Below are 109,418 nucleotides of genomic sequence, written 5' to 3'. Positions count from 1 at the left end.
GTGTCAGCGACCGGCGGCCCAGCCGGATCGCCGACGTGATCGCGGTTCCCGCCGCGTGCGCCGCCATCGCCTCGGACGGTTCCAGCCCGACCAGTTCGCAGATCACCGCGCCCACCAGCCGCCGCACGACGGCCACCAGGTCGACCGGACGGCCCGCTCTCAGCGCGTTGTGCAGCTCCTCCACCGGCGCGTCGAGGACCGTCCCGCACAGATCGGCCACGCTGCGCGGTGTGAACAGCCCGGACAGCCTGCGCCGAAGCTCGCCGTGCGCCGCGCCTTCCATGTTCAGCAACACGGTCGGGCCCACCACGGGCGTCCACAGGTCCGCGGGGGATCCGGGGCCGGTCTTGGTGAAGTGCGCCGGGTCGTTGAGCACTTCCTTCGCGAGAGCGGCGTCGCTGACCACGACCCCCACCCGCGGTACGCGGACCACCGGTGCGATGCGGCCGACGGCGCGGACCAAGGGGTAGGCGACCGGGTGCGCGGCCAGATGGAGCTTCCGCTCCCAGCTCATCGGATGTCCACGACGTCCGGCCGGTAGCGGTGGTCCGCGTACCAGGCCAGCGTTCTGCGCAACCCCCATGCCCGCGCCCGCCGCGACGAGCCGTGGACGACCACGTCCCGCCGCCGCGCGTACGCCCTGGTGTGCAGGCGAACGGCGTTGACGAGAGCGCGGTCCTCGTGCAGGTCCTCGATCTTCGACCGCGGGAACCCGCCGGCGAGCACGTACAGCTCGGCCGTGATCGCCATGTTGCAGCCGGGCGTCATCACGTACGGCCCCAGGTAGCGGGGATCTCGGTTGCCGGACCTCACCTTGCCGAACGCCGAAGCGACCTCGACGGCGACGACGAGCACCCACCGCGTGACAGCCCGAACCCCTTCGTCCTTGCGCGGCAGGAGCTGTCCCGACACCAGCCGGAGCCCGCTCCCCAGCGCTGCCTTGATCCGAGCGGTCCAGTCCGGTGCCGGCAGGCAGTCGGCGTCCGTGCGTGCCAGCCATCGCGCCCCACGGGCGACGGCGTGGCGCATCCCGGTGTCCGCCGCCGCGCCGGTGCCCTTCTGCGGCTCGTGCACGACTTCCAGCCGCAGTCCCGGGTTCTCCCCGTGGAACCGCCGCACCAGGTCCACTGTGGAATCGGTCGAGCCGTTGTCCACCACGACCAGCGTGAAGTCCAGGTCTTCCTGCGCCGCAAGGGATTCCAGCGTCGCGACGATGGAGCGTTCCTCGTTGTAGGCCGGCACGACCACCCACAGGCTCACAGGCGCACCACCACGAGCCCGAGGCTCACTCCACCGGCCAGGCCCACCAGCGCGACGAGATCGCCAGGACCGCAACGGCCCATGCGCTGCGCGGTGACCAGTTGCAGGGGCAGGCTCACGGACGCCACGTTGCCGTGCTCGGGCAGCGTCACCACCAGCTTGTCGCGCGGCACGCCCGCGCGCTCGGCGAAGATCCCCAGGTAGGGCAACGACACCTGGTGCACGCACGCCACCGCGAAGTCGTCCCACGTCAGACCGAGCCCGTGGAGCGTGTCGTCGAGGACGTCCCGGCCCAGGTGCAGGAACGCGTCCTTGAGCCGCGGACCGTCCATGTCGAAGTAGGTGAACTCCGGGTCGCGCGGATGCCGGGATCCGCCGCCGGGGAGGGTGCCGACGTCCCACCACGTCGAGTCCGCGGTGAACGCACTGCCCAGCACACCGGCATCACCGGCGGTGAGGAGCACGGCCGCGCCCGCGTCGGACAGCGTGTACCCCGGGAAGGCACGTCGGAACTGCGCCGGGTTCGCCACGTTCCACCGCACAGCCCGCGACGGCGCCTCACCGCTTGCGATCAGAACGGTGCGGTAACGACCTGTCGAGATCAAGGCGTCGGCGACCTCGATGGCGTTGAGCACGCTGTTGCACGCGTTCTTGACGTCCATCACGGGGCAGCGCAGGTCGAGCTTCGCCGCGACGATGTGGGCGGTCGCCGGCTCCACCATGTCCTGACTGGCGGACGCGAACAGGAGCAGGTCGACGTCCGCCGGCTCAGAACCCGTGTCCGCCAGCAGCTTGCGGGCTGCCGCCACCGCCAGATCGGATGCCTGCTCGTCCTCGCGCATCACGTGCCGTGACCGGATACCGGTCAACCGGCCGATGAGCCCAGGCGGGGGAGTGAACGGTCCCAAACGCCGCTCCACCTCGTCCGTGCTCAGCCGCTCCTCGGGCAGATGCACGGCTACGCCTGCCAAACGTGTACCCACTCCCGCACCTCCTGCGTGCACGTTATATGCGGCACCGCGGAGCGACGTCGGTAGAACTACTCGGATGACAAGTCAGGTGTGATGGCGGCGGTTTCCGGCGCCTCAAGCCGGCGGCACGACGCCGTCGGTCCGTTCGAGGTCGGAGATCCACAGGCCGAGCGCCGCCCGCGCGTCCCGCAGGGTGCGCGCCGGCTCGCCGAGTCCGCGCAACGCCAGCCGCCGCTGTTCGAGCCTGGGGCTGCGGAACTTCGGGAAGGCGAGCTTGAGGCACGTGTCGATCATCCCGGCGTGGTAGTGCAGCAGCTGGGTCACCCGGAACTCCAGCGACGCGCGGTCGGCGTCGCCGATGAGGTCCATCGCCCACCCGTGCAGCCGGTAGTAGTCGGACGCGACCCGGCCGCCCTGGCGGGCCACCTGCGCCGGGGTGTCGCCGGGCTGCGCGCAGGCGCCGATGATCTGCTCGGCGGTGGGCTGGAGTGCGACCGCGCGGGTGGCGACCTCCAGCAGCGACCGCAGCGCGACCAGGCGCGCGGCGGCGGAATCCGTCGCGGCCGCCACGTCCGCGCCCCGCCGCGGGCGACGCCCCGGAATCCGCATGTGATCCACCAGCCTCGATGAGCCAGCCCGGAGCGTCCAGTATGAACCGCCACGAGGGCGCGCAGCGAGGTGCCGGAGGGTGAACGGCCTCCCGGCCGTTGTGGCGGACGGCTCGTACTGGATGTACCTCGTCAGTTCTCGGTGACGGCGTGGTCGCGGCCGATCTGCAGGATCTCGTCGGAGAGTTCCGGCTCGACGCGGCGCACGGCCCTGGCGAGCATCAGCGCGCCGACCATCTCGCTGAGCAGGCGCACGGCCTTGCGGCGTGCCTCGCCGGGGTCGAGCTGGTGGCCCTTCTCCTCGGCTTCGCGCAGGAACTCGGCGGCGAAGCCGTGGAGGTAGCCCTCGACCCCTACGGCGTACGCGCTCTGCACGGCTTCGCTCTGCCGCCCGGCGTCGGTGACCAGCGACGCGGAGGGGCAGCCGCCGTCCGGGGCGTCGCGGTGTGCGGTGGACAGGTATTCGTCCACGACCCGGTCCATCGGAGAGCGGTCCTGGTCCGAACCCGCCTCGATCATCCGGGCCATGCTCCCGAGCGATGCGGCGAAGGAGGCCCCGCACACCTCCACGACCAGGTCGTTCTTCGACGCGAAGTGGTTGTAGAAGCCGCCGTGGGTGAGTCCGGCCTCCTTCATCAGCTCGGCGATGCCGACCGCGTCGACGCCCTGCGCGCGGAACATGCGGCCCGCCGCGTCGAGGATGTTCTGCCTGTTGCGGGCCTTGTCCTCCTTGGTGATCCGCGGCATCGCCGTCCTCTCCCGTCGCCCTCGGCTTGACCTTTTCGATGACGCCTCTCATCATAACAACCAGATAGATGACGACCATCATTAATAACTGACGGACGGGAGCGTCGTGCGAGCCATCGCCTACGACAGGCACGGAGAAGCCGGGCAGGTGCTGGGCCTGAGCGAGCTGCCGCCCCCTGCCGCGCCCGCGGCCGGCCAGGTGCGGGTGCGCGTGCTGTCCCGGCCCGTCCATCACGGTGACCTGGCGGGAGTCCAGGGCTTTCCGGGAGCGTCACCAGGGCGGTTCGCCGCGCCGCGGGTTCCCGGCCTGGAGGGAATGGGCGTCGTCGAGACCGTCGGCGAGGGAGTGCGGGATCTGCGGCCAGGCCAGCGGGTCGCGTTCTTCCCCGTGCCCGGCGCGTGGAGCGAACTCCTCACGGCACCGAGCGATCTGGTGGTGCCGGTCCCCGACGGTCTCAGCGACGGGACCGCCGCCCTGATGCTGGTCAACCCGATCACCCTGCTCACCTTGCTGCGGGCGGTCGAGGACGCCCAGTGCGGCCGTCCAGGTCCGGTGGTGCAGACGGCTGCCGGTTCGTCGGTGGGAAGACTGCTCAGCGCCGCGGCGGTCGAGCACGACATCCCGCTGGTCAACCTGGTGCGCAGCGCCGCGGGGGCACAGACCCTGCGGAAGAGCTTTCCCGGACTGCCGGCCATCTCGACGGCCGACGCGGACTGGCACGCCCAGGTCCGGGACGCGACCGGCGGGCGGGGCGCCCAGGTCGTGCTGGACGCGGTGGGCGGATCCCTGACCGGTGAGCTGGCCGGGCTGCTCGGCGACGGCGGCACCCTGATCACCTACGGACAGCTCGGTTCCGGAAGCACGCCACTGGAGTCGCTCGCGCTGACACCGCGGGCCCTGACCGTGCGGGGCGTGTCCATCAACCAGTGGACGGCCCGCACCCCTGAGGAACGGGCCGAGGACGTCGCCTTCGCGACCCGTCTGGCCGTCTCGGCCCCGGAACTCCTCGAGGTCGCGGCCGGCTACGACCTCGCCGACTTCTCGCAGGCCGTCGACCACGTCCGCCGCCCTGGCAAGAGCGGAACCGTCCTGCTCACCAGCCCCGCGTCCTGAAACCTCGAAGGGCACTGTCATGAAGATCGGAACCCTCGGCGCCGGAACCGTCGCCCAGGCCATCGCCCGTCACGCGGTGGCCCACGGCCACCAGGTCGTGCTGAGCAACAGCCGCGGACCGGCCTCCCTGGCCGGGCTCGCGGAAGGACTCGGACCGCTCGTCCAGGCAGGCGCCCCGCAGGAGGCCGCCACGGCGGAGCTCGTGCTCCTCGCGGTCGGCTGGCCCCAGATCCCGGAGGCGACCGCCGGCCTGCCGCACTTCGGCGGACGCGTCGTCATCGATGCCACGAACCAGTTCGCCTCCCCGCCCCCGCACGCGAAGATCGCCGACCTGGGCGAGCTGACCGGCAGCGAACACGTCGCCTCCCTGCTGCCCGGAGCCCGCGTCGTCAAGGCGTTCAACACCCTTCACGGCCAGTACATCGCCGCCGACCCGCGCCACGAGGCCGGACGTCAGGTGCTGTTCCTCGCCGGTGACGACGCCGACGCCAAGTCGACCGTCGAGGACCTCGCCGCCGCTTTCGGGTTCGCCCCGGTCGATCTCGGCTCTTTGCGCGAAGGCGGACGCCTCATGCAACTCGGCGGTCCGCTCTCCGCTCTCCACGCCCTCAAACAGGACTGAGACGGGCCCTTGCCCGTCGCTTCACCCGTCCCTCGTCACAAGGAAAGTTGTTCATGACCACCCAGCCTCTGCTGCAGCCCACCCGTCTCGGCGCCCTGGAGCTCCCCAACCGCGTCGTCATGGCCCCCATGACCCGCGCTCGCGCCGACAACGCCGAACTGGCGCCCACCGACCTGCACGCGACCTACTACGCCCAGCGCGCCACCGCCGGGCTGATCGTCACCGAGGGAACCTGGGTCAGCCCCGACGCGATCGGCTTCACCCACGTTCCCGGCATCTTCACCGACAAGCAGACCGCCGGCTGGGCGAAGGTCACCGACGCCGTCCACGAGGCGGGCGGCCGGATCGTCTCCCAGCTCGGGCACGCCGGATCGGTCTCCCACCCCGACCACCTCGGCGGCCGCCTGCCCGCAGGCCCCTCCGCCGTCAACCCCGGCGAGAAGTCCTACACCGCCTCCGGCCCGAAGGACACCCTCACCCCGCGCGCCTACACCGCGGCCGAGATCGCCGGCACCATCGCCGACTACCGCCAGGCGGCCGAGAACGCCCGCAGTGCCGGCTTCGACGGCGTGGAACTCCACGCCCAGGTGTCCCACCTGATCCCGCAGTTCCTCAACCCCCGCCTCAACCACCGCACCGACGCCTACGGGGGCAGCAGCGAGAAGCGGGCCCGGTTCCTCCTCGACGTCCTCGACGCCGTCGGCGACGTCTGGGGGAGTGACCGCATCGGCGTGAAGATGTCCCCGGGCTGGACCAGTGGAACCGCGTTCACCGCGGACGAGGAGACGCTCACCGACTACGACCAGCTGCTCGAGAAGCTCAACGACGGCAACCTCGCCTACGTGCACCTCGTGGGTGCCCCCGGCACGCTCGAGGAGCGCATCGCCGTCTTCTCCCGCTACCGCGCTCACTACCGGGGCAACGTCGTCGCCAACCTCGGCTTCACCCAGTCCCTCGGCAACGAGGTCCTCGACCACGGCGTTGCCGACGCGGTCTCGTTCGGCGCCCCTTTCATCGCCAATCCCGACCTGGTCGAGCGCTTCGCGCAGGGTCACCCGCTGGCCGACGACGACCGGGACACCCACTACACCGGTCACACCAAGGGGTACACCGACTATCCCGCTTTCACGGTCGGCTGAGCACGGCTTGCGCGGTGTCGGGTCCGCGTTCGGCCACAGTGGACGGTCTCAGGGCAGCAGTCATCTCCATTGCTTCAGTGTTGACCAAAAGCAATGCTTCGGCCGTCCCTGCGTTGCGCCGTCGTTCCGGCCGGTCAAACGGAACCCCTCGCGGACCCCCGACGCTTCCGAAGGTGCACCGCCACCTCGTACAGAGCGACGGAAGCCCAGATCACGCCGAGCACGACCAGCACTCCGGCGGGGTAGTCGCGGTCGTGCAGTCCCGGGTTGACCGGGCCGCTGTGCTCGCGCCAGAGCAGCGGGACCGCGACCAGGCCGACCACACCGGAGACGGCCAGGCCGACGCCGATGGAGGGTCGCCGGACGACGAGACCGGAGACGCCCACCAGCGGGGCGATCAGGAAGTCGTGCAGGACGACACCTCCGGCCAGCCACGCCAGGAGCTCGATCGTGATCTGGGGGAGGAGCAGCCAGGCGCCCCAGGCGCCGAGGGCGACACCGGCGGCGCCCAGCGCGTACCTCGCCACGACGGTCCCGCGTGCGCTTCCCGTGTCGCCGTTCATCGTCGCACCTCCAGCGAGGTGACCCACTTGGTCTGCAGCACCCCGGGCCGGTTCGGCGCGATCAGCCGGCACGGGAAGCCGTGGTCCGGGCTCAGTTCCTCGCCGTTCAGCCTCAGTGCCAGCAACGTCAGCGGGTCCCGCGCGAACGCGTCGGGCAGCGTGGTCGCCCGGTACAGGCCGTCCTTCTCGAGGGACTCGACTCGCACGTCCCCTCGCCCGACCAGTTCGGACACGCGCACGCCGGTCCAGGAGGCGTTCTGACTCCATCCTTCGACGCACGCGATCGGCAGTTCGACGGTCGTCTGCGGCATGGCCCGCAGCTCGGCCAGCGAGTAGCTCCTCGTACCCACCTGGAGACGCCAGTCCTGCGGCACCACGACTTTCGCGGCCTCGGCGGTCCGGTTGACCGGCAGGTCACCGTCGGATCGCCACGCCAGCACGGAGACCTTGCGCAGCCACGGCACCGTGACACCCGCTGTCGCGACGACGGCGACACCGGTCGTGAGCGCGGTCGTGCGCAGGAAAGCCCTGCGGGACAACATGGTCTTCTCGGTCGAAGCCGGTTCGAGGGAACGGCGGACCAGCGGGATCTTCACCGCGATGTGCACGAGCAGGGCGCCGGCCACGATCCACGCCACCGCGTAGTGGGCGGTGGGGAAGTAGAACGACCACGGGTAGTTCTGCGCCGCGTTGAACAGCCCGGTGACGAGTTCGAAGAACGAGGCGGCGACCAGCACGAAGATGGAGCCGCGCTCCAGGGCGTGCGGGACGGACTTCACCAGCGGCCGTTCGAACAGCTTCGGGTAGACGGTCCACAACTTGGCCAGCAGCAACGGGATCGACGCGACACCGGAGATCACGTGCACGCCCTGGGTGACGCGGTAGAGGTCCACCGGGCGGGTCGGCCACGGCCAGTCGTGCTGCACGCCGTGGCTGAGCAGGCCGGTGACGAAGCACAGCCCGAAGGTGATGCCGAGCCACGTGCCGACGCGGCTGGTCACCCCGACGTGGTGCGCGGGAGCGCGGAACCTCACAGCTTCTCCCAACACGCGAACCAGCGGCCGGCGCGTTCGCGCTGCCACATCAGGAAGAACCCGTCGGCGACGAGGGACTCGGCGTCGCTCCACGCCCACGGGAACCACTGGCTCTCGTAGCCGTCGGTCCGCAGCCGCGCCTGACCGACGGTCAGTCCGCAGCCCGGCGGCTCGACCTCGACGACGACGGTTCCGCTGGGACCGAGCAGCTGCCGGACCCGGCGCAGCAACGCCACCGGGTCGCCGCCGATCCCGATGTTGCCGTCGGCGAGCAGGACGTGCTGCCAGCGGCCCTCGCCGGGCAGCAGGTCGAACACGTCGCGGCGGATCGCGATGCCGCCGCGCTCGGTGGTGCGCCGGACCGCCTCCGGTGACACGTCGACGCCGAGCGCCCGGACCCCGCGGTCCAGGAGCGCGGCGACGAGGCGGCCCGGACCGCAGCCGACGTCGAGGGTGGGGCCGGTGCAGGCGTCGAGGAGCACGGAGTCGCCGCCGTCGGCGTCGGCGTGCCAGCGGGCGACGCTGAGCTCGCGCGGTGTGGTGCCGACGAGGTCGAGCCAGCTGGGACGGCCTTGCAGGGCCTGGTCGAACATCATCGTGCCACCGCCGCGACGTTCTCCAAGGTGACGGCGAAACGACTCCGGGGCGTTCGGGCCGCCACGGCGTGTGCGTCGGCAATGGTGTCCACATCGGACAGAACCGGCAGGCTGCGCACCTCGAGCCCGTGCAGCGCTCGCAACGTCAGCGCACCCGTGTCCGCGCGTGACATCGGCACGTCCCGCAGCACGTCCGCCCGCAGCGGGTCGCGCAGGCCGAGCGCCCACCAGCCGCCGTCGACGGCGAACCCGAGCGCAGCCTCCTCGAACTCCGCGCACGACTCCAGCAACGCCGGAGTCACCTGGGGCGTGTCCATCCCGATCTGCAGCACCGGCATCCGGAACCGCGCGATGTCGGCATGCGCGTTCGCCAGCCGGTCACCGAACGAGTCACCGCGCTGGGGCACCACCACGCACTCGGCCAGCGCGTCGCGGACGTCCTCCCGGCGCACGACCCCGGCGAGCGCGACGACGGGGACGGCGCCGGGCGTCGCCAGAGCGGCCTCCAGGGTGTCGAGCAACGACGCGGCCGCGACGTCCGCGGCCTCCTCCGGGCTCAACGGCGGGCACAGGCGCGTCTTCACCTGGCCGGGTACCGGCGACTTGGCCATGATCAGCAGGCAGAACCTCACCGCAGCACCCCCGCCATGTCCCGCGCCGCCCGCAGCGTGCCGCGCACCGAACCGGAGACCTTCGACCGCGTACCGGCCGCACGTGGCCGATAAGCCACGTCGACCTCGTGCACCCGCCAGCCCGCTTCCGCGGCCCGCAGCAGCAGTTCGAGCGGGTAACCGAACGCGCGGTCCCGCACGTCCAGCGCCAGCAACGCCTCGCGGCGGCACACCCGCAGCGGTGCGATGTCGTGGACGGCCAGACCCCTGCGCCGCAGCAGGGACGAGATCACGGCGTTGCCCGCCCGTGCGTGCCAGGGCCAGACACCCGCGCTGACAGGCCGTCGCCGCCCCACCACGAGGTCGGCACCGGCCAGCAACGCGGCCATCGAGGGCAGTTCGGCGAGGTCCAGCGAGCCGTCCGCGTCGGCGAACGCCACGAGATCGGACGTGGCCGCGAGCAGACCTGTGTGCACGGCGGCGCCGTAGCCGCGCCGGGACTCGTGCACGACCAGGGCGCCACAGGAGGCGGCCACCTCGGGCGAGCCGTCGGAAGACCCGTTGTCCACGACGATCGCGCGGTGTCCGGGAGGCAGGGAGGCGAGGACCGCGGGCAGTGCGGCGGCCTCGTCCAGGCAGGGCAAGACGACATCCATGCGTCCACCCTGGACCATCGAAAAGGCTTGTGGTGCTTACGGAATTGTGACGCACGAAAGAGTTCTTACGGTTGTCTTGCGAGGCCAGTGGACGCCCGGCGGACCCCCTAGGTTGGGCGCGGTGCGTCTGGTCATCGCAGGTCTTCTCGTCACTGCCGCCGTCATCGTCGGAATCGTCGTCAACGGCGATGATCCCGGTGTCCTGTTCGCCGCAGCGGCACCGCTCTTCGGCGATTGGGCGCCCCATGTGGGGCCTGGTACACCCGCGGCGGTCCTGATCGCGTTCCTCGTCGTCGCCAAGGGGCCCGAGCTCGTGGAGCACAGGTTCGCCCTGCCGATCGCGTACGCGGCGTCGGTGGCGTTCACGTTCTCGCTCGCGATGGTCGACGGCTGGAACCGCTTCGTCACCAGGCTGACGACAGACGACGAGTACCTGCACGAGGTCCCGGGGGTCGCCGACGTCCCGGCGATGCTGCGGGGGTTCGCCGCGCGCATCCCGGACTTCCAGCCCGACTCGTGGACCACGCACGTCTCCGGTCATCCGCCGGGCGCGCTGCTCACGTTCGTCGCGCTGGACCGCATCGGGCTCGGCGGGGGAGCGGCGGCGTCGATCTTCTGCGTCCTCGTCGGGTCGCTCGCGGTGATCGCGATTCCCCGGGCCATCGGTGACAACGCCGTGCTGCCGTACCTGGTCCTGTTCCCCGGCGCGGTGTGGGTCGGGGCGTCCGCGGACGGCATGTTCATGGGCGTCGCGGCGGTCGGCCTCTACCTGCTCACCCGCAGGCCGTTGCTGGGCGGGATCGTGCTCGGCTGGTGCCTCTTCCTGTCCTACGGCCTGGTGCTGCTCGCACCGCTCGCGGTCGTCGCCGTCGGCAGCAGGATCGGCAGGATCGGCTGGGCGCTCGCGGGCGTGCTCGCGGTCGTGGCGGCGTTCGCGCTCAGCGGGTTCTGGTGGCTCGACGGCTACGAGCTCGTCAAGCTCCGCTACTACCAGGGCATCGGCGACGTCAGGCCGTACTGGTACTGGGCCTGGGCGAACCTCGCCGCGCTCGCGCTCGTCATCGGACCGGCGGGCATCAAGGGCCTGCGCTGGAACAAGTGGGTGGTCGCGGCGGGCATCGCGGTGCTGGCGGCCGACCTGTCGGGCCTGAGCAAGGCCGAGACCGAACGGATCTGGCTGCCCTTCGCGGTGTGGCTCCTCGTGGGCGCCGCCGGGCTCGACCACCGGCGGAGGTGGCTCACCGCCCAGGCGGTCACAGCCCTGGCGGTGAACCACCTGGTGCTCACGAACTGGTGACCGGCTCCCGCTGCGAGGCGGAGGCGAACTCGCGGATGCCGTCGTCGAAGCCGACGCGGGCCTCGAAACCGAGCACCTCCAAGGCTTTCGCGGGTGAGGCCACGACGTGACGGACGTCGCCCGGCCGTGCGCCACCCACGATCTCCGGGGCCGGCCCGTCACACGCGCCGGCCAGAGCGGAGGCGAGGTCGCCGATCGTGTGCGGCGTGCCGGAGCAGACGTTCACCGCCTCGAAGCCGGGCCTCGGAGAGGCGAGCGCCAGCACGTTGGCCCGCGCCACGTCCGTGACGTGCACGAAGTCGCGGCGCTGCCGGCCGTCCTCCATCACGCGGGGCGCCACGCCGTTCTGCAGCGCGGATCGGAAGATCGACGCCACTCCCGCGTACGGGGTGTCGCGCGGCATCCGCGGGCCGTAGACGTTGTGGTACCGCAACGCCCACACGCTTCCGCCGGTCTGCCGCGCCCACGCCACCGCGAGGTGCTCCTGCGCGAGTTTCGTTGCCGCGTAGGTGCTGCGCGGCTCCAGGGGCGCATCCTCGGGCACGAGCTCGGACGCCACGAAGTCACCGCAGAAGCACCGCGGCTCGTACAGACCGCGTTCGACGTCGGCGGCGGTCCGCTCGGCCCGCACGATCCCGTGTGAGAGACATCGGTAGCGCCCCTCGCCGTACACGACCATCGACGACGCGAGCACCAGCCGCGACACCCCGGCCCGGTGCATCTCGGCCAGCAGCACCGCCGTGCCGAGATCGTTGTGGCGCGCGTAGGAAGGGGCGTCGAACGGATCGACGCCGTGCCCGACCATCGCCGCCTGGTGACACACAGCGTCCACAGAGGACAGCAGCGGTCGCAGCACGTCGGCGTCGGTCACGTCGCCGATGACAAGTTCGTGGTCCAGCGAAGGAACAACGCCGTGCGCCTCGGGCAGCAACGCGTCGAGCACCACGCATTCGTGGCCTTGGGAGGTCAGCTCGTCCGCGACGTGCGACCCGATGAACCCGGCCCCGCCAGTGATCAGTACTCGCATGGTCCGACCGTAGGGCCGCACGCGACAGGTGGCGCAGCAGGAAGGCGAGCCGTCAGAAGTCCGTAAGACCTCGGGGGAAGCAGTGATCAGCCGCCCCTTCTCGTGCGGTCCTGCCCGAGACGACCCCGCGCCGGCGGACACCTGGCCCGAGCGCCGTTCTAACGGTGGTCTCAGGTCCGCTCGATAGGAAGTGGGCAGCGCCGGAGGGCGGCTGGACCGTCCACGCGACCCTGAAAGGCAGCCTTTCATGATCTCTGTGCTGGTGGTGGACGCCCAGCCGCTGCAGCGCTTCGGGTTTCGCGTGCTCCTGGAGAGCACCCCGGACACCGAGATCGTCGGTGAGGCGGAGAACGGCGCCGAGGCCGTTCGGCGGGCCGCCAGCCTGAATCCCGACGTGGTGCTGATGGACATCCGCATGCCGGGCGTCGACGGGATCGAGGCCACCCGGCGCATCGTCGCCGCCGGTGGACGTTCGCGGATCCTCGTGCTGACGACGTTCGACCTGGACCGGTACGCGTTCGCCGTGCTGCGGGCCGGGGCGAGCGGTTTCCTGTTCGAGGACACCCGTCCTGAGGAGCTGCTCGCCGGCATCCGGGCCGTCGCCGCCGGGGACGCGGTGATCGCGCCGGCGCTGACCCGGCGGCTGCTCGACACGGTCGCCGACCGGCTCGACGACGACCTCTGCGGGCCCGTGCGGGAGGATCCCCGGCTGGGCTCCCTGACCGTTCGCGAGCGCGAGATCCTCGTCGCCGTCGGCCACGGCCTGACCAACGGCGAGATCGCGCAACGGTTCACGCTGTCGGAGTCGACGGTGAAGACCCACGTCGGGCGGGTCCTCGCCAAGATCGGCGCACGGGACCGGATCCAGGCCGTCATCCTCGCCTACGACATGAGACTCACCCGGCCGGTCAGCGCTTCATCTCGCGCGTCCTACGGGAGCGCGAGATGAAGCGCTGAGGATCAGGCGAGCACGACCTGACCCTCCACGACCCTGATCGGGATCTTGATCAGCGGTGCGCGTGCCGGCCCTCCTGTCACCTGTCCGGTCTCGTCGTAGGTGGCGCCGTGGCAGGGGCACCGGAAACCGGGGCCGACGTAGGAGACCGGGCAGCCCTGATGGCTGCACGTGGCGTTGAACGCCAGGAAGGTGTCCGGCGCCGGGCGCAGGAGATGGGCGGGCGTCCCGTTCGGCGTCGTGAAGCTCGTCGACGAGCCGACGGCGATGTCGTCGACGGCGGCGATCACCGGTCCGTGGCTCACCGAGTCCGCGGGTGGGCCGGCAGGGCGCCGGGTGAGCGCCAGCGCGCTGCCCGCGGTGACTCCGGCAGCGGTCGCCGTCGCCGCGATCAGACCGCCCCGCAGCACGGTTCGCCGCTCGACGTCGTTCTGAGTCGTCCCGCCTTCCTCCGGTGTGGGGTGGGCCGGCAGGCCGAGTCTGTGCCGCACCTTCGCCCGCAGCCGGGCGCTCAGCGACAACACCCCGGCGTCGCCCGCGACCAGCAACGGGGTCCAGGCGACGGCGAACACGATGTCGGCCCCGAGGTAGTACGGCCGTGTCGTCCAGCTCACCGTCAGGAAGAAACCGAGCGAGAGGAGGACGCCACCGAGGGCGGCGAGCCGGGTGAACAGCCCGAGCAGGGTGGCGAGCCCGACCGCGATCTCCCCGAACGCGATCGCCAGTCCGGCGACGGTCGCGTGGTCGGCGGCCAGTGAGACCAGCGATCCGATCGGGGAGGTCGCGGCGGCGTTCACCATCTGCGCGTGGACACCGAGTGGGGAGGTGTCGTCCAGGTAGTGCGTGTCGAGGAGCTTGGAGAGACCGGCGTAGGAGAAGGTGCCACCGAGAAAAGCGCGCAGCGGCAGCAGTGTCCACACCGGCGACCGCCTCGGGGAGTCCCAGCGCAACCAGGTCATGTCGCGGCCGACCCTCCCGTCAGGACTTGCGGGGAGAGACCGTCATGATGCCCGTGCACATCTCGTCGCTGGTGCCGTCGCCCCACACCACGTAGCGCGGCGGCAACTTGCTCAGCTGCGGCAGCCGTTTGCGCAGCCCCGCGTCGTGCGTGCACGTCACCCGCAGCGTGTCACCCGGACCGATCTCGACCGGCGCCGGCAGCTTCACCAGCCGCTGGTCGTCGAAGTCGAACTGCGGCACGTCCAGCACGACCTTCGAGTCAGGCGTGCCGGGGTTGAGCTCGACCTTGATGGCCCGCCCGAGCATGTGCATGTGGCCGAAACCGGCGAACAGCGTCATCGGTGCCTCCACCTCGTGGTCGCAGGTCTGGGTGTCACCGGGCTTCGGCGCGCCGCCCTGGTTGCACTCCTCCACCTGACGGTCCGCCATCTCGCCGACCTCCGGCCCGAACCGCTTCGTCACGTCCGTGATCGAGGCCGCCCGGTCGCAGAGCGGGCCTGACTCGCCGGCGGCGCAGGGCAGGTCGGTCGGCGCGTCGAGCGACCACGTCTCGAGTTCCCGGGTCTGCGGTGTGCCGTCCGTCAGCCGCAGCCGCACCGCCGAGCGGTCCGACCCGGCCGGCTTGCCGTCGGTCGCGAGCAGGTTGTAGTGGATCTGGAGGACGAGCAGGCTGCCCGGCTCCAGCTTGTGGCCGGCGTCCTGGTCGAGCAGCGTCTCCGTGGCCCCCGGCGCCCAGGTGTCCACCCACGCCGCGTCCCCCTCTTCCACCTCGGCGCCGGCCACGCCGGTCCCGCCGAAGCACTGCCAGCCGAGGCCGGGGGTCTTCGCGTCCTGCTCGCGCACCGCGGCAGCGCCGCCCGGCGGCACCGCGTACACGATGGCGTGGTGCGCGACGGCGACGTTCTCCGGCGTGAACTGGGTTCCGGTCAGGAACGCCGTCGTGGTCAGGGCCGGATCGATCATCTGGCACCGGTACTCGTCCGTGCCGCCCTCCGGCGGTGCGGGCGTGTAGGCCTCGGCCATCTTCAGGTCGACGAACCGCTCGCCCGCGCGCAGCGGCAACGGTGCGGCCGGCGACTTGCCCGTGTGCGCGTTGTGCGGGCCGGCGGAGGTGGGCGCCGCACCGTTGCCGGCGTTCGACCCACAGGCGACGACCGCGAACGTCGTCGCCAGCGCCACGGTGGCCGCTCCGAACCTCCACAGTGGACCATCAGGTTTCCTCATGGCCCCAACGCTAGGACCGATTCCGTCCCGTTTCGTCGTACCGCGGTCGTGATCTTCGGGAGGGAGGCGGTACGCCGGTACTACTCGGCGCGGTGCCGTTCGGCACCCGAGCGGATCTGAGCACCGTTTTAACGGTCGTCTCAGATTCGCTCAGTAGGAAGTCGGCGTCATACAAGCGATGCAACACGTGTGTAGGAGGCCAGGGAATGGCAGTCAGCGCAGCGCCGTCCGGGAGTACGCCCGCCGGTCGGTCTTCCGGCCGGTGGGTGCCGTGGCTGGTGATCGGCTTGTGGTTGGTGCTGACGGTGGTCATGGGGCCGTTGAGCGGAAAGCTGAGTTCGGTCACCACCGACAAGGCCGCGGACACCCTGCCGGCCAGCGCCGAGTCCACCAAGGTCGCGGTGCTGGAGGACGGTCTCCCCGGCGGGGAGGACAACACGTTCGTCTTCGTGTACCACCGCGACAGCGGCATGACCGACGCCGACCGCGCGACGGTCGAGCGCCATTACAACGCTCTCGCCCAGCAGTACCCGCCCAAGGTGGTGACCCCGGCCGGGGAGGACGACGAGGGTCCGCGGACGAGACCTTCCAGCAACGGCAAGGCGATGATGTTCACTCTTGACGTGAGCGCGACCTACGGCGGGCCGGAGGCCGTCGTCGGTCCGTTGCGTGACGCCGCGAAGGACCGCCCCGCCGGTCTGGAGCTCGACGTGACCGGCCCGGCCGCGATCGACGGCGACATGGACGCCGTCTTCGACGGCATCGACCTCCAGGTCCTGCTCACCACCATCGTCGTCGTCACGCTCCTGCTCATCATCACCTACCGCAGCCCGGTGTTGTGGCTCATCCCGCTCGTGGCCGTGGGCGCGGCCGCCCTGACGTCGATGGCGACCGTCTACCTGCTCGTCAAGGGCTTCGGCATCGTGGTCAACGACCAGAACTCGGCGCTGTTGACGATCCTGGTGTTCGGTGTCGGCACGGACTACGCGCTGCTGCTCATCGCCCGATACCGGGAAGCGTTGCACCACCACGAGAACGTCCGGGTCGCGATGATCCACGCGCTGCGCGGTGCGGCGCCGGCCATCGTCGCGTCCGCGGCCACCGTGATCGCCGGCCTGCTCTGCCTGCTCGTCGCGGACCTCAACAGCACCAGCGGGCTGGGCCCGATCGGCGCGGCCGGCATCCTGTGCGCGCTGGTGGCCATGCTGACGTTGTTCCCGGCGCTGCTGGTGGTCCTCGGCAGGCGGATCTTCTGGCCGGCCATCCCGCGGTTCAGCACGGCCGTGGTGGAGAAGCCGGGGCTGTGGGTGCGGCTCGGCGCCGCCCTCGACCGCCGCCGGTGGGTGGCGACGCTCGGCTCGCTCGGCGTCCTGGGCGTGTTCGCCCTCGGGCTGACCGGCAACACCGGTGCCCTGCGGGAGCAGGACCAGTTCGTGTCCGCGCCGGAATCGGTCACCGGCTTCACCGTTCTGCGCCAGCACTTCCCGGAGCTCGGCGGCCAGCCGATGACGGTCTTCACGCGGCCCGCGCACCAGGAGCGGGTGCTCGAGGTCGTCGAGAGCACTCCCGGTGTGGCGGTGGCCGTCCCGGGGAGGACAAGCGGTGGCTGGGCCGACATCTCCGTGTTCCCGACGGACGCGCCGGACACCGCCGCGGAGTACGACACGATCAAGCGGGTGCGCACCGCCGTGCACGCGGTGAGCGGGGCCGAGGCGATGGTCGGCGGGCCGAGCGCGGAGAACCTCGACACCGAGGTGACCGCCGCCAAGGACGAGAAGCTGGTGATCCCGCTGGTGCTCGCCGTCGTCCTGATCGTCCTCGCGCTGCTGCTCCGGGCGATCGTGGCGCCGCTGGTCCTGATGGCCACCGTGGTCGTCTCGTTCGCGGCGGCCTTCGGCGGCAGCGTGTTCGTCTTCGACACGATCCTCGGGTTCCAGGGCGTCGACTACTCGGTGCCGCTGCTGGCGTTCCTGTTCCTGGTGGCGCTCGGCGTCGACTACAACATCTTCCTGGCCAGCCGGGCCCGGGAGGAGACCGTGCGCCTGGGCACCAGGGAGGGCATGCTCAAGGCCCTCTCCGCCACCGGTGGCGTCATCACCTCGGCAGGCCTGGTCCTGGCGGCCACGTTCGCCGTCCTCGTCTCGCTTCCGCTGGTGATGCTGATCGAGGTCGGGTTCCTGGTCGCCTTCGGCGTGCTGCTCGACGCCCTGCTGGTGCGGTCTGTCCTGGTGCCCGCCCTCACCCTGCTGATCGGCCAGCGGATGTGGTGGCCGAGCCGGCTGTCCCGGCCGGTGGACGAGGTGCCGGACGGTCGACGGCCGCACGTCGACGACGAGGAGCCCGCGCTGCAACGGTGAGCACGCACGAGATCCGGGACGGGTCCCCGTGCCCGTCCCGGATCAGTGCACCGCGGTGTCCTCCCCGGCGGTGAGCCGGGCGATCGGGACGGCCGGAAGGTCGACCCGGAGCACCGCGCCACCGCGCGGGGAGCGGCCCACGGTGGCCCGGCCGCCGTGGGCGTCGACGACCCGCTGCACGATCGACAGCCCCAGACCCGATCCCGGCAACGCCCTGGCGCTGTCGGCGCGGTAGAACCGGTCGAACACCCGCGGTACGTCGGCGGCGTCGATGCCCGGCCCGGCGTCGTCGACCTCCAGCACCGCCGACGCCCCCAGGGCGCGGAGCCGGACCTGGACCGGCTGGTCCGCGGGGGACCACTTGCCGGCGTTGTCGATGAGGTTGACCACCGCCCGTTGGAGTGCGGCGCGACGCCCGCTCACCCACACGGAGGTCACCTCGAGCGCGACCTCGACGTCGGGTGCGCGGGAACACGCCTGGGTCGCGGCGGCGACCACCACGTCGGCGAGGTCGAGCAGTTCGGTGCTCTCGTCGTTGACGTCACCGCGCGCCAGGTCGGTCAGCTCGGCGGCAAGGGTGCTCAGCTCGGCCACCTGGGCGCCGAGATCGTTGAGCAGCCGGGTCCGGCTCTCCGGGGACAGTGCGCTGTCCAGGGTGCCGCGCCGATCGAGCCGGACCAGCAGCTCGATGTTGAGGCGCAGGCTGGTGAGCGGGGTCTTGAGCTCGTGGGCGGCGTCCTCGGCGAGCAGCCGCTGGGCCCGCCGGGAGTCCCGGAGCGCGGCCAGCATGTCGTTGATCGACCGGATCAGCCGCCGGATCTCCCCACCGCCCTCGTCCGGGATGTCGGCGTCGAGGTCCTGCGTGTGCGCGACACGGACCGCGGCGGCGGTCAGCCGGTCGATCGGGGCCAGCCCGGTCCGCGCCACGGCCCGCCCGACGAGGGCGCCGCAGCCCACGCAGAACAGCCCGATCAGCAGCATGCCCAACCCGAACCGGTTGATCGGGCTGTCGTCGGCGGCACGGGCCACCTGGACCGCGCCCCCGCCCGCCCGCAGCGTGTAGACGAGGTAGCCGTCGTCGTCGCTGTCGCCCGACTCCATCAGGTCGGCCGACACGCCCTGCGCCACGCGCCCGGCGTTCTCGCTGACCGGGGGCAGCGCGGGTTGACCGTCCGGCGTCCGGATCGCGCCGCCGGGCAGGACGACCCGCACCAGCCGGCCGGACCCGGGATACGGCGGCAGCGGGACCTCCGCCGGACCGGCGCGCTCCACGCTCGTCGCCAGCACGCGGGCGTCGGCGCGCAGCTGGTCCTCCGCGGTGGCCCGCAGCTCCCAGTCCAGCAGCTCGCTGGCCACCTGGAAGGACAGGAACACGCTGACCGCGATGGCCGTCGCCGCGATCACCGTCAGTCTGGTCCGCAGGGACCGCCGGCGCCACCAACGGACCATCCGGCCGCCGGGCCTGCTCACGGAGGGGTCTCCCGCAACGTGTACCCGAGGCCGCGCCGCGTGTAGATCAATCGAGGCTCACCCTCGGCCTCCAGCTTGCGGCGCAGGTAGCTCACGTACACCTGGAGGTTGTTGGAGGTGAGGCTCATGTCGTAGCCCCAGATCGCCTCGAACAGGACGTCTCGGGTCACCACACGGGTCGCGTTGCGCACGAGGACCTCCAGCAGGAAGAACTCGGTCCGCGTCAGGTGGAGCGGACGCGCGCCCCGCCACGCCTCGAACCTGTCGGGATCGACCCGGACGCCGGCGAACGTCAGGATCTGCGACTCGTCGTCACCCGGAGTGCGGCGGCGCAGCAGGGCCCGGACCCGGGCCAGCAACTCCTCGGTGGCGAACGGCTTGGGCAGGTAGTCGTCGGCGCCCGCGTCCAGCCCCGCGACCCGGTCGGCGACCTGGTCCCGGGCGGTCAGCATCAGCACCGGCAGATCCCGGCCCGCCGCCCGCAACCGCCGGCAGGTCTCCACCCCGCCGAGGCGGGGCATCATCACGTCGAGGATCAGCAGGTCCGGCTCGGCCCCGTCGAGCCCGTCGAGCACGGCGAGACCGTTGGCGACGGTGCTGGTGTCGTAACCCTCGACCTGGAGCACCCGCTCCAGCGACTCGCGGATGGCCGCCTCGTCGTCCGCGATCATGATCCGCATGCCGGCCCGCCCCTCCAGTCGATGCCTTTGCCGGTCATCGTCCCCGATCAACCTGAGGCCAGGGTTAGAGCGTCGGACCCGTCGCATCGTGTTCGTTCCGGTTCCACACTCAGGTGCCCGATTCGCTGCCCCGGCGCCATTCCGGGGAAGAGCACGATGTCGTGACCGCCGATGGCGGATGCGGGAAATCGTCAACGAACGCCCCTGCAGGTGGCACAAAACGCAAAACAGGCTCTGAAGTGACTTGAGCATCTGCCACGTGTATGCGGCAAATATTTCGCATATTGGTGTCCGAGAGCGGACCAGAGCCCTCGCGTGCAGCGAGCAGGCGGCGCGCCTCGTGGCCGAGTCGCTGGTACGCCGCGACGCGGAGCCGTCGCCGGGGCGTCCGCCGTCGGTGGGATGGTCGGACCTCGCCGAGTGCGCGGAACGCACGGTCTCGACGCCGTACATTTTCGATTTTGCACATCGTCGGAAGAATTCCCGGTGCGGCCGATCATGCGGAAGATGGTGTAGTGTAATTCTTGTCGAGGGCATCTCGCATGTGGGCAGTCAAGCTCGCGTCGCATTCGGCGAAACCTGAACCGGTCCTCTTCGGGCTGGAGACGGGAGTCCCGGCATGACGTCGGCTCCTCACCATTCCATCGCCCCTCCGGCCATCACGGCCAGCGAGCAGCCTCGGTATCCGCTGCGATTGCGGTTGCGGCCGAAGGCGCTCACCACGGGGTATGTCGACGGTGCCTGGTGGCCACGTTCCCGGGACCTCGCCGCCGAGCTGCCGGCGCTGCTCGCGGTGCTGGCAGTTCGGCTGGGCGAGATGCCGCGGGTCAGCTACAACCTGGGGGAGTGGGACACCGCGCCGCGCCGGATCACCTTCAGCGGGGAGCCGGTCCGCCTCAGCGGGTTCTGGTCCCGCCCGGCGCACACGGTCGACGTCGTCGCGGGAGACCGGCGCCGCCTGACACTGCTCCTCGTCCCGCCGGACGCCGAACCCTCCGCCGCCCACGACGCCATGACGCACGCCGCTGAGCGGGAGAACATCGACACCGTCGAAGTCCTCCTCGCCGCCGGTGTGGGCACGTCCACCGTGGACAGCGCGGAGGCTGCCGGCACTTGCGTACCCGAACAGACGTTCCGAGGTGTTCGATGACCACGAAGACTCACATGTCCGCCTACGAGCGCAGGCTCCAGATGGTGCAGGACGTGCTGACCGACCGCGCCGAGCTCGACGGCAAGACCGCGAGGGATCTGGCGGTGCGCGTGCTGAGCGCGCTCGACCACATCCCCGAGCGAGTGCGGTGAACTCGCGTCACCACGGCAACGGCGCGGCGCAACGGACGTGGGGCACCCGACTGCTCCGCGTCGGTTGTGCGTTCACGTATCGCGCCGAAGTCCCCACGCCCGCGGTGTTTCTCGTGCGGCCGTCGTGGACCTCGGACATCCGCTTGAGCCAGGAGCAGCTGGACGTGAAGCCGGACGTCCCGATGCGGCACCACCTCGACCTGCACGGCAACCGCAGAACCCGGGTCGTGCTCCCGACCGGTCTGTCCACAGTGCACTACAGCGCCTGGGTGGACGTGCCGGACAGGACGGAGGACGTCGAGGAGAACGCGGCCGAGACGCCGCCGGACGGACTTCCGGACGACGTGCTGCTGTACACGTTGCCCAGCAGGTACTGCGTGTCGGACGTGCTGGGCGACGAGGCGTGGTCGCGGTTCGGCGCCCATCCACCCGGCTACGGCCGGGTGCGGGAGATCTGCCGGCAGGTCCACGAGTCGCTGAACTTCGGCTACGGGACCTCCACCGCGTTGTCCACGGCGGCCGACGTCCACGCGGCGGGCTTCGGGGTGTGCCGCGACTTCGCGCACCTGGCGATCTCGTTCTGCCGCGCGCTCAACATCCCCGCGCGGTACGTCTTCGGCTACCTGCCGGACCTGGACGTGCCGCCCGCCGACGAGGCGATGGACTTCGCGGCGTGGATGGAGGTCTGGCTGGGCGACCGGTGGTGGACCTTCGACCCTCGCAACAACGAGCCCCGCAAGGGACGCGTGGTCATCGGCCGCGGCCGCGACGCCGCCGACGTCGCCATGGTCACCACGTTCGGCGGACCGGTGCTGGAGTCGATGGTCGTGCAGGCGGAGGAGGACCTGGCTCCGTCCTGGCGCTGAGCGGAACGCGTCCGCGCGGAGTACGGTGGAGTCACCGAGGGCACGTCGTGCAGCAGCGTTCAAGCTGATGCCGCCTTGGGCGCACCAGGAAGCCCGGCCGGGTTCGGCTGGAGGCGGGAGCGCCGAGATGAACTCGGCTCAGCTCTGCACCACTGCGTCTTTCTTCACCGGTTTCTTCCCGACGGGGTCCTTCCCCGCCGCACGCGGGCAACGACTGACGCACGATCCCCATTTCGCCGGAAGCTGGCGGCCGTTGTCGACCGATCCCGCTGTCCTGCCGCCTGTACCCGGATCTCCGGGCAGGCGCCGGCACTGACGACCGGTTCCGCCGTTCCGGCACAGATCATCGGAGTACCCGTATGCCCGAGTCACGAGTCACCGAATCACGAGTCACCGAGTCCAGCACCCATGTGAGCTGTGCGGTGTGTCCACACGCACGGCACGAGCACGACCCGCTCGGCGCACGGTACTGCGCCGCGACCATGGCAGCCGCGCTCACGCGAGGATGCATCTGCCGATGACCGTTGTGACGAACGAACTGTCCACCGGCCGGTTGACACTGCGCGGCTGGCGCGTCGAGGACGCACCGGCCGCGTTGGAGGTCTACGGCCGCGCCGAGGTCACGCGCTTGCTCAGCCCCGAGATGGATCAGGTCCCGGACGCACCGGCGATGAAGTTGTTGCTGCAGCAGTGGATCGCCGAGAGCGCCCGGTTTCCGGCTCCGGCAGGCCGGTGGGCGATCGAGCGCGACACCGACGGTCTGCTGATCGGTGGCGCGCACCTGCTGCCGTTGCCGCCCGGCCGGGAGGACCTGGAGGTCGGCTGGCAGCTCAGGCCCGATGCGTGGGGCCACGGGTACGCCTCCGAGGCGACGCACGCGCTCGCCGCGTGGGCTTTCGATCACGACGTGTACGAGGTGTTCGCCGTCGTCCGTCCCGGAAACGTGCGCGCCTCGTCCACCGTGCGGAAGAACGGAATGCACTGGGTCGGTGAGACCGGGAAGTACTTCGGCCTCGACCTGCAGGTGTTCCGCCTCCGCGTCGCGGACCTGGACTCGGCGGCCCCGACGTCGCCCCGGCCGCCCGGCCTCGACTGACCGGAACGGCCGGAACCCTCTCAGGTCCGGCCCGGCGGGCTCAGCGGTTCGACGACGGGAAGTTGCCGCCCGGACTGCCGAGCGCGACGAGGTCCGTGTACTGGTCCTGCCAGGACCGCTCGGTCGCGAGCAGGTCCGCGAGCCGCTGCACCCAGATCGCGTCGACGGTCCCGGGGACGCCGGTCGCGAGGTGGCGGGCGGTCTCCTCTCGTGACTTGAGCCATTCGGACAGCGTGGGTTCCAGCACAGGACCACTTTGTTCTTCCGCCATGTGTCCTGACGGTACGCGTGATTCCCTCGAAGACCGGGTTCGTTCGGCTGGTGCGGGAGAGGCCGGTGTCCGACGAGGGCATCCGGCCGTCCGTACGAGGTCCACTGTGGACGGCCTGCCCCGCGGGCGGTGACCGGGATGCCGGCCCTGCGCTGCTGAAGGCCTGGCCGCGGTCATCCCGGTCACCTCGCGGAACGGACGACACCGCAGCGGACGGCCGCACCACTGGTCGAGCAGTACCCCGATACGGCGGGAACAACCTCGCACCACCCGGCCGCGTGCCCACCGGTGGCCGCGAACCTGTGTCTCAGGCAGGGTCGGTGGGGGACCGCGGAATGCTCAGCGCCAGCAGAGCGGTGTCGTCCTCCACGCCCTCGCCGAACCGGGCGAGGAGCTCCTTGACCGCGTCCACCAGACCGGTGGCCGTGGTGGGGCCGAGTGCCGCACCGAAGTCCAGCAGCTCCTCCTCGCTGTAGCGGGTGCGGCCCCGCACGCGCGCCTCCGTGAGCCCGTCGGAGTACAACAGCAGCGTGTCTCCGGGCTGGAGCCGGATCCGCAGGTCGGCGAAGCGGGCGTTCGGCAGCACGCCGACCAGCTGGCCGCCGCGGGGCTCCAGCAGCTCCGTGACGCCGTCGTGGCGGATCAGCAGGGCAGGGGGATGGCCGCCGCCCGCGAGGACGACCTCGGCGTGGTCGCCGTCGAGGAACAGCCGCCCGTGCAGGACGGTGCAGAAGTCCGGGGTGGTGCCGGACCGTTCCTGGATGAGCACGGAGTTGAGGTTCGCCAGCACCACGACCGGCGCCGGGTCGTAGACGGCGGCGGCCCGCAGGGTGTAGCGGGCGAGCGACGTCACCGCGGCCGCGTCGGCGCCCTTGCCGGACACGTCGCCGAGGAAGAAGCCCCAGGACCCGTCCGCGAGCGGGAAGATGTCGTAGAAGTCGCCGCCGACCTCGTCGACCGAGGCCGGGTGGTAGTAGGCGGCGAGCCGCACGCCGGGGATGTCCGGAAGCGTCGGCGGCAGCAGGGCGCGCTGCAGGGCCCTCGCCAGGCGCTGGGCCCGGTCGCGCTCTCGTTCGGCCTCCTGCCGGGCGCGCAGCAGCTCCTGCTCGTAGGCACGGCGTTCCCGTGCGTCGAACACCGTGGTGCGCACCAGCAGCGCGGTGCCGTCCGGCCCGGTCTTCACGGTCGAGCTGACCAGCACCGGCATGCGGCCGCCGTCGGCCCGGACGAGCTCGAGCGCGATGCCGCCCAGTTCGCCGTGCATGCGCAACGTCGGCGCGATGTGCGTCTCGTGGTAGATCCGGCCGCCCGCGGTGAGCAGGTCGGTGAACCGGCGCCTGTCGACCAGTTCGTGGCGCTCGTGACCGAGCCAGCCCAGCAGTGTCGCGTTGACCCTCGCGATCGTGCCGTCCATGAACGTGGACAGGTAGCCGCAGGGCGCGTTCTCGTAGAGCTCATCGGGGGTGTCGGCGAGCAGTGCCTCCCCGGCCGGGTCGGTCACCGATGACCCGCGAACGACAGGATCGCGGAGGAGGTCGCCTCGGGGGCGCTGAGCTGCGGGCAGTGTCCGGTGGCGTCGAGCGTCATGAGCTCGCTGCCGGTGATCTGCTCGTGCACGAACCGCCCGACGTGGGGTGGCGCGATCGCGTCGTGAGCGCACTGCAGGACGACGGTCGGAATCCGGACCGAGGCGAGATCGGCGCGGTTGTCCGACAGGAACGTGGCCCGTGCGAACACGCGCGCGATCTCGGGGTCGGTGCGGCAGAAGCTGTCCTTGAGCTCGCCGCCGAGCTCGGGCCGATCCGGGTTGCCCATGATCACCGGTGCCATGGCGGCCGACCAGCCGAGGTAGTTCGCGTCGAGCGAGTCGAGCAGCTCGTCGATGTCGGCCCGGCTGAACCCTCCGCGGTAGTCGCCGTCGTCGAGGTAGCACGGGGACGGGGTCAGCAGCACGAGCTTGGAGAACCACCGCGGTTCCCGGTTGGCGGCCAGCACCGCGACCATCGCACTGACCGAGTGGCCGACCAGCACGACGTCGCGCAGGTCGAGCTCCGCGCAGACGTCGAGCACGTCCTGGGCGTAGCCCTCGAGGCCGGAGTACCGCCGTGCGGACCAGGCCGCCTTGTCGGACTTCCCCGACCCGACGTAGTCGAACAGCACGACCCGGAACTGCTCCGCCAACGCCGGCACCACGAGCCGCCACAGGTTCTGGTCGCAGCCGAACCCGTGCGCGAGCAGCACGACGGGTCCGTCGGCGCGACCCAGCACGGTCACGTTGTTGCGGCGGCGCACGTCCATCCGGCCATCCTCCCACCCGATCCGGACCCAGGCGGCCGGGCGGCGGTCACGATCGCGCGGAGTGATCAGCCGGGTGTGGGGTCGGCGGGGGCCTTCCCGGCCTCGGTGTCGAGACCGGGCTCGTCCGGGCCGGACTCCTCCGGTTCGCTGGTGTGCACGTCGGAGGGCCGCACGTGCTCGTCCGCGTCGCTGAGCAACGACCGGATCGCGGAGTTGAGCACCGCGAGCAGCGGCACGGCGAGCAACGCGCCCGCGAGGCCCGCGACGAGCAGTCCCGCGGCGAGGGCCAGGACGACGGCGAGCGGGTGCAGCTTCACCGCGCGTCCCAGCAGCAGTGGTTGCAGGATGTGGCTCTCCAGCTGGTTCACCGCGATCACCACGGCCAGGACGATGAGCGCGGTCAGCGGTCCGTTCGCGACGAGTGCGACGACGACGGCGACACCACCCGCCACCACCGCGCCGAAGATCGGGATGAACGCGCCGATGAACACCAGCGCGGCCAGGGGAACCGCCAGCGGCACGCCCAGCACCGCGAGCCCGATGCCGATGCCGAGCGCGTCGACCACGGCGACGGCGCCGGTCGCGCGGACGTAGCTGACCAGTGCCGCGAGACCGCGCCTGCCCGCCACGTCGGCGCGCCGGCGCGACGCGGCGGGGACGACCCGGATGAGGAACTGCCAGATGCGCGGGCCGTCGTAGAGGAAGAACGCGAGCGTGAAGAGCACGAGCAGCAGTTCGGTGAGGACCTCGCCGATCGTCGCGGCGGTCGTGAAGGCGGTCGAGGTGATGCCGGACTGGTTGTCCTGCAAGGTCTTCACGAACCTGTCGGTGAACTCCCGAAGCTGGTCCTCGCTCAGGCCCAGCGGGCCGGTCACGAGCCACCGGGACGCCGTGTCCACGCTGCGGGTCAGCTGTGCCGTCAGGTCGGGGAGACCGTTGACGAACGTCACCACGACGAACGTGACCATGCCGCCCAGCACGGCCAGTCCGGCGACCAGCACCAGAGCCGCGGCGAGGCCCCGCGGCACCCGTTTCCTCATCAGGAACCCCACGGCAGGGGTGAGCAACGCCGCGAGCAACAGGGCGATCGCGAGCGGGACGACGACGGCGGACAGCCTTCCGACCACCACGCTCACCACGTAGAGCGCGGCCACCACGAGCAGCAGGCGCCAGCTGACCTCGGCGGCGACCCGCAGCACGGCGGGCACAGCGGCCCGTTCGTCCTGGGCGCTGCTCGCCGGTGGTGAGACCGGCGCGGAGTTCCGTCTCGTGGCCTGTGCGTCTGTCCGATGCGGCGGCGATGTCGTGGCCACGGTGCTCCAGTCGAAGAAGTTCGGTGCCGGCGTTCGACGCGGGCTTCTCGCCACGGGGGCGGCGGCTACGTCAGCGGGTCTGGCTTGAGGGAGCGCGCAGGGGTGCCCCGGCGTCGTGCAGGTGGCGCAGGACCTCAGCGTAGGAGCGCACCAAGGTGGTTTTGCTGTAAGGGATTCCGTTGCGCAGGCAGAAGTCCTCGACGACGGGTTGAGCGTGGCGCAGGTTGGGACGCGGCATGTGCGGGTAGAGGTGGTGCTCGACCTGGTGGTTGAGGCCACCGAGCAGCGCGTCCACCCACCGGCCGCCGGTGACGTTGCGGGAGGTGAGCACCTGCTTGTGGAGGTGGTCCAGGCGCTGGCCTTCGCTGATGATCGGCATGCCCTTGTGGTTCGGTGCGAACGAGCAACCCAGGTAGACGCCCATCAGGCCTTGGTGCACAACGATGAACACGACTGCCTTGAGCGGGGACAGCACGACGAACACGGCCGCCAGGTAGGCCGCCAGCGGCACGATCTGGAGTGCCGTCTCCCGCCACGGAGCGCGCAGTTCCCGGCGGAACAGTGCGATGAGGCCGGAGAGGCGCAGCACGATCGCTTCAGCGGTCAGCAGCGGGAAGAACAGGAACGCCTGGTGCTTGGTGATCCAGGCGTACAGGCCGCGCTTCCCGGTCGCCTGCGCGCGGCTGAAGGCGAGGGCGTGGATCTCGATGTCGGGATCGTGGTCCTCGTGGTTGGGGTTCGCGTGGTGCCGGTTGTGCTTGGCGACCCACCACTGGTAGCTGATGCCCGTGAGGCCGCCGTGCAGGTGGCCGACGAGGTCGTTGTTGCGGTGGCTGCGGAAGATCTGGCGGTGCCCGGCGTCGTGCCCGATGAACGCGAGCTGCGTCGAGGCGACGGCCAGGACGGCCGCGGTGGCGAGTTGCCACCAGGAGTCGCCGAGCGCCACGAACATCACGGCGATCGCGCCGAGCATCAGCACGTTGAGGCTCATCCGCACCACGTAGTAGCCGCGGCGGCGGCCCAGCAGCCCTGCTGCCTTGAGCTCCTTGGTGAGGCGGGCGAAGTCGCTGCCGCGGGGGACGGTCGTCGAGTCGGTCGAACTGTCTCGTGTGGCGGTCATGCACCAGCTCCAGGTGGGGTGGGCGGCTGCGGGAGCCGTGTCGGTTTCACTGCCCGGCGCCGGTGTCTAGGCCCCGAGGGCGCGGTGAGCCGACTTCAGGGGAATCGAGAACGCACGGGTACGGGCGGATTCCGCCTGTGCCGCGGGAACTCGAGCTGACCGGAGCTTCGACCGGTGAGGATCACCAGGCCCGACCGCGCGGGAACACGATCGTCATGGGGGTTCTCACGATGCCCGCACCTCCGGCGTGGAACTCCGACGCCGGGTCCGGGGTCATCGGTGAGGAACGGCGGATGTCGCAGCGCCTGCAACCAGGTTGCCCGGTTCACGCCGCCGCCAAACAGTGGAACCGGTGACGGTTCGACGGCGGAGCCGGGTGCCGAACCGGACGAGGAACCTCCCTCGGCCGCGAAGAACGCTGCGGCAATCGGGCGACGGTACCTCGCTACGCCTGTACGCGGGGGTGTAGCGTCGTGGGGTCAGATGCCCTGGACCCAGGCGCGGCGAGAGCCGACCGAGGAGTCTCCATGGTGCACGTTGATCACATCACGCCGGCTGCGTTGCGGTCTGTCTGGAACGACTCCGGCGGTGGTGACCAGCTTTCCGTCACGGAACCGCTGGCCCCGCCCGACGTGGTCGTGGTGACCGTGCGGGGCGAGGTCGACGGCACGGCCTGCCCGTGGTTGCACGATCGTCTGGTGTCGCACGTGCGGTCCACCCGTCACCTGATCGTCGATCTCAGCGAAGTGAGCTTCTTCGGCGCGGCCGCGCTCACCGTCCTGGTCGTCGTCAGGGCGGAGGCCCTGGCCGAGCGGTGCCGGCTGTGCGTGGTCGTGCGATCCCGGGTGGTGCGACTCCCTCTCATCATCACCGGCCTGATCGGCGAGTTCGACCTCCACGCCGATCTCGTGGAGGCCCTGGTGTGCTCGCGTTCGTCAGGGGAGCCGGGGCTTCGTGGCCCTCGCCAGCCCGGAGATCTCCGGTGACCGGGCGTTGACCTGGGCGGCCACCTCGGAGAGCAGCTGGTTGGTGTTGCGGGCGTGGGTGCGCATCAGCGAGAAGGCGTCCTCCACGTCGATCTGCAGGCGCTCCGTCAGCACGCCCTTGGCCTGCTCGATGGTGATGCGGCTCGTGAGTGCGGCCTGCAGCTGTTCCGCGAGCACCCGGTTCTGCCGGATCGCGCGCACCTGGAGAAGACTGATCGTCGCGACGTTCGCGAACGACTGCGCCAGCGTCGTCGCCTCGGGGGGAAGCGCTCCCGGCGAGGTCCGGAAGAGGTTCAGCGTGCCGATGACCTCGCTCCGCAGCCGCATCGGGACCGCGTCGACCGCGACGAACCCGAGGCGCACCGAGGCGGCGCTGAACCGGGGCCACCGCGGTGGCCCGACGCGCAGGTCGTCGCACCGGACGCTCTGACCTGAGCGGAAGCACTCCTCGGAAGGGCCTTCTCCGTCGTGGGCCAGGTAGTGCTCCAGCGGCCGGGTCATCTTGGTCGAGACGGCCATCAGCCTGAGCGCACCTCGTTCGTCGGCCAGCTGGATGCCCGCCACGTCCACGGCCAGCAGCTCGACGCAGCGTTCGGCCAGCACGTGCAGGAACTCGATGCTGTCGAACCGCTCCACGAGCGTGTCGGCCAGCTCGACGAAGGTCTCGGCCACCCGGTCCGACATCGTGCCACCTCTACTCGTCGCTGTCGCTGCACATGACTCCGCGCCCGGCCCGCTCTTTCGCCACCGAGAAGAGGTGGCGGACCGCAGGGCCGGACGGCCCACGCGTGCGGACGGATGCCTTTCCACCGTGCTCGTCCTCCGCGCTCCGGCCCCCGGGCCGGTCCAGCAACAGGGCCGTGGCCACGTCGGCCAGGTGCACCGCGTCGGCGATCTCGTCCGGCAGCAGGGCACCGCAGGTGTCCCGGTGGATCTCCAGAGCGCCGAGCGAGTGCGCGTTGAGCACCAACGGGAACGCGAACACCGCCGCCACCCCGATCGCGGTGGCGGCGGGGGCGAAGAGCGGCCAGTGCTTCGTGTCGGCGAGGTCCGGCACCAGCACCGGCCAGTTCTGCCGCGTCGCCGTGAAAGCCGGACCCTCCGCGAGCATGGTCTGCAGTTCCGCGATCTCCACCCCGCAGAAGCCGGCGGTCTCGAACGGCTGGACGCCACTTCGCGCGGTCCGCAGGTAGAGCGCGCTGCCGACCGCGTTCGTCCTCACGCTGCAGGCGATGCAGACGTGGCGAACGGCGACCTGCCGGTGCTCGTCCTCGTCCTCGTGGATGTCCACGTGGAACACCTGGCGGTGCTGCTCGGTGCTCATGTCGCTAGCCGATCCCGGGTTCGGGCGCCACCGACCGCGGCGATCGGTTGTGGCGCGGTTCGGTGCGGGTCTTCGCCTCGTCGACCTGGCGAACCAGGTCGTCCCCGGCCTCGCCGAGCGCCGACGACAACCGCTGCTTCGACGAGGTCGCGACGAAGTGCACGCGGTGCGCGCCGCTGATCCAGCACTGCAGGACGACCCGCTGTTCGTCGCCGTCGCGGTCCCTCAGGCTGATCTCCAGGTCCACCTGGTCGTCGCGGTACGACCGCAGGCGGGTGCCGAGCGCGGCCAGACACCTCACGACCCAGTCGCGTTCGGTGGCGTGGAAGCCGGTGGAGAGGTGCAGGCGCTGGGCGGTCACCGACACGTCGGCCGGGACCGCGTTCATGCATTACCGCACGCGGTGCTCAATTGACATCTCCTCGTGACATCAGAGCGACCGCGAGGTCCGGGCGGATTAATGTCAGAGTAGCCCCTTTGTGGTCGTTCTCAAACTTCTTCGACTCATTGTGCGAAGGCCGCGTCGTCCGGCCGCCGCTGCGGGACGAGCGCGCGGCGGCCCGGCGCAGGGATGAAAATGCGCGTGACCAGCGTTCTCTGTCGAGGAGTGGGATGGCAGGAGGCCTCCGGAGTCGCTCCGCACGGTCGCGCTCGAATGGTTTCCGGGGGTTTTTTCTGGAATGACATGCCTGCTGGAAAATTGAGCCCATCTCGTGGTCGGCGATTTTCGTCGCTATTTTTTCGCGGTGTGTCCGACAAACGTATCGACGCTCGTGCGTCCGTTTGGCGGTGACGGGGGCTCCGATGCGGTGAGTGCGCCTCACGATGCCGGGGTCAGGACCGCCTGATCGCCGCGCGGAGGGTTTCGAGCGCCTGGTGCTGCAGCAGGCGCACCGCTGCCGGCGTGGACCCGAGCGCGTGTGCTGTCTGCTCCGCGGAGAGGCCGTGAACGACCCGCAGGTGCAGGACTTCGCGCTGATCTTCGGTGAGTGCCGCGAGGTACCGAAGGCCGGGCCACGCCGGATCGCTCACGACGCCTTGGAGGTGCCGTGACCCGCGTCGATGTCGTCGGCGAGGCCCCGCGCCCCTGCGTTGTCCTGGTGCCTGCGCGCGAGGGACGCGAGCGGGCGGAAGCGGTCGCGCACGCGGGCCGAGTCGACGAGTGCCGACATCGTGAGGGCCCGCATCCCGCAGTCCACCCCGCCCTGGACGTCTCCTTCGACCAGATGGCTGGTGGACAACAGGATCAGGCTGAACGTCCGGCTGCGGACCAGCGTCTCGTCGTACTCGCCGATGGCCGCGGTGAGCAGGGGAACGGCGGTCCGCGCGTGCCGTCGTCCCACCGTGACCGACAGGTCCGTGTACACGGCTCCGGCGATCGCGGAGAGCTCCGCCTCGGTGAAGAAGGCCGCCCACCCGGCCACGTCGGCGCGGTTCGCGGCGGCGAACTCGTCCTGGCCGCGGTCGAGCAGCGCGAGGGCGCCGTGCTCGGCCCCCTTCTTGGCGCACGCCCACGCCGCGTTCACGGAGAGGATGCCGGCCGCGAGGTCGTCGCCGGCCCTGGCGGCCGCGAGCCGGCCGACGTCGAAGTGGCGCAACGCCTCGTCGATCTGCCCGTGGTGCAGGAACACGCGCCCCAGCCGGTAGCACACGTTGGCCGTCAACCCGTCCGCACGCGCGAGGCCGCTCAGGGCCAGGGCGTGGCAGAAGTGGTGCTGTGCGGCGCTCACCAGGCCCGCGTCGAAGCTGACCCAGCCCGCGATGTTCCGCAGGTCCGCGACAGCGGCGTGCAGTCGTTGCCGCACGTGCGCCGGCACGCGAGCGGTGAGCAACGGCAGGCTGTCACGGATCTGGCGCCGGACGTCGTCGAGGCAGTTCTCACCGCCACTGCGATGGTCCAGTTCGCGCAACGCGCGGGTGTGTTCTTCCAGGCGCGTGACATCGGAAATTCCGATCATGACGGGCACCCCGAGCCGTGAGAGGCGGATGGTGCCGCCGGGGGCCGGGGCGGCTGGATCGTACTTAGACCTTAGTACGGCACCCACGTCGTGATCCGCCACTGTTCGGGTGCTTATGACTTTTCGGGGTGGACCGGGCGGGTCTGCTCACCGCCCGGCGACGCTGTCGAGCAGGTTCTTGGCCACGTCGCGGAGTTTGACGTTGTTGCGCTGGGACTGCTGGACGAGCAGCTCGAAGGCCTGGTCGGCGGTGCAGGCGTGCACCGCCATGAGAATCCCCTTGGCCTGTTCGATCACCGCACGTGAGGCCAGCGCGGTCTCGAGGTTGTCGATGTGCTCACGCGATCTCTGCCGCTGGTGGGCGTTGCTGATCGCCGCGCTGGCCGCCGTGGTGAACAGCCGCATCACGCTCTCGTCGAACGGGTCGAAGGCCGTCGCGCTGTAGCTGTAGATGTTGAGCGATCCCATGTGGACGGCGTCGTTGCTGTCCGATGCCGGAAGCGCGATGGGCACGGAGAGGTAGGCGCGCACACCGAGTCGTTCCGCGGCCGCCTCGAAGTCCGGCCAGGTGTCGCCGCTCTCGCCGATGACGACGCGGACGACCTGGAGCGTGCGCAAGGCTTCCAGACAGGGGCCGCGGTCGGTGTCGTACTGCCTCTCGTCGGCTGCGACGAAGGTGCTGTCGCTGGCCGCGGCGGTCCTCGGGCGCTCATCGCTGACCGTGATCGTGACCGCGTCAGCGTCCTGGATCGCTCTCGTCGCGGTGTCGGCGAGCCGCTGGAGGATCTCGTCCAGGGGTTCTTCGACGGACATCCCGTCCCTCAGCATGGTGAGAGCCGCGGTCGCCTCGTCCAGGCGTTCCACCGCGTCCTGCGGGTCCGCTTCGGCGGCCTGCGCGTCCTTCTGACCGAGGCCGGTAGTCAGGTCGTCCATGCCGCATCGCCTTCCACCGGGAACGAGTTCGCGGCGCTGGTGCTCAACGCGCGCAGCGAATGGTACGGCGCGGAAGTGCCGGCGGGCGTGCCACGAAGGCGAGGACGACGAGTCGAGGTGGTGACCGGGTGTTTCCGGGCCCGTGGCAGGCCGGCGGCCACGCCGAGCGGTGCCACGACGACGAAGGGGGCCGGGGCAGCGCTCGCGTCGTGACGCCGCGGCCACCCCTCGACGGTCACCGCGTCATCGCGGCGGTCAGTTCGCTGACCGACGCCGTCGCCACGCCGATCGTCGCGTCGCTCGCTCCGTAGGGGATCACCAAGGTGTCGCCGTGGGCCAGGCCACCGCACGAGTAGACGACGTTGGGCACGTATCCGTTCCGCTCGACGGCGTCGGGCGTCAGCAACGGCTCCCGCAAGGTGGCCAGGACCCGGTGGGGCTGCTCGAGGTCGAGCAGCATGGCGCCCATCGAGTAGAGCCGCATCGGTCCCACTCCGTGGGTCAGCACGAGCCAGCCGTCGGGGGTCTCGATCGGGGAGCCGCAGTTGCCGACCTGGACGAGATCCCAGTCCCGGTGCGGCACCGCCACGGTCCGGGGGTCGTTCCACGTCCTGACGTCGTCCGACGTCGTCAGGGCCGTGCTCTCGCCGTCGCCCCGGGACAACGCCGCGAACCTGCCGCCGATCCGCCGGGGGAACAGCGCCATCCCCTTGTTGCGCGCCGCGGAACCGATCATCTGCGTGACCCGGAAGGTGCGGAAGTCGTCGGTCTGCAGCAGCTGTGGCGCCACGTCGACGCCGTCGTACGCGGTGTACGTCGCGTAGTAGGTCTGGCTGCCGTCGTCGTCGGTGAAGCGCACGAACCTGGCGTCCTCCATGCCCTGGCGCTCGGACGGGCCGGCCGGCCAGAGCACCCGCCCGCCCACGACCGAGTCGTCCGGGAACTCGGTGGTGTAGTTGCACGCGGCGATCCACCTGACCAGTTCGACGGTCCGGTGCGCCGCCTGCCTGGCGAGGAGCTTCGGGTGCAGGCCTGCCAGCAGCTCGTCCAGTTCGGCGCCGGTGAACCGGGTGGGCAGCCACCGGTTCAACGCGGCGGAGACCTCGTCGTCGTGGCCTCGCTCGGAGAGCTTGCCCTGGAAGACGCTCTTCTCGTGGACGGCGTCCCGGCGCAGGCCGGTGCTGAGGACGTCGGGTCGTGGATCCGTGCTGACGTCGTCACCGGGCCCCACCGTCCCGGTCTGGAAACCTATCGAGGACAGGTGCCCCTCGCCGATGCCGCGGACGCTCAGCACGAACCTCAGCCGGCCGGGCGCCGTCCCGCTCTGGTCGGGATGCACGACCATGGACGGGTTGCACACCGCCGCTGCCTCGACGGCGTATTCGTGGGTGAAGTACGCGCCGATCAGCAACCGGCGGGGTTCGGCCAGGTCGGCGTCCGCGGGCAGGCGGTGGCTGACGCTCGCGAAGTTGTCCGCGAAGGTCACGCGGATGTCCTGGTGCCGTTCCGCGAACAGGCGGACCGTGCGCTCGAGCGCGGCGAGGACGACGTCGTCGCCGAGTGCCATCACCCGCCGGATCACGGCCGCGGACCGCGACTCGTGCTCGGGCACCTCCTCACCGGGCACGAACAGCTTGGTGATCACCCGGCGCGGGTCCGGACGCAGCCGCAGCCGGCTTCGGGTGACGCGTGCGTTCATCCGGTGCTCCTCAGGAGCGTGCGCAGGTGTTGCTGGGTGGAGATCAGAGCCAGGGTCGACTCCGCCCCCTGGTTGATGTTCGGGCCTTGCGGGGTCAGCCCGTCGTAACCGCCGCCGGTCTGGTCGTCGCGCATCGACGAGCCGAGGTCGTTGTCGCCGTTGAACCACGCGATCGAACGGTGGACGCCGTCGAGCCACGCGGGGTCGCCGGTGCAGCGGTAGGCGCGGGCGCACGCGTCGGCCATCGCGGCCGCCTCGATCGGCTGCTGGTCGAACGCCGGGCGCGGCTCGCCGAGGAACCACCCGCCGGTCGGGACCGGCGAGAGGTGGAAGTCCGTGGACTCGACGTCCAGCAGCCACTCCAGCAGGCGCAGGCCGTCGTCGCGCACCTTGTCGTCGCCGAGGAGATCGCCCGCGGCGATCAGCGCCTCGGCCAGCGCGGCGTTGGCGTAGAACAGCCGGTTCTCGGGCCACGGCCACATCGGGTCGGGACGTGGCTGACCGACGTACGAGGGGATGTCGCGGAGCAGTGCGGCGGCGGAGGCGTGGACGGGATCGGCGCTGAGCACCTCGGCGGCGCCGAGCGCGGCGAACGTCATCGAGCGCACCGACGGCGGCCGGTGGTGGGCGCTGCGGTCGAAGCACTCCAGCGCGATCCGGCGGATCGAGGGAACCGGGCAGCGGGCGGCGGCGGTGCCGAGTCCCCACAGCGCCCGGCCCCACCAGTCGCCCAGGCCCGGCTCGTCCCGCCAGTCGCGGCCGGGACCGAGGCGGTTGTGGAAGCGCCCGTCCTCGTTCTGGGCGTAGGCGACGAAGGCCAGATAGCCCTCGGCCAGCCCGGCCAGTTCGGCGGGCAGCTCCGGTTCGCGGCTCAGGACCACCAGGCCCCTGGCGACGTCGTCGAGGCAGTAACCGTGCTCCCGCCGCGGCAAGGGGCCCTCCGCGTGCTCGTGGAGACCGGTGTCGTCGCTGAGCCGCACCAGGTGGGAGAAGTCGGGTCCGCTCATCTCGTCAGGACGACTCGGGTGGCGAGCAGGTCCTCGGCGAGGCGGAGATAGCGGCCGGCCACCGCGGGCCAGCTCAGCGCCGGACCGAGCTCGGTGGAGCGGTCGTGCATTCCCGCGGCGAGCCCGGGCTCCGTCAGCACGCGCCGCAGCGCCGCCGTGATGGCCGCGGGGTCTCGGTGCGGCACCAGCAGACCGGCTCCGCCGGCCAGCAGTTCGACGGCGTGCGGGAACACCGTGGCGACCACCGGTCTGCACGCCGCGAGCGCCTCGACGAGCACGCCCGACGTGACCTGCTCGGAGGAGTCGTAGGGGAGCAGGACGACATCGGCCCTGCTCACCAGGTCCGCCAGCGCGCTCGCCTCGAGGTAGGCCGGATCGAACTCCACCAGGTTCCCGACGCCGTGGGCGGCGGCACGGTCGCGCAGGTGCGTCCGGTACCTCTCGCCCTCGTGCGCCAGGACCTTCGGATGGGTCTGCCCCGCGATCAGGTAACGCGGGCGCAGGTCGCGCAGCCCGCCGAGCGCCGCGATGCCCCACTCGATGCCCTTGCCCCGTCCGAGCAGACCCCAGGTGAGGATCAGCGGGCGGTCACCGGCCGCACCGTGCGCGGGCCGGTCGGCGGGGACGGCGCCGTGCGGAACCACCACGACGTCCTCGGGCCGTTCGACGAGGTAGCCCGCCAGGAGACGGCTTCTCGCCGCCTCCGACATCGTGACGACGGCGTCCGCGTGCTCGACGACGGCTTCGAGGACCCGGCGCTGCCCCGGGGTGGGGGTGGTGAGCACCGTGTGCAGCACGACGATCACGGGAACCCGAACCTGTGCGAGCACGCCCAGCACCTCCGCCCCGTCATGACCGGCGTAGATCCCGTACTCGTGCTGTACCACCGCGACGTCGCAGTCGTTGAGAACGTCGGCCGCCGCCTCGGTCGCGCCGGGGATCATCTCGTGCACCGCGGCGGACGGATCGGGCGTGGGGCGGCCGGCGTTCGCCACCACGCTGACCACGCGGGAACGGCTCCCCGGAGCGGCGGTGACCAGATGGTGCCGGAGTGCTGCTGTGAAGGTCGCGAGTCCGCACTGAGTCGGCGGATAGGTGCTCATGAAGCCGTAGGTGCGAGGCATGGGGCGGGGCCCTTCGAATTGGCGCGCAGGGACGAACGGCCTGCGGGCACGGCGAGTTCTGCCGGTGAGAGGAACAGGTCGGTGCGGTGACCGAGGACGACATGAGCCTGACCGCTCACATGCGAGGAGAGCTCGACGTACCCGACCCTACACGCATCAGGCGGTGATCGACCGGTGCGCCAGGCGAAAGCGGTCCTCGCGCACCGCGTGAAGTCCACATGCGACTGTCCCAAAGTGACTGTTGAGACGTCTTGGTGGAGTCGTGCGCACGATGGTGGCGCGAGGCGCACTGCTCGATCGAGGACACCCGGCGGCGATCGTCGCCTCGCGGGCGCCGGAGCCATCAGCTCGAAGCCGCGCTCGTGCTTGCTCGTGCGGACATCGACGGGGTGGGGGAGCGCAGTGGGGCCTGTTGCGGCTTGATCGCGGAGTCATAGGTGCGCACCAGGTCGGCGGCGACACGTGACCACGAATACCGCGCGTGCACGCGATCGCGCGCCGCCAGGCCGAGCATTTCCCGGCGCGTCTCGTCGTCGAGAAGCGCTTTCAGTGCTTTGGCGATCCACTCCGGCTTGCCCGGTGCCACCAGCACACCGGTATGCCCCTCCATCACGGGGTCGACGAGACCGCCGACCGAGGTGGCGACGACCGGCACGCCGCAGGCCATCGCCTCCAGCACCGCGCCGCCGGACGACTCGTGCCGCGGGGTGCACACCAGGACGTCGGCGGATCTGAGCAGGGCGGGGAGCTCGTCCTGCGGCACGTGGCCCGCGAACACCACCCGGTCGCCGACCCCTCTCGCGTCCGCCAGTCCCCGCAGCCGCTTCAGCTCCTGGCCGCCCGGCGCCCCGGTGCCGGCGACGACCAGCTCCACACCGTTCAGCTGGGACAGCGCGCGGATGGTGTCCTCGAAACCCTTGCGAGGCAGCAGTCTTCCCACCGACACGATGCGACGCGCGCGGTTCTGGCCGGACGACGCACGTCCCGGCGTGAACAGGTCGAGGTCCACTCCGCGGGGCACCACGGCGAGCTTCGAGCGGTCGACGCCCATCCCGAGCACCACGTGGGCCTCCGAGGTGCAGACCGCGACGACGCGGGCGACCTCGTGACCGACGATCCGTTCGAGCACGAAGCGCTTGGCCGAGGCCGAATCGTTGGCGCGCTGGTAACCGGCGGAGGTCGAGCGCGTGGCGTAGTACGTCTGCACGACCGGCACCTTGTGCTTCCGGGCGCCCAGTACCGCCACCACGCCCGACAACCAGCCGTGGGCGTGGACGACGTCCGGACGGCGCGCTTCCCAGGCGAGTTCGAGGAACTGGACGAAGTCGCCGGTGTGGAAGAGGACGTCGTCCGTGCTCATTTTCATGGCGGGGCCGGCTTGGACGTGCACCACGTCGTAGCCGTCGGTGGTGTGCACGCGCTGCGGGACGTGCGGGTGGTCGCGCCGCGTGTAGACGACCACCTGGTGGCCGAGAGCGGCCAACGCGGTGGCGAGCCCCGCGACGTGGACGTTGCGGCTCCCGGTGTCGAACGCGCCGGGTGCGGCCAGTGGGCTGGCGTGCTCGGAGACGATCGCGATCCTCATCCGCGTGGAGGTGGATCGCTCAGGGCTGCTGCCCACGGTGTTCTCCTCACAACGAGGTGACGACCGCGGGGTCCCGGCGGGTGCTGGTTCTGCCAGCGGACTCAGACTACCCACCCGAGGGTTGTTCGACACGCGACGTCGGGATGCGCTCGGGCGTTCCAGCGGGCCGGCCGCGTCACTGTTCGGTGCGAAGGCTCCCGGCTCCGAGGAAGTCCGCGGGGCGAAGCTCTCCGACGACGAGCTCCCGCGCGACGTCGGCGAGGCGGCGCCCACCGTCCCGCGCGTACCCGCGCAACGCGTGGAAGGCCTGCTCCATCTCCAGGTTCCCGGCGAACGCGAGCACACCCTTGGCCTGCTCGATGACGACCCGGCTGTTCAACGCGGTCTGCAGCTGCTCGGTGAGGACCTCGCTGCGCCGGATGGCGCGTTCCTGCAGGATGCCGATCGTGGCCGTGTCCGCCAGGGCCCGCACGACCAGCAGGTCCTCCTGGCTCAGCAGACCCGTCTCGCGGCGGAAGAGGTTCAGCGTCCCGATGGTCTCGCGCCGCAACCTCATCGGCACCGCGTGCACGGAGGCGAAACCCTCCTGCAGGGCGAGCGGCGCGAAGCGGGGCCAGCGCTGGGTCTCCTGCGCCAGATCGGCGACGAGCACCGGTTCGCCGCCGCGGACGCAGTCCAGGCAGGGACCCTCGCTCGCCTGCAGCTGGAACAGCTCGAGCATCTGGGGCGCGGCGGTGGAGTAGGCCACCACCCGCAGGCCGCCGCGCTGGTCGGACAGCATCAACCCGGCCGCTGTCGCGTCCAGGAGGTGCACGCAGTGGTCGACCAGGCGGTGCAGCAGGTCGACCACGTCGTAGTCGTCGACCAGGGTGTCCGCCAGCTCGACGAACGCGCGCAGCAGCTGCGACTCGCGCTTCGTACCGGAAGAAGCCATACCGTTCATCAAACAGCTCCTGTCTTCTTCGTCCGACGGTAGTGCTGCCGGGCCGGGGTCGGCACCGCCGCGATCGCGGTCATCCGTCCAGCTCCTTCGGGGAGATCCGGCGCGTCACGATGTCCTTGGCGACCTCCTCCACCGACTTCTCCGCGACGAAGGCGTAGCCGCGCAAACGGGCCAACGCCTCCTCCGCGGAGATGTCGAAGGCGGCGACGAGCATTCCCGTCGCCTGGTGCACCTGCTCACGTCCAGGGGAGATCGCGCCCCGCAGTCCGTCGCTGTCGTCGACCTCGCCCAGCAGGAGACCGAGCAGCACCGCGGCCACCACGTCGACGACCTCCAGCGCGACGGCGAGCTCGTCGCCCGACAGCCAGCCGGGCCGGGTCCGGTAGAGGTCGATCGCGCCGATGCCGATCGCGCCCGCCTGCAGCGGGAAGGCGAAGATCGCACCGATGGGCAGCCGGTCGATCTCCGCCGCGAACATGGGCCATTCGGCGGCCGATGCCCGGGGGAGATCCGGAACGAGCACGGGCCTGCGGGTGGCGAACGCCTCGAAGCACGGGCCCTCGCCCAGGCTGAACTGGATGTCCTCGATCTGCGCTGCGACCTTGTCGCTGGCATACAACGTCTCCCGCTCCCGCGGGCCGCTCATCACCGAGACCGAGGCACCGTCGACGGGAAGCACGTCGACGCACGTGCGGATCACGCGGGCCAAGGTGTGCAGCCTGCTCTCGTTGTGACCGAGCGCGGCCATCACGGCCGCCCGCGCGTGGCTCAGGGGCCGATGGGGTCTGTCAGGATCATGCACCTGTGGTCACACCACCGGACCACGACCGATCGCCTACGACTGACACCAGGCTCCTTCACCACGTCGACTGCTCCCAGTCTTTCCTGGACGTAGCGAGGTCTGGGCCCACGCCTTGCGTGACCGCATCAGGATCAACATGACCAGCCTACTGCGCGCACGGGTTCGCTGTCGCGCCGCGTCCGCCGATGGGCCCGTTCCGGCCTGCCGGGCCGGTTCCGGCCCCGGTCATGGGGACATCCCTTGTCTGGAAAGGCACTGTTCGCCTGGATCCGCACGCCTTCGGGCCCGGCGGGATCCAGAGGGGAAGAAGTGGCGGTCACCGCGAGGTCGTCCCGCGTGTCGGCGTCGCGCCCGGCCGGTTCGTCCCGCTGGGGACCACTGTGGACGGTCGTCCGCTCAGTGGTCCGAGGACGTCCGCGGGGAGGGAACGGGCTCCTGGAACAGGTTCGTCCAGGTCGGACGAGCGGGGTCCGGGGAAGCGGGCGTGGCGTCGGACTGGTGCGCTTCGGGATGGCTGAACAGGTCGTTCGCCGGGCAGAGGGTCACGGGGGTTCTTTCCGTTCGATGACAGGACAGGAGGACGCTCTCGTCGATTCCGAGTTGCTTCGTGTCGTGGGCGCGGTCATGGCGGTACTTGCCGAGCCGGAGAACGCACGACGAGAAGGATCCGGGGGCGCGATGCGCGACCACCTCTGGCCGAACAGTACACCTCTTCCCGCACGACCGAGGTTCACTTCGCGCGAGAGCGAACAGGCGAGTCGCCCGAGCGGATCGCGGACCCCGTCGCGTCAGCCGAGGACCTCCGCGGCGAACAGACCGGCCAGCAGCAGCGCGAGACCCGTCGTGGCGCTGAACACCTCGACCGGGACGAGCCTCGTCCGCGCCCACCTCGCGGAGCTCAGGTTCACCAGGACGTGCGCGGAGGCCGTCGCGAGCACCCACCACGGTCCGGCGGCCAGCAGCAGGGTGGCGCCCAGGTGGAACGAGATGGCGGTGAGACCGCGAACACCGCTGTGCGCGGGATGCGTGCTCACGAACCCGCCCTGGGCCTTCAGCTGTTCGGCCGCGTTCCGCCCAATGGGCCAGTTGAAGGTCGTGAGCTCGTTGGCGGCGATGAACACGAGTTGAGCCAGCGCCCAGCCGAAACCCGCCCAGAGCGCGGACTCCGCACCGCCGACGGCGACGAGCACCAGCGCGAGACGGATCACCTCGTCGGTGACTCCGGAGGCGGTGGCGGTGATGGTGTCGCGACGCCGGACGGCGTGCAGCCTCCCCGCCGAACCGAGTGCCGGCAGACGCGCGGCGAGGGCGACCGTCCAGCCGAGGGCGCCCAGCAGCGCCACCCCCGCCTGGCCGATGCCGAGCACCACGAGGAGAGCCGCCGCGAACAGCGCGAGCAGGCACGCCACCACGACGGCACCCGTTCGAACCCTTCCCGTGATCCGGGGAGATGCCTTGGGCGGCCGTTCGTCGTTCACCGATTCTTCGATGTCTCAACGCCACTGTTCTGCCGCGTGTCCGACCGCGGCGTTCGAAGTCCACTGTGGATGGTGTCGCGAACCGGGCCGGTCCGGCTCAGCCGGACGGCGGAAACGCCACCGGCACAAGACAGTCGCGTCGCTCGCGGGAGACTCAGCGGGGGAGAGTGCGCGGGTCGCTTCCGCGGGGGTAGACCTCGTGCTCGCCGACCGAGCCGTCCCGGTCGCGGACGGTGTGGTCCACCGCGGCCGAGATGGCCATCTCACGGCCGTTCGTGCGCGCGTCCTCCTTGGTCAGGTGGACGCTGGAAGGAACGTCGTTCCCCTCGACCTTGTTCTTCCACCGGCCGTCTTCGAAATAGGTCTCGATGTCGCCACGCATGGGCTCACTCCCGTAGGTTCGACCTTCCGGGTACCCGCCGACGCCGACCGTCACACCGCCGGCCCACTCCGAGCCGATGCGTGCGCCGCGATCACCTGGAGCGAGCTCGTCGACGTCGTGCCGGAGCAGCAGGGCGTGCGGTCGGTGGCACGGCACTCCCGATCATCCTGACGCGAGCGGAATTCCGCCTCGGCTGTACGGCCCTAGCACGGAGATCGCCTGTCCGCGCCGATATTCGATCGCTGCCGACCGACTTTCTGCGGCAGCATGAGGAAGCCGGCGGGGTCGAAGGGGGGCGATGGTCGTGTCAGGATCGGAAAGGCCTGTCCGCAAGAACGCGGTGCCGCTCGCCCTGCGCCTGTACGGAAAGGAAGTTCGGCGCCACGGGCTCATCTCCGCGGGCGCTCTTGTGTTGCCCGCGCTGGGCGTCACGTGTCAGCTCTATCTCGCGCCGCTGGCGGTGGGCGGTCTCGTGGGAAGGCTGGCGAGTGGCGGCGGCACCGGCCTCGGCGCCGTCCTGCCGTACGTGCTGGCCTTCGGCGGTTTCATGCTGCTCTCGGAACTGTTGTGGCGCATCGGCCTGCACTGCCTCAACCGCCTGGACGGCCGCGGGATCGAGAACCTGTCGGCCTTCGCGATGGACGAGCTGCTGAGGAAGGACGCGGCGTTCTTCCACGACAACTTCGCCGGGTCGCTCACCAAACGGGTGCTGAGTTTCTCCTTCCGCTTCGAGAACTTCGTGGACACGCTGGCGTTCAAGATCTTCGCCAACGTCATCCCGCTGAGTTTCGCGTGCGTCGTGCTGTGGAGCTACGACCCGATGCTCGTCGCGGTGCTGATCGGCCTGATCCTGGTCACGGGATTCGCGGTCGCGCCGCTCATCCGCCAACGCCAGCGGCTGGTCGCCCAGCGCGAGGCCGCCATCGCCCAGGTGTCCGGCCACGTCTCGGACACGCTGACGAACATGGAGACGGTGCGGGCGTTCGCCGCGGAGCGGCGTGAGGGCGCGGAGCACCGGACCAGGGCTGCGAAGCAGCGAACGCTGGCACTGCGGTCCTGGGACTACAGCAACCTGCGCATCGACACCGTGATCGCGCCGCTGTCCGTGCTCACCAACGTGCTCGGGCTCGTGGTCGCGATCGGGGTCAGCGACGGGCTCGGCGTGGAGGCGATCGTGGTGACGTTCGCCTACTTCGGGAACGCGACGCGCATCATGTTCGAGTTCAACCAGATCTACCGGCAGATGGAGAGTGCGCTCACCGAGGCGGCCCAGTTCACCGAACTGCTGCTCGACCCGCCGACGGTGACCGACCTGGAACACCCGGAACCGTTGTGCGTGAAGGACTCCCGGGTCCGGTTCGAGAACGTCGTGTTCACGCACGGCGGCGGAGAGCCGTTGTTCGACGGGCTCGACCTCGACATCCCTGCGGGGACGCGGATCGGGCTCGTCGGCCGTTCCGGCGGCGGCAAGACCACGCTCACCCGGCTGCTGCTGCGGCTGATGGACGTCGATCGGGGCCGTGTCCTCATCGGCGGCCAGGACATCGCCCGCATGAGCCAGGCCGACCTGCGCGGCCTGATCGGGTACGTGCCGCAGGACCCGGCCATGTTCCACCGGACGCTGCGCGAGAACATCGCGTTCGCACGGCCGGACGCCACCGACGCCGAGATCCACCGCGCCGCGCGGGCCGCGCACGTGACGGAGTTCGCGGACGCGTTGCCCGACGGGTTCGACACGATGGTCGGAGAACGCGGCATCAAACTGTCCGGCGGACAGCGGCAACGGGTCGCGCTGGCTCGCGCCATCCTGCGGGACGCGCCGGTCCTGCTGCTGGACGAGGCGACGAGCGCGCTGGACTCGGAGAGCGAGGTGCTGGTCCAGGAGGCGCTGTGGCGGCTCATGGCCGGCCGTACCGCGATCGTCGTGGCGCACCGGTTGAGCACGGTCGTGCAGATGGACCGGCTGATCGTGCTCGACCGGGGCCGGATCGTCGAACAGGGCACGCACGCGGAACTGCTCGACGCCGAGGGGACGTACGCGAAGCTGTGGCGCCACCAGTCCGGCGGCTTCCTAGACGAGGCGGTCGGCACTCGTTGATGTTGCGGTGACGACTTGCCTACATGCCGTCGACTGCCAGATGGACGTCGTCCAGACCGGCACCGCCGACATGCGGGCGAGCATGTCGGCGGGGCACGGCGCGGCCGGTCAGCCGGCGATCTTGCCGAACAGGTGCGTGGCAGGGGAGTCCGGGTCGTCGCCGTAGAAGAACTCCGTGAGGGCTTGGTGGAACTCGGTGCGATCCAGCCCGCCCGAGCCGTTCAGGTCCAACGCCTCGAAGACCGCGGCACAGTCCTCGGAAGGCACGTTGCCGGCCATTCTGAAGATCTCCCCGAACTCCTCCCGGTCGACCCTGTCGTCACCGTCGAGGTCGATCAGGTCGAAGTAGCAGTCGGCCACCGGTCCGACCTGCTGCGGGTACAGGGTGGGATCGGCCAGCGCCCGTCTGAACCCCTCGGTCATCTCTCGCAGGTCGACCTTCCCGTCACCGTCCTGGTCCATCGGTGCGATCACGTTGGCCCAGAACGCGTCCAGCCCGTCGGTGAGCCGGCGGGCGGTCGTGGACTCCGGTGCGGCACCGCGGGCCGCGATGTAGCGCTCGCCCATCAAACGGACGTCCCGACGGGTGATCACGCCGTCGCCGTCGACGTCCGCGCCGTTGAACCACTGGCGATACTTGAGATCCTGGACTGCAGTCATGACCGCGCAACGTATTCAAGCCCGTGCGCGGGGGTCCAGCGGCGTGACCCGAAGGGGAAATCAGGTCGTTCGTTCGGGTGGTGCCGATCACCGTGCCTTACTTCTGTTGGAGTAACGAAGCTTGGTGGTGTGAAGGCGAGCACGTCGGGGAGGGGTCCGTCGTAGCGCTCGACGTCGACCAGCGCGCTGTGGGCGCTCGGTCCTTGGGACAGGCGTGAGCAAGGCCGATCCGCGGTGAGGACGTTCGGGTTGCCGTGGCGGTCCATCGTCCCGGTCACGCCCGGCTGGACCGGGTCCCACCATGCTCCCGTCGACAGCTGTACGACGCCCGGCATGACGGCGTCGGAGAGGATCGTGCCCGCGAGGCAGCTGCCGCGGTCGTTGTGGACCCGCACGATCATGCCGTTCTCGATGCCGCGCGCGGCGGCGTCCGACGGGTTGAGCGTCACCGGCTCGCGTCCACCGATCTTCGAACCGAGGCTGTGGCCGCCGTTGTCGTACTGGCTGTGCAGGCGCGAGGCCGGCTGGTTCGAGATCAGGTGCAGCGGGAACCGGTCCGACAGGCCGGCGCGGAGCCACTCCGTCGGTTCGAACCACTTCGGGTGCCCGGCGCAGTCGTCGTAGCCGAAGGAGTCGATCTCCTCGGAGAAGATCTCGATCCGGCCCGACGGCGTCGACAGGGGGAAACGCCGCGGGTCGGAGCGGAGGTCCTCGAAACTGCCGGGAAACGGTCCTGTCGACGCCGGCAGCTCGACGGTGGAGCTTCGCCAGAAGTCGTCGAAGTCCGGCAAAGCGGCGCCGCTGCCGAGTTCGGCCCTCGTCTGCTCGTAGAGGTGCCGGACCCAGTCGATCTCGGAGCGCGACTCCGTGAACTCCTTCTCGTATCCCAGCCGGGAGGCCAGGGCGGCGAAGATCTGGTGATCGGTCCGCGCCTCGCCCGCGGGTTCGCGGACCTTCGGCATCGCGACGATGTGGGGATCGGAGAATCCGGCGGCGAAGTCGTCACGCTCGAGGCTGGTGGCGACGGGCAGGACGATGTCCGCGAACTTGGCCGTCGTGTTCCACCAGGCTTCGTGCACCACCACCGTGTCCGGGGCCTGCCAGGCGCGGGTCAGCCGGTGGAGGTCCTGGTGGTGGTGGAAAGGGTTCCCTCCGCACCAGTAGACGAGACGGAGCTCGGGCAGGGTGAGGCGCTGGCCGTCGTAGTCGATGACCTCGCCCGGACGCAGCAGGCTGTCGGCGATCCTCGCGACGGGGATGAAGTCCGGAACCGGGTTGGGAACCGCCGGGATCGTCGCCACGGAGGCCCGGTCCGGGGCAACGCCCGTCGCGTCCATCGTCGCGTACCCCGCACCCCAGCCGCACCCGGGCCGGCCCATCGAGCCGGTCATGGCGGCCAGCACCACGGACATCCAGATCGGTTGTTCGCCGTGGTCCGCGCGTTGCACCGCGTAGTTGACCATGATGAGCGATCGGTGCGAGGTGAGGCGGCGAGCGAGGTCGGTGATCGTGTCGCGACCGATGCCCGTGATCTCCGCCGCCCAGGCCGCGTCCTTCGCAACGCCGTCGAGCTCGCCTGTCAGGTAGGAGGCGAAGCGGTCGAACCCGACGCAGCACCGGCTCAGGAAGTCCTCGTCGTGCCACCCGTTGACCAGCATCGTGTGTGCGATGCCGAGCATCGCGGCGGTGTCGGTGTTGGGGACGACGGGCAGCCATTCGGCGTCGAGGAAGTCGGCGGTGTCGCTGCGGAGGGGACTGACGTTGACGAACCGCACTCCGGCCTCACGGCACCGGCGCTGCAGGGTCTCCGTCTGGTGCTTGGCCAGGCCACCGGGGTTGATCTGGCTGTTCTTGAGGGCCAGCCCTCCGAACGCCACCACGAGCTCGCAGTTCTCGGCGATCTCGTCCCACATGGGCATCCGGCTCTGGTAGCTCCACGGATGACCGCCGATCACGTGGGGGAGGATGACCTCCAAAGCCGCGGTGCTGTAGGTGTTGCGGGAGTCGGTATAGCCCCCGCCCAGCGCCAGGAACCGGTGGAGTTGTCCCTGCGCGTGGTGGAACCTGCCCGCACTCGCCCAGCCGTAGGACCCGCCGAACACCGCGCTGTCCCCGTGCTGTGCGCGAACTCGGCGGAGCTCATCGCTCACCAGCGTGATCGCCTGCTCCCAGCTCACCTCCACGAAGGCGTCCGATCCTCTGGCCGAGCCGTGGGCGCGGGGTTCGCCGTTCAGCCAGCCCTTGCGCACAGCGGGACGCAGGATGCGAGCGCCGTCGTCGGCGGCCGTCACCATTCCGGGGCCGATGGGCGAGGGCACGGGGTCGTCGTGCCGGGGTTCGATTCGCACCAGCCGGCCGGAATCGACCACGGCGACGAAACTTCCCCAGTGCGTCGCGACCGGCATGCGTCGTTCCACCACGTCAACTCCAGCTCTGAGAGTCCTCGATCACGGACAACGGGCGCTCACACCGCCGGGGTGACGTGTCGTCGCGGGAGCCTGCCCTTCGCCTTCGTCCGGCCGAGGTGACTTCCTCGGCCAGCGGCCACCAACCCGACCATGGTGGCATGGCGCGGTCGTGGTTTCCCGCCCTCGGCGCCACCTTCATCAAGCTGGCGTAGCGCCTGCATCGTTGGATGGAGTGATGCATCGCCGCGATGTGTTGTGGGCCATGACTTCGTGGTGATGGCCGGTCACGAATGGCCCACAGGTGATGGTCAGTCGGCGGTGCGGCGTTCGAGGAAGACGGTGTCGCGCCACACGCCGTGGTGGCGCGCGATGCGTTCACGGACGCCGAGGGTGCGGAAGCCCGCGGAGTGGTGCAGGGCGAGGCTGGCGCGGTTCTCGGGGAAGATCGAGGTCTGCAACGTCCAGAGACCGGCTTCGTCGGCGGCGTTGACCTGCCTGTGCACCAGCGCCTTGCCGACGCCACGGCCGCGGAAGTCCCCGCCCACGTAGACGGACGTCTCGGCGACACCCGCGTAGCAGTCCCGTGTGGACACTGCGGTCAGCGCGGCCCAGCCCGCGACCCGGCCGTCGATCTCGGCGACCCAGCGGTGGTCCGGGAGCCACCTGGCGTCGAGCGCCCTGCGCAGGGGCACTTCCGTTTCGAAGGTCGCGTCACCGGTGGCGATGCCTTCACCGTAGACGCGGCGGACGGCGTTCCAGTCGGCGCTGTCCAGCGGGCGGACCAGCACGTCCGCCGGGAGGTCGTCCGGGCAGCACGGGCGCGGAGCGAGCACGCCCATGACCACGTCGGCCGCGTGCGGCAGGCCGGTGCAGCAGGACGGGTTCACGCTGACGTGCGTCGCGGTGCCCTCCCTGTGCTGGCGGAAGAAGCCGACCTCGAGGAGCCTGCGCACGTGGTGCGAGCAGGTGGACTGGCTGATGCCGGCGAGCTCGGCCAGTTCGCCGACGGTCATCGAGCGGCCCGCGGTCGCCACCGCGTGCAGCAGGCGCACTCGGGTCGGCTCCGCCAGGCACGCGAACCAGTCCGCGTAGGTCGCGGCGTCCTCGGCGGGCAGCACGGTCGGCGCGGTGGTCGTCATGGCTGGAGTATCGACGCAGATCGATGGTTGCGTCAATCGATCCCGGTCGATACAGTCCGGCTCGTTGATTTGAAATCCTTCGATTCAAGGGGTGTGTCGTGAGTGAGTTGCCAGTCGTCGTAGTGGGTGCCGGACCTGCGGGTTTGTCCGCGGCGGCGCACCTGGTCGAGCGGGGCGAGCGAGTGCTCGTGCTGGAGGCGGGCGAGCGCGCCGGTGCGGCCGTGTCGCAGTGGAACCACGTCCGGCTGTTCTCCCGGTGGAGCGAGCTCGTCGACCCTGCCGCCGAGCGCCTGCTCGTCGCGGCGGGATGGGCACGCCCCGCCGCCGACACCTACCCGACCGGCGCGGAGTGGGCGGATCTCTACCTCACGCCACTGGCCGAGGTCCTGGGCGACCGGGTGCGGTTCGGGGCGCGCGTCGTGGGTGTCGCACGGCGCGGGCGTGATCGTGTCGTGGACGCAGGCCGGGAGGACGAGCCGCTGACCGTGCACGTCCGGACCACCGCCGGGGAGGAGCGGGTCGTCGCTCGGGCGGTGATCGACGCGTCCGGCACGTTCGGCTCGCCGAACCCGCTGGGCGGTGACGGTCTGCCCGCGGCGGGGGAGGGCTCGGCGGCCGCGCAGATCAACTACCGAGTGCCCGACCTGGCCGCCGAACGCGCTCGTTACGCGGGCAAGCGCGTCGCGGTCGCGGGCAGTGGGCATTCCGCGCTGACCGCGTTGATCGCGCTCGCGGACCTGGCCGAGCAGGAGCCCGGCACGAAGATCGTGTGGCTGCTGCGCCGCGGTGCGGTGGGCGCCGTGTTCGGTGGCGGCGACGCCGACCAGCTGCCCGCACGAGGTGCCTTGGGCCTGCGGGCGAAGAAGGCCGCGGAGGCAGGGTACGTCGAGACCGTCACGGGATTCCGCACCGCCGCGGTGCGGCGGGGCGACGACGGCAGGCTCAGCCTGGAGTCCATTGACGGCGACCGTGTCGAAGGGGTGGACGAGGTCGTCGTGCTGACCGGCTTCCGGCCCGACCTGTCGTGGCTGTCGGAGATCCGGCTGGACCTGGACCCGGTGTTGCAGGCGCCGACGAAGCTCGCGCCGCTGATCGATCCGAACGTCCACTCGTGCGGCACCGTCTACCCACATGGTGAAAACGAGCTGCGGCACCCGGAGCCGGGTGTTTACCTGGTCGGCATGAAGAGCTACGGCCGTGCGCCGACGTTCCTGTCGCTGACGGGCTACGAGCAGGCCCGCTCGGTCGTGGCCGCGATCGCCGGTGACCACGAGGCAGCGGGCCGCGTCGAGCTCGTGCTGCCGGAGACCGGGGTGTGCGGGGGCGCGGGCGTGTTCGACGCGCCGGACGAGCAGAAGGACGGCGGCGGCTGCTGCGGAGCACCGGAGACGGTCGACGTGACGATCGGCCTCGCACCCAGTGCCCGCTGACACCGCGACGGCGCGGCCCGGCCTCGACGCCGGGCCGCGCCGCGTGCTGGTCGTCCTGTGCGTCACCGAGATCGTCAGCTGGGGCGTGCTCTACTACGCCTTCCCCGTGCTGTTGCCCACCATCAGCTCGGACTCCGGCTGGTCGCACGCGGCGATCACGGCCGGGTTCTCCGCGAGCCAGATCGTCGCGGGCCTGGTCGGCATCCCGGTCGGCAGGCTGCTCGACCGGCACGGTCCCCGCGCCATCATGACCACCGGCTCGGTCGTGGCTGTCCTCGCGCTCTTGGCCCTGGCGAGCGCGCGTTCGCCGGCGTTGTTCACCGCCGCGTGGCTGCTGGCCGGTGTCGCGATGGCCGGGGTGTTCTACGCACCCGCGTTCGCCGCGCTGACCCGCTGGTACGGGTCGCGCCGGGTGTCCGCGCTGACCGCGCTCACCCTGGTCGCAGGGCTGGCCAGCACCGTGTTCGCGCCATTGACCGCCGTGCTCAACGAGCACCTCGGCTGGCGCGGCACCTACCTCGTCCTGGCCGGTTTCGTCGCTGTCACGACGATTCCGCTGCACCTGTTCGGCTTGCGGCTACCGTGGCCGGCGGTCGAGCACGAGACCGCCCACACGCCGTCCGCGGTCGCGCGCAGCAGGCCGTTCCTGGTGCTGGTGGTCGCGATGAGCCTGGCCGCGTTCAGCGTGTACGCCGTCGTGATCGCCCTCGTGCCGCTGCTGACCGAACGCGGCATGACGACCTCGGCCGCCGCGCTCGCGCTCGGCCTGGGCGGGGTCGGTCAGGTGCTCGGCCGGCTCGGCTACGCAAGGCTCGCCGCGAAGACGTCGGTGCGCGCCCGCACGGTGCTGATCCTCCTGGTCAGCGCCGTCGTCACCGCGCTGCTCGGCGTGGTGCCCGGCCCCGCGCTGCTGTTGATCGCGGGCTCGGTCCTCGCCGGGGTCACGCGCGGCATCTTCACGCTGGTACAGGCGACCGCGATCACCGACCGCTGGGGCGCCGTGCACTACGGACAGCTCAACGGCCTGTTGACCGCGCCGGTCATGCTCACGGCCGCCATCGCGCCGTGGGCGGGCAGCGCCCTGGCCGCCGTGCTCGGCGGCTACCCGGCGGTGTTCGTCGTCCTCGGGCTGATCGGAGTGCTGGCGGCCGTGTTGTCGACCGCCAGCGTGCCGCGCCAGGACAGCACCTAGTCGAGCAGTTCGGCGACCAGGCCGCGGACCCGGCGGTCGATGTCGTCGCGGATGGGCCGCACGGCGTCGACGCCCTGGCCGGCCGGGTCGTCGAGCTGCCAGTCCAGGTACCGCTTGCCGGGGAACACCGGGCAGGTGTCGCCGCAGCCCATCGTGATCACCACGTCGGAGGCTTCGACGTCGGCCGTGGTGAGCTTCGAGGGCACCTCGGCGGTGATGTCCAGGCCCCACTCGGCGAGTGCGGCGGCAGCGGCGGGGTTGACCACCTCGGCGGGCGCGGAACCGGCCGAGCGCACCGCGATGCGGCCCATGCCGTGGTGCTGCAGCAGTGCGGCGGCCATCTGGGAGCGGCCCGCGTTGTGGACGCAGACGAACAGCACCTCTGGGGTGGCGGACACGGCGCTCTCCTTCTTCACGGCTTGATCTCGGTCGGCAGGTCGCAGCCGGGCTCCTTGGACCGGAGTTCGTCGATGCAGATCACATCGCGTGTATCGACTTTTGTCAATCCAGGCCGCTATGGTGTTCGTCATGACGGGCCCGGACCAGACGCTGCTCGACTCGACGACCGCCGCACGCCTGTTCAAGGCCCTCGGCGATCCGATCCGGGTCGAGCTGGTCGGGCTCGTGCGGCGGACCGAGGGCCAGGAAGCGTGCTTCTGCGACCTCGCCGACCAGTTCGAGATGCCGCAGTCCTCGCTGAGCCACCACCTGAAGATCCTCGTGCAGGCCGGTGTGCTCAGTCGCGAACGGCGCGGGACGTGGAGCTGGTACCGCGTCGACAACGCCGCCATCGACACCCTCGCCGCCGTGCTCGCGCCGGGAGGACCGCTGCGCGACAGCAGCGCCTGCTGCGACTGACCTGACCACGCCCGATGCTCGGCATCGGGCGATGACGCCTGCCCAGAACCAGGAGAACCTGTTGAGCACCAAGGAAACCGATGCACCGGACGTGCTGCGCGAACTGTCCTTCCTGGACAGGTTGCTGCCGGTGTGGATCGGCGTCGCCATGGTCGCGGGCCTGGTGCTCGGTAGGTTCGTCCCCGGCTTGCAGGGGGTCCTGGACGCGGTGAAGGTCGGTGAGGTGTCGTTGCCCATCGCCCTGGGCCTGCTGCTGATGATGTACCCGGTGCTCGCGAAGGTCCGCTACGACAAGCTCGACACCGTCACCCGCGACCGCCGCACGATGGTGTTGTCGTTGGTGCTGAACTGGGTTCTCGGCCCGGCGCTGATGTTCGCGCTGGCGTGGATCTTCCTCGCGGACCTGCCCGAGTACCGGACCGGCCTGATCATCGTCGGGCTCGCCCGCTGCATCGCGATGGTCATCATCTGGAACGACCTCGCCTGTGGCGACCGCGAAGCCGCCGCGGTGCTCGTCGCGCTCAACTCCGTCTTCCAGGTCGTCATGTTCGGCGTGCTCGGCTGGTTCTACCTCGACCTGCTGCCCGGCTGGCTCGGCCTCGACACCGCCTCCGTCGATTTCTCCGCCTGGCAGATCGCCACCTCGGTGCTGATCTTCCTCGGCATTCCGCTCGCCGCGGGCTACCTGTCCCGCAAGCTGGGAGAGCGGTCGCGCGGGCGGGACTGGTACGAGTCGGAGTTCCTGCCCCGCGTCGGCCCGATCGCCCTGTACGGCTTGCTGTTCACGATCGTCGTCCTGTTCGCGCTGCAGGGCGAGACCATCACCAGCCGTCCACTGGACGTCGCCCGGATCGCGCTGCCGCTGCTGGTCTACTTCGCGATCATGTGGGCTGGTTCGTACGCGCTCGGCAAGGCTTCCGGGCTGTCCTACGAACGGACGACCACGCTCGCGTTCACCGCGGCGGGCAACAACTTCGAGCTCGCCATCGCCGTCGCGATCGGCGTGTTCGGCGTGACCTCCGGCCAGGCGCTCGCGGGCGTGGTCGGGCCGCTGATCGAGGTGCCGGTGCTCGTGGGGCTGGTCTACGTGAGCCTGTGGCTGCGCCGTCGATGGGTGGCCCGTGCCCAGGTCTGACGTCGTGGTGATCGGCGGCGGCCAGGCAGGTCTGGCCGCCGCCTTCTACCTGCGCCGAGCCGGGATCGACCACGTCGTGCTGGACGCGCGACCGGCTCCCGGCGGAGCGTGGCCGCTCACGTGGAACTCGCTGAGGTTGTTCTCCGTCGCCCGCCACAGCTCGCTGCCCGGCTGGCCGATGCCGCCCTTCCCGGACGGCTACCCGACCGCGCGGCACGTCGTGGACTACCTGGCCGCCTACGAGAAGCGCTACGACATCCCGGTCCACCGGCCCGTCCAGGTCGGTTCGGTCAGTCGCGACGGGGACGGACTGCTGGTGCGCAGCGACTCCGGGACCTGGGCCGCAAGGCACGTCATCAGCGCGACCGGCACCTGGTGGCGGCCGTTCCGCCCGCTGATGGACCTGCCGGGCCGTCAGCTGCACACCGCCGACTACCGCGACCCGCTCGAGTTCGCGGGCAGGAAGGTCGTGGTGGTGGGCGGCGGGAACTCCGGCGCCCAGATCGCCGCCGACCTCGTCCCGCACGCCGACCTGACCTGGATGACCCGCCGGCCACCGCGCTACATGCCCGACGACATCGACGGCAAGGCCCTGTTCGACATCGCCACACGACGTGGCGGTGTCGGCGAGCTCGGCGACATCGTCGCGGTTCCTCCTGTCCGCGAGGCGCGCGACCGCGGACTGCTCGTCGCCACCCCCGTGGACGCGGAGGCGCTCGCCAACGCCGACGTCGTCGTGTGGTCCACCGGATTCCGGCCGGTTCTCGGCCACCTCGCCGCGCTGCAGGTGCGCAACGCCGAAGGCCGCGTTGCCGTCGAGGGCACGACCGCGGCCGAGGAGCCACGCCTGCACCTGCTCGGCTACGGGAGCTGGACCGGACCCGCGTCCGCGACCCTCATCGGCGTCGGACCGACCGCGAAGGCGACGGTCGCGAAGATCTCCGCGGCGCTGAGCTGACACTCAGGCCGTGACGGCACTCCGTTCGCCGGCGACGCTGCTCAGCACCGCGGCCATCCGGTCGGTCGTCTCCGGCCGCGCCCGGTAGTACACCCACGTGCCCCGGCGCTCCGAATCCACCAAACCAGCCTGCCGCAACAGCTTCAGGTGGTGCGAGATCGTCGGCTGCGACAGCTCGAACGCCGGCGTCAGCTCGCACACGCAGACCTCGCCGTCCGGGCGTGAGGCGATCATCGACAGCAACCGCAGGCGTACCGGATCGCCGAGTGCCTTGAACATCAGCGACAGCTCCGCCGCCTGCTCCACGGCGAGCGGCTCCTCCGACAGCGGCTCGCAGCAGCCCGACTCTTGCTTCGACATCTTTCAATATTGACTCCTCTTCCCCTGCGGTGCAAACATCACATAGACAGACTTCAATACAAGCTGGAGGAGTGCCCCTCATGAGCGAGCAGACCGCACTGCGCGAGTCAGTCCGAGCCCGCTACGCCGCGGCTGCCACTGCCGTGGCCGAAGGCGGAGGTGGGTGCTGCGGTCCGGAGGCCGTCGAGGTGGACGAGAACTTCGGCGCCACGCTGTACCCCGCGGCTCAGCGCGACGAACTGCCCGCCGAGGCGGTCGCGGCGTCGCTCGGTTGCGGCAATCCCATCGCGGTCGCCGAGCTCCGCGAGGGCGAGCGGGTCCTGGACCTCGGCTCCGGCGGCGGCATCGACGTCCTGCTCTCCGCGCGCCGCGTCGGTCCGACCGGCAAGGCCTACGGACTGGACATGACCGACGAGATGCTCGCCCTCGCCCTGGCCAACGCGGAGAAGGCAGGTGCCACCAACGTCGAGTTCCTCAGGGGCGACATCGAGGCCATCCCACTGCCCGGCGGCACCATCGACGTCGTCATCTCCAACTGCGTCATCAACCTCTCCGTCGACAAGCCCGCCGTGTTCGCCGAGGCACTCCGCGTCCTGCGTCCCGGCGGACGCCTCGGCATCTCCGACGTCGTCGCCGACGACCACCTCACTCCGGCCGAGCGCGCCGAACGCGGTTCCTACGTCAGCTGCATCGCGGGCGCGCTCACGTTCACCGAGTACCGCGAAGGTCTCGAAGCCGCGGGCTTCACCGACGTCGAGATCACCCCGGCGTTCCAGGCCGCCGACGGGATGCACTCCGCGATCGTCCGTGCGGTGAAGCCGCTCGGTCTCGAACCCGCCGGCTCCCCGTCCCCGGCGGCGGGCACGAACTCGTGTTGTGGCGTGAGCGCCTGCTGCACGACCGCGGAGCAGCCGGTCGACGCCGGCCTCACCGTGGCGGAAGCGAAGTCCGCTTCCGGGTGTGGATGCCAGGGCTGACGCTCACGGGTGCGCTATCGGGAGGATCCCCACGTGGTAGGCCAGTGCGACGGCGTGGGCGCGGTCGTGGGCGCCGAGGCGCCGCCGGACCTGCTGGACGTGGGTTCTCACGGTGGCCACGGTGACGTTGAGGTTCAGCGCGATGTCCTGGTCGTTCTTGCCCTCGGCGACGAGCGCGAGTGCCTGGCGTTGCCGCGGGGTGAGCACCTCGTGTCCGGGACCTGCCTGCCGGCGTCGTGGAGCGGTGTTGAGGACCAGCGCGAGACTGGGATCGACGTACTGGCCGGCCAGTGGCGTCTGGAGGATCGCGCGGACGATCATCGACGGGTCGGTCTCCCTGCTGAGCAGGCAGTGCGCTCCGGCTTCCCTGGCCAGCTGGAGGGAAGCGGGGGTGTGGTCGCGTTCGCGGAAGAGGACGGCCACCCGGACCTGGGGGCTGGTCGTGACGAGCTCCTGGGTCAGGAGACTGCGCGGGTCGATCGCACTGTCGAGCATGACCACGTGCGGTCGCGCGGTGCGCACGCTGTCCCGGATGACGTCGGGATGGTCCGTGCCGCCGGCCCACTCCAGGCCGATCGTGCGCTGAACGACAGTCCGCAGGCCCTCCCGGAACACGGGAGTCGCGTCCGCGGCGAGCACCCGGCAGGCCGCGGAATACATCAAGGTCACAGAAAACCGCCGAACCGAGCCATGTCCTGCGCGTCCTGACTGTCCACCGCGGCAGCGGGGAGCGGTGATGGGGTTCGAGACGGTGAGCCGGGATTCCGGCGCTGCACCTCGTGGAGCAGCGCCAGACCTTCCCGGTGAAGGGAGGCGATGAGTTCTCGGGCTTGCTGTGCCGCGTCGTCCAGCCACTGCTGGTTGTTCGGCTCGCTCATGGTTCCGCCACTCAGGTGGGTCCGGCTAAGCCGTACGGGTCAATCTTGAGGTAAGAGCTACATGACTGTAGCAGTAACTTGGACGCTTCCACGAATCTGCGCGCGGCGTGGCTCCGCGTCCGCGAGGTGCGCGTTCAGCCGTGCCTGTGGGGGAGTTCGGGAAGCTGCACGTCCGGGTCGAGCCGCACCCCGATCGCGCACAGCGCCACGTCGAGCGAGCCCCACGCCCATCCGGACAGATGAGCGACCAGGTCGTCGTGATCGAGCAGCGGCTCGGGCGCCGTCACCCAGCGCACCGCCGCCGTCTCGACCATGCCGATCAGTCCGAAGGCCAGCGGGTCCGCGATGCGCGGATCGCCGCCGAGCAGGGAGATGTACGCCGCCAGCAACTCGCGCAGCTGCTCGCCGATGTTCAGGCGCACCGCGGTGGCCGGTTGCTGCTCGCCGGTCTGCGTTCCCAGCGACCGGGAGACCAGGTACTGGTACAGGCGGTCGTTCTGGGCGAACCACGCCACGTAGGTGCGCACGATGCGCGAGATGATCTCGCGTGCGCTGCCGCGAGGACTGACCATCGTGGGCGTCAGTTCGCTGATCAGCAGCTCGCCGATCCGGCGGGCGACGGTGTCGTAGAGGTCGTCGGCGTCGGTGAAGTGCCGGTACAGCGTCGGACGCGCGATGGCGGCACGTTCGGTGATCTGCTCGGTCGACACCTGCGGACCGTGCTCGGCGATGGCGAGCAGGGCGGCCGCCACGACCTCGGCGCGGCGTGTCTCCCGCTGCCCGGCCCATCGGGCGGCTCGTCCGTCCACGTGCGACCTTGTCCGTCGATGTCGGTAGCTCTTCCAGGTCTATTGAACCCACAGAAAGTAGAGCGCAACAACTTGGGTAAGCCTTCATGATGAACGCACACGTAGGTCGGGTCCGCTGCGAACGCAACTCGTCGAGGGTCTTGGAGGGGAGCGAGATACCGGTCTGGTGGGACAAGGCCTCGACTCTGGCCTCGATCTCGCCGGGGTGGAAGATCTCGTCGACCCCGGTGGCCTTCGGCACCGCCTTGGTGATGGTGATCAGGTCGTCGACGCGGCGCCCGAAGTCGTCCGGGTCAATGACGGCGTCGACGCGCAGCGCGAGGACGAGGTGCCCGCAGCCGCTGCGCTGGCCGGGCACGTAGGGGCCCGTGACGCCGGTGGCGTACGAACTGCCGGTGAGCACTCCGGACAGGTTATAATCTATATCCGCCAACCGAAGATGAGCTCCAGAGATCGCGAGCGGAGAGATCGACAAGCCTTTGAACAGGCTTTTTTCTGATCGAATCACAACTTCGAACGCTGTGTGGCCCCTGCGGTCCGGCGTGATCGCCTGGTGAAAACCCCTCCAATCGGTGTAGGTTATAACCAAGCCCGAGGGAGGTCCTGTGATGGCGGAGCCCGCCGAACCCCTCATGACGAAGAGCGACTTCGCGTACACGACCCTGCGCGAGAAGATCCTGTCCGGCGAGTTCGAGCCGGGGGAGGTCCTCAACCAGGCGACGCTGGCGCGCGCCATCGGCATAAGCACGACGCCGCTGCGGGAGGGGTTGCGGCGGCTGAAGTCCGAAGGGCTGGTCGAGCTCGACGCCCACCGCGACGCCCGCGTCACCGAGCTGACCGCGGAGGAGGCGCGCGACCTGCTGGAGCTGCGCCGATCCCTCGACCCGCTCGCGGTCGCGCTCGCGGCGCAGCGGCGCACCAAGGCCGACATCCAGGAGATCCGCGCGGCGGTGAAGGGGGTGGAGCCGCTGCTGAGCAACCCCGGCGTCGACGACCTGATCGCGCACCGGCGCTTCCACACCGCGCTCTACCGGGCGTCGCACAACGACCTGCTCATCACGACCCTCGACGGCCTGTGGGACAAGGCGGACCGCTACCGCAGGCTCGGCCTGGAGGTCGTGCGCAGCGAGGAAGAACGCGATCAGAAGACCGTGGAACACCACCAGCTGGTGGAGCACGTCATCGCGGGCGACTCCGACGCGGCCGCGGCCGTGATGCACCAGCACATCTCGACCAGCCTCGGCGCGAAGGCCGCGTCACGACTGGGCGTGAGCCCGACCGCGACACCTCGCGCGCTGCCCTGAGCGGCGCCGGCGAGCGACCGGCTCGCGGACTGCTGGTCCTCCTGCTCGGACACACCGTGATCGTCCAGCTCGTGACGTTCGTGCTGCGTCCCACCTCCACCTACCGGGCGCTGGAACTGGGTGTGCCGTCAGCCTGGCTGGGGGTGCTCTCGGCCGCGTTCGCGGTGGCACCGCTGGTGCTGGCCATCCCGTCCGGGCAGGCCGTCGACCGCCTCGGCGAACGCCGGGTGCTGCTCGCGGGCGCCGTGCTGATGTCCGCCTCCGCCGGAGTGTTCGCGTTCCTCGGCGACGGGGTGGTGGGCCTGCTGGCCGGCAGCGTGCTGCTGGGCACCGGCCACCTGTGCTCGGTCGTCGCACAACAGGCGCTCGTCGCGAACGTGACCGCACCGCACCGTTACGACGCCGCGTTCGGCTACTACACGTTCGCCGCCTCGCTCGGTCAGGCCGTCGGCCCTGGGCTGATCCTGTTGTTCGGTGGCGCTCAGACGATCCCGCACACCGGCGCGATCTTCGGCGTCACGATCGCGATCACCGTGGTGCTGCTGGGCGTCACGGTCGCGTTGCGCCCGCCCGCCACCGATCGTCCGGCCACTGAGGACGGTGAACCGGCGGGCCTGCGCGACCTCCTGCGCCGTCCAGGACTCCTGCGCGCCCTCACGGTCAGCTGTGTCGTGATCGCGGCCGTCGACATCACCCTGGTCTACCTGCCCGCACTGGGTGCCGAACGCGGGATCGCCTCCGGCGCGGTCGGCGTGCTGCTCACCCTGCGGGCCGTGGCGTCGATGGGGTCGCGGCTGTTCCTGGGACGGCTTTCCGCCTGGCTCGGGCGGCGCGCCCTGCTGGTGGGCAGCATCGCGCTGGCCGCCGCCGGTCTCGTCGCGGCGGCGGTGCCCATGCCGGTGTGGCTGCTCGGCCTCGTGGTCCTCGTCATCGGCCTGGGTCTCGGCGTCGGCCAGCCGCTCACCATGTCCTGGCTCGCGGAGTCGACCCCGCCCGGCCTGCGAGGCCGCGCCATGTCGTTGCGCCTCACCGGAAACCGCGTCGGCCAGGTCGTCGTGCCGAGCGCGGCAGGTCTGCTCGCGGCAGGCGGCGGAGCATCCGGAGTCCTCGTGCTGACAGCGGTGGGACTGACCGCCGCCGGAGTCGCCGCGGGCCGCCTTCAGCAGAACGACCGACCACCGACCGACAACGGAGACGCCCGAGATGACACCTGACACCTTCGCGACCGCGGACCTGTACGACGAGTTCGGCGACGCCCTCGACTCGTGCGACCTGCAGCTGCGCCAGTACGGCGGACGCACCCGCTTCCGCGGACCCGCCGTGACCGTTCGCTGCCACGAGGACAACGCCCTGCTCAAGTCCGTGCTCAGTGAGCCGGGGGAAGGGCGGGTGCTCGTCGTCGACGGTGGCGGCTCACTGCATCGCGCGCTCCTGGGTGACGTCATCGCGGGCATCGCGACCGCCAACGGCTGGGCCGGTGTGGTGATCAACGGCGCGGTGCGCGACGTCGTCGCCCTGGCGGCGCTGGACATCGGCGTCAAAGCCCTCGGCTCCAACCCGCGCAAGAGCACCAAGACCGGCGCCGGCGAACGCGACGTCCCCGTCACGTTCGGCAGCGCCACCTTCACTCCGGGAGCCGAGGTCTACAGCGACGAGGACGGTGTCGTCGTCCTGCCGCGGTGACGACTGGCTGCCGAACGCCGAACCGGTGCGCGCCAGGTGTCACGGGACGCGCACGACGAGCAGCGCGATGTCGTCGTCGCCGTCTGCGCCGCCGACCCCGGCGGTGAGGAGCTCCAGGAGCTCCGGCAGAGGCCGTAGCCCGTGCCGGCCGAGGACGGCGATGGCTTGTTCGGTGCCCTCGTCGATGTCACGGCCGCGGTCGGGTTTCTCGATGAGGCCGTCCGTGTAGAACAGGACGCAGGTGCCTGGCGTGAGCGTGACCTGGTAGGTGGCCCTTTGTGATGGCGCCATGCCGGGAAAGAGCATGATGCCGTGGCCGCCGAGGACGTCGACGTCACCGTTCGGATGGCGCAGCAGGGGATGCGGGTGTCCGGCGTTGGTCCAGGTCAGGTCCCAGCAGCCGGCGTCCGCCGGTCGCAGGTGGGCGTGCACGAGGGTGCCGGAGGCGTTCACGCCCAGCGCCAGGTTGGCGTGTTCGAGCGCGGAGAGGACTCGCGCCGGGCCGGCACCGGGGTGGTCGAGGTCTGCTTGCCGCAGCATGCTGCGAACCTGGCCCATTTTCGTGGCGGCCCGTGTGTCGTGGCCGGTGATGTCGCCGATCGTCACCGCCAGGGTGGCCTGGTCCTGGGGGTGGCCGGAGGTGCGGGGAAGAGGGAAGGCGTCGTACCAGTCGCCGCCGACCAGGTCACCGGTGGCGGCGGGTCGGTAGAGCGCCGCCACCTCGAGGTCGTCGATCACCGGGAGTTCGGTGAGCATGGCCTGCTGCAGCTGTCTGGCCACGGTGATGCGGTGGTCGACGAAGATCGCGCGTTCGATCGCGCGGGCGGTGTAGCCGGCCAGGGCCGTGACGATGGCGCGTTCCACCGCGTCGAGCTTGTGGTGGGTGTCCCAGCCGATCACGAGCGTGCCCAGAGGGCCGAATGCGCCGGGAAGCGGCACGCAGATCGCGGTGTGCAGGTCGAGCATGGCCCAGGCCTCGACGGCGTCGCGACTGTATCCGCCCGTGACCAGGTCCTCGGTTCCCTGGACGATCACCGTGGTGTTGTCACGGGCCGCGCGGGCGGTCGGCCACGCGTCGTCGAGGCTGTAGCGCTCGTAGCTGCGTTCCATGGCCGCGGCGTCGTTGTCCTCGTCGATCAGACGTCTCAGCCGTCTGCCCTCGATGATGGTCAGGCCCACGTAGTGAGGTTTGAGATCGCCGGTGATCAGGTCGCGGACCTGCCTGCGAACCTGGCCGAGACCGGTGGTGTTGGCCAGGTCGTTGGCGGCACGCAGCAGCAGTTCGGCGCGGGTCAGCGCGACCTGGGTCTGCTCGGACAGCGCGCTGGCGCGAGCGTGGGCCGCCTCGACGCGGCGAGACACGATCAGCAACCGCAGTTCGGCGCTGCACGCGGCGGCGAGGTCGACCAGGTTCTGCAGCTGGGTGTCGGTCCACTCGCGAGGCGAGGTGTCGATCGCGCACAGGGAGCCCAGAACGTTGCCGTCGTCGTCGGTCAGCGGCATGCCGGCGTAGGCGGCGACCTTGAGATCGGTCACCGCGGGGTGCGCATGCCAGTTCTGGTCCGCTTCGGTGTCGTGCAGCACGAGCGGGCGGCCTGAGCGCACGACGTGCTGGCACAACGAGTGCGACAGCGGCGTGGTGCGGGTGCTCGCCCACGGCTCGCCGAGCCCGACGAGACCGGGGAACACCTGACGGTCCGGCTCGACCAGCGAGACCAGCGCGACCGGGACGCCGAGGAGGTTCGCGACCAGACGCGCGAACCGGTCCATCCCGTTGTCCGGGCGCGCGGTCAACCCCGTGGCGTGCAGGGCGTTCTCGCGAGCCTCGTCCAGCGGTCCCCTCGCCGTCCCGGACGGCTTCGGCGACTCCTCGTCTCCCACCGCACTCCTACCTGCGACGTGGCTGCTGTCGGTTCGGAACTCTAATCGAGTGGAGGCGTGGTCCGCTGAACCAGTGCTATTCCACGATTGCCACGTCGAGTCCGCCGCCGCGAATGTGTTCTGGTGAGGCGACATCGGGCCGATGCACGGAATTCCGCGAGAACGCGAACTCGGCCCACACGGTTTTCCCGTCGCCTTTGGTGAGCTGTCCCCAGCCGCCGGCGACAGCGCTGACCAACATCAGTCCTCTGCCGCCGTGGACCGACGGAGGCCGGGTGTGAGCCGGCGTCCCGCACCCGTCGTCCACCTCGATCCGGAGGGAGGCGTGCTGCCGCACCAGGCGGATCTCCCGGGGTGCTGTTCCGTGCCGCAGCGAGTTCGACACCAGCTCGTCCGCGACCATGACCACGTCCTCGGCATGATCGGCGTTCAGGTCCACGAGCTGCCTGCGGAGCCAGTTCCGCGCTCTGCGCACCTCCGCGATGTCGTCGCCCAGTTCGAGCTTGACGTCCTTGAGCGTGGACATGTGCCTCCGGTCCGGTGTGACTTTCGTGCCGCCATTCGGCGGGTACCCGCACGAACCAATGCTCCAAACGGGACTGATGTTCATGTGCGAGGACCTTGTTGTTCGTGGTGCCCGCACGAATTCGGGCCACGTTGCGCACACCACCCGCTTCGACGGCTTGAGGACCGGGTGAGCGGGAATCCCGGAACCGCGTGACGTTCCGCGGACATGACGTGTCCTGGGAACGACGAGACAACGGGCCGGAGTGGGCATGAGCGTGGTCGGTGAGGTCGTACTGGACAACGCCACGCTGGTGGCGAGGTCCCGTGATGGCGATATGCGCGCCTACGAGCAGTTGGTGCGCCGTTATCAGGGGCCGATGTACCGGCTCGCGTTGAGGATCGTGCGTAGTTCGGGCGACGCGGAGGACGTGGTGCAGGACGTGTTCCTGACCGCCTGGCGGCGCTTGGTCCAGCTCCACGACGACGACGCGTTCGTCGGCTGGCTGTACCGAACGACCACCAACGCCTGCTTGAACGTGCTGCGCAAGCGCAGACCGCGGGCCGATGCGGAACTGGACGAACAGGAGTCGGCTTCACCCCGGCCCGAACACGCGGCGGAGGTGAGTGCGCAGCTCGACGCGTTGCAGGTCGCGCTGGGCGACCTCACGCCGGAGCAACGCGCGTGCTGGGTGCTGCGGGAGGTGCACGGCCGTTCCTACGACGAGATCGCCGAGGCGGTCGGGACTACCCAGCAGTCGGTACGGGGCAGACTTGCCCGCGCTCGGGCTCAACTCGCGGAGGTGATGGCGCCATGGAGATGAACACCGACTACTCCCTGCCCTGCGGCCGGGACGTCGAGCAGGTCTGGGAAGCGGTCGACCTCTCGGACGAACACATGCGCGCGTGCCCGCATTGCCTCGTGGTGCAGGAGAGCCTGCTCGTGCTGCGCGCGGCGACGGACGAGATGGCCCGCGAGGAGATCGAGCCACCGCCGGACCTGGTCAGCCGCGTCATGTCCGCGGTGCGCGCGGACGTGCGGCGAACGGAGGTGGTACCGCTGCCCGGTGATGGTCTCGCGCGGATCAGCACGCGGGCGATCGCGGCGTTGCTCCGGTACGCGGCCGATGGCGTGTACGGCGTGCGGGCCCGCACGTGCCGGGTTGTGGAGGCAGCGGAGTCGACGAGCGACGACCCCCTGATCGAGGTCGAGCTGCACATCGCGATCACTGCCGGCAAGGTCAGGCACGAGGCGTTCGACGTTGTCCGGCAACGAGTCCTGACGGCGACCTCGGCACGGATCGGGGTCCGGCTGGCTCGGCTGGACCTCGTCGTCTCCGATGTTCTCGAGGGGTGATGGCGTGATCGAGACGGTCGTGTCACCCGCCGTGGTGGCGGCGGTCGCGGTGCACGCGGCGGAACTGGTGCCGGGTGTGCGGGTGCAGCCAGGGCTGGCGGGCTTGGTGAGCTCGGTGGTGCGCACGGCACGTCAACAGATCAAGGGCTTGGTTCCCGCGCCGGTGGAGGGTGTGCGGGTGCGGCCTGCGGGCGTGGGCGTGGAGCTGGAGGTGGACGTGGTGATGTCGGGCCAGGACCAGGCCGCCGTCGTCGCCCGTGCGGTGCAGCGGTCGGTACGTGCCGTGGTGCCGGAGTTGACCGGTGTCGTGGTGGGTTCCGTCGTGGTCACGGTGGTGGACGTCGCATGGTGATCGTGGCGGAGTTGCTCAGAGCGCTGGAGAAGGTGAACGGCCTGAGGCCTTCCACACCCGAGTCGGTGCCGGTCCGCTCGTGGGTCCCGTGGGACGTGGACGGGCTGGCGGTCGACGTGGGAGACGATCTGGTCTGCGTGCGCGTGGTCGCCACCCGTTTGCCGCTGCCCGCACTGCTGGCGGAGGCGGGTCTGGCGTTGCAAGGCGTTCTTCTCGGTACCCGGTGGGAGGGCTCGGTTGTGCGGATCGTCGTGACCGACGTCGACAAACGTGCTTTCGAACACCCGATCGGACCGTGACGTTCTCTTCGCGAGCGGTATCCAACTGATGTGAACACTTCTAGGGAAGGAACGGCGATGACGACTCCGACCGTGGAGAAGACCACCCAGGCCGTGGAGAGGTTCGGCGTGGCGGGCGGCAGGCTGGCGTCCGACAAGGGGACGACGACCATCGCGCACGTCGTGGTGCAGAAGGTCGCGAGCCTCGCGGCGCGCGAGATCCGGGGTGTCCACGCGCTCGGCGGCGGCACGGCGCGTGCGTTGAGCGCGTTGCGCGACCGCATCCCCGGCGCCACCGGCAGCGCGGGCCAGGGCGTGTCGGTCGAGGTCGGCGAGAAGCAGGCCGCGGTCGACCTGGACCTGGTCGTCGAGTACGGCGTGCCGATCGCGGACCTCGCGACGTCCGTGCGCACCAACGTGATCACCGCGATCGAGCAGATCACCGGCCTCGAGGTCGTCGAGGTCAACATCAACGTCAACGACGTGCACATCCCGAGCGAGAACACCGAGGACGACGTTCAGCCCGAGACCACTCGGGTCCTGTGAGAGGAACGGCCGTGAGCACCACCGCACTGGGCTTGCTGACCGGGCTGACGCTCGGGCTCGCCGCTGCGTTCGGCGGCTTCACCGCGTTCCTGCTCGTCCTCGTCTTCGGTGTGCTCGGCCTGATCGTGGGCCGGGTCGCCGAGGGCAAGCTCGATCTGTCGCAGCTCCTCGGCAGGGACCGGTACTGATGCCCGCCGCGCTCTCCGTGGCGTAGCGGAGTTTCCGCGCCCGAGGTTCGCCTGGACCTGCGGTACCCGGCACTCGTGATGGCCACCACGAGGCACCTGCGCTCACCTGACGCAACGGGTGAACGAGCTCACCGGCCTCCAGGTGTCCATTGTGGACGTCGTGGTGGCGGCGCTGCGGGCGGACGTCGCGGCGTGCCGAATCGACGACGAGGGCATGCCACGTGTGAGGGAAGCGCTGGGAACGTCCGAGGTTGGGTCCACTGTGGAGTTCCGAGGTCTGTCCGCGGCAGGCGATGTCCGGGTGGGTTGAGCTGGGAGCGTGATCAGCTCTCCGGTTCGGCTCGGTCGCGTGCCGGGCGCGGTGATCGACACCGGCACCGGCTTCACCACCGCCCAGGCCATGACCAGGTCCGTTGTGGAGGGCCGGAGACCGAGCACCTGATTCTCTACCGCGAGGCCGCCGGGTCCTGAACGGCCGACGCGGCCCAGGACGCGAGCATCGGCAGCACCTGCGCGGTGGGGGAGCCGGGCTCGACGGTGTAGATCACCAGGCGCTGGTGCGGAGCCTGCGGCACCGAGACGGCCTCGATGTGGAACCGCAGGTCTCCCGCCACCGGGTGGGCGATCTGCTTGACCAGGGACGTCCGGTCCGCCACGCCCCGCTCGTCCCACCACCCGGCCACCTGCGGATCCGCGGCCCGCAGCTCGTCGACGAGCGCGGTCAGCAGCCTGTCGCCGGGGTTGCGACCGAGTTCCAGGCGCAGCCCGCCGACCGCCGCGGCGGCGAAGTCCTGCCAGTTCGTGATGCGTTCGCGGGCGCCAGGGTCGGTGAACAGGTACCGCGGGAACGAGCTGCCGGGCCGCAGGTCCCGGCCGAGCACCTCGGTGAGCAGGGCGTTGCGCGCCAGGACTTCCGCGCGCCTGCCGAGCAGGAGCGCGGGGAGGTGGTCGACGCTCGTCATCACGCGCAGCAGGCCCGGTTCCGGGCGCTGGGGCGAGGACCAGGAACCCGTGGTCCGGCGGGAGACGGGCGCGGCCAGGTCGCGCAGGTGCGCGTGCTCGACGTCGGTCAGGCGCAGCGCCCTGGCCAGCGCGTCGACCACGTCACCGGACACGCGGGACTGGCGGCCCTGCTCCAGGCGGCTGTAGTGGTCGGTGCTCAGGCCCGCCAGCAGGGCGGCCTCCTCCTTGCGCAGACCGGGAACCCGGCGACGTCCGGGGAAGGCCTCGATGCCTGCCTCGGCCGGGGTGAGGCGGTCGCGGCAGGCGCGGAGGAACTCGCCCAGTGCGGCGCGGTCTCGGGTCACGTGACGAGCGTAAAGGCGTTGTTCGCCGTCAGCCTGGTCATGCTGTGCCCAGGCAGAACGCGCACTGGTCGCTTTGTGCGCGCACCGGTGTTGTGGAGACATGGCAACACACGCACTCATCACCGGTTCCACGTCCGGAATCGGCGCCGCCACCGCACGGGCGCTGGCCGCCACCGGTGCCCGCCTGGTGATCACCGGCCGCGACCGGGCGAAGGGCACCGCGCTGGCCGGTGAGCTCGGCGCGGTCTTCCTCCCGTCCGAGCTCACCGCCCCGCCCGCCGAGCTGAGGGCGTTCGCCGCCCGCGCTCTCGACGCGCTCGACGGGCGTCTCGACCTGCTCGTCAACAACGCCGCCATCTGCCCGCCCGTCAGCACCCCCGCCCTGACCGACGACCAGCTGGACGCGACGCTCGCGGTCAACGTCCGGGCACCGCACGTCCTGGTCGCCGCGACGGTTCCCGGCATGGTCGAACGCGGATCGGGCACCGTGATCACCATCGGTTCGTGGATGGCGTCGACCGGCACGCCGTTCGCTGCCCTCTACAGCGCGTCGAAGGCGGCCGAGGAGCAGCTCACCCGCAGCTGGGCCGCCGAGTTCGGACCGCACGGCGTCCGCGTGGCGGGGATCGCGCCCGGTGTCACGCGGGACGACGAGCCCGAGGGCATCGCCGCCCGCATGGTCGCCGCGACGCCCGCCCGCCGGCCGGTCACCACCCGTGCCATCGCCCAGGCGGTCGTCTGGCTCGCTTCCCCAGCCGCTGAGTTCGTCCACGGCACCACCATCGCCGTCGACGGCGGCATCGGCACGACCCGGCTGGAGTGGAACTGATGCAGCAGTGGGTGCTTCCCCCCGGCGCCGACTCCGCCGACGCACTGCGACTGCGCGAGGTTCCGCTGCCGGAGCCGGGACCGGGCCAGGTGCGTCTGCGAGTGCGTGCCGTCTCTCTCAACGGCCGTGACCAGATGGTCCTCACAGGACCGTTCGGCCGGATCCCCGGCCGCGAGCTCGTGCCGCTGTCGGACGTCGCGGGAGTCGTCGACGCGGTCGGTGACGGAGTTGACGAGTTCGTCGTGGGCACGGCCGTGACCAACCTGCACTGGCAGGACGCTCCTGTGCCCACCCCGCCGCTCGGACTCGGCGCGCTCGACGCTCCCGGTGTGCTCGCCACGCACGTCGTCCTGCCGGTGAACCAGGTGGTGCGAGCTCCCACCCACCTCGACCACGTCGAGTCCGCGACGGTGCCCGTCGCCGGTGTGACGGCATGGAACGCCCTGTTCGGCGACCACGAGGTGGTGCCGGGCCAGAAGGTCGCTTCACTGGGCACGGGCGGTGTCGCCCTGTACGCGATGCAGCTCGCCCAGGCCGCGGGCGCCGAGTACTTCGGGATCGTGCGCCGGCCCTCGGCCGCGCGACGACTGCGCGAACTGGGAGCGGCCGGGACCCTCAGCAGCGCGGACTTCCCTCGGTGGGGCGGTGAGGTGCGGGAGCTGACCGGTGGCGTCCACAAACTCGTCGACACCGTCGGCACCTCCACGCTCACCGACTCGCTCAGAGCCCTGGCGTGGCGGGGAGAAGTCGCCCTGGTCGGTCTGTTCACCCAGGAGCCCGCCGCCCTCGACCCCATGCTCCTGTTCGGCTCCGGCGGTTCGTTGCGCGGGGTGGCCGTCGGCACGGCCGCGCACCACCGGGACCTGGTCGCGTTCCTGGAACGGCACGACCTGCACCCCGTCGTGGACAGCGTCCACCCGTTCACCGAGGCGCCGGCGGCGTTCGCACACCACCGGCGCCCCGGTGTGGTCGGCAAGGTGGTGATCACCGTGCCGTGACGTCAGGGAGTGCGCAGGCGGTCGGCCGCCCACACGGGGTACTGCGACTTCGACGGCGGAGCACCGGGTTCGGTGGTGTTGCCGTAGGTGAGCACGCTCTGCGCGGTCGTCCTGCCGCCGGGACGGAACTGGACCAGGGACACCCAGGTGTCCCCGAGCACCTTCTTGAACCCGCCGGCGGCGGGCATGATCTCGAACGACTTCAGGATGCCCACGACACCGGAACCGCCGTCGCCGGGGATCGCGCCCGGACCGTCGCCGAGCGAGGAGACCTGGCCGACGGAGGCGTCGAGCGCAGCGCCGGTGCCGAGCAGCGTCGCCTTGGCCAGGCGCAGGGTCCTCACCCCGGCGGCGGGGTCGGCGAGCCCCGTCGGCACGGCTCCCGGTTCGGCGACGTGGCGGAACAGCGTCTTGTCGCCGATCCCGGTGACGTTGAAGATGCTCCACAGGTAGAAGAGCACGTAGCCCTTGCTGTCGTCGTGGGCGTGGCGGTCCCAGCCGGTCAGGACCTCGACCGCGTCCTGCAGGTCCGCCTCTGCTGCGGCGGCCGCCAGGAGCTCGTCGAGGACGATGTCCGCCAGCAGTGCGCGCTTGCTGAACTTCAGGCCCAGCAGGCGTTCCGGGGAGATCTTGCGCTGTGCCTTGAGCCAGGTGCGGGAGGTGACCGGCCTCAGGTCGTCGACCTGGTCGACGCTCGGCGCGATGGCCGCGGGCCAGTCCGAAGCGGGCAGCGGCGGGTCGGTGTAGAACCACGGCGTCTCGTTGCAGTTCTGCACCCACCCGGACGCCGGGTTGATCACCCTGGGCATGGCGGACGCCGGATGCACCTCGTCCCACAACCACCTCGGGTCGTCGCCGGGCAGCCGCCGCTGGCTGTCGTCGAAGCCGCCGTGGTCACGAACCGGGGGAGTGCCGCAGAAGAGCGCGCCGATCGAACCGCGCGCGTCCGCGGCGATCATGTTGAACAGCGGGAGCGGCGTCCGGTCGTGGATCTTGAACAGCTCCTCCACGCTGCGGGCGCAGGACAGGCGCCACCAGCCCTCCAGCGCGGAGGTGGCCGGGTGGTGCAGGACTCCGGCGATGCGCACCGCGACGTCGACGCCGTCGGGCGCGGTGACGACAGGACCGTGCACGCTGCGCCGTTCGAGCACCGTGACCGGCTCCCCGCCGCGCACCTCGAGGCGGTGCTCGGTGACCTCCAGCTCGCGCTGCCGGCCGTCGTGGACGTAGCGGTCGCCGGAGAGCCGGAGGTCGTACACGGACATGTTCGGGATGGGGTTGACGGTGTGTCCCCAGCCGACCTCCGGGCCGTAGCCCATGTTCTGCCAGGGCAGTCCCAGCAGCGCGGCGCCGTGGAAGTCCCGCCCGGGATGGCGGGTGCGCATCTCGAAGAAACGCTGGTACCCGCGCCACACCAGGTGGGGGTTGATCACCAGCATCGCGTGCCCGGTCGAGGAGCGCCTGCCGGAGACCGCCCACCCGTTCGAGCCGACGCTGCTGGTGAACTGCTCCGGCGGGAACGCCAGCCCCTTGCCGTCCATCGTCGTGAACCGCGCGAAGACCCGCGCCATGTGCCCGATGACGTCCCGCGGGGTGACGGGCAGGATCTCCCGCCGGTCGCCACCGAGCGCGGTGTTCTCGGCGCAGGCCGCGTTGACCCCCTCGCAGAACGCCTTGACGCGGGCCAGCGTCTGCGGCTTCTGGGCCCGCAGCCACACGTCGGTCTGAGCTTTCAGTCCTAGTTGGACGGTGAACCTGTCCTCCGCCAGGTAGTCGGGACCCCACCGTGCGGCGGCGGCACCGCGAGCCCGGCCGTAGACGTCGAGAATCTCGCGGGCGTTGGTCCTGGCCTGGGCGTAACCGACACCGTAGGTGACGTCGAACTCGTCCGCGCCCGTGATCGTGGGAACCGCCCACTCGTCCCAGTCGATCTTCACCCGCCCCTTCCTGCCCGGCTCGCGCGTCAGCTGCCACTGCTGGCCCGGGAGCGAGGCGTACGCGGTGCCGGCGTTGAGCATCATCGAGGCAGCGGTGGCTCCGGCCGCGGCCCGCAGCACCGACCTGCGGGAGGCAGACCCGTTCTCAGTCATTGCTCACTTCTTCCTTCCGGGCACTGGGGGATGCGGGCGCGATGCGCCGGCGGAACACGAAGACGAGGACGAGCAGGAGTGCGAGGACGACGCCCGCCAGGTTCACGAGCGGCCACGGTTCGTCCGGCTGGATTTGGCTGCTCAGCACGGAGAAGTCCCACAGTCCGTGCGCGGCCATCGCTGCCACCAAAGCGCCGGTGCTGCGCAGGACCAGGTAGAAGACGAGGCCCGTCGCGCTGGTGAGCACGACCTGGACCAGGGCCTTCGGCCCGGCGGTGACGATGTTGGTGCCGTGTGCCGCTCCGAAGAGGACGGTGGTCCACAGGCCGACCTGGAACTCGCTGTACCCGTTGCGGCGGAACGCGAAGACGCCGATCCCGCGGAACAGGAGCTCTTCGGCGAAACCGACCAGGAGCGTCGCCACGAGCAGCAGCAACGAGAACGCCAGACCGTTCGAAGCGAGTCCCGGGTAGTTGGTGATCACCGCGGTCGTGGCGAAGAGCGCGAGGGGCACGGCCACGAGCCAGCGCCGCACCGGCAGACGCCCGGCGAACACCTCCTGCCACGCGCCGAGGTAGCTCGTCACGCCCAGCGTGAACACGGCGGCGAGCCCGACCGGCACCACGATCACCCGGACCAGGTAGTCGATCGACGTCGGCGCTCCGTAGGCGGTGTCCTGCCCGGACGTCAGCAGCGCGCTCACGCCCTGCACGAGGACCAGGTAGATCACCACCACCACGAGGAACTGCCAGACCCTCAAGCGGCGTGGCGCGCCTGGTTGCTGTTCCACCAACGGGAATCCCTTCATCGTCGGCGCGTTCGCCGCGCACTAGCACAACGTACTAGTACATTGTGCTAACGGCAACCGGGGTACTTCTTCCGAGGTAGGATTCGGCGCCCCATGGCCGACTTCTCGCCATCGGCACCAGGACCGGAAGGAGGCCGAGGAGAGCGATGGTCGGTTCTCGGCGGCAACAGATCGTGGACGCGGCACGGGCGATCCTGGCCGAGGACCCGGAGTCGACGCTCGCGGTCCGCACGGTCGCCGAGCGGGCGGGCATCGGCGCCAGCACCCTGCGCCACTACTTCCCGACCCAGCAGGCACTGCACGAGGCGATCTTCGCCACCGCTCTGGAGGACACGCCGTCCGAGCTGCGGATCCACGACACGTCCGTCCCGGCGGAGACCAGGCTCCGCGAGTGCCTGGTGCAGCTCCTGCCGCCGCCGCAACCGGTGAGCAGGGCCGCCGCCGACAGGATGCTGACGGTGCTGAGCACGACCTTCGGGTCCGGCAGCACCGTCGAGGCGCGCAACACCTGGGGCGCCTACACGGTCAGGACGCTCGACGCGATAGCCGGCTGGCTCCGCGTGCTGGCCGAGCAGGGCGCCATCGCCGAAACGGACATCCCGCGGCGGGCACGCTTCCTGCTGACGATCGTGGAGGGCATCGCCCTGTCCCGGATCGTCCCCGTCGCGCGACCGACCGCGGGCGAGGAGGAGGACGTCCTCGACGACGCCCTGTCCGTCGTCTTCCGGGCGATCAGTGGCGGTGATACAGCTCGTACGTCGCTCGCATGAGATCGACTTCAGTGCCCGTGGTGTCGATGGCGACCGTGCCGGGGTCGTGGAAGTACAGCGATCTGAGCGACCGGGAGTCTCCGGCGACCATCTGCTTCTCCAGCGAGCACAGGCCGGCCATCAGGAACGAGAGTCCGGGGTGCCGGCGTGCGAGGTCACGCTGGACCGACTCGGCCGCGGAGTGGCCACGTCGTTCGGAGGCGCTGTCGACCATCAGGCCGAACCTGGGAGATCTCTCCTCGACGGTCAGCGAGACCGCAGCTTCTCGATGGTGTGACCGGCGTGGCCGAGCTCATGAAATGTGCGCGGACTCCATGTGGTTCTGAGCAACTCCTACATGTCATCACCACTTGTGTCGAGTACGGCCACGCAGTCCTCGAGATCGGGAGAGCCACCCGAGGCGACAACTGACCGCACGTGGTCGGCCAGGTCATCGAACGCGGACGCCAGCTGGATCGTGAAGCTGCGTTCGGCTCGCAAGTCGAGGCGGTTCATCTCGTCGACCATGCCGCACTTCAGCGCATCGGTGCCAGAAGTCCGCGAACAAGTGCCATCTGCCGGAGGCTCGACTCGTACTCGTAGAGCGACATCCGATCGTCGACACCGAAACTGACGATCTTCTCCAGCAGCGGTGGCATTCCCGGTTGCAGCAGCCCCACGTCGCGCCCCGGTCACGTCGAGAGGTAGGCGACGCTGGAGTTGCGGCTGAAGACCTCGACGTAGGCATCGGGCCGCAACCGCAGGCCCAGCACACCTGCGAGCTCCTGCACCTTGTCGGCGGCACGCCGCAGCGGTCTGGCGCCCGCGCCGGCGGCGTTCGTGGTGGGGAACAGACCGGGCGCATCTGGCACCTCAACGACTCCGGCGTGTCCAGACGGCTGGTGCCACCGCAACAGCGGGGCTTCTCCTGCGCACAACGGGAACTGGCGGAACCCCACGATGCTGCCGTCACAAGATCGGCTTTCACATCGGCAACAGTTGCCCCATGTCGGCCTTCTCCCTTCGTGATACCGCGAGCCTGGCTGGACTGTTCGTCCGAAATGGACAGATGCGGCGTTCTGCCCGTCGGGCCGGACCGGCGTCTCGCAGCTCGACGCGCCGGCCGGAATGGCGGGCCGCGTTGTGGCGATCCGCATGCTGAACTGAGCAGCGCTGGAGTGTTCGACGACAGACCCGGATGCGATCGTGTCGGTGCTCGGGGCGCGGTCAAAAGGACCGACAGCGGTCAGATCAGACCGAGTCGTCTGGCCACGAGGACGGCGTCGCGCCGCTGGTTCACCCCCAGCTTGCGGTAGATGCCACGCAGATGAGTCTTCACGGTGTTGACGGAGACGAACAGGGAGCTCGCGATCTCCTCGGTGGTGCGCATGGAAGGCAGCTCGATCAACAGGTCGCGCTCGCGGGTCGTGAGCACGCTCGCCGAAGTCGTCGCCGGCATGGGCAACGCCGTCATCGTCGCCGTGGCGAAGCGGTCCAGCCTGCCGAACCGGCCCGCGCCGCGGGCGAGGAGCTCGCGGACGGGTTTGCCCGCGTGGACGAACGGCCGGATCGTGCCGACGGGTTCCGCGGTCGCCAGCGCCCTGGTGAGTGCCTCGTGCGAGCGCCGCTGGTCGCCGGAACGCTCCACCAGAACGGCCTCCAGCAGCCAGGCGTCCACGACGGTGGGTGCGGCGACCGCGAGGAGATCGCCGGAGAGAAGGGGTTCCACCAGTTTGCGGGCCTGGTTGACGCGGGAGTGGTGGGAGTGCAGAACCGCCTGGAGCACCGCGTGCTCTCCGCACGGGCCGAACATCGCCTCGACCTGGCCGGGCATCGACGCGGCCCACTGCTCGTCGCCGTTGCGCAGCGCGATGCGTTGCAGCGCCGGCGCCACCTGCGCCACGACCGGTGGCGTCACCTCGCGTCCGGCGATGTCCTGCCACTGCCTGCGGAGGCGTCCTGCGACGGCGTGCGGGTCGCCGGTCGTGCTGAACGACACCGCCGCCTCCAGCGTGCGGACCGCTATCCCGACCAGGAGGTCGGCGCGGTCGCCCAGTGCCGCGGATGCTCGCGTCGCCAGTTCGGCCGCGCGCGCGTCCTCCATGCGCAGATAGGCGTGCACGCCCAGCAAGGCGTAGGCGAGTGCGCAGACGAAGTGCGTCTGCCACCCCTTCCGCTCGGCGAACTCCACCGCCGCCCCCGCCAGCCGTGCTCCTTCCTCGATGTCACCCATCGCGCTCGCCAGCGCCGCGAGGTGCACCCGGCAGTCCAGCTCCGCGTGGGCGAACCCCTCCTTCCTGGCGAGCGCCGCCGCACGGGCGAGATCGGTGTCCGCGTCGGTGTACTCGCCGCGCGACAACGCCGAGACGCCGCGGTCGAGCAGTGCGGCGACGTCCGCCTCCGGCACGCCGCTGAGCCCGGCGGGCGTCCTGGCCATGATCTTGAGCGCGTCGTCGACTTGTGCGTCGGACCGGCTGCGGCGCAACAACGCGGTGCTGTGCAGGACTCGGACCCTTTCCGGCCGCAGCGCGGGTGACGTGCCACCGATCCCGGCGAGCACCCGGTCGGCGGCGGCGACGTCACCCGCGTCGAGCGCGACCAGGGCGGCGACCACCCCGACGGCGGGACGGGCCAGCACGTGGCCGGGTACCGCGCCCAGCACGGCGTGCACGTTCGTGCTGCCGGCGTGGAGCGTCTCGCGCAGCACCGAGTGCTCGATGATCCCCGCGGTGAGTTGGTCTTCACCGGCCGCTATGGCGTGCCGCAACGCCTTCACGGTCAGGTTGTTCTCGTGATGCCAGTGGGCGGCGGAGCGGTGCAGTGATCTCTCCTCGTCCGGACGGGTGCGGCGGAGCTCGGCGAGGAGTCGTGCCCGCAGCATCGGATGGCAGCGGTACCACTCCGGTGTGCGGCTGAGTCTGTTCACGAAGGCGTTGGTGCGGTCGAGCTGGTCGAGCGCGACGCCGGGGCTCGGGTGCCGAGGTGCCAGCGCGCTGGCGAGGCTCGTGTTCACGGTGTCGCAGACACTGCTCGAGACCAGCAGGTCGTGCGTGCTCGGCGGGTGGGGCGCGAGCACCTCCTCGGTGAGGTACCTGTTCACGATCTCGTCCTGGCCGGCGAACATGAGCAGTTCCGCGGGCAGGGTCCCGGTCGCGCTCATCCGCATCACCGCGAACTTCAGCCCGCCCGCCCAGCCCTCGGTACGGCTCAGCAGCGTGGTGATCTCCTCCGGTGGGAGGTGGACGTCGTACGCGGCGAGCAGCGTCTCGGTCTCGGCGCGGTCGAACGCGAGCTCGCTGGGCAGCATCTCGCGCAGCCGTCCCTCCAGGTGCAGCCGGGCGAGGTGCAACGGCGGGGGGAACCGGCCGAGCAGCACGAGCCTGAGCCGGTCTGGTGGCTGCCGTGTCAGCAGGTCGATGGTGGCGAGAGCGTCCGGGTCCCGCAGCTCGTGCACGTTGTCGAGCACGAGGCACGCGGACGCGGGCACTTGATCGAACGCGGCCACTATCGCCGAGGAGAAGCCCGGCTCGGACAACGGCAGGGCGTCGAGATCGCCTCCGTCCGGCCAGATGCCGGTGAGCGCGTCCCGCATCGCGACGCGCAACCGTTCCGGCGCGCTGTCGTGCTCGTCCAGCGACAGCCACGCGACCCGGTGGAGTCGTTGTCGCGCCCACTCCGCGAGCAACGTGGTCTTGCCGCATCCGGCGGGGCCGGTGACGAGGGTGACCGGCACCGCCGCGACGTGATCGTCCACAACGGACACAAGGCGGTCGCGTGGCACGAGGGGAACCGCCGAGACGGGAACCCGGAACTTCGGCTGACTGGTGTCGCGCGCTTGTCGCTCGCACTCCGAACTGTCGGACATGACGAAGACTCTCCCCGATGGATCTGTCGTAGATGATCACGTGATCGAACCGCATCACTTCGCGGTGCAGGGGGGCCGAATGGCCCTGCCCGGTTGGGCGATCAACACGAGTGCCCGTCCCGCTGTCCCGATCAGCCTGGGAAGGAGTCCGGCGGCCGCGAGCACACCGGTGATTTCGAACGAGGACGACTTCTCGCACTTGTCGTCGTCCTCGTTGGTGCTGGAAATGATGAACGCGAACATCGCGACGGCGAGCACGATGCGACGGGACCGAGAACGATCAGGTTGACGGCTCATGGGAGTCCGCACCTCCTTAGAGGTCCGACGCTGCTCGCGGCGCGTGCGGCGGACCTCCCCCGCACAGGGCGGTAAGGCGGGAGGGCCGCTCGGCTGGTTCATCCGCGCCGGGTGAAGAAGGAGATCACCACCTCCCCGGAATCTGTGGCCAGTCCACGACGGGAAGAGGAGTCGCTGCCGTGCCCAAGACCTGCCAGCCCGCTCTGCGGGATCTGATCGACGTCGTCCGGCCCGCACGTCCGGTCGCGTCCGTCTACATGGGATCGAGTCCGTTGCGTTCGTGGCGGTCGCGCTGGGCTCGCCTCGCCGACCAGTTGCGCTCCGACGGAGCGGGCGACGAGGTGGTCGGCCCGGTCGGTGCCGCGTTGCACCGGGCGCACGCCGCTGATGCGTCCGCCGGAACGCTGGTGGCGTTCGCAGGAGCCGAGGTGCCTCCCCGCGTCTTTCACGCGCCGGGACTGCGCCATCTGGACCTCGCGTGGTTCAGCTCGCCGGCGCACGTGCTTCCGCTGCTCGCCTGGGTGCAGGAACGGCCGCCGTGCGTGGTCGCCGCGGTCGGGCGCGACGCCGTCGAACTCAGCACGGCCGGTGCCGGACGGATGTCGCTGCACTACGAAGACCGGGACTGGTGGGAGGGGGTGCGATCCGCGGCCGCGGCGGTGGCGGCGACCCTGGTCCGGGAGGACGCCAGGGTGCTGGTCGTGGCGGGGGAGGACGAGGTGGTGGCCGCGCTGTGGTCAGCACTGCCCGCCCCCGTGAGGCGGGACACCACAGTGCGCTGGGCCGGCACCGATCTGAGCCCGGGCCGGGTCGAGGAGGAGGTGCGCGCGGCCGCCCACACGTGGACCGCGCGCGTGCTGGCGGACTTCCACGACCGCGGCCGAGTCCGGCGGCTGGGGGTCGAGGGCACGGACGAGACCCTCGGCGCGCTGGCCGACGGCCGGGTGGACGAGCTGTTCGTCGGTCAACCGGAGGACAGCACCGCGACCGCGTGGTACGGCCTCGAGCCGACCGACGTGGCGTCCGGCCGGTCCGAGGGGGCCCGCCGCCGCTGCGGGCTGCTCGCGGACGTGGCGGTGCGAGCGGCGTTGCTGAGCGACACGCGAGTGCACGTGATCTCCGCGGGCACCCGGCACGCTCCGGAGGACGGCATCGGGGCGCTGTGCCGCGTACCGCTGACGCTGGTGCGGCCGTGACCGCGGAGCTGGTGCCGTTGCGCACCGGGTTCGACGTCGCGTGGCTGGGCTTCCGGCGCGACCAGGTGTGGCACTACGTCCACGAGGCGGAGCGCGACATCGACGCCCTCACGGTGGACCGCGACGCGGCGGAGGCGAGGGCGGAGGCGCTCGCCCGGCACCTGGAGCACGAGCGGCAGGACAACCGCGAGCTGCGGGAGCGGCTCGACCGGCTGTGCGCCGTACCGCTGTCGCCGTACGCGGTCGGCGAACGGCTGCGGCACCTGGTGGAGAGCACGCTCGCCCAGGCCGCCGAGATCACCGACCGGGCCACCGCGATCGAGGACCACGCGTGGGAGTCCGCCCGCCGCACGCACGCCGAGCACCGGGAGCTGCTCGCGGGGACCCGTGCGCGGATGGCGCGGATCCTGCGGGAGGGGGAGGCGGGCCGAGCTCACCGAGGACTTCGAGCTGGCGCTGGCGTTGCGGCGCAAGCAGAGCTGCGAGGACGTGCGGCTGATGGAGGAGACCGCGCGCCGGCGGGCGGAGAACCTGGTGCGGGAGGCGAGCAGGAAGGCCGAGGTGATCACCGAGCACCGCGACCACGTCGCTGACGTGCTGCGGGTCGTGCACTCCCTGCTGGGCGAGGCGGCTGCGCAGGTCCGGGTGGCCGATCCGGTGCGGTGAACGCGAGAACCGGCCGGAGCGCGTGATTCCGCGCTCCGGCCGGTCCATCGGCAGACGGGGGTCAGGCCGGCCTCGGCACCCCGACAGTCGCTGCCGGTCCGACCACCGCCGAGATCGTCGTGCGGGTCACGACGCGAACGTCTCCCGCAACAGCTCCTCCTGCTCGGTCGTGAGGTTGGTGGTCATCAGGGTGGCGCCGGTCTGCTTGAACCTGTCGGCCACCCGGTCGACGACGGCGTGCTCGGACATCACGAACAACGCGGACGTACCGGGCGTGATGGTGTCCCGGACGTCTTTGATGAAGTCGTCGTCGATGCCCGCGCGGGACATCGATCCCGCCAGCGCGCCGACACCGGCTCCGATCGCCGCACCCAGCACGGGCACGAAGAAGATCAGCCCGAACAGCAGCCCCCAGAAGCCGCCACCGAGCGCTCCCGCCCCGGTGAGCTTGCCGAGCTCCCTGGTCTTCGGCCGTTTCGCGTCCGGCTCCCAGTACACGTAGGCCGAGTCGCGTACGACGATCAGCTGCTGGTCCTGCAGCCTCGTCAGCTCCTGCAGCGCGCTGTGCGCCCCGTCGGGCGTGTCGAACTTCCACACGGTCAAAGTCGCCATGCCGATCACTGTGGGAGACACGGGCCTCCGCGTCCTCACCCGTCGCGAGTGAGCTGCTCGTCGAGGGTGACCGCGGCCTCGACGAGGGCCAGGTGGGTGAACGCCTGCGGGAAGTTGCCCAGCTGTTCGCCGGTTACCGCGATCTCCTCGGCGTAGAGCCCGACGTGGTTGCCGTAGGTCAGCATCTTCTCGAACACCAGCCGTGCCTTGCCCGTCTGACCGGACAACGTCAGCGCGGTCACGTAGTTGAACGTGCACAACGAGAACGAGCCCTCGGAGCCGCGGAGCCCGTCGGGTGCCGCGTCGGTGTCGTAGCGCCGCACGAGGCTGTCGCTGACCAGCGACTCCATCGCGTCGAGCGCGTCCAGCCAGACCGGGTCGCGGGGCGCGACGAACCCCACCTGTGCCATCCGCAGCAACGACGCGTCGAGCACCCGCGAGCCGTACCGCTGCACGAACGCCCCGGTGCGGTGATCCCAGCCCTGTTCCCACACCTGCCCGTAGATCCGGTCGCGCTGCGAACGCCACCGCCCCAGGGGCGCGGGTTTTCCCTCGCTCTCGGCGATGCGGATCGCCCGGTCGAACGCGACCCAGCTCATCACCCTGCCGTAGGTGAAGTCCGCGCGGCCGGCCCGCGTCTCCCAGATCCCCTCCTCGGGCTGGTTCCAGTTCTCCGCGAGCCAGTCCAGCAGTTCGACCACCGCGTGCCAGCCGCGGTGCCCGATGCGCACGCCGCGCAGATGGGCGGCGTACACGCTGTCGAGCAGCTCGCCGTAGATGTCGAGCTGCAGCTGCCCGGCCGCGTCGTTGCCCACCCGCACGGGCGACGACCCGCGATGTCCCTCCCAGTGGTCGAGCACGTGTTCGGTGAGGTCGGCCGACCCGTCGACGGCGTACATCACCCGCAGCGGTTCACCCTCCACGAACCTGTCGGCGAGCCAGCCGCCGAACGCCGCGGCCTCGTCGGTGAAGCCCAGCCGCAGCAACGAACCGACGGCGAACGAGGCGTCCCTGATCCAGGTGTAGCGGTAGTCCCAGTTCCGCTCGCCGCCGAGCTGCTCGGGCAGGCCCGCGGTCGGGGCGGCGACGATCGCACCCGTCGGTGCGTAGGTGAGCAGCTTCAGGGTGATGGCGGAACGGTCGACCGCCTCACGCCACCGGCCCCGGTAGGTGCCGCGGGCGAGCCAGCCGTGCCAGAACCGCACGGTGTCCTCGAACAGCGACTGCGCCCGCGTCGCGGTGACCGCGCGCGGCGGACCGTCCACACCGGACTCCAGCACGATGCCGCGGGTCTGGCCCTCCTCCAGGTCGATCGTCGCGTGCAGGTCCCCGGCGTCGGTGATCTGCCCGGACACCAGCCTGGCGTCTCCCGGTTCACGCACCGCGTGCAGCACCACGCCGAACTGGCCGCACGCGAAGACCACGCCGTCGTCGGTGAGGTGTGCGCGATGTGCCCGGCGGCCGTAGTCGAACCGCGGGGCGACGTCGAGCTCGAACGTGATGCGCCCGCGCACGCAGCGCACCAGGCGCACGAGCCGGTGCCGTTCGGCCGGGCCCTCGTCCGGCAGCGGCGGCATGAAGTCGACGACCTCCCCGGTGCCCTCCTCGGTCATGAACCGGGTGATCAGCACCGCCGTGTCCGGGAAGTACAGCTGCTTGCCCGCGCCGGTGAACCCGGTGGGCCGGATGCGGCAGAACCCGCCCCGCTCGCGGTCCAGCAGGGCGGCGAACACGGAGGGCGAGTCGAAGCGAGGAGAGCAGAACCAGTCCACGGTGCCGTCGGTGGACACCAGCGCGGTGGTCTGGAGGTCGCCGATCAGCCCGTGGTCGGCGATCGGCGCGTAAGGGGGTGTGGTCATGGTGACGAGGCTCGGCCCGCGCGCGGTCGCGGTCTTCACCCGGTGGAGCGGACACGTGCCCCGGCACTCACACGCGGCGGGTGAAGATCCACGTGCCGGCGGCGGGGCACGGTTGGCCCGACCAACGCTTCGCGACACAACGGAGGCACGATGCAGGACACAGGCTGGCTCGGCTGGATCTGGTTCGCGGGCATCATGATGATCGTCATGGGGGCGTTCAACGCCATCGAGGGGCTCGTCGGGTTGTTCCGCGGCGAGTACTACGTCGCCAACGGCGAGCAGGTGATCGTCTTCGACCTCACCACCTGGGGCTGGATCACCCTGCTGCTCGGTGTGCTGGTGGCGCTCGCGGGCGCCGCGCTGCTCTCCGGAGCGGCGTGGGCCAGGGTGGTCACGGTGGTGCTCGCGGTGGTGAACGCGGTGGCACAACTCGCGTTCGTCTCGGTGCACCCGCTGTGGTCCACGATCGTCATCACCCTGTGCGTGGTGGTGATCTGGGCCGTCGTGGTGCACGGCAACGAGGCGGCGGCAACGCTCGAGTCGTCATCTCGTTGATGCCACGAGCATTGACGATTCTGCTCGGCGCCGCGTCGGCGGTGGTCGTGGTCGCCGGGGTGAAGGCGATCGCGTGGCTGGTGGCGCCCACCGTGCTGGCGGGGCTGATCGTGATCGCGATCAGCCCCGCGCACCGGTGGTTGCGCGGCCGCGGCGCGCCGTCGTGGCTCGCGACGACGGCGGTCGTGGTGCTGGTGTACGCGGTGCTGGCCGCGATCGCGGTGACGGTCGTGGTGTCCGGCGTGCGCCTGGCCGGGATGCTGCCCGAGTACGCGGCCCACCACCTGGTGCAGCAGGCGGAGCACCTGCTCGCGGGGCTGGACCGGGGCAAGGTGCTCACCTCGCTCACCGGACTGCTCTCCGACCTGACCGGGCTCACCACGAGCCTGGTGTTCCTGCTGGCGTTGCTGCTGTTCCTCGGCGTCGAGGTGCACTGGGCCGACAGCAGGCTGGCGGAGATCGCGGACCAGCGGCCGCACCTGTCCGCGGCACTGCGGGAGTTCGCCCGCCGCACCCGGCGCTACCTGCTGGTGACCACGGCGTTCGGTGCGGTGGTGGCGGTGCTGGACACGGTGGCGCTGGTGTTGCTGGGCGTCCCGCTCGCCCTGCTGTGGGGCGTGCTGTCGTTCGTCACCAACTACGTGCCCACCGTCGGCTTCGTGCTCGGGGTGCTGCCGCCCGCCGCGCTGGCCCTGCTGCAGCACGGTCCGCGCCGCGCGCTGGCGGTGCTGGCCGTGTACGGGGTGCTGAACTTCGTGGTGCAGTCGCTGGTGCAGCCGCGCTACACCGGGGACGCCGCGGGGCTGTCGACGACCACGACGTTCCTGTCGCTGGCGTTCTGGGCGTGGGTGCTCGGCCCGCTCGGCGCGTTGCTGGCGGTGCCGCTCACCGTGCTGGTGAAGGTGGTGCTGGTGGACGCGGACCCGCGCGCGGGCTGGGCAGCCGCCCTGCTCCGCGCGCGGGCCCGATCAGGCCACCGACAACACGTGGAAACCCCACGGGCCCAGTGACACGAAGAGTCCCTCGGCGGTGAGGTCGCGGTCGAAGACCTCACCGCCGAGCACGTCCGTGAACCGCCAGGTCCGCGGCTCCCAGTCGGGCGGGATCCGGGCCTGTGCCGGTGAGTCGGAGAAGTTGACCACCACGACGTGCCGGGATCCGCCGATCTCGATCCACTCCCACGCGAGCAACGAGCGGTGCGACTGGTTGTCCGGCCAACCCTCGCTGCCGAGCAGGAACCACTCGCCGCACCGGAGCCGGTGGTCCCGCACGGTCGCGAGCAGGTGCCGGTACCAGGCGGCGAGGTCGCGGTCGGGCGGCTCGTCCGGGCGGCGGTTGAGGAACACCGGCGGCCGGACCGTCCTGCCCTCGAACTGGCCCTCGTGCCACAGCGTCGCGCCGGGCAGCGTGGCGATGACGACGGCGGCCGCCCTGGCGGCGTCCGCCGGAAGTGTGGCCGCGAGCCGCGGTTCGTCCTGGTTCTCCAGGAACCGCACCAGCCCTGCCTGGTAGCCGGGATCGGCACACAGGTGCGCGCGCACCCCTTCGACGTCCCGGGAGACGAGCCGGTCGTAGAGGCGCTTGTCGTAGCAGAAGGCGAAACCCTGCTGCTGCAACGTCCATTCCGTGTCCCAGTACGCCTCGGCGATCAGCACGGTGTCCGGATGCCGCTCGCGCAGGCCGGCGATGACCTCGGGCCAGAACTCCCGCTCCGGCGCCTCGCGGCCCCAGGTGCGCGCGAAGACGTCGTTGGTCATCAGCATCGCCATGTCGCACCGGATGCCGTCGCACCGCGCCGCGATGCCGGCGAGCGTCCTCGTCGTCGCGCGGCGCAGCGCGGGGGAGAAGGCGTCGAGCTGCACGACGTCCGGCCACGGCGGGAAGTACGGGTCCCTGCCGCGCGCGAAGACGTGTTCTCCGATCGCGAGCCAGTTCTGGGGGTTGTCCGCGTAGTCGTCCACGTCGCCGCGGATGAGGAGCTCCGGGTGCTCGGTCACCCACGGGTGGTCCGGTGCCACGTGGTTCGGCACGTGGTCGAGCACCAGGCGCACCCCGCGCGACGCGAGCTCCGCCCGTGCCGTCGCGAGCGCCTCGTCGCCGCCGAACTCCTCCGCCACCACGTAGCTCCGCACGCAGTAGGGCGACCCGCTCACGTCCTGCGGGCGCAGGTCCGGCAGCGCGGCGTGGAACGTTGCCCGCATCCCGCTCCGCGCGTTCGCGAGCGCCAGCCCGGTCAGGCTGCGTTCCCAGACGCCCATGAGCCACACCGCGTCGACACCGGCCGGTGTCACGGCCTGCCAGGCGGCGGCGGGCACGTCGGCGAGCGTGACGGGACGCCCGGCGGCACGCGAGAGCTCGCCCAGCCACACCGCGGTGTTGATCTCGTGGACGACGGGCCGCTCCGGCCATCCGCTCATCGCACGCCCTCCCTCGCGGGCAGCCGGGTCAGCAGCGCCACGAGCGCCGTCCAGCCGGTCTGGTGGCTCGCGCCGATGCCCGCGCCGTTGTCGCCGTGGAAGTACTCGTAGAACAGGGGCAGGTCCCGCCAGTGCGGGTCGTCCCGGTACCTCGTCTGTCCACCATGGACCGGACGGTGACCGTCCCGGTCGCGCAGGAAGGTCGCGAGCAGCCGGTCGCCGATCTCGCGCGCCACCTCCTCGAGCGTGAGGTGCCGCCCGGATCCGGTCGGGCATTCGACGGTGAACCCGTCGCCGTAGTAGGTGTGCAGGTGCAGCAGCGCACGGACGAGCATCGCGTTGATCGGGAACCACACCGGGCCGCGCCAGTTGGAGTTGCCGCCGAACATGGCGCTGTCCGACTCCGCGGGCTGGTACCCGACCCGGTGCTCGACGCCGTCCACCGTCAGCACGTACGGGTGCTCGGCGTGCCACTTCGACAGCGACCGGATCCCGTGCGGCCCCAGGAACTCGCGTTCGTCGAGCACCTTGGCGAGGATGCGGCGCAGGCGGCTCTCGTCGAACAACGCGAACAGCACCGGCCCGGTGTCGTCGGTCTGCGCGCCGTGGCCCCACAGCGCGGCCCGCACCGCAGGATGCCGGTCGAGGAACTCCCGCATCCCGTCGACGAGTCCGGGGTGGTCCCGCCGCAGTCCGGCCCCGACCACGGTCGCCGCGGCGAGCGGGATCAGCCCGACGGCCGACCGGACCCGCAACGGCGTCGACGTTCCGTCCGGACGCCGCAGGACGTCGTGGAAGAAGCCGTCCTCCTCGTCCCACAGCCCGTTGCCGACGTGGCCGGTCGCCGCCGCGATCCACGCGAGGTTCTCCAGCAACGTCGCGGCGTGCTCCAGGTAGACCTCGTCGTCGTGGCCCAGCTCGAGCGCGATCTGCAGGAGGTTCTGGCAGAACAGCGCCATCCACGCGGTGCCGTCCGCCTGGTCGATCCGCCCACCGGTCGGCAGGGGCGCGCTGCGGTCGAACACACCGATGTTGTCCAGCCCGAGGAAACCGCCCTGGAACAGGTTGCGGCCGTTCGCGTCCTTGCGGTTGAGCCACCAGCCGAAGTTGCGCAGCAGCGGCGCGAACACGCGCTCGAGGAACGCCCGGTCACCGGTCCCGGTGGTGTCGCGGTCGTACTGGTAGACGAACCAGGCCGCCCAGGCGTGCACCGGCGGGTTGACGTCGGAGAAGTTCCACTCGTAGGCGGGAAGCTGGCCGTCCGGGTGCAGGTAGCGTCGCCCGAGCAGCAGCTCCACCTGCTGTTTGGCGGCCGCCGGGTCCACCACCGCGAGCGGCACGGCGTGGAACGCGAGGTCCCACGCGGCGAACCACGGGTACTCCCACTTGTCCGGCATGACGACGACGTCCCCGGCCACGAGGTGCCGCCAGTCCTCGTTGGACAGACCGGTCGGCGCACCGAGCGGGTCCGCGCCGCGTTCGGTGAGCCAGCGTTCGACGTCGAGCCCGTAGTACTGCCGCGACCACAGCAGCCCGGCCAGCGCCTGCCGGCACACGAGCCGTTCGTCGCTCGCCGGATCGCCGCCCAGCACCTCGTCGTAGAAGTCGTCGGCCTCCTCGCGGCGGGTGGAGATGATGGCGTCGAACCGGTCGAACGGCTCGTCCGCGGCGGCAGCGGTGAGGCGGACCCGGACGGTCTCTCTGCCGCCCGGGGCGATCGTGAGGACGTGGTGGGCGGCGGCTTTGGTGCCCACGCCGTCGGGAGCGAGCGCGGTGAGATCTCCGTGCAGCACAGCGCGTTCGACGCCGTCCTTGACGTACGGGGTCGTGTTGGGAACGCCGAACACCCGTTCGTCGTCCGTCTCGTTCCCGGTCACCAGCACCGGTACCTGCTGCTCGACGTACCACCACCAGACCCCGAGGTCGGGGTGCGAGGCCCGCACCGCGCCCGTGCCCAGCGCGTGCAGGGAGGGTTCGGCGCCGCCCGCCCACGACCACGTGTGCCGGAACCACAGTGTCGGCAACAGGTGCAGCGTGGCCTCGTCCGGTCCGCGGTTGTGCGCGGTGACCCGCATCAGGACGTCGTCGGGTGCCGCCTTGGCGTACTCCACGACCACGTCGAAGTAGCGGTCGTCGTCGAAGACGCCGGTGTCGAGGAGCTCGTACTCCGGTTCGTCGCGCCCGCGTTGTCCGTTGGTGGTGACCAGGTCCTCGTAGGGGAAGGCCCGCTGCGGGTACTTGTAGAGCATCCGCTGGTACGACGAGGTGGGCGTGGCGTCGAGGTAGAAGTAGCACTCCTTGACGTCCTCGCCGTGGTTGCCCTCGCCGTTGGTCAGGCCGAACAGCCGTTCCTTGAGCATCGGGTCGGTTCCGTTCCACAGGGCGGGCGCCAGGCACATGCGCTGCCGGTCGTCGCAGAAGCCCGCGAGACCGTCCTCGCCCCAGCGGTAGGCGCGGTGGTGCGCCTGGTCGTGGGTGAACGACGTCCACGCGTCACCACCGTTCGACGCCTCCCGCACCGTGCCCCATTGCCGTTCGGCCAGGTACGGCCCCCAGCGCCGCCACTCGTCCGTCTCTCGCAGCCTCTCCTTCTCCGCACCGGCCACGTCGTCCCGCCTTTCGCTCGGCACACCAGGTGATCGCCAGGCTGGTGGCGGGTGGCGCGCGGCGGGTCACCCGGCGCGGGTGGTTCGGCGGGGGAGGCGAGATCGGCCCCTCGCGGGCAGGAACACCCGGCGGCACAATGGCTCGATGAAGACCGCGTTCGTGTTCGCCGGCGGCGGAAGTCTGGGCGCGGTCGAGGTGGGCATGCTCGCGGCGCTCGTCGGCGAGGGCATCCAGCCCGACTTGGTCGTCGGAACATCGGTTGGCGCGGTCAACGGTGTGTGGCACGCGGCCCACCCGGGCTCCGAGGGGGTTGCCGCCCTCACGGATCTGTGGACGTCGTTGTCCCGCAACGACGTCTTCCCGATCCGGCCGGTGCGCGGCCTCCTCGGTGTCTTCGGGCTGAGCGACCACCTCGTGCCCAGCACGGCGCTGCGGCGCCTGCTGCGGACCTACCTCTCCGGCACCACGCTCGGGAACACGCCGGTGCCCGCGCACGTCGGCGCGACGGACGTGTTGTCCGGAGAGGAGGTGCTGCTGTCCGACGGCGACGCGGTGGACGCCCTGATGGCGAGCACCGCGATTCCGGCGGTATTCCCTCCTGTCCCGGTCGCGGGCAGGTACCTGATGGACGGCGGCGCGGTGAACAACAACCCCGTGTCGCACGCGGTGGCGCTGGGCGCCGACCGGGTGTGGGTGTTGCCGACCGGCTACGCGTGCGACCTCGAACGGCCGCCGCGCAGCGCGCTGGCGATGGCACTGCACGCGTTGACGTTGCTGGTGAACCACCGGCTCGCGCTGGACGTCGAACGCTACCGGGACGACGTCGACCTCCGCGTGGTGCCGCCGTTGTGCCCGTTGACCGTCTCACCCGCGGACTTCAGCCGGTCCCGCGAGCTGATCGACGCCGCCCGCGAGAGCACGGTGGACTGGCTCGCGGCCGGCCGGACGGGCGGTCCCGGGCTGACCCACCCGGTCACCCGGTGACGCGTTCCCGGCAGACCTGGACGGCACCGCGCCGGCTCTCGGAGGTCACGATCACCAGCGGACACGGCGCGTGGGAGACGAGCGCCTGACTCGTCGAGCCGAGCAACATGCCGTCGAACCCGCCGCGCCCGTGACTGCCCACCACCAGGAGCTGTGCCTCGGCGCCGTACCGCATGAGCGCCCGCACCGGACGGTCCCGCGGCCCCGCGCGTTCCACCCGCACGTCCGGGTACCGGGCCTGCCAGCGGGCGAGCACCTCGCGGCAGTCGATCTCCGCCGCGTCCCTGGCCGCGGCGAACCGTGCCGTGCGATAAGCGCTTTCCACGGTGAAGCCCGGCTGGCACAGGATCACCGTGAGCCGGGCGCGGCGCAGTGACGCGGCCTCGAAGGCGAACGCGAGCGCGGCCTCGCTCGCCTCGGAACCGTCGTGCCCCACCACGATCGGGCCGTCGGTCGCCGCGAGGCCCCGCACGATCACCAGCGGGCTGTCCCCGTGCGAGGCGAGCGCGGCCGCCGTCGACCCGACCAGCAGGCCGCGGACGTTGCCGATGCCCTGTGCCCCGAGCACCAGCAACCGCGCGTGCCGGGACTCCTCGATCAGCAGGCTCGTCGCGCCACCGGACAGCGGCACCGCCGAGATCTCCACGTCCGCTCCCACGGCGCGGGCGGCCACGACGGCCTCGCCCAGGCACGCCCTGGCGCGCTCCTCGGCAGCACACCGGGCGTCGTCACCCGTCCCCGTCGACGGGAGCTGCCCTTGCGCGGGCAACGAGAAGGCGTGCACCAGCCGCAGCGGGGTGGCGCGCCGGGCGCACTCGTCAGCGGCCCACATGACCGCGCCGAGCGCGGACGACGAGCCGTCGACACCGGCCACCACTGGTGCGGCGGGTTCCATCATCGTGGTTCCTCCACTTCGACCTCGGACGTGCGGCACAACACTCCGGGCGGGCCCTGCTCGCCGCATCACCCCGGGCGGGCGAAGCCGGTGCGATCACCGGCGGGGCCGGAACGGGCGGAGCTCCTCGACGCCGCCCCGCGTGACGAGACAGGTCGACTCGGGCACCTCGCGCCACGCGCCGTGCAGGTCTCCCAGCGGCTCCGACACCACGAGCCGGGTGTCGGGGGAGAGCGAGTGCAGCGTCGGGTTGTCCGGGTACTGGTGCCGCAAGGTGGTGATGTCGGTGCTGTGGAACAGGCTGCGCGAGCGGCCTTCGCTGGAGTAGCGGAAGGCCCACGTGGTCTCCCCGTCGGTCGTGGCGACCGTCATCTGGACCGGGTGCGCCACACCGTGCTTCGCGCTGATCGCCTCGACGAACCCGACGGTGCGGGCGACGGCGGTGGGCGGGTCCTGCTCCAGGCCGAAGGTCAGCGCGAGGAAGAAGAGGACCTCCGAGTCGGTCGAGCCCTCGATCTCGGGGTAGAGCGACGGGTCGACCGCCATCGCGAGCTCGCGGCGCACCAGGGGGAACGCGGCGATGAGCCCGTTGTGCATCCACAACCGGCGACCGTGCCGGAACGGATGGCAGTTGGTCTGCTGGACGGCCGTGCCGGTGGACGCGCGGACGTGCGCGAAGACGACACCGGCCGCGGTCTGCGCCGCCAGCTCACGCAGGTTGCGGTCGTTCCACGCGGGTTCCGTGCTGAGGAACAGGCCCGGCCCCGGCGCGTTCGCGTACCAGCCGACGCCGAAGCCGTCGCCGTTCGTGGTCTCCACTCCCAGCCGGGAGTGCCTGCTCTGGGTGACCAGCGAGTTCACCGGGACGTAGAGGAGCTCTTCCAGCAGCACGGGGGAACCGGAGTACGCGAGCCATCGGCACATGCTTGGTCTCCTCGCTCGAGTCGTCACAGTCCACTCCGGACGGGGACACGGCCGGTCCGTGCCGCCTCCGCCAAGAGCCTGTAGTCCTGCTCGTTGCGGTTCGCGTAGCTCTCGGCGAACTCGGCGACCGCGACGTCGAAAGCCTTGCCGTCGGCGAGATACGCGGCCATCGCGATCCGGTCGCCGGTGCGCGCGTGTGCTCTGGCCAGCGTCCACCCGCACAGCGCGCCGTACAGTCGAAGGCCGGCCTCGTCCATCGTCTCGATCGAGGCCGAGCCCTTCCAGTCGCGCAGCTGCCGGACGTAGAAGTCCCTGGTGAGTCCGTCGATGCCCTCAGCGGTCTCCCAGCCGAGGAAGATGTCACCGGCCGCCTGCATGAGCCGTTGCCCGGCCACGACGCGCTCGCCCTCGCTGCCGTGGCGTGCGCGCGGCCGGCCGGGCAGGTGGTCCGCGAGGACCGATCGCGACGCCTCCTTCACCTGGAGCAGCAACGGATCGTCCTCGTCACGCCCGTGCAGCAGCACGATCCAGCACCGCGTGCCGACGCTGCCGACACCGACGACCTTGCGCGCCATGTCGACGAACCGGAACCCGCCCAGCAGGTGCCGCCGATCGGCGGACAGGGAGTCGGCGTAGCCCGCGAGCAGGTCCTGCACGAGGAACTCCAGGTCCTCCCGCTCCGTGTCGGGCAGCAGGTGGCCGACCGGCACGAGCAGCGGCGGATCGGCGTTGATGCGGCGACGCCCGCCGACGACGGAGGTCAGTTTGCGGTAGGCCTGCAGGCTGTCCCGCGCACGGGCCTTCGCCTGCTGGCGCGCGAAGCGGTGCTGTCCGGCCTTGTCGGCGTGCGCCTTGAGGAGGCTCTTCACGTCGTCGGCACCGGCGTGGGCGTACCACACCGCGAGATCACCCTGCTCCGCGAAACGGGCCATCGCCGTCCGGTAGCGGCCTGCCGCGGCGCGCACGACGTTCTCCCGTGCCTTGCGTCCCAACCGGTTCTGCCGGCCGGCGACGGCGAGGCTGGCCGCGAGGCGCTTGACGTCCCACTCCCACGGGCCGGGCAGCGTCTCGTCGAAGTCGTTGAGGTCGAACACGAGCTGCCGCTCCGGGGAGGCGAAGACCCCGAAGTTGCCGATGTGCGCGTCCCCGCTGAGCTGGCAGGTCAGGCCGGAGCACGGAGTCGAGGCGAGGTCGCCCGCCATCACCGCCGCCGCGCCGCGGAAGAACGCGAACGGCGAGGCCAGCATCCGGCCGTACCGGATGGGCACCAGCTCCGGCACCCGCGTGACGTCCTGTGCGGCCAGCACCTCCACGGGGTCGGGCCGGCCATCGTCGGCCGGCGGCTGTGCGTGGGCGTCGAGCGGGACCGCGCTGCGGGCGGCGACACCCGCGGCGATCCTCGCGTCCACTGAACCGGTCATCGCGCATCCTCCAGGCGACGGAACCGGTGGTTCCGGCCCACCTGCGACGCAACACCGTCGTGGTCGCCCGCACACCACCCGGCGCGGGGGAGTGCCGCCGCGGTGCCTCATCCGCGGCGCGTGAAGCGGCCGGGCCGCGGCCGCTGGAGTCTGCGTGGGTGGACTCCAACGCCTTGCGCAGAGTGCTCGTTCCCCTCGCCCTCGCCCAGTTCATCTGCAGCTTCGCCGGCTCCAACATGAACGTGATGATCAACGACATCGGTCAGGACCTGGACACCACCGTTCAGGGCGTCCAGCTCGCGATCACGATCTTCCTCCTGGTCATGGCGGCGCTGATGATCCCCGGAGGCAAGCTGACCGACCGCTACGGCCGCAAGAGATGTCTCACGGCCGGTCTCGCCGTCTACGGCGTCGGCGCCGTGCTCAGCGCGTTCGCACCCGGCCTGCCCGTGCTCATCCTGGGCAACTCGATCCTCGAGGGAGTCGGCACGGCGTTGCTGATCCCGCCCGTCTACATCCTCGCGACGATGCTGTTCGCCGGGGTCACCGCGCGGGCCCGCGCGTTCGGCGCGATCAACGGCATGGCCGGCATCGGCGCCGCCACCGGGCCGTTGATCGGCGGCTTCATCACGACGGCACTCAGCTGGAGGGTCGCCTTCCTGTTCCAGGCGCTGGTCGTGGTGGTGATCCTCGTGCTGAGCCGCAGGTACGTCAGGGATCCGCTGCCACCGGACCCCACCCGCCCGTTCGACGTCCGCGGCGCGGTGCTGTCGTCGTCGGGGCTCGTGCTGATCGTGTCGGGCGTGCTCGCCGCGGACGACAACCTCTGGCTGATGGCGGGACTCATCCTCGCCGGGGTCGTGACGCTCGTGTGGTTCTTCCACTCGGTGCGCGCCAAGGAACGCGCGGGTGCCGAACCGTTGCTGTCGACCGCGTTGTTCCGCAGCCGCACCTCGAACCTCGGCCTGGTCACGCAGAACCTGCAGTGGCTCGTGCTCATGGGCATCTCGTTCGTGGTCTCGGCGTACCTGCAGGTCGTGCGCGGCTACAACGCGATCGAGACAGGCCTGATCCTCACGGCGGCGACGGCGGGCGTGCTGCTCGCGTCGTTGTCGGCCGAGCGCCTCGCGCGGCGGCACGCCCAGCGCAGCCTGGTGCTGACCGGCTTCGCCGTCACGGTCACGGGCATCGCGCTCTTCCTCGGGTTGGTCGCCCTCTCGCCGCAGGCGTGGACCTTCCTGCCGGGCCTCTTCCTGATCGGGCTCGGCATCGGCGCCATGCTGACCCCGTCGGTGAACGTCGTGCAGTCGAGCTTCCCGGACGCCCTGCAGGGCGAGATCTCCGGCCTGTCCCGCAGCGTGTCCAACCTCGGGTCCTCGTTGGGCGCCGCGATCGCGGGCACGATCCTCGTCGCCGGCATCACCAGTACACCCGAACGCGCGTACGCGCTGGCGCTGGTCGTGCTGGCGCTGATCGCGCTCGGCGGCATGGTGGTGGCCTTCTTCCTGCCGCGGACCACGGCGAGCGCGGCACGGTGACCGGGATGACGAACGACTCCGGTGAACTGCCCCGGCTGCGGGCGGAGGTCCAGGCGCTGCAGGCGAGGCTCGACCGGCGGCAGCGGCACGCGGCGACGGTGCTGGTGTTGCGCCGGGCCGCCGCCGCAGTCCTGGTGGCGGTGACGGCGTTCGCGCTCGTGATGAGCGTCGTGGGCGTCTGGAGCGCTCGCACCGCGTTCGACACCGACCGGTGGGTCGCGACGGTCGCGCCCCTGCCGAAGGACCCGGAGGTCGCCGCGGCGGTGGCGGACTTCGCGACGGGCAAGCTCTTCGAGGCCGTCGACGTCGAACAGCGGTTGCGCGCGGTGCTGCCCGAAGAAGCCGCGTTCGTCGCCGGTCCACTGGCGAACCAGCTGCACGCCCCGGTGCGCGCGACGGCCGCAAAGGTGCTGGGCAGTGACCAGTTCCAGCGCGTCTGGACCGAGCTCAACCGCCGCGCCCACCTCCGCGCGCTCGCCATCGTCGAGGGCGACAGCGACGTCGTCGCCGTCCAGTCCGACCGCGTCGAGGTCGACCTGCTGCCGTTGGTCAACGAGGTGCTCCGGACGCTCAGCGCGCAGCTGCCCACCCTGTTCGGCAAGCAGCTCTCGCTGCCGGACCTGAGCAGCGGGGAGATTCCGGCGGACCTGCGCGTCCGGGTGCAGGACTCGCTCGGGGTCACGCTGCCGGAGAACTTCGCGCGGTTCACCGTCCACGACTCCGGGCAGCTGTGGGCGGCGCAGCAGGCCGTGGTGACGGCCAAGCGCGGTCTCGCCCTGTTCGTGCTCGGCACTCTCGTGCTGCTCGGGCTCGCACTGCTCGTCTCCCCAGGCCGTCGGCGCACGCTGCTGCAGCTCGGCGTGTGGCTGGTCGTGGCCGCTGTAGCGGTCACCGCGGCGTTGCGAGCGGTCCGTCAGCAGATCCTCCAGACCGTGCCGGAAGGGCTCTACCGCGATGGCGCCGCGGACGTCGTGACAACGGTCTTCAGCCAGCTGCGCACGCGCGGCTGGCAGATGATCTGGACCGGTGTGCTGCTCGCCCTGCTGATGTACCTGCTCGGTCCGGGCCGCGGACCGGTGTGGCTGCGCGGCCGGACGGTCGCGGTCTGGCGTGCGCTCCGCCGCGGTGCCGTGACGGGCGGGCGGTCACTTGCCGCGCACGGCCCGAACTGGACCGCTCGGCACCTCGACCCCGTGCGCGTGGGCGGTGTCGCCGTGGCAGTGGTGCTCGCACTGCTGATCTCGTCGTGGACAGCCCTGCTGGCGATCGTGGTGCTGCTGGCGGTCTACGAGCTGCTGGTGACCGCCCTCGCCTGGCGTTCCACCCGAAGCGGATGAGGTGAGCGGGATCCGTGCGCCGTGACGATGGGACGACTGATCGAGCCAAGGAGGAAACGTATGGCCATCGGGCCGGTTCAACTGATCGTGCTCGGCTTCACCCACCCGGACTTCCGCGGTGAGGTGATCGCCGAACTGGAGAGGCTGCGCAAGACCGACACGATTCGCGTGATCGACGCTCTCGCCGTCCACAAGGACCCGAAGGGCGCCATCGCGGTGGAGCACCTGAGCACCCACTCGCCGGGAGAGGCGGTAGAGCTGGGCAGCAAGATCGGTGCGCTGATCGGCCTCGGTGCCGCGGGGGAGGAGGGCGCGCGGGCCGGCGCGGCCAGGGGAGCCGAGTCGGCGGCGGAGAAGGGAGGAGTCCACCCGTTCAGCGACGCGGACGCGTGGGACGTGCTCGCCGAGATTCCCGACGACAGCGCGGCGGCCTTGTTGCTCGTCGAGCACCACTGGGCCGTGCCACTGCGCGACGCCGTTGCCCGTGCCCGGGGTTACCGCGTCTCGGACGGTTTCATCAGTCCACTGGACCTGGTCGCGCTCGGTCTGGTGAACGCGCGAGAGGCCCAGGAACTGCACGAGCTGGAGACAGCAGACTCGAAGTCATGAGGAGGCGGACATGTTCGGATCACGCCGCGTGGCCCACCGCACCGCACGACGTGTGGTGCGGCGGAGAAGCACAGCTCCCGGGATGTTCAGGTCACGCAGAATAGGCCGGCGACGCTAGGACAGGGCCGCCGCTAGGACAGGGCCAGGGCACGGAGCCGCCTCCAGCTCACCTCGGGCCGGGGCGGCCGCACTCCGGGCCGGTGGCGCGGCACCCGCACGCGCAGCGCTCCCGGCCTGACCGCACACCGCACGGGAGCCGGCATCGTGACCGCCTCACCGTCGACACCGACCGGCAACGACAACGTGTCCGCCGTGACGACGACCTCCGTGGCGGTCTGCAGGAACACGGCGTCCGACCGCCGTCGGCCGCGCAGCAGGCCGGCGGCGTCCGCCGCGTTGCGGACCGTCACCGCGAGCACGCCCAGCACGCCGCCGTCCAGCCGCTGCCTGCGCCCCAGCCCCGCCAGGTCGCCCGACCCGTACGGGTTGTTGCTGACCAGCACCGCCTGCGCCCCGGCCCGCCACTCCCGGCCCGACCGCAGGCACAGCGCCGCCGCTCGCGGCCCGACCAGCAGACCGGGCAACAGGTCCAGCGTGGTCCGCGTCTTGCCGTCGCGATAGGACGGACTGCTCACCACCTCGGCGTAGGCGCCGAACGACGCGTTGTTGACGAAGACGCGGTCTCCGGCCGTGCAGAGGTCGACCCGCACCTCGACGCCGTCGGTGAGCGCGTCGAGGCAGCGGCGGGGGTCGTCCCGGTCCAGGCCGAGGTCGAGCGCGAAGTGGTTGCGGGTGCCCGCCGAGACGACCACGAAGGGCACCCCGCGTTCCGCCGCGACACCGGCCACGAGCGCCTGGGTGCCGTCACCCCCGGCCACACCGAGCAGATCGGCTCCGTCGTCGACGGCCCGCCGGGCGAGGTCGGCGACGTCCTGCGACCTGTCCAGGACGCAGACCTCCGCACCGAGCGCGCGGGCACGTTCCGCGAGCCCGAACTTCCCGACCTTCCCGCCACCCGACCTGGGGTTCATGATCAGGTACGGCCGCAACGGCGGCGGTACCTCGAACTCGGCCGGACGGCGTCTCCCGGCACCCGCCGTGAGTGCGCGCCGGCCACAGGCCAGCGCGACCGACCACAGCAGGGCGCACACCACGACGACCCAGGCCAGGCGTGCCTGCACGTACAGGACGGCCACGGTCAGCGGCGCGAGCAACACCAGCATCCCGGCGAGCCACCGCAGGAGACCGCGGTGCGCGAGGAACCACCAGGCGCCCGCCACTGCGATCGCCGTCCCCGCCGCACCGACCAGAACCAGTCCGGCACCGGCACGCACACCGGCTGCCACCGGTACGACCACCACGGCCGCTCCCGCCGCCAGCAGGGCGAGCCTCGCCTGCAGTCGTCCCGGCGGCACTGTCACATCGGTCACGGCATCCTCCAAAGTGGAATGTCCGTCCAGCCTGGCCGCACGCCTCCTAACGCGGCCTCACCCCTCGCGGATGAACGTGCCGAGCTGCCTCACCTCCGAGGGTGGAAGCGCCCCTGCCGGACCGTCACGACGATCAGTGCGGTGAAAACGTTGCGCGTCAACAGAGTTCTCTGTCCGCTGTCAGCAGCGCTGCTGACCCTCACCGCCTGTTCGGCTCCTGGCGACGTCGCCCACCCCGGCCCGGCACCGGCCACCACGGCCGTTCCCGCACCGGCCGCCCTGCGCCTCCCCACACGGCACTTCCGCGCCCAGGTCCTCGCGCGCGTCCCCACCGACCGAGCCGACGCACGAGGTCTGGAACTGGTCGGAGATCTCCTGGTGGAGAACACGGGCCCGACGATCCGCGCGGTCACGCCCTCCACCGGTGTCGTCCAAGCCCAGCGGACAGTGCCCCCGGGCAACGCGACCGCACTGACACCGGCCGGACTGTGGCACGCCGGCACCGAAGCGGCGGTGGTGCTCGACCCGCGGTCGTTGGCGGAACGACGCCGCACCACGATCACCGGCGAGAGCTGGGGTCTATGTTACGACGGAACACACCTCGTGCAGTCCGACGGCGCCGCCAGGCTGCTGCTGCGCGACCGCGACACCGCCGCGCTGGTCCGCGAGTTGCGAGTCGGCGCACGCGAGTGGTCCACCGCCCGTCTCGGTGAGCTTCACTGCGTGACCGGTGACGGCCCCCCGCACGTGTGGGCGGCCGTCACCGGCACGGACTGGATGATCCGCGTGGACCTCGCCTCCGGCGCCGTCACCGCGGACGCCGACCTCACCGCCGTCACCGTCGCCGAGCTGCCGACCGGCCGCGACCAGGTGATCGGGGGCATCGCGGCGGTGCAGGACACGACCGGGGAGCTCTGGCTCACCGGCCGGCACTACCACCACCGCTACCGGGTCGAACTGCGGCCCAGGTGACACGGTGAGATCAAGGCTGTGGTGATGCGCTGAGGACCATCGCCAAGAGCGTCACGTGCTTGTCCCTCTGCGGACGTTTCCGATGGTTTCCCATGACCACGCGTATCAGCGCGCCAACCCGTTGAGGACCTCGGTCAGCTGCTTCTCCGTGTCGTTGCCGAGCTTCTCGAACACCACCTTGGCGATCGGCGTGGCCAGTGTGGCCGCCCCGTGGAACTCGAGATCGTTGGTGTAGGTGACCCGCGACCCCGTGCCGTCAGGGCTGACGTCGATGGTCTCGGTGGAGGTCGCGGTGTCGTTGCGTCCCACCAGGACCACGCGGTCGTCGGCAAGCTGTTCGAGCGTGTAGGTCAGCTCGGTGGTGACGCCCGCGATCTTCGACGTGTTGTGCCAGTTCGAGCCGACCTGGACGGGACCGCTGTCGTTGCGGGTGCAGCGCTCGGTGCCGGGGTCCCACTGCACGGCGTTGCCGAAGTCGGCCAGGTACGGCACGACGACGGCCGGAGCAGCGGTGACGGTGAACGTGCGGGAGACAGTGGTCATCGAACAGTCCTTTCGGGTGGATACAGGACCGAATACCCTGCCGGCGACGATCAACACCCGTTGTCACTCCTGCGGGCTGCGACCGTCGGTCAGCCGGCGGCGTTCATGAGGTCCAGCGCGCTGTGTTGCCGGGCGGCGTCACTGCGCTGGAACGGGCCCGCCCACGGCTGGTCGTACGAGTCGGCGCTGGAGCGGTCCCGCGCATGGGCGGTGTCTGCCTGGTGGCGTAGATAGGTGGTGTAAGGGCGATCCGCCAGTGCACGGTTCAGCGCGGCGAGGCCTCGGACGTAGATTCCCTTGAAGGACGGGACGTCCCCGCCACCGCCGTTGTCGAACAGGATGCCGCCGGGGTTGAGGAAGGTGCTGCGGGTCGAGGCGTCGGCGAGGGTGCGTGCCTTGGCGAGCAGGCTCGTGTCTCCGGTGGCCCGGTACAGCTCGGTCAGCGCGGCCAGCGGAACGCCCTGGTTGTAGCTCCACGGCGTCAGGTTGTTGTTGGCGCAGGTGGCTGTGGTCAGTCCGTCGTTGACCAGGTTGGCGCTGTTGATCATTTTGCTGTTGAGGAACCAGGTCCAGCCGGTCCTGGCGCGCTGCAGGTATGCGGTGTCGCCGGGGATCCTGTTGTGCAGTGCGGCGTTGAGCTGGACGTACAGCGAGTTGGTGATCGCGTTCTTGTAGTTCCTGCTCGAGCTCCACCACACGCCGCCGCCGCAGACCGAGTCCCAGTACCGGAAGATGTGGTCCGCGCCGATCCTGGCGGTGTTCAGGTATCGGCTGTCTCCGGTCAGGTCGTAGGCGGCCAGCCACGCCAGGCCCCACCAGGCGATGTCGTCGTTGTAGTCGTTGATGAAGTTGCCCTGCCAGGCCTGGAGGTTGAGGTCGTAGGTGCGGGCGATGGCGTAGCGGTAGCTGTTCATGCCGGTGACCCGGATGTTGTCGATGATCGCGGTGAGCGCGTTGGCGGAGTTCCACCAGCCGGTGGTGTCGAACAGGCCGTTGCCGAGGTTGTAGCGCTCCATCAACGCGGTCGCCGCGGCCGTTCGACGCTCACCGGCGTTCCAGGTCGTGCGATACCAGCTGGTGCACGCGATCGTGGGCGAACCAGCAGGCCGTCCACAGGCTCGCAGCAGGCCGACGCCGAGGTTGGCCCAGTCGTCCACGTTGAACATCATGGTGCGCCAGACGCCGAAACCCGGTGGGACCGTGGTGTCACCGAGCCTGGAACCGGAGCCCCAGCTGACGCCGGCGTCGAAGGACCGGTCCAGCCACACCTCGTCGCCCTGCCTGGCGACGGAGATCTCCGCCCAGCCCATCGCGTCCGTGTCGTCGAAGTGCAGGGAGATCCGACGTCCGTCGACGGGAACGGTCTGGGCCAGCCGGTCCGCGGGCGCGAGGGCGGGATCACGGATGTCGCAGTACTTGTTGCAAATGACAGCAGCCGCGGCCGGTGCCGCGTTTCCCGTGGACGGCGGTCCACCGGTCGGCGGAGCTGTGCTGGTGCCGGGCCGGTAGGCCGAGCGTTGTGCACTGGGTGGCAGGGCGGGGTCGCGGTTGTCGCAGTAGTTGTCGCAGTCGACGACGGGGTGACTCGTCTTCGGCGCGGCGGCCATCGGCTCGGACGGCATCGCCACGACGACTGCCGACATCATCAGGGACGCGAGAAGAGCAGCTCTCAGCATGGGACCTCCCGGTGCAGGGTGGGCGGCCGACAGAACTGTGAGAGCGCTCTCAACCTCAGGCTAGGGTTCGAACGATCCTGACGTCAACGCCTCTGATCGGCCGGTTCGTGCCACGCGGCGACGATGAGCGGAATGTCTGTCGAAAGGCAGACGTGCCGGCGTGATCCGGGTGATCGAATCAGGACATGAAAGCGCTGATGACGCTCTTGGCCGCGGTCGGTGTGCTCGCAGGAGGCGCAGCGCCCGCCACCGCTGCCGAGGGCCTGACGTGGCGGGAGTGCCACGAGGGGCTGCGGTGCAGCGAAATCCTGGTTCCCGCCGACTGGACCCGTTCGGCCGGCGGCACCCGGATCACCGTGCCGTTGCTGAAGATCCCGGCTCGGGAGCGGAAGGACGGTGTTCTCCTGCTCAACCCCGGTGGCCCGGGATCGGCCATCCCCAACTTCGCGTTTCCGGGCTACCGCGACCAGTTCGCGGACCTCTCGGCGCGGTTCGACGTCGTGGTGTTCGACCCGCGTGGCATGGGCGTCGCCTGTCCGAGCCCGAATCCTGGTCCCTTGTCCTCGCCGGTGGCCGAGTCCGCCCATCGTGAGTACGCCGCCGCCAACGGCCGGTTCGCGGCGGACTGCGCGGAGACGATGAGCGCGTACCGGGGGCGTCTCAACGCTCGCCAGGTCGCGCACGACATGGATGCGATCCGGCGTGCGCTGGGCGAGCGTCGGCTCAACTACTTCGGCAACTCCTACGGCACGGTGTACGGGCAGTCGTACGCGGAGCTGTTCGGCCACCGGGTCGGGCGGATGTACCTGGACAGCGTGCTGGACCACACCCGGCGCGACCCGGCTGAGTGGGCTCTGGCCGGTGCCGTCACGGCGGAGGGCAACCTCCACCGGATGGCGCGGTGGTGCGCGGCCGACGCCGGTTGCGCACTGCACGGCAGGGACGTGATCGCCGTGTGGGACCGCGTGCTGTCCATGCCCGGCGTGGAGGTGTCCGCGGTCCTCAGGTGGGCTGCGGCGCGGATCGGCAACGACAAGGGCTGGCCCGCGCTGGCCACCGGACTCGCGCAGGTGGAGGCGGGCGACACGACGGTGATCGCACCGAGGCCCGGTCCGACGGACGTCAGTCTCGCGCGGACGGCGTTCTGCGCGGACTTCCCCCTCCCTGACGACTTCTCGGCCGTGAAGCGCGTGGAGGACCGGTTGCGGGCGGTCGCGCCCCGGCTGGGGTGGGCGGCGGCCCCGTGGCGGGTTTCCGGGCACTGCTCGGGTGTGCCCGCGGAAGGGCTCAACCCGCCGGCCGCGTTGTCCGCGATGCCGAACGTGTTGGTGGCGAACGGAGAGCACGATCCGTTGACCCCTGCTGAGCACGGCCGCCGGGTCGCCGCTGCGCTGGGAGGCGCGTACCTGCCCGTGGCGGGCAACCACGGTCTCTACCTCAACGGCAACGCCTGCGTCCGCGATCACGTGCACCGCTACTTCCTGTCCGGGGAGCTACCGGCGCCGGACGCGCGGTGCGGCACGCCGGTCTGACCTGCCGTGTACAACTGGGTAATGGATGACCGCCGGGTGCCCGGTTCCGCCCGCCGCCTGGCGGGACCGCGCCCGTGGTGGTCGTTTCCACGGCGTCCGCAGGCGTTCCCACGGCGGCTTCGCGGCACCATCGGCGGCGACGCGGTGCTCGCCGGTGCGGCCGTGGTCGTCGTGTCGACGCTCGGGCTGGTCGAACACCGCTCCGCGAGTCCGGTCGTCATGGTCGCCGCGTCGGTCGCGGTGGCGGCTCCTTTGTTGCTGCGACGGCGTTTTCCCCTGACCACGGCGTTCGCATCCGCCGCGATCGTGATCGTCATCGCCATGCCGGACTGGTCCGGGCGCCTGGTCGCCATGGCCGCGTTCGGTTCCGCCGCCTACTACCGACCGCGGCCGGCGGTGGTCGTTCTCGCGGTGGGATGGTTCCTCGTCCTGTCCGTGGCCGGAGTTCGTTCACCGACGGCCGCGAGCTGGACGGACCTGCTCCTCCTCGGCATCGCGCCGGTCGCCGTCGGCTACGCCCTGCGCATGCACCGCGACCGCGCCGACCACGCCGAACGCCTCTACCGGGAAGAGACCCGCGGCGTGATCGCCGAGGAACACGCCCGCATCGCCCGCGAGGTGCACGACGCGGTCGGCCACCACCTCACCGTGATCCGCATGCAGGCCAACGCCGTCCGGCACGTCGCCCGCTCCCTGCCGCCGGTCGCCGACCGGGCGCTGGTCACGATCGCCGAGGTGTCGGCCACCGCGCTCACCGAGGTCCGCGACGTTCTGGCCGCACTGCCCGCACACGGCGCCACGCTGACCGACCTGGACGCCCTCGTGGACCACGCGACCGGCCCGAACCGCACCGTGACCCTCACCAGGGACGGCCCGGCACCGGCCGGCCTGCCGCCACTGGTGGATCACGCCGGTTACCGGCTGGCCCAGGAGGCGCTCACCAACGCACTGCGCCACTCCGATGCGACCAGGGTGGACCTGCGCCTCCGCCACACGCCGGACGCCGTCGTGATCACCGTGGCGGACAACGGTTCCACCACGCCCGCCGCGACGACCGAAGGCGCCGGGCTGCGCGGCATCCGGGAACGGACCCGGCTGCTCGGCGGAACCTTGCGGATCGAGCCGAACCGGCCCAGCGGCTGGCTCGTCGAAGCCCGGATCCCGCTGGGGGAGAAGCGATGATCCGCACACTGGTCGCCGACGACCAGGAGCCCGCGCGGTGGGCACTGCGCCTGGTCCTCGACGCCGAACCGGACATCGAGGTGGTCGACGAGGCCGTGGACGGTGCCGAGGCCGTGGAGAAGGCCCGGTGGCTGGGCGTGGACGTGGTGGTGCTCGACCTGCGGATGCCGCGGATGGACGGGGTGGCGGCCATCCGCCGGATCACCGAGTCGGTCAACCCCGCGCCCGCCGTGGTGGCGCTGACCACGTTCGACGTCGACGAGTACCTGTTCGGCGCCCTCCAGGCGGGCGCGGCGGCGTTCGTGCTCAAGGACAGCGAACCAGCGCTGCTCGTCGAAGCGGTCCGCGCGGCTTCGCGGGGACAAGGGCTGATCGACCCGCAGGTCACCCGCCGCGCCATCCGCCGATTCGCCCAGATCGCGCCCCGGCCCGCACCGACAGACCTGAACCTGCTCACCCCACGCGAGCTGGAGGTGCTCAGGCACGTGGCGCGCGGGCTCAGCAACGCCGAGATCGCCCGTGCCCTGACCGTCAGCGAAGGCACGGTCAAGACCCACGTGGCTCGCGTGCTCGCCAAACTCGGCCTGCGCACTCGCGTACACCTGGTGATCTACGCCTATGAGCACGCCATCCTGAACACTTCCTGACCTTCAAGCCTCGGGGCGCGCCCGTGGACCGCTCCCCGCCCATGCCCAGGATCAGCGCGACCGCGTCCTCCGAGCACGTCCCCGGCGTCAGAACCTCCTGCAGCCAAGCTCCACCTGACCTTCAACGACCGGGAGATCCTCGGGGACGGGCCCGTCTACCAGAACCTCACGAAGAACGCGGCCACCGTCCTGCACCGCCTCACCTCCCGCGGCGCGGCCGTCACGAGCGAGGTGCTGCGCGAAACGCACGTGACTGGTTGCAGTCCTCGTTCCTCAGCTACCTCACGGCCTGTCGTGCTGTACGAGTGGAAAGGGGTCTTCCGGGCGGCCGGCACCGTCGCGATCTCACGCCGCACCACGCCGTCCGGCTCGAACAACCGTTGCCCGAACTCGGCCAGTCAGTTCTCGCTCTGCGTCATCAGCTCGAGTTCCGGCTCAGGCAGCTCGTTGATCAGCGCCTGGGACTTCGGCTGAGGACAGGGCGCCTGGACGTCCACGTCGTCGAGGCGGTCACGCCGACCGGGCGGCCTGGGGCATCCGCAACCCGCTCATGGACCTGGAAGACACCGAACCCCGCGTTCGGATCAAGTTCCTCGTCCCGGACGATTCGGGTCCTTTGAGGACGATCCGGCACGTTCAATGCGTGTGGTCGCGCCGCTGGCATACTTCGACAGTGATCGATTTCCCGGCGGACGTGGAGACGTACTACCGGCGTTTGGCGACGCAACGGCGCTGGCCGGCGGCGACTGAAGCCGCGTTCTGGGCGAGCGTCGCGTGGTACAGGGCATTGGAGGAGAGCTCGGAACCTCGTCAGTACTACGAGTACGTGGACCGTGAAGGTCTGGTAGAGGAAGGATCTCGCTGGTTGTGGGAGACCCTCGCGGTCAGCGGCGAGACAGTGGCCATCAAGCAGATCGAGGTGAGTCCGTCCGGGGCTGCTCACTGCTACTGGTGGCGGCGTGTGGAGGACGATGTCGGCGGGCTCACGGATCAGCCACTCGACTTCGCCGAACCCGGTCTCTCGCCCGTTTCCCGCTCGGTGTTCTACGCGCTTTGGGACAGCAGCGTCGACAAGTGACGTTCGCAGGGCGTCCAAGCCGAGGAGTGGTGAGGGATGGGGGAGCCAGCGGTAGCAGTGTCGGAGCATGATGGTCGGGTGGAGAGATTCGAGGATGACGATCTCGGTTACCAGCGTTGGCTGGAGGTACATCCGGATCTGCATGTGCTGAACGCTGAGCGCACACCCAGGCCGTCGTACCTGGTCCTGCACCGGGCAACATGCCACACCATCAGCGGCATGCCTGCTCGAGGTGCCCAGTGGACTGCGGACTACATCAAGGTGTGCGGACTCCGAACGGATCTCGAAGCCTTCGCACAAAACGAGGTGGGCGGAACGGCCCGAGCTTGTGGCTTGTGCCTTCGTTGATCAGTCTGTGGCATGAGCGCGCGTTCCGAGGCTGATCACGGCATGCTGTGCTCTTTCCTGCCAACGATTTGCTGGAGTGTCGGCCACCAGTTGGTGTGACACGAGCCGCGCTGGCCACTGAGCTATGTCTCGTCGTCGTGGGCAGCCGAGTACGGAGCGCGTCCACGCCGACCTGGCAAGAATTCGGCGCAGACATCCATGAGAAGCCTGCCGCTCTGGTCGTGACCACATCGGTGGATTGCTTCGTCGATTCCGCCGGCCACCCCATCAAGAGGCGGAGGTGATCGTTGTCCGGCGACACCTGTGATCTGGCGTGACGGCCGGATCGGCACCAGTGCATCGGTGCCGACCCTGCCGCAGTCACCGTCGTTCGATCACGGGTAGTAGACCGTGCCGTATGCGCGGACGTAGGCGCCGCCGAGGTAGGACGGCTCGATGAAGAAGCGGTACGTGCCGCCGCCGGTGTTCCAGGTCAGGTTGCGCGGGTGTGCGCAGGTGGCCGTCTTCATGCCCTGGCTGGACCAGCCGATGCCGTTCCACCTGTCCAGACGGATCCTCACCGGGTCGCAGACGTTGTTGTTGATGCGGTAGGCGCGGTCGACCCTGATCGTCGTGACGCCGCTGGCGTTGGAGGTCCACTGCCGGGAGTCCAGGCAGCAGGCGATCTGGGCCTCCCAGCCGAACTGACCCGCGAGCGCGCCGATCTCCTCGGTCTTCGGCTGCGCCGAGGCCGTTCCCGTCACGCCGGCGAGCATGAGCGCCCCGAACGTGAGAATGCCCGCGACCAACGCCGCGATGCGATACCTGACTGACATTAGGATCTCGTCCTCTCCAGAACTCGTGGACTCCACACGACCGCGGGTTGCGGACCTTGTAGGCCGGATGTTCGCCGGCCGGTTCCGCCGCTCGGTCGTGTGGCAGGAACCCACGGTGTCAACCTGGAGTTCAGCAGCTGCCCAATCCGCGTTGAACCGCCTGGGTACGTTGGGTACACAGGGATTTGTGACGGAGAGCGTGCGCCTCAGCCCGCGGGAAATCGTGATCGGAACACTGGGCAACCTGGAGGTTCATGTCGGAGGCACACCTGTCGTCGTCGGGCCCGCTCGGCAAAAGGCCGTGCTGGCGGTGCTGGCGATCGAGGTCAACAGAGTGGTGCCGCCGGATCGGCTGATCGACCGGGTCTGGGGTGACCGCGCGCCCTCCCGCGCCCGGTCGGTGCTGCGGACCTACGTGTCCCAGTTGCGTCGTGCACTGGCCGCAACGGGAGCGACGATCACATGGCGCGACACCGGCTATCTGTTGGACATCGACCCCGCGTACGTGGATCTGCACTGCTTCCGCAGCCTGCTCGCCGAGGCCCGTGACAGTGGAGACCCCCGGAGCGCCTTGGCGTTGGCCGACGAGGCATTGGCGTTGTGGCGCGGTGAACCGCTGGCGGAGCTCGACACCCCGTGGGCGCGGGCGACACGCGAACACCTCCACCAGGAGCGGGCCGCCGCCTGGGCCGACCGGATCGACTGGGCGCTCGAGTGCGGCCGGCACGGCGAACTGCTGCCGGACCTGGCGGCGCGAACGGCTGACGATCCGCTGGACGAGCGCCTTGCCGGGCAGGTGATGGTCGCGCTCTACCGATCCGGCCGCCCGGCCGAGGCGCTGGAGCACTACCAGCGCACACGGCGGCGGCTGGCCGAAGAGCTGGGCACCGACCCCGGTCCCGCCCTGCAGGAGTTGCACCAGCGCGTCCTCACCACCGACCCCGCCCTGGTCCCTCCCGACCGCCGGCCCATCCCCTCCGGTGACGGTCCCCGCCAGCTGCCGGCTCCGCCGACGGCGTTCGTCGGCCGCGACGAGGAGTTGGAACACCTGCACCGCGCACTCGTCGCCTCCGAGGAGGCGACGACCGTGGTGATCTCGGTCCTGGCCGGGGCGGGCGGCATCGGCAAGACCTGGCTGGTCCTGCACTGGGCCCACCGCCACGCCCACCGGTTCCCCGACGGGCAGCTGTTCGTCGATCTCCGCGGTTTCGATCCCCTCGGCGACCCGGTCGACCCGGCGGTGGCGGTGCGCGGCTTCCTCGACGCCCTCGGTGCCGACCCCGACCGCATCCCCGCCGACCTCGACGCCCAGGCAGCGCTGTACCGCAGCCTGGTGGCGGAGAAGCGGATGCTGATCGTGCTGGACAACGCCGCCACCAGCGACCAGGTCGTCCCCCTGCTGCCCGGCACGCCGACGTGCACCGTTCTGGTGACCAGCCGCCGCAAGCTGGCCTCGTTGATCGACCGGCACGGCGCCCGCCACCTGACCCTGGGCGTCCCGGACCGCGACGAGGCACGCGCCCTGCTGACCGCGCGCCTGCCCGCTGACCGTGTCGCCACCGAACCGGCCGCCGTCGACGAACTGGTGGCGCTGTGCGGGGCCTACCCGCTGGCCCTGGCGATCACCGCCCGCACCGCCGCCACCCACCCCGCCATCGCGCTGACCGAGATCGCCGCCGAACTGCGCGCACTCGGCCTGGAGGCACTCGACCACGACACCGACCCCGCCGCCGGTCTGCCCACCGTGCTGTCCTGGTCCCTGCGTCACCTCACCGAGCACCAGCGCGCCGTGTTCGCCCTGCTCGGGATCGCGCCCGGTCCCGACACCACCTCAGCCGCCACCGCCGCCCTCACCGGTCTGCCCGAGAGCCCCGCACGCAAAGCACTGGCGGCGCTGGAGGAGGCATCACTGATCGAGCGGCAACCGGGCGGCCGGTACGCGATGCACGACCTGATCCGCGCCTACGCCGCCACCACGGCCCACAACCTGCCCGACGACCTCAGGGAGGCGGCTCTGACGCGGGTGATCGACTTCCACCTGCACACCGCCCACGCCGCCGACCGCCTCCTGAACCCCGACCGCGAACTCCTGCAACCCAACCCGCCGGTGCCCGGCGTCCACCCGCACCCGTTACCCGACACCACGGCCGCGCTCACCTGGCTGCAGGCCGAGCACCCGACCCTCAAGGCCACACAGCGCACCGCCGCCACGCTCGGCCACCACCACGCCGTCTGGCACCTCGCCTGGGCGCTGGAGAACTTCCACATCAGACGGGGACACCTGCGCGACGCGCTCACCGTGTGGGAAACCGCGCTGGACGCCGCCCCCCACCTTCCCGCCCCCTCCCTCCACATCCGCACGCACCGGCTCCTGGGCCGCGCGTATTCCCGGCTCGGCCAGCACGAGCAGGCCACCGAACACCTGCAGCTGGCCCTCGACCTGGCCGTGCGCCACCACGACCTCACCGCACAGGCGCACATCCACCGAACCCTCGCACTCGCGTGGGGACGACGGGGAGACGATCGGCGGGCACTGCGTCACGCCCGGCTCGCCTTGGACCTCCACCGCGCCATCGACCAACCGACCTGGGAAGCCCACGCGCTCAACGCGGTGGGCTGGTACGCCGCGCGCCTGGGCGAGTTCGACACCGCCCGCGACCACTGCCACACCGCGCTCGACCTGTACCGGCGCCACCACTACGCCCTGGGTGAGGCGGCCACACTGGACAGCCTCGGCTACATCGCCCACCGCTCCGGCGATCACCAGCGCGCCCTCGACCACTACCACCAAGCCCTCACCCTGAACCGCAGTCTCGGCAACACCTATGAGATCGCGGAAACCCTGGACAGCGCCGGCCACCCCCAGGCCGCTCTCGGACAACACGAACAGGCCCGCGCGAACTGGCGGGAGGCGTTGGAGCTGTTCCGGGACCAAGGCCGCAGCACCGACGCTCAGCGCGTTCAACGGCAACTCGACGACCTCGACAACACCGTCGACCACTCTGCCGACAAAGACACCGCCCACTCGTAAGCGCTGATCGCGTGTGACAACACGTCAAACCGATGCGCGACGACGCCCTCTCGATCGCACTGGCGCGACTCGCAACGGCCGCGCGGCTGAGTGCGGAATCAGATCCACGGCCACCCCTGGAGAATCAGCCCTGACCGGGCATTCTGCTGGCGGCCTGCCAGTCCACGACCGGACCGCCGGGTTCCCGGAACGCCTCGCCCGCCTTGATCTCGTAGGGCTCCTCGCCTTCGAGGTCGAAGAGGATCGAGCCGTCGGTGACATAGCCGAACACCGGGCCGGAGTGGCGGTGGGCGCCTGCGCCGGGATCGCCCGGCGGGATCTCGATGAGCTGGGGCATCGCGTGTGATCCCGGGGCGATGTCCGGCGGGTGACGTGGAGGAGATCGGTGACTTTTCCGTGCCTGCCAACAACATGCCCACGACGCTGGAGCCGGATCGCGGTCAGGGCGTGGTCCGGTTCCGGACGTGACGAGGGAACCAGCCGTCGTCGTGTCAGGACAGTAGTCGCGCGAGTGCGTTCACGGCTCCGTTCCACGCGCTCGGTGACGGGGTGGCGTAACCGAGCACCAGCGCGTCCCGTCCCGGTGCGGCGTCGGGGCGGCGGAAGTCCGCGAGCTCGTGGATCGCGATTCCTTGCCAGGCGGAGCCTTGTGAGACCACGCTTTCGTCACCCTGCGGGAGTCGGCGAGGACGTGCAGGCCGGCCGCCATACCGGTGAGCCGGGTGGCGGGGGAGTGATCGGCCAGCACCGCGACCAGGTGGTCCCTGCGTCGCCGGTACCGTCGGCGCAGGGTGCGGACGTGCCGGTCGTAGGCGCCGCAACCTGCGCATCAGGCCTCTCGCCGCGGTGTGCCCGGCGAAACCTGCGCGCTCATGGCACTGCGTTCCTTCCTTCACCCGGTGCCTTCACCTACTGGGACTGGACAGCGCCCCAACGTGTGACCGGGTGCGTCGCGCGTCACAAAGGCGCTCAACGTGACGCAGGAGTGCGGGCCGCGGCCGAGTCGGGTTGTCCCGGCAGAGCCGTCGATGAGTGTTGCCGTGCCGATCAACCTGCGCGGATGCGGTTTCGGCACGCGCAAGGCTCATCGTTCACCTTTCGGCGGTGGCCGTTTGCGAGCGGGGGTGCGCCTTTCTCCACATCACCTCGTACAGCAGGGACACGACCACCTGAGCATGCTCCCGACCTGGGAGAGATGCGCTGCCACGCTGCGACGACTTCGAGCGGCACAGGCTCCAGAACCCGGCTCGCGCGAAGTCGGAGGTGGCCGATGGTCGGCTCAGCCCAGTAGCGTCGGCATGTGCCAGAAGAGGGTGAGGTCATCGCCGGGCGGTACCGGCTGGTGTCGTCGATCGGGCAAGGATCCATGGGGGTGGTCTGGCAGGCGCGCGACGAGCAGCTGGACCGCGTGGTCGCGGTGAAGCTGCTCACCACGGACCGGCGGTCCCCGGACGCGGTGGCGCAGATGCTGCGCGAGGGCCGGGTCGCCGGTCGGCTGCGGCACCCGCACGCGATCAGCGTGTACGAGGTCGTCGAGCACGACGGCAAGCCCTGTCTGGTGCTGGAGTACCTGCCCTCCCGCAGCCTCGCGGCGCTGATCGCCGAACGGGGCGCGCTACCGCCGGGCGTGGTCGCGGCCGTGGGCAGGCAGGTCGCCGCCGCGCTGGCGGCGGCGCACGCAGAGGGCATCGTGCACCGGGACGTCTCGACGTTCAACGTCCTGCTGGCCGAGGACGGCATCGCGAAGATCACCGACTTCGGCATCGCCCGCGCGGTCGGCGAGGGCACGGTGACCGACGCCCGCCTGATCATCGGCACGCCGGCCTTCCTGGCGCCGGAGGTCGCGGCGGGCGAGGCGGCGACGTTCGCCTCGGACGTGTTCTCTCTCGGCGCGACCCTCTACGCGGCACTGGAGGGCACACCGCCGTTCGGTGTGGACGACAACCCCTACGCGCTCCTGCAACGCGTGGTCCGGGGGGAGTTCGAGCCGCCACGGCTGGGTGGCCCGCTCGGCGAGGCGCTCCTGCGCCTCCTGCATCGTGACGCGGCCCAACGCCCGACGATGGCCGAGGCCCACAAGCTGCTCGCGGCGGTCGCGGAGGGCCTACCGCTGCCCGCTGCGCCCCCGAAGAGCGGGACGCGGATGCTGCTCGTCCGCCGCCAACTGCCACGCCGGGTGCTCGCGATGGCCGCCGGTGCCGTCCTTCTGGTCGCCGCCGGTGTTGTGA

115 protein-coding genes and 1 pseudogene (2 of these 116 cut by a window edge) are annotated in these 109,418 nt (G+C 70.7%); 48 read left to right on the top strand and 68 right to left on the bottom strand.

Annotated elements, in window-relative coordinates; genetic code table 11:
- The 5 genes from ACWF7A_RS07110 to ACWF7A_RS07090 form a co-directional block, all read right to left on the bottom strand.
- Positions 1 to 514, bottom strand: partial view of a cytochrome P450 gene (locus ACWF7A_RS07110; protein WP_452249517.1) — the 5' portion only. Its footprint begins 623 nt before the window's first position; only the first 514 of its 1,137 coding nucleotides appear in the window; it begins with the start codon at positions 512 to 514; its stop codon lies beyond the left edge, outside the window.
- Positions 511 to 1,260 (bottom strand): glycosyltransferase family 2 protein, encoded by a 750-nt coding sequence (locus ACWF7A_RS07105; RefSeq protein WP_452249516.1) that lies wholly within the window; start codon positions 1,258 to 1,260, stop codon positions 511 to 513. Before ACWF7A_RS07105 ends, ACWF7A_RS07110 begins: the two co-directional genes overlap by 4 nt.
- Positions 1,257 to 2,243 (bottom strand): 3-oxoacyl-ACP synthase III family protein, encoded by a 987-nt coding sequence (locus tag ACWF7A_RS07100; protein WP_452249515.1) that lies wholly within the window; start codon positions 2,241 to 2,243, stop codon positions 1,257 to 1,259. The genes ACWF7A_RS07105 and ACWF7A_RS07100 overlap by 4 nt, the downstream gene beginning before the upstream one ends.
- A 102-nt stretch (positions 2,244 to 2,345) precedes the next feature.
- Positions 2,346 to 2,840, bottom strand: a complete 495-nt coding sequence (locus tag ACWF7A_RS07095) for a hypothetical protein (protein ID WP_452249514.1) — start codon at positions 2,838 to 2,840, stop codon at positions 2,346 to 2,348.
- Positions 2,841 to 2,971: 131 nt separating this feature from the next.
- The gene (locus ACWF7A_RS07090) at positions 2,972 to 3,586 is read right to left on the bottom strand and encodes a TetR/AcrR family transcriptional regulator (protein ID WP_452249513.1); all 615 of its coding nucleotides are present in this window, start codon (positions 3,584 to 3,586) and stop codon (positions 2,972 to 2,974) included.
- Between the two features lie 106 nt (positions 3,587 to 3,692).
- On the opposite strand from ACWF7A_RS07090, the gene ACWF7A_RS07085 reads away from it, so the two are divergent.
- From ACWF7A_RS07085 to ACWF7A_RS07075, 3 genes are read left to right on the top strand one after another with little or no spacing between them, the layout of a single operon-like run.
- A complete protein-coding gene (locus tag ACWF7A_RS07085; protein WP_452249512.1) occupies positions 3,693 to 4,700 on the top strand; it encodes an alcohol dehydrogenase catalytic domain-containing protein in 1,008 nt (335 codons plus the stop codon).
- A 19-nt stretch (positions 4,701 to 4,719) separates the two neighbouring features.
- Complete coding sequence (locus ACWF7A_RS07080; RefSeq protein ID WP_452249511.1) at positions 4,720 to 5,322, top strand: NADPH-dependent F420 reductase; 603 nt, start codon at positions 4,720 to 4,722, stop codon at positions 5,320 to 5,322.
- A gap of 53 nt (positions 5,323 to 5,375) precedes the next feature.
- Positions 5,376 to 6,461 carry an alkene reductase gene (locus tag ACWF7A_RS07075; RefSeq protein WP_452249510.1) on the top strand — a complete coding sequence of 362 codons (1,086 nt, stop codon included), beginning with the start codon at positions 5,376 to 5,378 and terminating at the stop codon, positions 6,459 to 6,461.
- Positions 6,462 to 6,595: 134 nt separating this feature from the next.
- Here ACWF7A_RS07075 and ACWF7A_RS07070 read toward each other — a convergent pair whose 3' ends face one another.
- Genes ACWF7A_RS07070 through ACWF7A_RS07050 form a run of 5 tightly spaced genes read right to left on the bottom strand, consistent with a single transcriptional unit; the run spans position 6,596 to position 9,921 of the window.
- The gene (locus tag ACWF7A_RS07070) at positions 6,596 to 7,024 is read right to left on the bottom strand and encodes a hypothetical protein (protein ID WP_452249509.1); all 429 of its coding nucleotides are present in this window, start codon (positions 7,022 to 7,024) and stop codon (positions 6,596 to 6,598) included.
- Positions 7,021 to 8,058 (bottom strand): molybdopterin-dependent oxidoreductase, encoded by a 1,038-nt coding sequence (locus ACWF7A_RS07065; RefSeq protein WP_452249508.1) that lies wholly within the window; start codon positions 8,056 to 8,058, stop codon positions 7,021 to 7,023. The genes ACWF7A_RS07070 and ACWF7A_RS07065 overlap by 4 nt, the downstream gene beginning before the upstream one ends.
- A complete protein-coding gene (locus ACWF7A_RS07060) occupies positions 8,055 to 8,654 on the bottom strand; it encodes a methyltransferase domain-containing protein (RefSeq protein ID WP_452249507.1) in 600 nt (199 codons plus the stop codon). Before ACWF7A_RS07060 ends, ACWF7A_RS07065 begins: the two co-directional genes overlap by 4 nt.
- Positions 8,651 to 9,286 carry a TIGR04282 family arsenosugar biosynthesis glycosyltransferase gene (locus ACWF7A_RS07055; RefSeq protein ID WP_452249506.1) on the bottom strand — a complete coding sequence of 212 codons (636 nt, stop codon included), beginning with the start codon at positions 9,284 to 9,286 and terminating at the stop codon, positions 8,651 to 8,653. The genes ACWF7A_RS07060 and ACWF7A_RS07055 overlap by 4 nt, the downstream gene beginning before the upstream one ends.
- The gene (locus ACWF7A_RS07050) at positions 9,283 to 9,921 is read right to left on the bottom strand and encodes a glycosyltransferase family 2 protein (protein ID WP_452249505.1); all 639 of its coding nucleotides are present in this window, start codon (positions 9,919 to 9,921) and stop codon (positions 9,283 to 9,285) included. The genes ACWF7A_RS07055 and ACWF7A_RS07050 overlap by 4 nt, the downstream gene beginning before the upstream one ends.
- A gap of 121 nt (positions 9,922 to 10,042) precedes the next feature.
- Between ACWF7A_RS07050 and ACWF7A_RS07045 the strand changes: the two genes are divergently transcribed.
- Positions 10,043 to 11,218, top strand: a complete 1,176-nt coding sequence (locus ACWF7A_RS07045; RefSeq protein ID WP_452249504.1) for a hypothetical protein — start codon at positions 10,043 to 10,045, stop codon at positions 11,216 to 11,218.
- On the opposite strand, the gene ACWF7A_RS07040 is transcribed toward ACWF7A_RS07045, so the two are convergent.
- Positions 11,205 to 12,245 carry an NAD-dependent epimerase/dehydratase family protein gene (locus ACWF7A_RS07040; protein WP_452249503.1) on the bottom strand — a complete coding sequence of 347 codons (1,041 nt, stop codon included), beginning with the start codon at positions 12,243 to 12,245 and terminating at the stop codon, positions 11,205 to 11,207. The genes ACWF7A_RS07045 and ACWF7A_RS07040 overlap by 14 nt on opposite strands.
- Positions 12,246 to 12,492: 247 nt before the next feature.
- Here ACWF7A_RS07040 and ACWF7A_RS07035 point away from each other — a divergent pair, with 247 nt between their 5' ends.
- The gene (locus ACWF7A_RS07035; RefSeq protein ID WP_452249502.1) at positions 12,493 to 13,194 is read left to right on the top strand and encodes a response regulator; all 702 of its coding nucleotides are present in this window, start codon (positions 12,493 to 12,495) and stop codon (positions 13,192 to 13,194) included.
- An 11-nt stretch (positions 13,195 to 13,205) separates the two neighbouring features.
- On the opposite strand, the gene ACWF7A_RS07030 is transcribed toward ACWF7A_RS07035, so the two are convergent.
- Positions 13,206 to 14,159: a Rieske 2Fe-2S domain-containing protein gene (locus ACWF7A_RS07030; protein ID WP_452249501.1), complete on the bottom strand. Its 954-nt coding sequence runs from the start codon at positions 14,157 to 14,159 to the stop codon at positions 13,206 to 13,208.
- Positions 14,160 to 14,178: 19 nt separating this feature from the next.
- A complete protein-coding gene (locus ACWF7A_RS07025) occupies positions 14,179 to 15,384 on the bottom strand; it encodes a monooxygenase (RefSeq protein ID WP_452249500.1) in 1,206 nt (401 codons plus the stop codon).
- A 206-nt stretch (positions 15,385 to 15,590) separates the two neighbouring features.
- Between ACWF7A_RS07025 and ACWF7A_RS07020 the strand changes: the two genes are divergently transcribed.
- Positions 15,591 to 17,741, top strand: a complete 2,151-nt coding sequence (locus ACWF7A_RS07020) for an MMPL family transporter (protein WP_452249499.1) — start codon at positions 15,591 to 15,593, stop codon at positions 17,739 to 17,741.
- 42 nt (positions 17,742 to 17,783) lie between these two features.
- Here ACWF7A_RS07020 and ACWF7A_RS07015 read toward each other — a convergent pair whose 3' ends face one another.
- Both ACWF7A_RS07015 and ACWF7A_RS07010 read right to left on the bottom strand, forming a co-directional pair.
- Positions 17,784 to 19,211: a HAMP domain-containing sensor histidine kinase gene (locus ACWF7A_RS07015; protein ID WP_452249498.1), complete on the bottom strand. Its 1,428-nt coding sequence runs from the start codon at positions 19,209 to 19,211 to the stop codon at positions 17,784 to 17,786.
- The gene (locus ACWF7A_RS07010; RefSeq protein ID WP_452249497.1) at positions 19,208 to 19,891 is read right to left on the bottom strand and encodes a response regulator transcription factor; all 684 of its coding nucleotides are present in this window, start codon (positions 19,889 to 19,891) and stop codon (positions 19,208 to 19,210) included. The genes ACWF7A_RS07015 and ACWF7A_RS07010 overlap by 4 nt, the downstream gene beginning before the upstream one ends.
- A gap of 619 nt (positions 19,892 to 20,510) precedes the next feature.
- Here ACWF7A_RS07010 and ACWF7A_RS07005 point away from each other — a divergent pair.
- From ACWF7A_RS07005 to ACWF7A_RS06985, 5 genes are all read left to right on the top strand, one after another.
- Positions 20,511 to 21,041 carry a DUF5994 family protein gene (locus ACWF7A_RS07005; protein WP_452249496.1) on the top strand — a complete coding sequence of 177 codons (531 nt, stop codon included), beginning with the start codon at positions 20,511 to 20,513 and terminating at the stop codon, positions 21,039 to 21,041.
- Positions 21,038 to 21,193, top strand: coding sequence for a DUF6307 family protein (locus tag ACWF7A_RS07000; protein WP_452249495.1), 156 nt, complete (start codon positions 21,038 to 21,040; stop codon positions 21,191 to 21,193). The genes ACWF7A_RS07005 and ACWF7A_RS07000 overlap by 4 nt, the downstream gene beginning before the upstream one ends.
- Entirely contained in the window at positions 21,190 to 22,059 is an 870-nt protein-coding gene (locus ACWF7A_RS06995) for a transglutaminase-like domain-containing protein (protein ID WP_452249494.1), read from the top strand. Before ACWF7A_RS07000 ends, ACWF7A_RS06995 begins: the two co-directional genes overlap by 4 nt.
- Positions 22,060 to 22,418: 359 nt before the next feature.
- Entirely contained in the window at positions 22,419 to 22,580 is a 162-nt protein-coding gene (locus ACWF7A_RS06990; protein WP_452249493.1) for an RGCVC family protein, read from the top strand.
- The gene (locus tag ACWF7A_RS06985) at positions 22,577 to 23,155 is read left to right on the top strand and encodes a GNAT family N-acetyltransferase (RefSeq protein ID WP_452249492.1); all 579 of its coding nucleotides are present in this window, start codon (positions 22,577 to 22,579) and stop codon (positions 23,153 to 23,155) included. The genes ACWF7A_RS06990 and ACWF7A_RS06985 overlap by 4 nt, the downstream gene beginning before the upstream one ends.
- A gap of 40 nt (positions 23,156 to 23,195) precedes the next feature.
- Here the strand turns inward: ACWF7A_RS06985 and ACWF7A_RS06980 are convergent, their stop codons facing one another.
- The 5 genes from ACWF7A_RS06980 to ACWF7A_RS06960 form a co-directional block, all read right to left on the bottom strand.
- The gene (locus tag ACWF7A_RS06980; RefSeq protein ID WP_452249491.1) at positions 23,196 to 23,426 is read right to left on the bottom strand and encodes a hypothetical protein; all 231 of its coding nucleotides are present in this window, start codon (positions 23,424 to 23,426) and stop codon (positions 23,196 to 23,198) included.
- Between the two features lie 307 nt (positions 23,427 to 23,733).
- On the bottom strand, positions 23,734 to 24,927 hold the full coding sequence (locus ACWF7A_RS06975) for a PP2C family protein-serine/threonine phosphatase (protein WP_452249490.1): 1,194 nt from the start codon (positions 24,925 to 24,927) through the stop codon (positions 23,734 to 23,736).
- Positions 24,924 to 25,724: an alpha/beta fold hydrolase gene (locus tag ACWF7A_RS06970; RefSeq protein ID WP_452249489.1), complete on the bottom strand. Its 801-nt coding sequence runs from the start codon at positions 25,722 to 25,724 to the stop codon at positions 24,924 to 24,926. Before ACWF7A_RS06970 ends, ACWF7A_RS06975 begins: the two co-directional genes overlap by 4 nt.
- A gap of 65 nt (positions 25,725 to 25,789) precedes the next feature.
- Positions 25,790 to 26,932 carry an AI-2E family transporter gene (locus ACWF7A_RS06965; protein ID WP_452249568.1) on the bottom strand — a complete coding sequence of 381 codons (1,143 nt, stop codon included), beginning with the start codon at positions 26,930 to 26,932 and terminating at the stop codon, positions 25,790 to 25,792.
- Positions 26,933 to 27,107: 175 nt separating this feature from the next.
- On the bottom strand, positions 27,108 to 28,157 hold the full coding sequence (locus ACWF7A_RS06960) for a fatty acid desaturase family protein (protein WP_452249488.1): 1,050 nt from the start codon (positions 28,155 to 28,157) through the stop codon (positions 27,108 to 27,110).
- A gap of 527 nt (positions 28,158 to 28,684) precedes the next feature.
- On the opposite strand from ACWF7A_RS06960, the gene ACWF7A_RS06955 reads away from it, so the two are divergent.
- Complete coding sequence (locus ACWF7A_RS06955) at positions 28,685 to 29,143, top strand: STAS domain-containing protein (protein WP_452249487.1); 459 nt, start codon at positions 28,685 to 28,687, stop codon at positions 29,141 to 29,143.
- Here the strand turns inward: ACWF7A_RS06955 and ACWF7A_RS06950 are convergent.
- The 15 genes from ACWF7A_RS06950 to ACWF7A_RS06880 form a co-directional block, all read right to left on the bottom strand.
- A complete protein-coding gene (locus ACWF7A_RS06950; RefSeq protein WP_452249486.1) occupies positions 29,093 to 29,827 on the bottom strand; it encodes an ANTAR domain-containing protein in 735 nt (244 codons plus the stop codon). The two genes, ACWF7A_RS06955 and ACWF7A_RS06950, sit on opposite strands and share 51 nt — an antisense overlap.
- 10 nt (positions 29,828 to 29,837) lie before the next feature.
- Positions 29,838 to 30,467 (bottom strand): hypothetical protein, encoded by a 630-nt coding sequence (locus ACWF7A_RS06945; protein ID WP_452249485.1) that lies wholly within the window; start codon positions 30,465 to 30,467, stop codon positions 29,838 to 29,840.
- A 4-nt stretch (positions 30,468 to 30,471) separates the two neighbouring features.
- Positions 30,472 to 30,855 (bottom strand): HPF/RaiA family ribosome-associated protein, encoded by a 384-nt coding sequence (locus tag ACWF7A_RS06940; protein ID WP_452249484.1) that lies wholly within the window; start codon positions 30,853 to 30,855, stop codon positions 30,472 to 30,474.
- A gap of 446 nt (positions 30,856 to 31,301) precedes the next feature.
- Complete coding sequence (locus tag ACWF7A_RS06935) at positions 31,302 to 31,499, bottom strand: sigma factor-like helix-turn-helix DNA-binding protein (RefSeq protein ID WP_452249483.1); 198 nt, start codon at positions 31,497 to 31,499, stop codon at positions 31,302 to 31,304.
- A complete protein-coding gene (locus ACWF7A_RS06930; protein ID WP_452249482.1) occupies positions 31,496 to 32,425 on the bottom strand; it encodes a tetratricopeptide repeat protein in 930 nt (309 codons plus the stop codon). Before ACWF7A_RS06930 ends, ACWF7A_RS06935 begins: the two co-directional genes overlap by 4 nt.
- 147 nt (positions 32,426 to 32,572) lie before the next feature.
- Positions 32,573 to 33,358: an ANTAR domain-containing response regulator gene (locus tag ACWF7A_RS06925; protein WP_452249481.1), complete on the bottom strand. Its 786-nt coding sequence runs from the start codon at positions 33,356 to 33,358 to the stop codon at positions 32,573 to 32,575.
- A 235-nt stretch (positions 33,359 to 33,593) separates the two neighbouring features.
- The gene (locus ACWF7A_RS06920) at positions 33,594 to 35,057 is read right to left on the bottom strand and encodes a glycoside hydrolase family 130 protein (RefSeq protein WP_452249480.1); all 1,464 of its coding nucleotides are present in this window, start codon (positions 35,055 to 35,057) and stop codon (positions 33,594 to 33,596) included.
- Positions 35,054 to 36,064 (bottom strand): hypothetical protein, encoded by a 1,011-nt coding sequence (locus ACWF7A_RS06915; RefSeq protein WP_452249479.1) that lies wholly within the window; start codon positions 36,062 to 36,064, stop codon positions 35,054 to 35,056. Before ACWF7A_RS06915 ends, ACWF7A_RS06920 begins: the two co-directional genes overlap by 4 nt.
- A complete protein-coding gene (locus ACWF7A_RS06910) occupies positions 36,061 to 37,188 on the bottom strand; it encodes a glycosyltransferase (protein WP_452249478.1) in 1,128 nt (375 codons plus the stop codon). Before ACWF7A_RS06910 ends, ACWF7A_RS06915 begins: the two co-directional genes overlap by 4 nt.
- Positions 37,189 to 37,531: 343 nt before the next feature.
- Positions 37,532 to 38,809: a glycosyltransferase gene (locus ACWF7A_RS06905; RefSeq protein WP_452249477.1), complete on the bottom strand. Its 1,278-nt coding sequence runs from the start codon at positions 38,807 to 38,809 to the stop codon at positions 37,532 to 37,534.
- A 139-nt stretch (positions 38,810 to 38,948) separates the two neighbouring features.
- Positions 38,949 to 39,707, bottom strand: a complete 759-nt coding sequence (locus ACWF7A_RS06900) for a GAF domain-containing protein (RefSeq protein ID WP_452249476.1) — start codon at positions 39,705 to 39,707, stop codon at positions 38,949 to 38,951.
- 79 nt (positions 39,708 to 39,786) lie between these two features.
- Positions 39,787 to 40,464, bottom strand: a complete 678-nt coding sequence (locus ACWF7A_RS06895) for a GAF and ANTAR domain-containing protein (RefSeq protein WP_452249567.1) — start codon at positions 40,462 to 40,464, stop codon at positions 39,787 to 39,789.
- Between the two features lie 450 nt (positions 40,465 to 40,914).
- Positions 40,915 to 41,064, bottom strand: coding sequence for a hypothetical protein (locus tag ACWF7A_RS06890; protein WP_452249475.1), 150 nt, complete (start codon positions 41,062 to 41,064; stop codon positions 40,915 to 40,917).
- 242 nt (positions 41,065 to 41,306) lie between these two features.
- Positions 41,307 to 41,996, bottom strand: coding sequence for a hypothetical protein (locus ACWF7A_RS06885; protein ID WP_452249474.1), 690 nt, complete (start codon positions 41,994 to 41,996; stop codon positions 41,307 to 41,309).
- Between the two features lie 154 nt (positions 41,997 to 42,150).
- Complete coding sequence (locus ACWF7A_RS06880; RefSeq protein WP_452249473.1) at positions 42,151 to 42,534, bottom strand: DUF2188 domain-containing protein; 384 nt, start codon at positions 42,532 to 42,534, stop codon at positions 42,151 to 42,153.
- Positions 42,535 to 42,682: 148 nt separating this feature from the next.
- Between ACWF7A_RS06880 and ACWF7A_RS06875 the strand changes: the two genes are divergently transcribed.
- Positions 42,683 to 44,476, top strand: coding sequence for an ABC transporter ATP-binding protein (locus ACWF7A_RS06875; RefSeq protein WP_452249472.1), 1,794 nt, complete (start codon positions 42,683 to 42,685; stop codon positions 44,474 to 44,476).
- Positions 44,477 to 44,584: 108 nt separating this feature from the next.
- Here ACWF7A_RS06875 and ACWF7A_RS06870 read toward each other — a convergent pair whose 3' ends face one another.
- The 3 genes from ACWF7A_RS06870 to ACWF7A_RS06860 form a co-directional block, all read right to left on the bottom strand.
- Complete coding sequence (locus ACWF7A_RS06870; protein WP_452249471.1) at positions 44,585 to 45,136, bottom strand: EF-hand domain-containing protein; 552 nt, start codon at positions 45,134 to 45,136, stop codon at positions 44,585 to 44,587.
- A complete protein-coding gene (locus ACWF7A_RS06865) occupies positions 45,133 to 47,556 on the bottom strand; it encodes a molybdopterin-dependent oxidoreductase (RefSeq protein ID WP_452249470.1) in 2,424 nt (807 codons plus the stop codon). The genes ACWF7A_RS06870 and ACWF7A_RS06865 overlap by 4 nt, the downstream gene beginning before the upstream one ends.
- Positions 47,557 to 47,852: 296 nt before the next feature.
- Positions 47,853 to 48,683 (bottom strand): helix-turn-helix domain-containing GNAT family N-acetyltransferase, encoded by an 831-nt coding sequence (locus ACWF7A_RS06860; protein WP_452249469.1) that lies wholly within the window; start codon positions 48,681 to 48,683, stop codon positions 47,853 to 47,855.
- A 98-nt stretch (positions 48,684 to 48,781) separates the two neighbouring features.
- Between ACWF7A_RS06860 and ACWF7A_RS06855 the strand changes: the two genes are divergently transcribed.
- Positions 48,782 to 50,113, top strand: a complete 1,332-nt coding sequence (locus ACWF7A_RS06855) for an FAD-dependent oxidoreductase (protein WP_452249468.1) — start codon at positions 48,782 to 48,784, stop codon at positions 50,111 to 50,113.
- Positions 50,103 to 51,305 (top strand): MFS transporter, encoded by a 1,203-nt coding sequence (locus ACWF7A_RS06850; RefSeq protein WP_452249467.1) that lies wholly within the window; start codon positions 50,103 to 50,105, stop codon positions 51,303 to 51,305. The genes ACWF7A_RS06855 and ACWF7A_RS06850 overlap by 11 nt, the downstream gene beginning before the upstream one ends.
- Here ACWF7A_RS06850 and ACWF7A_RS06845 read toward each other — a convergent pair.
- Positions 51,302 to 51,703 carry an arsenate reductase ArsC gene (locus tag ACWF7A_RS06845; RefSeq protein WP_452249466.1) on the bottom strand — a complete coding sequence of 134 codons (402 nt, stop codon included), beginning with the start codon at positions 51,701 to 51,703 and terminating at the stop codon, positions 51,302 to 51,304. The two genes, ACWF7A_RS06850 and ACWF7A_RS06845, sit on opposite strands and share 4 nt — an antisense overlap.
- 130 nt (positions 51,704 to 51,833) lie before the next feature.
- Here ACWF7A_RS06845 and ACWF7A_RS06840 point away from each other — a divergent pair, with 130 nt between their 5' ends.
- From ACWF7A_RS06840 to ACWF7A_RS06830, 3 genes are read left to right on the top strand one after another with little or no spacing between them, the layout of a single operon-like run.
- Positions 51,834 to 52,163: an ArsR/SmtB family transcription factor gene (locus tag ACWF7A_RS06840; RefSeq protein WP_452249465.1), complete on the top strand. Its 330-nt coding sequence runs from the start codon at positions 51,834 to 51,836 to the stop codon at positions 52,161 to 52,163.
- A 31-nt stretch (positions 52,164 to 52,194) separates the two neighbouring features.
- A complete protein-coding gene (gene arsB, locus ACWF7A_RS06835) occupies positions 52,195 to 53,298 on the top strand; it encodes an ACR3 family arsenite efflux transporter (protein WP_452249464.1) in 1,104 nt (367 codons plus the stop codon).
- Positions 53,285 to 54,256: an ArsO family NAD(P)H-dependent flavin-containing monooxygenase gene (locus ACWF7A_RS06830; RefSeq protein ID WP_452249463.1), complete on the top strand. Its 972-nt coding sequence runs from the start codon at positions 53,285 to 53,287 to the stop codon at positions 54,254 to 54,256. The genes arsB and ACWF7A_RS06830 overlap by 14 nt, the downstream gene beginning before the upstream one ends.
- Before the next feature lie 3 nt (positions 54,257 to 54,259).
- On the opposite strand, the gene ACWF7A_RS06825 is transcribed toward ACWF7A_RS06830, so the two are convergent.
- Positions 54,260 to 54,616 carry an ArsR/SmtB family transcription factor gene (locus ACWF7A_RS06825; protein WP_452249462.1) on the bottom strand — a complete coding sequence of 119 codons (357 nt, stop codon included), beginning with the start codon at positions 54,614 to 54,616 and terminating at the stop codon, positions 54,260 to 54,262.
- Positions 54,617 to 54,696: 80 nt separating this feature from the next.
- Between ACWF7A_RS06825 and arsM the strand changes: the two genes are divergently transcribed.
- Positions 54,697 to 55,593 (top strand): arsenite methyltransferase, encoded by an 897-nt coding sequence (arsM, locus tag ACWF7A_RS06820; RefSeq protein WP_452249461.1) that lies wholly within the window; start codon positions 54,697 to 54,699, stop codon positions 55,591 to 55,593.
- Positions 55,594 to 55,596: 3 nt separating this feature from the next.
- Here the strand turns inward: arsM and ACWF7A_RS06815 are convergent, their stop codons facing one another.
- The 4 genes and pseudogenes from ACWF7A_RS06815 to ACWF7A_RS06800 form a co-directional block, all read right to left on the bottom strand.
- A complete protein-coding gene (locus tag ACWF7A_RS06815) occupies positions 55,597 to 56,253 on the bottom strand; it encodes a response regulator transcription factor (protein ID WP_452249460.1) in 657 nt (218 codons plus the stop codon).
- Positions 56,254 to 56,258: 5 nt separating this feature from the next.
- Positions 56,259 to 56,471 carry a hypothetical protein gene (locus ACWF7A_RS06810; RefSeq protein WP_452249459.1) on the bottom strand — a complete coding sequence of 71 codons (213 nt, stop codon included), beginning with the start codon at positions 56,469 to 56,471 and terminating at the stop codon, positions 56,259 to 56,261.
- A 134-nt stretch (positions 56,472 to 56,605) separates the two neighbouring features.
- On the bottom strand, positions 56,606 to 57,280 hold the full coding sequence (locus tag ACWF7A_RS06805; protein ID WP_452249458.1) for a TetR/AcrR family transcriptional regulator: 675 nt from the start codon (positions 57,278 to 57,280) through the stop codon (positions 56,606 to 56,608).
- A 184-nt stretch (positions 57,281 to 57,464) separates the two neighbouring features.
- Positions 57,465 to 57,914, bottom strand: a pseudogene (locus ACWF7A_RS06800) (Ldh family oxidoreductase); the annotation flags it as partial.
- Here ACWF7A_RS06800 and ACWF7A_RS06795 point away from each other — a divergent pair.
- The 3 genes from ACWF7A_RS06795 to rraA are packed head-to-tail and all read left to right on the top strand — an operon-like array spanning position 57,889 to position 60,267.
- Positions 57,889 to 58,584: a GntR family transcriptional regulator gene (locus ACWF7A_RS06795; RefSeq protein ID WP_452249457.1), complete on the top strand. Its 696-nt coding sequence runs from the start codon at positions 57,889 to 57,891 to the stop codon at positions 58,582 to 58,584. The pseudogene ACWF7A_RS06800 and the gene ACWF7A_RS06795 overlap by 26 nt on opposite strands.
- A 56-nt stretch (positions 58,585 to 58,640) precedes the next feature.
- Complete coding sequence (locus ACWF7A_RS06790; protein ID WP_452249456.1) at positions 58,641 to 59,798, top strand: MFS transporter; 1,158 nt, start codon at positions 58,641 to 58,643, stop codon at positions 59,796 to 59,798.
- Positions 59,788 to 60,267, top strand: a complete 480-nt coding sequence (gene rraA, locus ACWF7A_RS06785) for a ribonuclease E activity regulator RraA (protein WP_452249455.1) — start codon at positions 59,788 to 59,790, stop codon at positions 60,265 to 60,267. Before ACWF7A_RS06790 ends, rraA begins: the two co-directional genes overlap by 11 nt.
- Before the next feature lie 39 nt (positions 60,268 to 60,306).
- Here rraA and ACWF7A_RS06780 read toward each other — a convergent pair whose 3' ends face one another.
- Together ACWF7A_RS06780 and ACWF7A_RS06775 are read right to left on the bottom strand one after the other, a co-directional pair.
- A complete protein-coding gene (locus ACWF7A_RS06780) occupies positions 60,307 to 62,148 on the bottom strand; it encodes a GAF domain-containing SpoIIE family protein phosphatase (RefSeq protein ID WP_452249454.1) in 1,842 nt (613 codons plus the stop codon).
- Between the two features lie 76 nt (positions 62,149 to 62,224).
- Complete coding sequence (locus ACWF7A_RS06775) at positions 62,225 to 62,674, bottom strand: ATP-binding protein (protein WP_452249453.1); 450 nt, start codon at positions 62,672 to 62,674, stop codon at positions 62,225 to 62,227.
- A 250-nt stretch (positions 62,675 to 62,924) separates the two neighbouring features.
- Here ACWF7A_RS06775 and ACWF7A_RS06770 point away from each other — a divergent pair, with 250 nt between their 5' ends.
- The 8 genes from ACWF7A_RS06770 to ACWF7A_RS06735 all read left to right on the top strand — a co-directional run bounded on the left by ACWF7A_RS06770 (position 62,925) and on the right by ACWF7A_RS06735 (position 65,815).
- Positions 62,925 to 63,476, top strand: coding sequence for an RNA polymerase sigma factor (locus ACWF7A_RS06770; protein ID WP_452249452.1), 552 nt, complete (start codon positions 62,925 to 62,927; stop codon positions 63,474 to 63,476).
- Positions 63,467 to 64,009 carry an Asp23/Gls24 family envelope stress response protein gene (locus ACWF7A_RS06765; protein ID WP_452249451.1) on the top strand — a complete coding sequence of 181 codons (543 nt, stop codon included), beginning with the start codon at positions 63,467 to 63,469 and terminating at the stop codon, positions 64,007 to 64,009. The genes ACWF7A_RS06770 and ACWF7A_RS06765 overlap by 10 nt, the downstream gene beginning before the upstream one ends.
- A gap of 4 nt (positions 64,010 to 64,013) precedes the next feature.
- Positions 64,014 to 64,361, top strand: coding sequence for an Asp23/Gls24 family envelope stress response protein (locus ACWF7A_RS06760; protein ID WP_452249450.1), 348 nt, complete (start codon positions 64,014 to 64,016; stop codon positions 64,359 to 64,361).
- Positions 64,355 to 64,660 (top strand): hypothetical protein, encoded by a 306-nt coding sequence (locus tag ACWF7A_RS06755; RefSeq protein ID WP_452249449.1) that lies wholly within the window; start codon positions 64,355 to 64,357, stop codon positions 64,658 to 64,660. The genes ACWF7A_RS06760 and ACWF7A_RS06755 overlap by 7 nt, the downstream gene beginning before the upstream one ends.
- A gap of 57 nt (positions 64,661 to 64,717) precedes the next feature.
- Positions 64,718 to 65,185 (top strand): Asp23/Gls24 family envelope stress response protein, encoded by a 468-nt coding sequence (locus tag ACWF7A_RS06750; RefSeq protein ID WP_452249448.1) that lies wholly within the window; start codon positions 64,718 to 64,720, stop codon positions 65,183 to 65,185.
- 11 nt (positions 65,186 to 65,196) lie between these two features.
- Complete coding sequence (locus ACWF7A_RS06745) at positions 65,197 to 65,373, top strand: hypothetical protein (RefSeq protein WP_452249447.1); 177 nt, start codon at positions 65,197 to 65,199, stop codon at positions 65,371 to 65,373.
- Between the two features lie 118 nt (positions 65,374 to 65,491).
- Positions 65,492 to 65,683, top strand: a complete 192-nt coding sequence (locus ACWF7A_RS06740) for a hypothetical protein (RefSeq protein ID WP_452249446.1) — start codon at positions 65,492 to 65,494, stop codon at positions 65,681 to 65,683.
- Between the two features lie 9 nt (positions 65,684 to 65,692).
- Entirely contained in the window at positions 65,693 to 65,815 is a 123-nt protein-coding gene (locus ACWF7A_RS06735) for a hypothetical protein (RefSeq protein WP_452249445.1), read from the top strand.
- A gap of 4 nt (positions 65,816 to 65,819) precedes the next feature.
- On the opposite strand, the gene ACWF7A_RS06730 is transcribed toward ACWF7A_RS06735, so the two are convergent.
- Positions 65,820 to 66,680, bottom strand: coding sequence for a helix-turn-helix transcriptional regulator (locus ACWF7A_RS06730; protein WP_452249444.1), 861 nt, complete (start codon positions 66,678 to 66,680; stop codon positions 65,820 to 65,822).
- 100 nt (positions 66,681 to 66,780) lie between these two features.
- On the opposite strand from ACWF7A_RS06730, the gene ACWF7A_RS06725 reads away from it, so the two are divergent.
- Complete coding sequence (locus ACWF7A_RS06725; protein ID WP_452249443.1) at positions 66,781 to 67,509, top strand: SDR family NAD(P)-dependent oxidoreductase; 729 nt, start codon at positions 66,781 to 66,783, stop codon at positions 67,507 to 67,509.
- Complete coding sequence (locus ACWF7A_RS06720; RefSeq protein ID WP_452249442.1) at positions 67,509 to 68,507, top strand: zinc-dependent alcohol dehydrogenase family protein; 999 nt, start codon at positions 67,509 to 67,511, stop codon at positions 68,505 to 68,507. Before ACWF7A_RS06725 ends, ACWF7A_RS06720 begins: the two co-directional genes overlap by 1 nt.
- A gap of 2 nt (positions 68,508 to 68,509) precedes the next feature.
- Here ACWF7A_RS06720 and ACWF7A_RS06715 read toward each other — a convergent pair whose 3' ends face one another.
- Together ACWF7A_RS06715 and ACWF7A_RS06710 are read right to left on the bottom strand one after the other, a co-directional pair.
- Positions 68,510 to 70,597 (bottom strand): penicillin acylase family protein, encoded by a 2,088-nt coding sequence (locus ACWF7A_RS06715; RefSeq protein WP_452249441.1) that lies wholly within the window; start codon positions 70,595 to 70,597, stop codon positions 68,510 to 68,512.
- Positions 70,590 to 71,387, bottom strand: coding sequence for a CPBP family intramembrane glutamic endopeptidase (locus tag ACWF7A_RS06710; RefSeq protein ID WP_452249440.1), 798 nt, complete (start codon positions 71,385 to 71,387; stop codon positions 70,590 to 70,592). Before ACWF7A_RS06710 ends, ACWF7A_RS06715 begins: the two co-directional genes overlap by 8 nt.
- 164 nt (positions 71,388 to 71,551) lie before the next feature.
- Here ACWF7A_RS06710 and ACWF7A_RS06705 point away from each other — a divergent pair, with 164 nt between their 5' ends.
- Entirely contained in the window at positions 71,552 to 72,175 is a 624-nt protein-coding gene (locus ACWF7A_RS06705) for a TetR family transcriptional regulator (RefSeq protein WP_452249439.1), read from the top strand.
- On the opposite strand, the gene ACWF7A_RS06700 is transcribed toward ACWF7A_RS06705, so the two are convergent.
- The 6 genes from ACWF7A_RS06700 to ACWF7A_RS06675 all read right to left on the bottom strand — a co-directional run bounded on the left by ACWF7A_RS06700 (position 72,138) and on the right by ACWF7A_RS06675 (position 76,316).
- Complete coding sequence (locus ACWF7A_RS06700; protein WP_452249438.1) at positions 72,138 to 72,389, bottom strand: hypothetical protein; 252 nt, start codon at positions 72,387 to 72,389, stop codon at positions 72,138 to 72,140. The two genes, ACWF7A_RS06705 and ACWF7A_RS06700, sit on opposite strands and share 38 nt — an antisense overlap.
- Positions 72,390 to 72,508: 119 nt before the next feature.
- Positions 72,509 to 72,670: a hypothetical protein gene (locus ACWF7A_RS06695; RefSeq protein WP_452249437.1), complete on the bottom strand. Its 162-nt coding sequence runs from the start codon at positions 72,668 to 72,670 to the stop codon at positions 72,509 to 72,511.
- A 20-nt stretch (positions 72,671 to 72,690) separates the two neighbouring features.
- Entirely contained in the window at positions 72,691 to 72,834 is a 144-nt protein-coding gene (locus ACWF7A_RS06690) for a hypothetical protein (protein WP_452249436.1), read from the bottom strand.
- Between the two features lie 12 nt (positions 72,835 to 72,846).
- Positions 72,847 to 73,026: a hypothetical protein gene (locus ACWF7A_RS06685; RefSeq protein ID WP_452249435.1), complete on the bottom strand. Its 180-nt coding sequence runs from the start codon at positions 73,024 to 73,026 to the stop codon at positions 72,847 to 72,849.
- Positions 73,027 to 73,400: 374 nt separating this feature from the next.
- Positions 73,401 to 76,019: a LuxR C-terminal-related transcriptional regulator gene (locus ACWF7A_RS06680; RefSeq protein ID WP_452249434.1), complete on the bottom strand. Its 2,619-nt coding sequence runs from the start codon at positions 76,017 to 76,019 to the stop codon at positions 73,401 to 73,403.
- A 54-nt stretch (positions 76,020 to 76,073) separates the two neighbouring features.
- Positions 76,074 to 76,316 carry a hypothetical protein gene (locus tag ACWF7A_RS06675; protein WP_452249433.1) on the bottom strand — a complete coding sequence of 81 codons (243 nt, stop codon included), beginning with the start codon at positions 76,314 to 76,316 and terminating at the stop codon, positions 76,074 to 76,076.
- Positions 76,317 to 76,495: 179 nt separating this feature from the next.
- Here ACWF7A_RS06675 and ACWF7A_RS06670 point away from each other — a divergent pair, with 179 nt between their 5' ends.
- On the top strand, positions 76,496 to 77,512 hold the full coding sequence (locus ACWF7A_RS06670; protein ID WP_452249432.1) for a hypothetical protein: 1,017 nt from the start codon (positions 76,496 to 76,498) through the stop codon (positions 77,510 to 77,512).
- The gene (locus ACWF7A_RS06665; RefSeq protein WP_452249431.1) at positions 77,509 to 78,105 is read left to right on the top strand and encodes a hypothetical protein; all 597 of its coding nucleotides are present in this window, start codon (positions 77,509 to 77,511) and stop codon (positions 78,103 to 78,105) included. Before ACWF7A_RS06670 ends, ACWF7A_RS06665 begins: the two co-directional genes overlap by 4 nt.
- A gap of 199 nt (positions 78,106 to 78,304) precedes the next feature.
- Here the strand turns inward: ACWF7A_RS06665 and ACWF7A_RS06660 are convergent, their stop codons facing one another.
- Together ACWF7A_RS06660 and ACWF7A_RS06655 are read right to left on the bottom strand one after the other, a co-directional pair.
- Complete coding sequence (locus ACWF7A_RS06660) at positions 78,305 to 78,790, bottom strand: DUF1269 domain-containing protein (RefSeq protein WP_452249430.1); 486 nt, start codon at positions 78,788 to 78,790, stop codon at positions 78,305 to 78,307.
- 35 nt (positions 78,791 to 78,825) lie between these two features.
- Positions 78,826 to 80,649: a glycoside hydrolase family 15 protein gene (locus tag ACWF7A_RS06655; RefSeq protein WP_452249429.1), complete on the bottom strand. Its 1,824-nt coding sequence runs from the start codon at positions 80,647 to 80,649 to the stop codon at positions 78,826 to 78,828.
- Between the two features lie 150 nt (positions 80,650 to 80,799).
- Here ACWF7A_RS06655 and ACWF7A_RS06650 point away from each other — a divergent pair, with 150 nt between their 5' ends.
- Both ACWF7A_RS06650 and ACWF7A_RS06645 read left to right on the top strand, forming a co-directional pair.
- A complete protein-coding gene (locus ACWF7A_RS06650) occupies positions 80,800 to 81,204 on the top strand; it encodes a DUF7144 family membrane protein (RefSeq protein ID WP_452249428.1) in 405 nt (134 codons plus the stop codon).
- Positions 81,204 to 82,214 carry an AI-2E family transporter gene (locus tag ACWF7A_RS06645; RefSeq protein WP_452249427.1) on the top strand — a complete coding sequence of 337 codons (1,011 nt, stop codon included), beginning with the start codon at positions 81,204 to 81,206 and terminating at the stop codon, positions 82,212 to 82,214. The genes ACWF7A_RS06650 and ACWF7A_RS06645 overlap by 1 nt, the downstream gene beginning before the upstream one ends.
- On the opposite strand, the gene ACWF7A_RS06640 is transcribed toward ACWF7A_RS06645, so the two are convergent.
- Together ACWF7A_RS06640 and ACWF7A_RS06635 are read right to left on the bottom strand one after the other, a co-directional pair.
- Positions 82,173 to 83,621 (bottom strand): alpha-amylase family glycosyl hydrolase, encoded by a 1,449-nt coding sequence (locus tag ACWF7A_RS06640; RefSeq protein WP_452249426.1) that lies wholly within the window; start codon positions 83,619 to 83,621, stop codon positions 82,173 to 82,175. The genes ACWF7A_RS06645 and ACWF7A_RS06640 overlap by 42 nt on opposite strands.
- The gene (locus ACWF7A_RS06635; protein WP_452249425.1) at positions 83,618 to 86,227 is read right to left on the bottom strand and encodes an MGH1-like glycoside hydrolase domain-containing protein; all 2,610 of its coding nucleotides are present in this window, start codon (positions 86,225 to 86,227) and stop codon (positions 83,618 to 83,620) included. Before ACWF7A_RS06635 ends, ACWF7A_RS06640 begins: the two co-directional genes overlap by 4 nt.
- Positions 86,228 to 86,372: 145 nt before the next feature.
- Between ACWF7A_RS06635 and ACWF7A_RS06630 the strand changes: the two genes are divergently transcribed.
- On the top strand, positions 86,373 to 87,212 hold the full coding sequence (locus ACWF7A_RS06630) for a patatin-like phospholipase family protein (RefSeq protein ID WP_452249424.1): 840 nt from the start codon (positions 86,373 to 86,375) through the stop codon (positions 87,210 to 87,212).
- Here ACWF7A_RS06630 and ACWF7A_RS06625 read toward each other — a convergent pair.
- From ACWF7A_RS06625 to ACWF7A_RS06615, 3 genes are all read right to left on the bottom strand, one after another.
- Positions 87,202 to 88,110 (bottom strand): universal stress protein, encoded by a 909-nt coding sequence (locus ACWF7A_RS06625; RefSeq protein ID WP_452249423.1) that lies wholly within the window; start codon positions 88,108 to 88,110, stop codon positions 87,202 to 87,204. The two genes, ACWF7A_RS06630 and ACWF7A_RS06625, sit on opposite strands and share 11 nt — an antisense overlap.
- A 93-nt stretch (positions 88,111 to 88,203) precedes the next feature.
- Positions 88,204 to 89,031 (bottom strand): class II glutamine amidotransferase, encoded by an 828-nt coding sequence (locus tag ACWF7A_RS06620; RefSeq protein ID WP_452249422.1) that lies wholly within the window; start codon positions 89,029 to 89,031, stop codon positions 88,204 to 88,206.
- A 23-nt stretch (positions 89,032 to 89,054) separates the two neighbouring features.
- The gene (locus ACWF7A_RS06615) at positions 89,055 to 90,452 is read right to left on the bottom strand and encodes a DUF2252 domain-containing protein (RefSeq protein ID WP_452249421.1); all 1,398 of its coding nucleotides are present in this window, start codon (positions 90,450 to 90,452) and stop codon (positions 89,055 to 89,057) included.
- 158 nt (positions 90,453 to 90,610) lie between these two features.
- Here ACWF7A_RS06615 and ACWF7A_RS06610 point away from each other — a divergent pair, with 158 nt between their 5' ends.
- The 3 genes from ACWF7A_RS06610 to ACWF7A_RS06600 are packed head-to-tail and all read left to right on the top strand — an operon-like array spanning position 90,611 to position 93,936.
- Positions 90,611 to 91,990: an MFS transporter gene (locus ACWF7A_RS06610; protein WP_452249420.1), complete on the top strand. Its 1,380-nt coding sequence runs from the start codon at positions 90,611 to 90,613 to the stop codon at positions 91,988 to 91,990.
- Between the two features lie 5 nt (positions 91,991 to 91,995).
- Positions 91,996 to 93,327 (top strand): hypothetical protein, encoded by a 1,332-nt coding sequence (locus ACWF7A_RS06605; RefSeq protein ID WP_452249419.1) that lies wholly within the window; start codon positions 91,996 to 91,998, stop codon positions 93,325 to 93,327.
- Between the two features lie 60 nt (positions 93,328 to 93,387).
- Complete coding sequence (locus tag ACWF7A_RS06600) at positions 93,388 to 93,936, top strand: hypothetical protein (protein ID WP_452249418.1); 549 nt, start codon at positions 93,388 to 93,390, stop codon at positions 93,934 to 93,936.
- A gap of 131 nt (positions 93,937 to 94,067) precedes the next feature.
- On the opposite strand, the gene ACWF7A_RS06595 is transcribed toward ACWF7A_RS06600, so the two are convergent.
- Positions 94,068 to 95,366: a diacylglycerol/lipid kinase family protein gene (locus tag ACWF7A_RS06595; RefSeq protein ID WP_452249417.1), complete on the bottom strand. Its 1,299-nt coding sequence runs from the start codon at positions 95,364 to 95,366 to the stop codon at positions 94,068 to 94,070.
- A gap of 141 nt (positions 95,367 to 95,507) precedes the next feature.
- Here ACWF7A_RS06595 and ACWF7A_RS06590 point away from each other — a divergent pair, with 141 nt between their 5' ends.
- Complete coding sequence (locus tag ACWF7A_RS06590; RefSeq protein ID WP_452249416.1) at positions 95,508 to 96,338, top strand: glutaminyl-peptide cyclotransferase; 831 nt, start codon at positions 95,508 to 95,510, stop codon at positions 96,336 to 96,338.
- Between the two features lie 105 nt (positions 96,339 to 96,443).
- Here ACWF7A_RS06590 and ACWF7A_RS06585 read toward each other — a convergent pair whose 3' ends face one another.
- Together ACWF7A_RS06585 and ACWF7A_RS06580 are read right to left on the bottom strand one after the other, a co-directional pair.
- The gene (locus ACWF7A_RS06585) at positions 96,444 to 96,881 is read right to left on the bottom strand and encodes an SRPBCC family protein (RefSeq protein WP_452249415.1); all 438 of its coding nucleotides are present in this window, start codon (positions 96,879 to 96,881) and stop codon (positions 96,444 to 96,446) included.
- 89 nt (positions 96,882 to 96,970) lie between these two features.
- Positions 96,971 to 98,557: a glycoside hydrolase family 76 protein gene (locus ACWF7A_RS06580; protein ID WP_452249414.1), complete on the bottom strand. Its 1,587-nt coding sequence runs from the start codon at positions 98,555 to 98,557 to the stop codon at positions 96,971 to 96,973.
- A gap of 185 nt (positions 98,558 to 98,742) precedes the next feature.
- Here ACWF7A_RS06580 and ACWF7A_RS06575 point away from each other — a divergent pair, with 185 nt between their 5' ends.
- The 4 genes from ACWF7A_RS06575 (at position 98,743) to ACWF7A_RS06560 (ending at position 102,996) form a co-directional block, all read left to right on the top strand.
- Positions 98,743 to 100,089, top strand: coding sequence for an alpha/beta fold hydrolase (locus tag ACWF7A_RS06575; RefSeq protein ID WP_452249413.1), 1,347 nt, complete (start codon positions 98,743 to 98,745; stop codon positions 100,087 to 100,089).
- Between the two features lie 21 nt (positions 100,090 to 100,110).
- Positions 100,111 to 101,271, top strand: a complete 1,161-nt coding sequence (locus ACWF7A_RS06570; protein WP_452249412.1) for a sensor histidine kinase — start codon at positions 100,111 to 100,113, stop codon at positions 101,269 to 101,271.
- Positions 101,268 to 101,918: a response regulator gene (locus ACWF7A_RS06565; protein ID WP_452249411.1), complete on the top strand. Its 651-nt coding sequence runs from the start codon at positions 101,268 to 101,270 to the stop codon at positions 101,916 to 101,918. Before ACWF7A_RS06570 ends, ACWF7A_RS06565 begins: the two co-directional genes overlap by 4 nt.
- Before the next feature lie 550 nt (positions 101,919 to 102,468).
- The gene (locus ACWF7A_RS06560; protein ID WP_452249410.1) at positions 102,469 to 102,996 is read left to right on the top strand and encodes a hypothetical protein; all 528 of its coding nucleotides are present in this window, start codon (positions 102,469 to 102,471) and stop codon (positions 102,994 to 102,996) included.
- Positions 102,997 to 103,718: 722 nt separating this feature from the next.
- Here the strand turns inward: ACWF7A_RS06560 and ACWF7A_RS06555 are convergent.
- Positions 103,719 to 104,159: a hypothetical protein gene (locus ACWF7A_RS06555; RefSeq protein WP_452249409.1), complete on the bottom strand. Its 441-nt coding sequence runs from the start codon at positions 104,157 to 104,159 to the stop codon at positions 103,719 to 103,721.
- Between the two features lie 187 nt (positions 104,160 to 104,346).
- Here ACWF7A_RS06555 and ACWF7A_RS06550 point away from each other — a divergent pair, with 187 nt between their 5' ends.
- On the top strand, positions 104,347 to 107,190 hold the full coding sequence (locus tag ACWF7A_RS06550; RefSeq protein ID WP_452249408.1) for a BTAD domain-containing putative transcriptional regulator: 2,844 nt from the start codon (positions 104,347 to 104,349) through the stop codon (positions 107,188 to 107,190).
- Between the two features lie 124 nt (positions 107,191 to 107,314).
- Here ACWF7A_RS06550 and ACWF7A_RS06545 read toward each other — a convergent pair whose 3' ends face one another.
- Positions 107,315 to 107,527 (bottom strand): cupin domain-containing protein, encoded by a 213-nt coding sequence (locus ACWF7A_RS06545; protein ID WP_452249407.1) that lies wholly within the window; start codon positions 107,525 to 107,527, stop codon positions 107,315 to 107,317.
- A gap of 154 nt (positions 107,528 to 107,681) precedes the next feature.
- Complete coding sequence (locus ACWF7A_RS06540) at positions 107,682 to 107,849, bottom strand: hypothetical protein (protein ID WP_452249406.1); 168 nt, start codon at positions 107,847 to 107,849, stop codon at positions 107,682 to 107,684.
- Positions 107,850 to 108,490: 641 nt separating this feature from the next.
- Here ACWF7A_RS06540 and ACWF7A_RS06535 point away from each other — a divergent pair.
- Positions 108,491 to 109,418, top strand: partial view of a protein kinase domain-containing protein gene (locus tag ACWF7A_RS06535; protein WP_452249405.1) — the 5' portion only. Its footprint extends 386 nt past the window's final position; the window shows 928 of its 1,314 coding nt (coding positions 1-928); its start codon is at positions 108,491 to 108,493; the stop codon falls past the right edge of the window.

This window comes from Lentzea sp. NPDC055074, from assembly GCF_053608005.1.
The sequence above is the reverse complement of the archived record's forward strand: the minus strand, read 5'-3'. Positions and strand labels throughout refer to the sequence as shown.

Excerpts from the sequence above, each read along its gene's own strand:
- ACWF7A_RS07095 (WP_452249514.1), bottom strand. The coding sequence starts at position 2,840 with ATGCGGATTCCGGGGCGTCGCCCGCGGCGGGGCGCGGACGTGGCGGCC.
- ACWF7A_RS07090 (WP_452249513.1), bottom strand. The coding sequence starts at position 3,586 with ATGCCGCGGATCACCAAGGAGGACAAGGCCCGCAACAGGCAGAACATC.
- ACWF7A_RS07080 (WP_452249511.1), top strand. The coding sequence starts at position 4,720 with ATGAAGATCGGAACCCTCGGCGCCGGAACCGTCGCCCAGGCCATCGCC.
- ACWF7A_RS07075 (WP_452249510.1), top strand. The coding sequence starts at position 5,376 with ATGACCACCCAGCCTCTGCTGCAGCCCACCCGTCTCGGCGCCCTGGAG.
- ACWF7A_RS07070 (WP_452249509.1), bottom strand. The coding sequence starts at position 7,024 with ATGAACGGCGACACGGGAAGCGCACGCGGGACCGTCGTGGCGAGGTAC.
- ACWF7A_RS07060 (WP_452249507.1), bottom strand. The coding sequence starts at position 8,654 with ATGATGTTCGACCAGGCCCTGCAAGGCCGTCCCAGCTGGCTCGACCTC.
- ACWF7A_RS07050 (WP_452249505.1), bottom strand. The coding sequence starts at position 9,921 with ATGGATGTCGTCTTGCCCTGCCTGGACGAGGCCGCCGCACTGCCCGCG.
- ACWF7A_RS07040 (WP_452249503.1), bottom strand. The coding sequence starts at position 12,245 with ATGCGAGTACTGATCACTGGCGGGGCCGGGTTCATCGGGTCGCACGTC.
- ACWF7A_RS07035 (WP_452249502.1), top strand. The coding sequence starts at position 12,493 with ATGATCTCTGTGCTGGTGGTGGACGCCCAGCCGCTGCAGCGCTTCGGG.
- ACWF7A_RS07030 (WP_452249501.1), bottom strand. The coding sequence starts at position 14,159 with ATGACCTGGTTGCGCTGGGACTCCCCGAGGCGGTCGCCGGTGTGGACA.
- ACWF7A_RS07025 (WP_452249500.1), bottom strand. The coding sequence starts at position 15,384 with ATGAGGAAACCTGATGGTCCACTGTGGAGGTTCGGAGCGGCCACCGTG.
- ACWF7A_RS07020 (WP_452249499.1), top strand. The coding sequence starts at position 15,591 with ATGGCAGTCAGCGCAGCGCCGTCCGGGAGTACGCCCGCCGGTCGGTCT.
- ACWF7A_RS07010 (WP_452249497.1), bottom strand. The coding sequence starts at position 19,891 with ATGCGGATCATGATCGCGGACGACGAGGCGGCCATCCGCGAGTCGCTG.
- ACWF7A_RS07005 (WP_452249496.1), top strand. The coding sequence starts at position 20,511 with ATGACGTCGGCTCCTCACCATTCCATCGCCCCTCCGGCCATCACGGCC.
- ACWF7A_RS07000 (WP_452249495.1), top strand. The coding sequence starts at position 21,038 with ATGACCACGAAGACTCACATGTCCGCCTACGAGCGCAGGCTCCAGATG.
- ACWF7A_RS06990 (WP_452249493.1), top strand. The coding sequence starts at position 22,419 with ATGCCCGAGTCACGAGTCACCGAATCACGAGTCACCGAGTCCAGCACC.
- ACWF7A_RS06985 (WP_452249492.1), top strand. The coding sequence starts at position 22,577 with ATGACCGTTGTGACGAACGAACTGTCCACCGGCCGGTTGACACTGCGC.
- ACWF7A_RS06980 (WP_452249491.1), bottom strand. The coding sequence starts at position 23,426 with ATGGCGGAAGAACAAAGTGGTCCTGTGCTGGAACCCACGCTGTCCGAA.
- ACWF7A_RS06970 (WP_452249489.1), bottom strand. The coding sequence starts at position 25,724 with ATGGACGTGCGCCGCCGCAACAACGTGACCGTGCTGGGTCGCGCCGAC.
- ACWF7A_RS06960 (WP_452249488.1), bottom strand. The coding sequence starts at position 28,157 with ATGACCGCCACACGAGACAGTTCGACCGACTCGACGACCGTCCCCCGC.
- ACWF7A_RS06955 (WP_452249487.1), top strand. The coding sequence starts at position 28,685 with ATGGTGCACGTTGATCACATCACGCCGGCTGCGTTGCGGTCTGTCTGG.
- ACWF7A_RS06950 (WP_452249486.1), bottom strand. The coding sequence starts at position 29,827 with ATGTCGGACCGGGTGGCCGAGACCTTCGTCGAGCTGGCCGACACGCTC.
- ACWF7A_RS06945 (WP_452249485.1), bottom strand. The coding sequence starts at position 30,467 with ATGAGCACCGAGCAGCACCGCCAGGTGTTCCACGTGGACATCCACGAG.
- ACWF7A_RS06940 (WP_452249484.1), bottom strand. The coding sequence starts at position 30,855 with ATGAACGCGGTCCCGGCCGACGTGTCGGTGACCGCCCAGCGCCTGCAC.
- ACWF7A_RS06930 (WP_452249482.1), bottom strand. The coding sequence starts at position 32,425 with ATGATCGGAATTTCCGATGTCACGCGCCTGGAAGAACACACCCGCGCG.
- ACWF7A_RS06925 (WP_452249481.1), bottom strand. The coding sequence starts at position 33,358 with ATGGACGACCTGACTACCGGCCTCGGTCAGAAGGACGCGCAGGCCGCC.
- ACWF7A_RS06920 (WP_452249480.1), bottom strand. The coding sequence starts at position 35,057 with ATGAACGCACGCGTCACCCGAAGCCGGCTGCGGCTGCGTCCGGACCCG.
- ACWF7A_RS06915 (WP_452249479.1), bottom strand. The coding sequence starts at position 36,064 with ATGAGCGGACCCGACTTCTCCCACCTGGTGCGGCTCAGCGACGACACC.
- ACWF7A_RS06910 (WP_452249478.1), bottom strand. The coding sequence starts at position 37,188 with ATGCCTCGCACCTACGGCTTCATGAGCACCTATCCGCCGACTCAGTGC.
- ACWF7A_RS06900 (WP_452249476.1), bottom strand. The coding sequence starts at position 39,707 with ATGGCTTCTTCCGGTACGAAGCGCGAGTCGCAGCTGCTGCGCGCGTTC.
- ACWF7A_RS06895 (WP_452249567.1), bottom strand. The coding sequence starts at position 40,464 with ATGGCCGCGCTCGGTCACAACGAGAGCAGGCTGCACACCTTGGCCCGC.
- ACWF7A_RS06870 (WP_452249471.1), bottom strand. The coding sequence starts at position 45,136 with ATGACTGCAGTCCAGGATCTCAAGTATCGCCAGTGGTTCAACGGCGCG.
- ACWF7A_RS06860 (WP_452249469.1), bottom strand. The coding sequence starts at position 48,683 with ATGACGACCACCGCGCCGACCGTGCTGCCCGCCGAGGACGCCGCGACC.
- ACWF7A_RS06840 (WP_452249465.1), top strand. The coding sequence starts at position 51,834 with ATGACGGGCCCGGACCAGACGCTGCTCGACTCGACGACCGCCGCACGC.
- arsB (WP_452249464.1), top strand. The coding sequence starts at position 52,195 with ATGACGCCTGCCCAGAACCAGGAGAACCTGTTGAGCACCAAGGAAACC.
- ACWF7A_RS06825 (WP_452249462.1), bottom strand. The coding sequence starts at position 54,616 with ATGTCGAAGCAAGAGTCGGGCTGCTGCGAGCCGCTGTCGGAGGAGCCG.
- arsM (WP_452249461.1), top strand. The coding sequence starts at position 54,697 with ATGAGCGAGCAGACCGCACTGCGCGAGTCAGTCCGAGCCCGCTACGCC.
- ACWF7A_RS06815 (WP_452249460.1), bottom strand. The coding sequence starts at position 56,253 with ATGTATTCCGCGGCCTGCCGGGTGCTCGCCGCGGACGCGACTCCCGTG.
- ACWF7A_RS06810 (WP_452249459.1), bottom strand. The coding sequence starts at position 56,471 with ATGAGCGAGCCGAACAACCAGCAGTGGCTGGACGACGCGGCACAGCAA.
- ACWF7A_RS06795 (WP_452249457.1), top strand. The coding sequence starts at position 57,889 with ATGGCGGAGCCCGCCGAACCCCTCATGACGAAGAGCGACTTCGCGTAC.
- rraA (WP_452249455.1), top strand. The coding sequence starts at position 59,788 with ATGACACCTGACACCTTCGCGACCGCGGACCTGTACGACGAGTTCGGC.
- ACWF7A_RS06775 (WP_452249453.1), bottom strand. The coding sequence starts at position 62,674 with ATGTCCACGCTCAAGGACGTCAAGCTCGAACTGGGCGACGACATCGCG.
- ACWF7A_RS06770 (WP_452249452.1), top strand. The coding sequence starts at position 62,925 with ATGAGCGTGGTCGGTGAGGTCGTACTGGACAACGCCACGCTGGTGGCG.
- ACWF7A_RS06765 (WP_452249451.1), top strand. The coding sequence starts at position 63,467 with ATGGAGATGAACACCGACTACTCCCTGCCCTGCGGCCGGGACGTCGAG.
- ACWF7A_RS06755 (WP_452249449.1), top strand. The coding sequence starts at position 64,355 with ATGGTGATCGTGGCGGAGTTGCTCAGAGCGCTGGAGAAGGTGAACGGC.
- ACWF7A_RS06750 (WP_452249448.1), top strand. The coding sequence starts at position 64,718 with ATGACGACTCCGACCGTGGAGAAGACCACCCAGGCCGTGGAGAGGTTC.
- ACWF7A_RS06725 (WP_452249443.1), top strand. The coding sequence starts at position 66,781 with ATGGCAACACACGCACTCATCACCGGTTCCACGTCCGGAATCGGCGCC.
- ACWF7A_RS06720 (WP_452249442.1), top strand. The coding sequence starts at position 67,509 with ATGCAGCAGTGGGTGCTTCCCCCCGGCGCCGACTCCGCCGACGCACTG.
- ACWF7A_RS06715 (WP_452249441.1), bottom strand. The coding sequence starts at position 70,597 with ATGACTGAGAACGGGTCTGCCTCCCGCAGGTCGGTGCTGCGGGCCGCG.
- ACWF7A_RS06705 (WP_452249439.1), top strand. The coding sequence starts at position 71,552 with ATGGTCGGTTCTCGGCGGCAACAGATCGTGGACGCGGCACGGGCGATC.
- ACWF7A_RS06700 (WP_452249438.1), bottom strand. The coding sequence starts at position 72,389 with ATGGTCGACAGCGCCTCCGAACGACGTGGCCACTCCGCGGCCGAGTCG.
- ACWF7A_RS06695 (WP_452249437.1), bottom strand. The coding sequence starts at position 72,670 with ATGAACCGCCTCGACTTGCGAGCCGAACGCAGCTTCACGATCCAGCTG.
- ACWF7A_RS06680 (WP_452249434.1), bottom strand. The coding sequence starts at position 76,019 with ATGTCCGACAGTTCGGAGTGCGAGCGACAAGCGCGCGACACCAGTCAG.
- ACWF7A_RS06675 (WP_452249433.1), bottom strand. The coding sequence starts at position 76,316 with ATGAGCCGTCAACCTGATCGTTCTCGGTCCCGTCGCATCGTGCTCGCC.
- ACWF7A_RS06660 (WP_452249430.1), bottom strand. The coding sequence starts at position 78,790 with ATGGCGACTTTGACCGTGTGGAAGTTCGACACGCCCGACGGGGCGCAC.
- ACWF7A_RS06655 (WP_452249429.1), bottom strand. The coding sequence starts at position 80,649 with ATGACCACACCCCCTTACGCGCCGATCGCCGACCACGGGCTGATCGGC.
- ACWF7A_RS06650 (WP_452249428.1), top strand. The coding sequence starts at position 80,800 with ATGCAGGACACAGGCTGGCTCGGCTGGATCTGGTTCGCGGGCATCATG.
- ACWF7A_RS06645 (WP_452249427.1), top strand. The coding sequence starts at position 81,204 with ATGCCACGAGCATTGACGATTCTGCTCGGCGCCGCGTCGGCGGTGGTC.
- ACWF7A_RS06640 (WP_452249426.1), bottom strand. The coding sequence starts at position 83,621 with ATGAGCGGATGGCCGGAGCGGCCCGTCGTCCACGAGATCAACACCGCG.
- ACWF7A_RS06630 (WP_452249424.1), top strand. The coding sequence starts at position 86,373 with ATGAAGACCGCGTTCGTGTTCGCCGGCGGCGGAAGTCTGGGCGCGGTC.
- ACWF7A_RS06625 (WP_452249423.1), bottom strand. The coding sequence starts at position 88,110 with ATGATGGAACCCGCCGCACCAGTGGTGGCCGGTGTCGACGGCTCGTCG.
- ACWF7A_RS06620 (WP_452249422.1), bottom strand. The coding sequence starts at position 89,031 with ATGTGCCGATGGCTCGCGTACTCCGGTTCCCCCGTGCTGCTGGAAGAG.
- ACWF7A_RS06615 (WP_452249421.1), bottom strand. The coding sequence starts at position 90,452 with ATGACCGGTTCAGTGGACGCGAGGATCGCCGCGGGTGTCGCCGCCCGC.
- ACWF7A_RS06605 (WP_452249419.1), top strand. The coding sequence starts at position 91,996 with ATGACGAACGACTCCGGTGAACTGCCCCGGCTGCGGGCGGAGGTCCAG.
- ACWF7A_RS06600 (WP_452249418.1), top strand. The coding sequence starts at position 93,388 with ATGGCCATCGGGCCGGTTCAACTGATCGTGCTCGGCTTCACCCACCCG.
- ACWF7A_RS06585 (WP_452249415.1), bottom strand. The coding sequence starts at position 96,881 with ATGACCACTGTCTCCCGCACGTTCACCGTCACCGCTGCTCCGGCCGTC.
- ACWF7A_RS06580 (WP_452249414.1), bottom strand. The coding sequence starts at position 98,557 with ATGCTGAGAGCTGCTCTTCTCGCGTCCCTGATGATGTCGGCAGTCGTC.
- ACWF7A_RS06575 (WP_452249413.1), top strand. The coding sequence starts at position 98,743 with ATGAAAGCGCTGATGACGCTCTTGGCCGCGGTCGGTGTGCTCGCAGGA.
- ACWF7A_RS06570 (WP_452249412.1), top strand. The coding sequence starts at position 100,111 with ATGGATGACCGCCGGGTGCCCGGTTCCGCCCGCCGCCTGGCGGGACCG.
- ACWF7A_RS06565 (WP_452249411.1), top strand. The coding sequence starts at position 101,268 with ATGATCCGCACACTGGTCGCCGACGACCAGGAGCCCGCGCGGTGGGCA.
- ACWF7A_RS06560 (WP_452249410.1), top strand. The coding sequence starts at position 102,469 with ATGGACCTGGAAGACACCGAACCCCGCGTTCGGATCAAGTTCCTCGTC.
- ACWF7A_RS06555 (WP_452249409.1), bottom strand. The coding sequence starts at position 104,159 with ATGTCAGTCAGGTATCGCATCGCGGCGTTGGTCGCGGGCATTCTCACG.
- ACWF7A_RS06545 (WP_452249407.1), bottom strand. The coding sequence starts at position 107,527 with ATGCCCCAGCTCATCGAGATCCCGCCGGGCGATCCCGGCGCAGGCGCC.